The sequence below is a fragment of the Campylobacter sp. RM16188 genome (genome assembly GCF_012978795.1).
GTDB classification, from domain to species: domain Bacteria; phylum Campylobacterota; class Campylobacteria; order Campylobacterales; family Campylobacteraceae; genus Campylobacter_A; species Campylobacter_A canis.
Map to the genome: position 1 here is coordinate 1 of NZ_LIWQ01000006.1, position 115,343 is coordinate 115,343.

Below are 115,343 nucleotides of genomic sequence, written 5' to 3' on the forward strand. Positions count from 1 at the left end.
GTAAAGAGAGGATAAGAAGAAGATAGAAAAAGAGTGAAATATAAACTTATATTGCTATCATAGAATTAAGATAGACTACTTATAAATTAACATATAGAAAATTTATAACATTGGAGAGTTTTTGAAAGATTCATTAGAGCTCGTTGTATGCTTAAAAAAAGAGCTTAAATTTAATAAAAAAATGCTTAGCAAGGCAGACAAAAGAAGAGTTAAAAGATATCCGTATTTATTGCAATCAAAATCTTTCATAAATTCTCGTGCCTTAAAATTTACATTTAAAAAGCGCTCTAAATTTTGTATATCTCATAAAGATGGATGTGTGGCGGTGCTCTTTGGAAAGGGTGGATTTGGCATAGATATCGAAGAGTTAAAAGATAGAAATTTTGATCACATAAGCGAATTTTGTTTTACGGAATTTGAACAGCAAGAGTGGTCCAAGTCGCTAAAAAGCAAAGAAAAATTTTATCAAATTTATACTACCAAAGAAGCTTTGATAAAAGCTCAGAATTTAGGCTTTAGTGAACTTAAACTAGTAGATGCTATAAACTCAAAAGGGTATTTTAAAAAAAGCTTTATTGTTAATGATTTGTTTATAGTTTCTGTAGTTTTTAAAGGTAAAAAAGATATAATGATTAAATTTTATAAAGACGAGAGTTTTGATTGAGTGTGGTTAAATTTCTAAAATTAATTATTTTAGCAACATTACTATCTGCCTGTAGTGCCAAATTTCAACCGCCCATTTTGCCTAAATTCGGTGAAAAAAATTTTGAAGTTATTTTTCAGGAAGGATCAGGCATTCTTTATGTAGCCAGTACCGACAAGGGATATAATTTTACTTTAATTAGTGCGCTTGGAGCTCCTTTGGCTAGGCGAGTTTTAACAAAAGACGGCAAATTTGAAAATATTGGATTTTTACCGCCAAATTCAAGATATAACGATCTTTTTGTGGCTGTTCTTGATATGATAAAAAATAAAGAGCATGAAAATGAAATTTTAATAGATGAAGAAAAATTTAAGGTAAAAAGCATTGATATACGTTAGTAAGCCGTCCATAGTGAGCGTAGCCGGCATAAGTGCGGATGAAAATATTTTAAATTTACAAACAGGTAAGAGATTTTTAACTCTTTGCGATAGTTTTATAGAGGGCAAATCATTAATGCTGGGTAAGATAGATATTAGTTTTGAAAAATTTAGCCCCAAAACGCCTAAATACTTTAAAACCCGCACAAATGCACTTGTCTTAAACGCTATGATGCAAATTGATAATACAATAAAAGACGCCATAAAGAAGCGTGGCAAAAATCGCGTAGGTGTCGTTATAGGAACTACAACAAGCGGAGTTGAAGAAAACTACAAGATATTTAAAGAGCATACTAAGACAGGCTTTTTTGATATATTTGGATACAATGTCAGCCAAAATGCTCTGGCAAATCCCGCCGAGTTTATCGCTGATTTTTACGGATTAAATGGAGTTTGCTTTGCCGTTTCTACGGCTTGCACTTCGGGCGTTAAGGCGATAATTGAAGCCAAAAGGCTTATTAAAGCGGGAATTTGCGATGCGGTTATTTGCGGTGGAGTTGATAGTCTAAATACTCTTACTATAAACGGGTTTCATTCTCTTGGGATACTAAGTGAGGGCGAAACTAATCCCTTTTCAAAAAATCGCGACGGTATAAATATAGGCGAAGGTGCTGGGCTTTTTGTGCTAAATAAGGATGAGATCTCTGATATTGTTATAGCGGGTGAACATTCAAATTGCGATGCGTTTCATATGACTCAGCCTGAAACAAGCGGCAAAATGCAAGGAATTTGCATCCAAGAAGCGCTTAAAAAAGCAAATTTAAGCGAGGTTGATTATATAAATTTGCATGGCACAGGAACAGTGGCAAACGATCAGGCTGAAGCTGCCGTAATAAATGCAAATTTGCCAAATACACCGGCAAGTTCTATAAAACCTGCGATAGGACATACATTGGGTGCCGCAGGAGCGATTGAAAGCTCTATTTGTGTGATGCTTTGCATGCAAAAAGAAGTTGTTTTACCACCTCATATATATGATGGAATTTATGACGAAGAGATAAAGAGAGTAAATTTGGTTAAAATCAATGAAAAAGCCGTTGTAAATTCTGCCATGTCGTTATCTTTTGCTTTTGGCGGAGATAATGCGGCGATTATTTTTGAAAGGGTTAGATGAGTTTGGCTGATTATTTGCCTCACGGCACTTCTATCGTTCTTATAGATGAAATTTTAGAATTTAAGCAAGATTATATCAAGACTAAAAGTATCATAAAAAGCGATAATAAATTTTTGCAAGACGGCAAATTTGAGATGTATAAAAGTATAGAGATGATGGCGCAAGCGCTTGGGATATATGACTCTAAGATGCGCGAGTTAAAAGGGTTAAAATCAGGACTTGGATTCTTGCTTGGAAGCAGAAAGTTTGAGATGTTTCAGCCGTTTTTAAGTGTAGGGGACGAAGTTGTGATAGAGGCAAGATGTTCTTTGCAGGATGAGGAGGGGTTTGGAATTTATGATTGCGAGCTTTATACGGATGGCAAAATAGCAGCCAAAGCCCGTTTAAACGTAATAAGTCCTAATGATGAGTTTGTACAAAGGATTGTAAATGAGTAAAAAAAGAGTTTTGATAACGGGCTCAAGCAGAGGCATAGGCGAGGCTATAGCAAGGCGTCTTACAAGTAGCGGCTATGAAGTAGTTTTGCACGGAAAGAAGAAAAGCGATGCGCTAACTAACCTTGAAAACGAACTTGGTTTTAAAAGCCTTGTTTTTGATGTGAGCGATACGCAGGCTGCAAATTTTGCCATTGAAGAGGATATGGCTAAAAACGGCGCTTACTACGCCGTAGTCTTAAATGCAGGGATAACTCGCGATAACACCTTTGTAGCGATTGAAAAAGAGGATTGGTTTGATGTTATAGATGTAAATTTAAATAGCTTTTATAATGTCTTAAAGCCTGCACTCATGCCTATGATACGCACGAGAAAGCCTGCTAGGATAGTTGTGATAAGCTCGGTTTCAGGCATTATCGGCAATAGAGGACAGGTTAATTATTCTGCGAGCAAAGCAGGGCTTATAGGAGCCACAAAAGCTCTTGCCGTAGAGCTTGCTTCAAGAAATATAACCGTTAATTGCGTAGCTCCGGGACTTATTGAAACAGATATGATAGATGAAAATTTGCCGATGGATGAAATTTTAAAAGCAATTCCTGCAAAAAGAGCGGGCAAAACAGAAGAAGTAGCGCCATTGGTTGAGTTTTTACTAAGCGAAGATGCCTCATATATAACAAGACAAGTTATCGGCGTAAATGGAGGTCTTTGCTGATGCGTGTATTTGTAACGGGAATGGGCATAGTAAGCGCTTTTGGTAAGAGCTGGAGTGAAGTAAGAGAAAAATTTAAGCAGGGTGAAAATGCTGTTGTTTATATGAAGGAGTGGGATAGGTATAATGATCTAAATACTCGCCTTGCCGCGCCCATTTTAAATTACGAGTGCCCAAAGGAGTGGGATAGAAAGCAACTTAGAAGCCTTGGTATCGTATCAAGATATAGCGTTGAAGCTGCAGGGCTTGCTCTAAGTGACGCAGGACTTTTGAATGATGAGAGGATTACAGACGGTAGGATGGGCGTGGCATGCGGTTCATCTACCGGCAGTACAGAGTCGATTTTATCTATGGCCAATCTTTTAAGTACAGGCGAAAATAGCTGTAACGCCAATACATATATAAAGATGATGCCTCACACGACGGCTGCTAATATAGCTCTTTTTTATAAACTAACAGGACGCATAATACCTACTTCATCAGCCTGTACCAGTGGATCTCATGCTATCGGATATGCTTATGAGAGCATAAAAAGCGGCAGGATAGACATGATGCTTGCAGGAGGCGCAGAAGAGCTCTGTCCAAGTGAAGCTTATGTCTTTGATATGCTTTATGCAACCAGTGTTAAGAATTCAATTCCAAAGCTCTCTCCTGCACCATTTGACTCAGGCCGAGATGGTTTGGTTCTTGGAGAAGGAGCCGGTATAATGCTGCTTGAGAGCGAAGAGAGCGCTATGAAAAGGGGAGCTAAAATTTACGCTGAAGTTGCCGGGTTTGGCTCAAACTGTGACGGAACGCACGTAACAAGACCGCAAAGCGCTACTATGAAAGGCGCGATGCAATTAGCGCTAAAAGAAGCAAATTTAACTCCCGATATGATAGGCTATATCAACGCTCACGCAACCGCTACCAAGCAAGGAGATATCGCAGAAAGTATAGCTACAAATGAGCTTTTTGGCGAAAATATAGCTATCAGCTCGCTTAAAAGCTATCTTGGACACACTCTTGGAGCCTGTGGTGGTCTTGAGGCGATATTTAGCGTTATGATGATGAGAGAGGGGCTATTTTTCCCTACGATAAATTTAAATCATATTGATGAAAGCTGCGCTCCGCTAAGATATTTAAGAGAAGAAACGGCCATAAATACCGACTTTGTTATGAGCAACAACTTTGCATTTGGCGGAGTAAATACATCGCTTATATTTAAGAAAATTTAATAAGGAGCAGTAGTGAAAAAGATATTGTTTTTGGCGGTTTTTATTTTTAGCTTAAATGCCGATGAGATATTTAATCTAAGCATTGAAGAGGCGTTTAAAAATCCTTTAGCTAAAAAATATATATTACCCGATGTAAAAGTGGAATTTGCAGATACATACACAGCCGATAGAGTTGTAGTGGCAGCCACTGCAAGCAGAAAGCAAAGAGGCGAAATATCAGATAAAAAAGATAAGTGTGAAATAGCTTTTTTGGATGCGGTAAATGCTTTTCAAAGACGAGTTAAAAAAGAAAATGGATCAAAAGCCGTAAATATAGTAAGCTTTTTATACGGCAATGTATTTAGTTCTAAAACGGAATTTCAATGCCTCTATACTAACAAATTTACGGTTAGACTAAGAGGCGATATAGCCAAATAAAGGAGAAATGATGAAGAAAATTTTTGCCGGTATAGCGGTTTTGGTTTTGGGTTTAAATTTAAGTGCGCGCGATGACGTGCTTTACTTTTCGATTGACGAGGTTTTAAAGTCGCCAAAGGCTGCCGAAGTTCTTAATAAAGACATCAAGCTAAGCTTTGGCTCGGGCACAAAAGGTAAAATTTTACAAAAGGGCCTCACCTCAAACAAAAAGACAAATGCGTTTAATAAAAGCGATAAAGAGGCTTGCGAATGGGCATTTTTATCAGCCATCAAGACATTTCAAGAGCGAGCCGTTAAAGAGGGTGGCACCAGAGTTATAAATCTTACCGGTTATTACAAAAAGCAGCCTTTTGACTCTAAAACCAAGTTTCAGTGCGGAGCCGGAGCGCTTATGGCCGGTGTAACGCTAAAAGGCGATATAGCAAAATAATGAATTTAAGCTTTAAGGTTGAATTTTTTGACGCTATTGTTTTTGATAATGCCGGCAAAAGCGAGCTTTTAAAATATACAAAAGAATTTGATATCTCGCATATCCCGCCGCTTGAAAGACGCAGGCTAAGCAAGGCTGCAAAGTGCGCCTTTCATCTTACAAAAAGGCTTGGCAATATCGATATGCCTGTGGTTTTTAGCTCATATAGCGGGGAGATAAATAGATGTTTTGATCTGCAAAGCACGCTTGCAAGAGGCGAGCTTATCTCGCCGACTTCATTTTCGCTTTCGGTTCATAACGCCATATCTTCGCTTCTTAGTATTAGTATGCAAAATCGTCATGAAATTTCCGCTGTGTGTGCGTATGCTACTCTTGAATACGCTCTTGTGCAAGCCAAACTTCATCTTGAAAACGGTCATAATAGAGTGCTTTTGCTTGCTTATTATGAAGCTGTAAATCAGGAGTATTTTAAACAAGACGAAGCCTCTTTTATGGTTGCCATGGTAGTTTCTAAAGGACAGAATTTAAAGCTAATTCAAGGCGAAAAGCAAAAAGATATCGATGAAAATTTACTGCTTAAATTTTTACTAAATTTTGATATATGTAAAAAATCATCGTGGACTAGCAGTGATAAAAACTGCACTTGGCAGTGGGACTATGAGCCTTAAAAAGCTTTTGCGTCAAGCTTTGGCGGCTGTGCTTTTTATTATTTTTGGAATTATTTGCATGGTAGGAAATCTAATATTTTTACCTATCGTGATACTTGGTCTTCATAAATTTAAAACAGTTCAAAATTTATCCCGTGATAGCGTTTGGTTGTCTTGGAAATTTTTCATAGCGGTGAGTAAAATTTTTGGCTATTTAGACTATAAATTTGATATCAAAACCGATCTGTGCAAAAATTCCCAAATGATAGTGGCAAATCACCCGTCTCTTATAGACGTGGTCTTTTTGATATCTAAAATTCGGCGTGCAAACTGCATAGTAAAGGGCGATCTTACTAAAAACGTATTTTTATCATTTGCTATTAAAGCGTGTGGATATATACCAAATACGGCTAACGAAGAGTTGCTTGCAAGAAGCGTTTGCGCTCTTGAAAACGGAGAAAATTTGATCGTCTTTCCCGAAGGAACGAGAACTAAAGATGAGATAAATTTCCACAAAGCCGCATCTCATATCGCGACAAAAGCGGCAAGCGAAATCATAGGCATTGCTATTAATATGCAGCCAAGAAGCCTAAGAAAGGGCGAGCCTTGGTATAGCACGCCCGATGTTATGATAAAATATGACTTTTATGAGCTTTTTTGCCTTGATATGAAAGGATTTTTTACTCATAAGCCAAATCCTATAAGAGCCAAAGAGCTACATAGGTATATGAATGAAATTTACAGGAAGGAGTTTGAATGCAAGAGTTAGTTAATGAGATAAAAGAGCTTATCATAAACAGCCTGAATTTGGAGGATATGAAGCCAAGCGATATCGATGAAAACGCACCTCTTTTTAATGAAGGCTTGGGGCTTGATAGCGTAGATGCGCTTGAGCTTGGACTTGCCGTGCAGAAGCGATACGGCCTTGTGCTTGATTCAAAGACGGCGAATTTAAAAGAGATATTTTATAGCGTAAATTCGCTTGCAAAATACATTTTTGAAAAGAGGAGCGAGCAATGAAGCAAGAAGAGATATTTGAAATTTTAAAATCCTCTTTGATAGAGCTTTTTGAGATAGAAGAAAGCAGGATAAAGCCAGAAACGCTTATTTATGAAGAGCTTGAGATAGATAGTATAGATGCGATAGATCTAATCGATCACATCAAGCGAAAAACGGGACATAGACTTATGCCCGAGGATTTTAAGAGCGTAAAGACGCTTGAAGATATCGTTAAAGCGGTTGCAAAGAAATTTGAAGCTTAAAACGGCTATAAGGGCGGGAATATTTATAGCAAGCATAGCTTATCCTTTTGCACTATTTTTTGCAAACCGATTTAGTCTAATCGTTATTGCCGCACTTGGAATTTTATGGACGTTAAGAGGAATTTTAGAAAGCGGAAATTTAAGGCTTGTTTCTTTCTTGGCAGCGGTATTTTTTGGGCTTTGCCTTATCTTTAAAGGATCGGCTTTAGCCTTTTTATATCCCGTCTTGGTAAGTCTTGGATTTTTGGCTGTTTTTGCATATAGCTTAAAAAATGAGGCAATCATAACGAAATTTGCCAGACTGAAAGAGGCAAATTTGAATGAAAAAGTTATAGCCTATACTAGAAATTTGACTAAAATTTGGTGTGGTTTTTTTATTTTTAACGCCGCTTTGGCGCTTTTTTTATCTATTCTTGATGATAAGATTTACTGGAGCGTTTATACGGGAGTGATTTCATATCTGCTTATGGGCGCTCTTTTTGGCGGTGAGATTTTGTATAGAAAGATTTTTATTTTAAGAGATGGCAGATGAGTTTTATTGATAAATTTAAGAATTTTAGATTTATAGATGATGATAGGGATATATTTGTCCAATCTAAAAAATTTGCAAGCTATTTAAAACAAAACGATATAAAAGAAGTTGAAATTTATCTAAGTTCGGCTTGTGATTTTTGCATAGCATTTTTTGGCGCGATGACAGCAGGAGCGGTTGCTTATATTTTGCCAAAGCCGATTTTTAGCGGCGAAATGCTTAGTGTAAGAGATGAAAATTTTGCCGAATTTTTAGATGTAAATGATATTTGCGAGCTAAATTTAAACGAGGATAGCAAATTTTATCTTCAGACTTCAGGCTCAACAGGTAAGAGTAAAAATATAAAAAAATCTCTTAAAAGCATGATTGTAGAGGGCGAATATTTGGCTAAAATTTTTGGCTTTAGTCCTGAAAATATAATATTTGCAAGCGTTTCGCACCAGCATATGTTCGGGCTTGCTTATAGGATATTTCTTCCTATGATGATTGGCTCAAAGGCTATCGCGCGCGAGCTTAACTACCCTGAAGCAATCCTAGAGCTTGATCTTAACAATCATGTTTTAATAACCTCTCCCGTGTTGCTTAAAGCCTTGGTTCAAAGCCCAAGAGCGGACGAGATAAAGCCTATTTGCGGTATAGTTTCGGCAGGAAGCGAGCTAAAAAGTGAGCTTAGAGAAGAGCTTAATAAGCTTTGCAATGCAAAGATAATTGACATATACGGCAGTACCGAAACCGGTACGATAGCGCAAAATTTAGGCGACGGGCTTATGCTTCTTGAGCCTGTTAAGGGCGGACTTGATGAAAGAGAAGCGTTAAACGTAAGCTCTCCTTGGTGCGAGTTTTTTCAAAGTAACGATTGTGCCGGCATAGAAGGTTCGCGCCTCATCTTGCGTGGCAGGATCGATAGGATAATCAAACTAAACGACAAGCGAATAAGCCTAGAAAGTATCGAAAAAAAGCTATTTGAAAGCGGAAATTTAAGCGATTGTTATTGCGCGGTTCATCCAAAATTTAAGCGTGCGGTTGCGCTTTTGGAATTAAATAAAAGCGGGCTTGATAAATTTAGAAAATTTGGCAAAGCGGGCATAGTAGAGCAGCTTAAAGAGATATTGAAGATAGAATACAAAAATAGCGTTAGGCGCTTTAAGATAGTCGAAAGCTTACCTAGAAATCCTCAAGGAAAATTTTCAAAGGATAAATTTGAAGAGGTTTTGTTTAGGCAAATTTGGCCAAAGTGGACTAGGTGCAAAAGTGATGTTTGGGAGCATAAATTTAGCTGCGTTATGAGCGTTGAACTTGATATATTTACTCATCATTTTGCGAGGCTTCCTTTGGTGCCGGGATTTTTTCAGCTTGATTTTGTATTTGCCCTAGCTAGGAGTGTGGGGGTAAAATTTAGTGATAAAACTAGCGTAGAAAATCTAAAATTTACTAAATTTGTCCGCCCAAACGATACTCTTGATGTCTGTTTTGACGTGAGCGATGAGAAGATCAACTTCGAGCTATTTTGCAACGGCGAAAAGTGCTCAAGCGGCAGGATAAAATTTGATATATAAATACGGCTTTTTAATCCCATTTTACAACCATCCGGCTCGCATAAAGCAGCTTGTAGCTAAGCTTAAAAAGCACGATTTGCCTATCATAATCGTAGATGACGGCTCAGATAGTGCCAGTAAAGCCGTGCTAAATAGCCTTGAAGGCGTTATTATCTTAACTAGAGAGCAAAACGGCGGCAAGGGAGCTGCGATGAAGGACGGGTTTAAATTCGGGCTTGAAAACGGCTTTAGCCATCTTTTTCAGATAGATGCGGACTCTCAGCACGATCTTAGCGTAATAAGCGAGTTTTTAGCTTGCAGCAAAAAAGAGCCTAAAAAACTCATATGCGCAGCTCCCGTTTATGATGAAAGCGCGCCAAAAGCCAGGGTTCACGGTAGAAAAATAACAAATTTTTGGATATATATCAACACTCTTGGCGCAGATATCAAAGACGGGATGTGCGGATTTAGAATTTATCCCTTAAAAGAGCTTGAAACGGCAATTTCCAAAAGCAATACCGATAGGATGGAATTTGACACCGAAATCCTTGTAAACGCCCATAGAAGCGGTGTTAATATGGAATGGATAGATATAAGGGTGTTTTACGAAAAAGGCGGCGTGTCGCACTTTAAAATGCTAAGAGACAACGCGCTTATATCGCTTATGCACGCTAAGTATTTTTTAACTATGCCAAAATTTGCTTTTGATAGATTAATAGGCTCTAAAAGCGATAAAATGTGGTGGCAAAAGCATGAGCGAGGCGGTAAAAATTTATTAAATTTGACACTATTTTTAACAAAATACACGCCAAAATTTCTTTTGAATTTTCTGATAAAAATCGTAGTGTTTTTTTACTACGTCACCTCAAAAAAGGAGCGTGAAAATATTAAGAAATTTAGAGAAAATTTAGCCAAATTTGCGGGCAAAGAGTGCATTAAAGATAGTAGCGTATTTAGTAATTTTTATGAATTCGGTGTTGCGATTTGCGATAAATTTAGAGTGTGGCGAGGCGAGATAACGCTAGATGAGATTAGAGCCGTAAATTTACAAACCATTCAAAATGAGCTCATAAATGCTAAAAGAGGGCAGGTTATACTGACCGCTCATCTTGGAAATATTGAAATTTGCAAAGCGCTTTCAACAAAAGTCGGCGGACTTGATATGGTCATTTTAGCCTATGATAAAAATACACGGGAATTTGCAGGGGCCATAGCCAAGATAAGCGGTAAAAGCGTGCGCGTGATACTTGTTAACGAGCTTGACGTAGAGGCTATGCTGGAGCTTAAAAACATAGTAGATAGCGGTATTCATATAGGCATAATGGGCGATAGAGTGCCTATAAGCGGGGATAAATTTAGCGAGGTTAGCTTCCTTGGACAAAGCGCTAAATTTAACTACGGACCGTATCTGATAGCCGGAATTTTAGGCGTTGGCGTAAGCTCTCTTTGGTGTCAAAAGATGGGAGATAAATTTGATATAGAGCTAATTAAAATCGCTGATCAGATAAAGCTTTTTCGAGATAAGCAAGCAAGCGTTAAGCCATATCTTGAAGCTTACGTAAAAGAACTTGAAAGAAGATGCGTTCAAACACCTTCTCAGTGGTTTAATTTTTTTGATTTTTGGGGTCAATGATGAGTGAAATTTCAAAGAAAGTTATCTTAAAAGCTCAGTTTTTCGATGTGGATTCTATGAACGTGGTTTGGCACGGCAACTATATCAAATACCTTGAAACAGCGCGTTGCGAACTGCTTGATGAGATAGGATATAACTACGAAGCGATGAAAAACGACGGCTTTGCTTTTCCTGTCGTTAAGCTTGACATCAAGTATGCAAAGCCTGTGTTTTTTGGCGATGAGATCGAGGTTGAGGCTATTTTGGTTGAATTTGAGAGCTTTTTAAAATTTAGATACATCATAAGAAACGTCAAAACAAAAGAGAAGCTAAGTGTGGCAAACAGCTCGCAAGTAGCGGTTGATATGAAGGACATGCAAACTTGTCTTTTGTTGCCCGAACCCATTAAAAAAGCGATAAAAAGGTATCAAAATGAAAAACTTAATAGTAATATTTAGTCTTAGCCTAAGCTTGTTTGCGACCGGCTTTGAAGAGATAAAATCAAACATAAAAACTCAAAACATAAGCGGAAATTTTACTCAGACTAAAATTTTAAAAGGTTTTAATAACGCTTTTAAGAGCTATGGCTCGTTTTCTTTAAACGAAAATGAGCTGCTTTGGCAAAACAGCAAGCCGATTTCTTCAACTCTCATCATAAACAAGGACGGGGTTTTTCAAAAAAACGGCGATGATCTTATAAAAACCGGTCAAAATTTCGATGAGAAGCTATTTTTGGCTCTCGTTAGACTTGATGAAAGCGAGCTGAAAAAAGAGTTTGAATATAAAATTTCATCTTCAAGTAAAGGCTGGGATATCGTGCTAACGCCTAAAAATTTACTTTTAAAGCAAATTTTTACTCAAATTTCATTAAGCGGAGATGAGTTTTTAAAACGACTTGAACTTGATGAGGTAAGCGGAGATAAAACGATAAACGAATTTTATGATATAAAATGAAAAAAATCTCTACTTTTTGTCTGTTTCTTCTTGTCTTTTTTGTGTCTGTTTTTTATATCGTAAGCGAGATAAAAAGAGTTGAAACCGATATATTCGCTCTTGTAAATTTTAAAGAAAACGAGCGTGAATTTCAGCTTTTAAAATCCATGCAAAAAGATTTTTCAAATGAATTTTTATTTATGAGCGACTCGAAAGAATTTGCTTTAAAAGCTGAAAAAACCGCTTTTGAATTCGGTATTTTTGATGAATTTAACGCTACGACAAATATCAATCTTTCAAACTATCTTGATGAGATAAACCGGCTTAAGATGGCTATGCTCAGTAAAGAAATTTACCAAGAGATAGTTGGGGGTAGCGGCAAGTTTTTTAAAAAAAATGCCGAAAGCTTTTTTAATCAATTTGCTTTTAAACCGCTTAGCCCAAACGATGATTTTTTCGGTTTTTCAAGTCATTTGAGTGTAGATGATTCAAAGATAAGCCTCGATCTTTCAAGCCTTATGCTTATGGTTAAAGATGAAAATAAGGATTTTTATCTCATAAAAGCAAGGCTTAAAAATGGCTATGATGATAAAAAGCTCATTAAATTTTATGAAGAGATAAAAGCTTGGGCGGACAAAGAAAATGCAGAGGCGTTTATAAGTTCGGGTGCGCTTTATTCGGCTTTTGCAAAGGACAGGGGAGATAAAGAGAGTCTTTATATGAGCCTTGTTTCGCTCTTTCTAAGCTCTGCTTTGTTCTTACTTGCTTTTAGAAATTTCAATATATTTTTTATTATTTTTGTTGCGATTTTCGGATTTGCTTGCGGCTTTGCAGCCTCGCTTGCGGTATTTGCAAGCGTGCATATTATGGTTGTGGTTATAGGCACCAGTCTTGTGGGACTGATGTTTGATTTTGCTCTTCATTGGCTGGGCAAAAGTCAAAATATAAAAATAAGCAGATACGGTATGCGCCCTATGCTTGGCATATTTTTGCTGGGACTTGTTATCACGATGAGCGGATATGGGGTGTTTGTGTTTGCAAAGCTTGAAATTTTAAAGCAGATTGCGGTCTTTTCTTTTTTTACGCTTTTTGGTGCGTTTTTGTTTACATATTTTTGTTTGCCGCTCATTCTTGAGGGCAAAATTTTCACTCAAAGCAAAATTTTTACTGAAATTTTAAATAAATTTGAAGAATTTTGCCTTGTGTTTGCAGGCAAAATCGGAATCAAATTTGTATCTTTGCTTGCGATTTTTCTTGCTTCTGTTTTGCTACTAAATTTATCAAATTTAATTGCTACCGATAATATAAAAGAGTATTCAAGCTCTCCTGATGAGCTGCTTTTGCAGTCAAAAAAGATATCAGAGCTTAGCGGACTTGCAGGATCTGGTTTGATGATTGTGGTTAAAAACGGCAATGATGTCTTGCAGGCTGAAAATAAACTTTTAAGCGAGCTTAAGGCTGAAAATTTAGTTGAAAACTACGAATCCATATCTAAAATTTTTCTAACCCAAAGCGAGCAAGAGAGTATAAAAGACGCTTTTAAAAAAGCTAAAAACGATCCTAAAATGATAGAAATTTATACAAATTTCGGCTTTGATGAAGATATGATAAACAAAGAGTTTGACAAAGTATCTCAAGTTAAAACGCTTAGCTTGGATGAAATTTTAAAATTTGATATTGCAAAAGATTTTAAGCGCTTCTTACTTGATGAAAATTCAAGCGTAATTTATGCAAAAAATTTTACAAATAACGATAAAAGCGATGAAATTTTAGCTTTAAACGACGCTTTTGTAGTCGATTTTCTAAGTGCGCTTAATCAAAATTTCACTGAAGCTAAAGCATCTGCGGCTATGCTTAAACTTATAGCCTTTTGTCTTGCGTTTGTGCTTTTGTGGGTGTTTTTTGGCGCTCTTAAAGCCTCTTTGGTTATGAGCTTAATCACGCTTGGAGTGATGAGCACGCTTTGCTTTTTTGTCTTTTTTGATATGCATATTAATATCTTTGTAGTGTTTGGACTTATCTTGGCAAGTGCGGTCGGAATTGATTATATGATATTTGCTCTAAATAAAAATTTGAGTGTAAATGAGCGTATCTTTGGCATTATGATGGCGGCGGTTACCAGCTTCATATCGTTTTTTATGCTTACTTTTAGCACCACAGGCGCGATCAGCCTATTTGGGCTTAGCGTTAGTCTTTGCGTGGCTTTTTATGCACTTGCCGCTAGCGTTTTGAGCGCAAGAAATTTATAAATATCAGAATATACCTACTATCTGTTTTGCTATTTTGCTTTCAAGTGCTTTTATAGCATCTTGAGGCTTCATGCTCCCGTTTGCCGTGCCTGTGGTGTAAGTTTTCTTGTCTATTTGTTTGTTTTTGCTATTTTGACTTACCAGTATATCAACTTTCATCTCATAGACCATGCCGCTTGAAAAATTATCCATTATACTGTCTACGAACGACGAACTGATATTTGAAACGACATCGGCGGCTGATTTGTTTGTTTGCTTTACGGCTGAATTTGTTTCGGTTTTAACCGCTTTGCCTATACCGTAATCCTCTTTTTTGTTTTTTGCATCTCTCTTTTTTTCAAACGAAACTACACTTGCTGTAAGGACAAACATTGCATCTTCTGCGGTATTTGCTATCTTGTATCCTTTTGATTTAAGTCCTTCGGTGAGATACTCTTGTAAATCTATCTCTTCACCGCTTATGTTTTTGGAATTTATATATATTGTCTTGTTTTGGCTATCAACAGGAGGCAGGATGATATTTTGCATCATTTTCACGCTTGTTTCAGGAGAATTTCCTCCGGCACACCCTGCAAATAAAATCAGACATGAGCTTAAAACTATATAAAACAGACCGTTTTTCATCTTAACCTCCTATAAATTTGTGATAATAAGTGATTATATAACTTATTAAATAATAAATCAATATAAAGTTTACATTGTTTTAATACCTTGTAGCCAAGCGGCAAATTTAAAAAATTAAGTTATAATCACGCATGTGTCAGGGGAGCGTTAGCTGAGATTAGGTGCAAGCCTTAGACCCTTAAACCTGAAGCGGATAATGCCGACGTAGGAAGATGCGCTACTTCTGATGCAAATTTAATCCAAAGACAAAATATGCTAATTATAAATGGCAAAGATGAGAGCGAATTTATAGGGCGAAATTTGCAAGATTTTCTCTCAAGTAAAAATTTTAAAATAGAGCAAGTTGTAGCCGAATTAAACGGTGAAATTTTGCCAAAAGATAAATTTGATACTATTTTAAACGACGGCGACAGGGTAGAGATAGTCTGCTTCGTGGGTGGCGGATGATGAGTAAAATGTTTAGCCGAAATGTGGCGGGCGCTACAGACGCTCTTAATAAGCTTAATATCGCTATTTGCGGAGCGGGCGGGATAGGCTCGAATTTAGCCGTTATGCTTGTGCGTTCGGGCGTTAAAAAGCTCACGATAATTGATTTTGATACGGTTGAATTAAGCAATCTAAACCGCCAGCACTACTTTATAAAAGATATTGGCAAGCCAAAAGTAGTGGTACTTAAAGAAGTTTTGGAAAGTATTTCGCAAGTGCAAATCGAGGCGATAGAGGCTAAGATAACCGGTCAAAACGCAAAAGAAATCTTAAAAAACTTTGACGTGATTTGCGAAGCGTTTGATAACGCCGAACAAAAGGCTATGCTTGCAAATTTCGTGCTTGCAAATTTAGATAGCGTGTTTATAGCAAGTAGCGGAATGTCGGGAATTAGCGGAGAGATGAAAGTGCGAAAAGTAAATGAAAAATTTTATGTTTGCGGTGATGAAACAAGTGATATGAAAGATGGTGTAATGAGCCCAAGAGTAAGTATATGTGCGGGCATGATGGCGAATTTGGTGCTAAACTTGGCTTTACAAAGAGCAAAAAAGGAGCGTGCGTGAAAGATGATTTTTTAGAGCTTGGCGGGCATAAATTTAGTTCTCGCTTCATCTTGGGTTCGGGCAAATTTTCTCTATCTTTACTTGAGGCTGCGATAAAAGACGCAAAAGCTCAGATCGTTACGCTCGCGCTTCGCAGAGTAAATGAAGGCGGAAGTGAAAATATACTTGACTTTATCCCAAAAGATATCACCATCCTGCCAAACACTTCAGGGGCCAGAAATGCAGAAGAGGCCGTGCGTATCGCAAAGCTTGCGCGCGAACTTGGATGTGGCGACTTCGTTAAAGTCGAGTGTATAAAAGACAGCAGATATCTGCTGCCTGATAACTACGAGACGATAAAAGCGACGGAAAAACTTGCAAATTTGGGCTTTGTCGTAATGCCTTATATGTATCCCGATCTAAACGTGGCTCGCGATCTTGTAAATGCGGGTGCCGCTTGCGTGATGCCTCTTGGAGCGCCTATCGGCACAAATAAAGGACTCGCCACTCGTGAATTTATCAAAATTTTAATAGATGAGATAGAACTGCCCGTGATAGTTGATGCGGGTATCGGAAACCCTGCTCAGGCTTGCGAGGCTATGCAGATGGGTTGCGCTGCGGTAATGGCAAATACCGCTATAGCAACTTCAGGAGATGTGCGAGCGATGGCAAAAGCTTTTGCGCTCTCTATTGAGGCTGGCAGGCTTGCTTATCTGGCAGGGCTTGGCGAGATTAGCGAAGCGGCAAGAGCGTCTAGCCCGCTAAGCGGTTTTTTGGAGTAGGGCGTGAAAAATTTTGACGTGATGAGCTATATGGACGGCATGCAGCGCATAGATGAAAGCTTGATGAATCGTGTCTTAAATTTGCGTGAAAACTACAACTATGAGAGCTATACAAAGTCTGATGTAAAAAGAGCTCTTGGTATGAGTCGTGTCGATATAGAAGGGCTTCGTGCGCTTTTAAGTCCTGCGGCTGGCGAGTTTTTAGAAGAGATGGCGGCGCGCGCTCAAAGTGAGATGAGAAGGCATTTTGGAAACAGCATTGAGCTTTTCACCCCGCTTTATATCTCAAATTTTTGCGATAGTAACTGCGTGTATTGCGGATTTAGCTCGCATAATAAAATTTCGCGCCTAAGGCTAAAGGTAGACGAGATAAAAACAGAGCTTGAAAGTATCGCAAAAAGCGGACTTAAGGACGTGCTAATACTTACGGGTGAGAGTGCTAAGAAGCGCGATTTAAACTATATCGGCGAAGCTTGCAAGGAGGCTTCAAAGATATTTAGCAACGTCGGAGTTGAGATTTATCCGTTAAATTCCGATGAATACGCATACTTGCATGAGTGTGGCGTGAATTATGTGATAGTGTTTCAAGAGACTTATAGTCCCGAAAAATATGCCAAGGTTCATATCGGCGGACAAAAGATGAGCTTTGCTTACCGCTTCAATGCCCAAGAAAGAGCTCTTATGGGTGGTATGAGAAGCGTCGGATTTGCCGCCTTGCTTGGGCTGGATGACTTTAGAAAAGATGCCTTTGCGACGGCGATTCATGCAAATTTCATTCAGCAAAAATATCCGCATGCAGAAATCGCTATATCCTGTCCTAGGCTTAGACCTGCTAAAAATAAAAGTGAAATAAATGCGGGCGAAGTTGATGAAAAAAGCCTTTTTCAGGTAATTTGCGCTTATAGAATTTTTCTTCCTTTTGCTAATATCACGATCTCAACGCGCGAGAATGCCAAATTTAGAAACGGTATTATAAAAGTAGCCGCGAGCAAAATTTCAGCAGGAGTTAGCGTGGGGGTCGGCACTCACTTGGATGGAGTCAAAAGAGGCGATGAGCAGTTTGAGATAGACGATACTCGTGGCGTGGATGAAATTTATAAAGATATCTTAGCGCTTAATCTGCAACCTGTGATGAGTAATCATATCTATGTTTGAGCTCATTTGTGTTACAAATAGGCACTTAAGTAGCGATTTTTTAGGAGATTTATCGCATATAGTTAGCGAAAAAAAGCCAAATGCTGTCATCTTAAGAGAAAAGGACTTGGATGAGTGCGAGTATGAACATTTGGTCTTAGAGGTGCTAAAAATCACTAAAAATTCAAGCACTAGGCTTATTTTGCATACTGATTTGGATGTTGCTTTAAGTCTTGGAATTAAAAATTTACACCTTTCTTTTGGAGAGTTTTTGAAATTTAACGAGACAAAAACGAAACGAGACTTGGTTAAAAATGAAAATTTAACTATCGGAGTTTCGGTTCATTCTCTCGACGAAGCCATTCTAGCACAAAATTTAGGTGCAAGTTATGTCATAGCAGGGCATATCTTTAAAACTAAGAGTCATGAGGGTGCACCACCTAGAGGGCTAGAATTTTTAAAAGAAATTTGTGCAAATTTAAACATCAAAACATACGCTATCGGCGGGATAAATTTCAAAAATTTAAGCCTTATCAAGGATGTTGGAGCTAGTGGAGCTTGTATGATGAGGGGGTTTTTGAAATTTGGCCAACAGACGGCGGGAAGCTAGATTTAAGGCTAATTTATTATCATTTTAAAATTTTTATTAAGGATAATCGGTGAATAAACTTGTTTTTGTGACATTGCTTTGGGCTTTTAGCTTTAGTTTGATAGGGGAGTTTTTAGCAGGTAGAGTAGATAGCTATTTTGCGGCATTTTCGCGTGTTGTTTTGGCACTTCTTGTCTTTTTGCCTTTTATGAAATTTGAGGCAAAAAATGCCGCTATATACGCTAAAATCACACTTATCGGAGCTATTCAAATAGGAGCTATGTATATCTTTTACTATAACTCATTTTTGTATCTAAGTGTGCCTGAAGTAGCGCTTTTTACGATATTTACACCTTTTTATGTGAGCGTGGTTTATGATCTTTTAGCTAAGCGCTTGCGACCTCTTTATCTGCTTAGCGTTGCGGTTGCGGTTTTGGGAGCTTTTATCATCAAATACGGCGGTGTAAATAGCAACTTTTGGCTTGGATTTTTAATGGTTCAGGGTGCGAATTTATGCTTTGGAGTTGGACAGAGTGCGTATAAATTTTTACTTGAAGATAAAGGATTTAAGGAACAAAAGGGTCTTTTTGGCTGGTTTTTTGTAGGAGCTTGCTTGGTAACGGGATTTGCGTTTGGCATGTTTGGAAATTTTGAGAAAATTTCACTTGATATGACTCAGTCTTTAGTGCTTCTATGGCTTGGAATCGGAGCTAGCGGGCTTGGATACTTTATGTGGAACAAAGGTGCGTGCGAGGTTGATAGCGGTACTTTGGCAATCATGAATAACGCGCTTATACCTGCTGCGATCATTGTAAATTTAGTATTTTGGCATAAAGACGCAGACCTTGTTCGTCTTATTATTGGCGGAGCGGTCATATATATCTCACTTTTGGTTCACAATAAAATAATTGCTTATTATGAAAGAAAAAGCGTGGCCTAAATTTATTAAACTCTTTTGGCTTGTTTTGAAATTTGATAGCTAAAAGAGTTTAATTGTAGTTTAGGTTTTTAAATTTTATACAAAACAGTTGCTATTTTTCTGTATTTTAAGCAAAATTTCTTAATTGTACCGGTAATAAATATTGAAACACTTTCTTGGAATATTTAAGCAAAGTAAAATATCTACGCCTAATTGGGCTTAAAAATATATATAAATTTTAGTGTCCGATTTATGCTGTTTTATTTATATTTGTTTATCTTTTGGAAGAACATTTACTTTATGTATTGTTATTCTCTTTGCAGATTTTTATAAAAAATCTAGTAAGATATGAAATAAAATAATTAATGAAAAAATATTTTTAGTAAAATATCGTGTTTTATGGTGTCTATTGATAAAAAGTGAAGAAATGAAATATTTTTGAAAAGCATAAATGGTGCCCGAGGTCGGACTCGAACCGACACAAGGTTGCCCTTACCAGATTTTGAGTCTGGCGCGTCTACCAGTTTCACCACTCGGGCCAAAAAAGAATTGTATTTTACCTAAAAGAGATAAAAGATATATTAAATTTTGAAAGAATATTTAAAATTTTTGAATAAATAAGAAGCTCCACAAGGAGCTTCTATGAAAAGAAATTATTTCTTTTTGCCTTTTTTGCCGGCACCGGCTACAACAGCTTCTTTAAGTTTTTTGCCAACTTTAAATTTGACAGCTTTGCTAGCAGGAACATCAATTACTTTTTTTGTTCCAGGAACTCTTGCTTTTCTAGCAGCTCTATCAGCTGTGCTGAAAGTTCCAAAACCTATAAAGCTAACGCTACCGCCAGCAGTAAGCGCCTCTTTGATTGTCTCTAAAGCAGCGTCAACAACTTTTAGAGAATCTTTTTTAGAAAGACCAGCCTTGTCGGCAACAGCTTGAATAAATTCAGCTTTTTTCATAGAACCATCCTTTTAAGAAGTGATATAATCGCATTTTACAACGTTTTTTAAAAAAACACAATAGTTTTTTAAGCTAAATTTGAACAAAAATAAGTTTTTTTTAATAAAAAAGGCGCAAATTTACGATTTTTATAAAATTTCCACCGAAAATTCGTTTTTAAGACCGCTTTTTTTGATATCAATTAGCATTAAGTTGTTTATCGTTATTCTTCCAAGTTCTTCAATCGTTTTTATATTTTTCTTGGCAACTTCTTTTAGCACTATTCCTCGGTATGCTTTAGCGTAATGACTAACGACTTTACCGTCTTTTATAAATTTAAAAGTCGCGAAAGGAACTTTAATGTCATAAAATTTTTCATAAAATCCCGCGCGAAGATCTAAAACCGCTTGATCGCCTATCCATGCATCAATCTCCTTTGAGAAGTTATCTTTGTAAAATTTCTCTATATTTAGTCCGTTTATTTTTTCGCCCTGTTTTAGTTTGTATTCTGCTATTTCATCGCCTGCCAGTATGCCGCCATATAAATTTGAAAATATGAGCACGTTTTTATCTATGAAATTTTGAGCGTCTTTATCTAAATTCCTATAATCTAAATGTTTATACGCAACTCCGTCATATCTTAAAACCGCTTTTATAACGCTTCTTTTAAAAATATATTCTCTTAGATCATCGCATTCATCGCTCTTTTTATATCCAAATAGCTTTAAAATTTGATCTTCTGAAGCGGATTTTAAAAATTCATTATAAGCGTTTAAAATTTCCATTCTTTTTTCATATAAATTTGGAAATATAAAGCTATCTTTGTTCATAAATTTCATAGATTTTATGGCGGTTTTGGCTTCGCTTGGGGAAAATAAAATTTTCATCATGATGCCTTATGGTTTGAAATTAAAATTTAAAAACAGATCATACTCTAAACTAAATAAATTTTAGATTTTGACGATATTTTGCACGTTGGAACTTTATTTGCTTTTAAAGTTTAATTAAAATTTAATTAGGAATTGGCGATGCGAATTACAAACCAGATGATGAAATTTAACGATAACTACAACTATCAAACAAACATGAGAGAGCTTCATAGGCTAAATACTCAAATTTCAAGCGGACTTAAGATACAAAATTCCTTTGAAGACAGCAGTATTTATAATGATGGAATGAGGCTTGATTATGAAGTTGCAACTCTTGAGCAGATAAAGGACGCTACATCTAAAGCAAGCAGCTTTTCTTTAAATACCGATAAATCTTTAAAGGATTTTAAAGAAAAGCTTGAGCTATTTAAGTCAAAGCTCGTTCAAGCAGGTAATCAACATCACTCAAAGACCTCCAGAGAGGCTCTTGCAAATGATCTGCAAGGCATAAAAAATCATCTTGTAAATATCGCAAATACATCAATCAACGGACAATTTTTGTTTTCGGGAAGCGCCATAAACACCAAGCCTATCAATGGAACTACAAATGAGTATTTTGGAAATTCTCAGCTTATGAACGTAGTTGGAGGCTCGAAGGTAAATTTGCCTTATAATCTAACCGGAAGCGAGCTGTTTTTGGGCAGGGATATGGATTATAACAAGCGATTAAGCGCTAATGTTTCACTAACCGATCAGAGCATACTTAACAGACAAGATAATGTAAGATACCTAAATGAAGAGAGTAAGCTTCAAAATATGATAGGCTTTAACTATCTAAAAGATGAAACAGGGCTTTCGGATCTTGACTTCGTCGGACCAAATGCTAAGAAATTTCAAAATACAACTTTTTTCCTTCAAGGTAAAAAGCCTGACGGGACTTCATTTACGAGCAAATTTCAAATGACTTCTGATGCTTCCATAAAAGATCTGCTGGAAAAAATAGGCACCGAATACGGCAACACACCAAACAGCAAAGCCGTAGAAGTTACGATAAACAACCAAGGACAAATTAACATAAAAGATCTAACCAAAGGAAATCAGGTTATTGATTTTCATATGATAGGCGCTACGGCAAAGATTGCGGACGTAAATTCTTTAACTAATGCAAATATAAACAACGCTTCTAATGCATTTAACGCCATTAATAGCATGAAAGACCTGAAAGCTCTTAAAGACGCCAATCCTAATGATTTTGTGATAACCGAATTTGTAAAGAGTAATTACACAAATTTAGACGGTAGCAAGTCTAATGCTTTTGATTACGATAAAGTAAATTTTAAAAACGAAGGAAAGCATGTAATAGGAACCGTTTCGCAGATTTCAAGAGCGACGGGTAATTATGCTACGGACAAGACAACTTTAAGCGAAGTCGCGGGAACTAAAAATTTGTATGACGGCGAAAAAGGCAAATACAATATCGACGGTCAAAATATACAGATGAAGATCAAATCAAAGACCGGAGTGGAGTATTCGGTAAATATAAGGCTAGTGGGAGCCAATGCCAATGTAGCCATATCTCACACAAGACCCGACGGAACGGTTGTTGATTATCAAGCTCCTATATGGGATAGTAGATATAACCCTGTTACAAATCAAACAGAAGGTGTTAGAACGCCTGCTAAAGACGTTACTTTTAGGCAGATAAATGATATCATAGCTATGGTTGCTAGCGATAACGTTCCTACCGTAGATACCGACTATGAAGAGTATCAAAAAGGCATAAAAGCGGCGCAAGGAAGCGTTGAAGTAAATATGGATCATAGAGGCAGGATAAAAGTTACCGATATGCAAAATGGAAATACTTTTATAGAGGTTGGAATTTTTGATAATAGAAATTCGGATAAATTCGCAGGAGATAGCACAGGAAATACTCCTGCTACGTCTCAAGGCGTGGGCTCGGTATTTACTTTTTCTGCAAATAACGGCGTTACTTTAGATGAGCCAAGTGTTGATATATTTGCCGATCTTGATAAGATGATAGAGGCTGTTAGGCTTGGGCAGTATAGAGCTGACGCAAACGGTCCTGATCCTAGAAACTCGGGAATCCAAGGGGCTATCGAAAGAGTAGATCACATCTTTGATCATGTAAATAAGCTTCATACGAAAGTAGGAGCACTTTCCAGTTCGCTAAAAGATACGAATTTAAGAGCAGGAATCCTCTCCGTAAACGTCCAGACGGTTAAGTCGGAAGTCATAGATGCCGACTACGGAAAAACCTATATGAATTTGATGCAAAAGGTAATGAGTTATCAAGCCATGCTTCAGTCGGTTGCAAAGGTAAATCAACTAAGTCTCTTAAACTATATGTAAAATTACGCTATAATCAGACTTTTAAATAAAGGATTTAAGATTTTACGAGAGTCGATTTTAGTTATAGTTGTGTTTTTTTTGATGTTTTTTGGAGCTGCCACGATAGCTCCTGATGCAAATTTCGTAGGAAGCTTTGGTAAAATTTTAGGTGAAGTAAATTACGAACTATTTGGCTTTATAGCTTATATTTATCCGTTTGCTTTGATATTTTTTGCCTACTACGTATATAAATTTTTTAATAAATTTAATCTTGACTTTGCTCAGCTTGTGCTTGGGCTTGTTATTTTATTTTTTGCATTTTTGATGTTTCAAGCTATTTCAAGTTCCACTCAAGCCGGTATCATAGGCAGTTTTTGTATAAACGCACTTAAAGATGTAGTGGGAGTGATAGGCTCGTGGGTTTTTATAGTGATGCTTTTTGTGCTTGCTTTTGGATTGATAGCTCAAGAAAATATAGCGGTAGTGTTAAAAAAAGCTTTTGTAGAACCTACCGCAAGAGATACTTATGCCGATCATAAATTTGAGCAGCCAAGACAGATAGCTCAGAAAAAATCCACACAAAGAGCTAAAAAAAGAGAGATAAAAGATAAAGATATCACTGATAATGAAGATAGCGATAGTGAAAATTTAGCAGATTTTATCGATGTAGAGGCCGAAGATGTCGGCAGTAAAAATATATCCACCATGAACGGCGTTGAAATTTTAAATGAAGTAGCAGAAAACAAAAAACTTCTTGACGAGATAGAAAAAGGCAAGATTGAAAAACCGAAGGATTTCGCGCTTCCGCCACTTAAATTTCTAAACGATCCTCCAAAGCGCTCTCATAATTTCAATGAAGTTGAGATCGATCAAAAGATATCCGATCTGCTTGATAAATTGCGTAAATTTAAGATAGACGGCGATGTCGTTCGCACTTATACGGGGCCTATCGTTACCACATTTGAGTTTCGTTTAGCTCCGCATATAAAGGTGAGTAAAATTTTGACCTTGCAAGATGATATTGCTATGGCTTTGCGCGCTCAGACTATCCGTATCCAAGCTCCAATCCCCGGCAAAGACGTAGTGGGTATAGAAGTGCCAAACCAAAATATAGAGACGATTTATCTAAAAGAAATTTTAGATAGCGAAATTTATAAAAAAGCCTCAAGCCCTCTTACTATAGCTCTTGGTAAAGATATAGTAGGGGCGCCTTTTATCACCGATCTTAAAAAGCTTCCGCATCTTCTTATAGCGGGAACTACCGGAAGCGGTAAGAGCGTGGGCATAAACGCCATGCTTTTAAGCTTGCTTTATAGAAATAGCCCTCAGACTCTGCGCCTTATGATGATAGATCCTAAGATGCTTGAATTTAGCATTTATAACGATATCCCGCACCTCTTAACTCCTGTTATCACTCAAGCCAAACAGGCTATCACCGCGCTTGCAAATATGGTTGCCGAGATGGAGAGCAGATATAAGATTATGAGTCATACTCGCACGAAAAATATCGAGAGTTATAATGAAAAAATGAAAGCCGAAGGCGGCGAACAGTTTCCTTATATAGTGGTTATTATTGACGAATTGGCAGATCTTATGATGACAAGCGGCAAGGATGTAGAGCTGTATATAGGACGACTTGCACAGATGGCTAGGGCAAGCGGAATTCACCTAATCGTAGCTACTCAGCGACCAAGCGTGGATGTGGTAACGGGTCTTATAAAGGCAAATTTGCCAAGTCGTATCAGTTATAGAGTAGGGCAAAGGATCGACAGTAAGGTAATCCTTGATCAAATGGGCGCTGAAAGCCTCTTGGGGCGGGGCGATATGCTATTTACGCCTCCCGGAAGTCCTGGTGTCATCAGGCTTCATGCGCCTTTTGCCAGCGAAAAAGAGATAGAAACGATAGTGAATTTCTTAAAAGAGCAGCAAGAGGTTGTTTATGACGAGAAATTCTTAAAAGAAGACGGCGCAACTTCAGGCTCCGGCGGCGAAGGTTCCGGCGAGGCTCTTGCCGGCGAGCTTGACGAGCTTTACGAAGAGGCTAAAGAGATCGTCCTGAGTGAGCAAAAAACTTCCATCAGCTACCTTCAAAGGCGCCTTAAGATAGGATACAATAGAGCTGCAACGATAATCGAGCAGATGGAGCAAATGGGAGTGCTAAGTCCTGTTAATGCCAAAGGGCAAAGGGAAATTTTGTAAATTTGGCTTTTTAGTTTGAGCAGTTAGTAAAAAACTCGATTTAAATAAAGCCCGTTTGGCGGTGCGGGCATTCGAGTAATAGCTTTTTGGTCGTAAATCGCCTTGCATAAAAGCTCTTTTGCTTTTTTGAAATTTTTATCTTGGATAGAATTTATATCTGTAGTATCGCTTAAATTTGCACTAACACCCAAATTTTCACTATATCTAGTAAATTGACTTTCGTTTTTAGTCCGAAGTTCATTTAATTTGCCGATTTGAGCAAGCTCTAAAGCCTTGAAAACGCTAGCTATCATAAGTCGAATTTGAGCTCTTAAAAACCCGTTTGCCTTAAAAACTATAATAGTTTTTTCGCCAAGAGAGTAGCAAAACGCTTTTGTTATTTTGCGCACCGGACTTTTTACTTCGCTTCCAAGCTTCATAAATGCTCTAAAGTCATGCTCGCCGATAAATAGCTCAAGAAGCTCATTGGCTTTTTTTAGATCAAATTTTGGTAAAAATGTATGATATTGACTTAAAAAAGGACTAAATTCGCCATGATTGATGATGTATCGATACTGCCTAAATTTAGCGTCATAACGCGGATGAAAGCTTTTATCTACTTTTGAAATTTGTTTTATGTGAATATGCGGATGAGCATGACGGTTGATTAAATTTGCAAGCCTTTTAAAGTCTTTAAAGTGCTCGCCACACTCTACACAAGCGACTTGATTGTTTGCATGTACATCTTTATCGGTTCTTGAGCTTGAGATGATTTTGCTAAAAATTCCTACATGTGCCAAAGCCGAGCTTAAGATGTCTTCTACGCCGTTTTCGTGCGGTTGTGTTTGAGAACCTTGAAATTTAGACCCGTCGTAACTAAATATTAGTTTTATTTTCAAGCTAATATCTCTTAACGATTTTCTTTTTATAAAATATAATAGAGCTTATTAAAAATAGCAAAAATACCGAAGGTATCGCTATCATCGCTTTTGATGAGAGCAGCATGATAAGCGCAAAATAAACAAACAGTACGCCAAAAATTCCAAAATATATAAAGCCTTTTTCATATCTGTATGTAACCACTCCAAAGTTTATGGCAAATAAAGTGGTTGCAAGCGGAAACAGGGCGATCAAAGTAAAAGTTGCAAAGTCTTTGGCTCTTTTTTTGTTGGTTTTGATATCTTTCCAATACTCTACAAACGAGAGTGTTTTTGATATGTTGTCGTTTGAAAACGTATGAAGCCTCATGTATTTAAAGTCCGCTTGATGCCATACGTCGTCTTTGATATCGTAAATTTTGCCGCTATTTAGCTGAAGTTCTAAATTCGAAGCGTTGTTTATGATCTTTGCGTTATCCGCTATGATCACTCTTTGAGCTCCCGCTTGAGGAGAATAAAGAGTAACCCCCTCGTATGTCGTACCGTTATCATCGCTTTTTTCACTTTGTATATAGACCATCCAGTTTGAAAATCTTTGTCCGAATTGAGTTGTTTTTAGATTAAGCTTGGCGACGGTTTTTTTGTATTCTATAAAATTTTCGTTTAGCTCAACGGCGGTAGGTATCAAAACTATCGCAACTATAAGTAAAAACGCCGAAACAAGACCGCTTAAAATTATAAAAAACCTAGCTATAAAATTTGGCGAGTGTCCCAGGGTAAATATAACAATACTTTCGTTTTCTTTCGATAGTCTAAAAAGCGTCATTGCTAAAGATACGAAAAACGCTATGGGAATAGTAAATAAAAGCACGCGCGGCAACATAAACAAATACAGCTTAAATAGCTCAAAAAATGTTATCTCTATATATGAGGTTATGCGCGCAATCTGTATAAAAAATACAATCGACATAATCAGAAATAGAGTCGAAAAGAGCGAAGCGAAAGTGCTTATGAAATTCGTAAAAAGATACCTACTTACTCTACCCATACAAATACTCTAAAAACTCTAAAAAATTGGCTTTAAAAACATAAACCGTAAGCAGCCCAAGGCTTAAAAAAGGTACAAAAGGCAGCTCATATCCTCTTTTTCTAACCGCCATATAAGCAGGCAGGGTTAAAATGGCCGCTACATATATCGCCATTAAACCAAGCTTGATACCTAAAATAGCACCCATAACTCCGGCTATAAATATATCGGCACTTCCCATAGCTTCGCGTTTCATAGCAAGGCTTACGACAAATCTTAACAGCCAAAAGGCAAACATAAAAATAGCAGCACTTATAACTCCGTCAAAGTTAAACTCAAAGCCTTTGTATGACCCTAAAGTAGGCACTAGCGAATAAATAATCGCAAAAGCCACACTTGTAAAAAGAAGCGGATCGGGAACCGCTTTGTATCTAAAATCAATGGCGCTAAGACAAAGTAAAATTATAAAACAAACCCCGATAATAATGGCTTTTAGAAGCTGCATATAATCAATATCTGAAATTTGAGCATGTGATGTTTCATTAAAAAATGCAAGCGTCATAAGAACTCCGCTTAAAATTTCCACCAAAGGGTACTGAAAGCTGATTTTTTCTTTACAAAATGCACATTTGCCGCCCAAAAAGAGCCATGATAAAATTGGCACATTATGATAAAATTTAAGTGGCGTTTTGCAGCTTTGACAGTGCGATGCAGGGAAATTTATGCTCCGTCCAAGCGGCATTCTGTATATCAAAACATTTCCAAAAGAGCCTATTGCCGCACCTAAAATAAAATAAAATATCGCTATCATAATCCGCCAAACCTTCTTTTTGTATTTTTAAATTTATCAACTATATCACCTAGCTCTCTACTCGTAAAATCAGGCCAGAAAGTATCTGTATAAGCAAGCTCTGCGTAACTTGCCTGCCAAAGCATGAAATTTGAAAGTCTTTGCTCTCCTCCCGTTCGTACAAGCAGATCGATCGCTTCGCTTTCATCAAGACAAGCATTTAAATTCGCTTCGTTTAACTCCAAATTCTGCTCGTTTAGCCTCTTGAAAGCTCTTAAAATTTCATCTTTTGCGCCGTAGTTTATGGCTAAATTTAGCTTTAGCTTTTTATTTTCTTGCGTGAGGTTTTCAAGGTTTGTTATCTCTTCTTTTAATCTTTCATTAAAAGCGTTTATGTCGCCTATAGCTTTAAATTTGATATCGTGTTTGATAAAAATTTCTCGCTTTGAAATAAGAAATTTTAAAAGCAGATCCATTAGAAATTTAACTTCGTTCTCAGGTCGCTTCCAGTTTTCTGTGCTAAAGGCATAAAGGCTTAAAATTTTAATTTCTTTTTCAATGCAAAACCCGCAGACATCTTCAACTACCTTTGCACCGCTTTCGTGCCCTTTGGTTCTTATGAAGCCTTGTTTTTTCGCCCATCTTCCGTTTCCGTCCATTATGATCGCCAGATGCTTTAGTTTGTTCAAATTATCCCTTAAAATCAATTATTTTGCCGTTTGGCGTATAAATTTCACTTACGCTACCCAGCTGTATCTTGCACTCAAATTTTTCATTAAGAAGTTTTGCGACTTTATTAAAAGGCGTGGTTATTGATGAAATTTGAGAATTTTTAAATTCAAAAATTAGCGGAGCGAAATTTCCAAAAACAAGATAAATACTACTTGCTTTTAGCTCTTTTTTCATTTGAAAAATCCCTAAATTTTCTCCGTAAGCAAAAGGAATATGAATGATATCTTTTTGAAGAGCAAAAAGCATATCCGTATAAATTTCAAATTTTTCTTTACTGCTTTCTTCCGCTAGTTTTAAAAAAATATAATCATAAAACCATTTTAAATTAGACTCATTTATTATTTTTTCCAATAGCTCAAGTCCGTTTTCAAGAGTGTGCAAAGGGCTGAAATTTGGTTTTTCGTATAAATTTTGTATTATGATATTTTCACTTCCTGCGCCTATCTCGCCCCAGTATTCCTTGCCTATTTTAAGCTGTTTCATGCTTTTTGTGCTGAGTGTTTTATTTTTAAATTTTAAGTTATAACGGTTGTAGCCTGTTTTTTCAAGCACTTTTATGCTTATAGGCAAAGATGCGTTTAAAACTACTCCACTTTGATTTCCGCTAGCTATTTTTTGTATTTTAGAAATGGTTTGTATCATAGCTCGCTTGCCAAATTTACGATACTAAGAGCTATATTTTGTTTGCTGTCAAGAGGTATTATTCGCTCGCTTTTTTTAGTTATAAAAGTTACTTCGCTAACATCTGAGCCGAATTTTACGTTTTGATCAAGCAGATTTAAGCAAACCGCATCAAGCTTTTTATCTAAAAGCATCTGTTTTGCTTTGCTTTTAGCGGTTTTTGCCTCCGTTTCCATTTTGAAGCCTATTTTTTTTACATTTTTAAATTTGTTCAAAGAGGCTAATATATCGATATTTTGTTTTAAATTTAGCTGCCAAATTTCACCTAAATCCTCTTTTTTAAGCTTTCCCTTTGCAGATATTTGGGGTATGTAATCACTCACTGCTGCCGCCATAACAAGCAAATTTGCATCCTTTAGCTCATCTTTAAGGGTATTTTTTAGCTCGTTTGAGCTTTTAAATTTAAGCGTTTTATAAGGCGTATTTTCGCATTCAAAGCTGGCAATCAGCGTTACATCGGCACCTGCATAGTAAAACGCATCAGCCAAAGCTCTTGCCATCTTTCCACTTGATAGGTTTGTTATGGTTCTTACTTCATCTATATTTTCGGTTGTGGCTCCGCCTGATATAACGACTTTTTGACCGCTAAATTTAGCCTCGCTAATAGCCTTTTTAACTTCGTAAATTATAGTTTGATTATCGGCTAAAGCGCCTTTTCCCATATCTTTGCAAGCCAGCATTTTATAGACAGGATCTATAAATTTAACGCCGCTTTGTCTTAAAAACTCAAAGCTTTTTTGAGTTGAAAAATGATTAATCATCTTATCGTTTGCCGCAGGAGCTATTAAGATGGGTGCGGTAGATGCGATGAGAGTTTGCATAAATACATTATCGCAAATCCCGTTTGCAAGCTTATTTATCGTATTTACAGAGGCAGGAGCTATTAAGATGAGATCCATTTTAGCATAAGCTATATGGTTAAGCCCCGCTTGCCAATTTTCGCTCGCACTTGTTAAAATTTGATGTTCGCTAAGCGCTTCAAATCCGAGTGCGGAGCAAAATTTCAAAGCTCCATCGCTAAGCATAACATATACATCAGCACCTTCTTTTTTAAGTATAGATAAAATTTCATAAGCCTTATAAAATGCGATACTTCCGCAGACCGCAAGTAGAATTTTTTTATTTTTGAGCATCTTTTTCACCGAAAAATTTATAGAAAAATCCGCTTTTATTTACTTGTTTGCTCCTGCTTATCGCAAGCGAGCCGCTTGGTACGTCTGAGGTGACGGTGCTTCCTGCGGCTATCAGTACGTCATCTCCTATCGTTACCGGAGCTATGAGTTGAGTGTCTGAGCCTATAAATACCTTTTTGCCGATTATTGTTTTGTGTTTTGATTTTCCGTCGTAGTTGCAAGTGATAGTTCCACATCCTACGTTTGTGCCTTCATCTATCTGCGCATCGCCAAGATAGCTTAGGTGACCCGCTTTTACGCTGTTTAGATTTGAGGCTTTTACTTCTACGAAATTTCCTATGTGAGAGTTTTTGATAACGCTTTTTGGGCGAATTCTTCCAAGAGGTCCTACGCTTGAGTTTTCTATTATGCTATCTTCTACTACGCTTGAGCTTTTGATGACCGAGTCTTTTATCTCGCATGCGCCAATTATGCTTACGTTTTCTTGTAGTTCGCATTCTCCTTCAAATTTCGCTCTACTATCTATATAAATAGAGTCTGCCAGACGCATCAATACGCCCTGTCGCATCCAGTTTTGTTTGATTTCCTCTTGCATTATTCTTTCGGCTACGCTTAGCTGAAATTTGTCGTTTATTCCCATGAAATTTTGCTCATCTACCGTTACTGCCGAGCATTTGAAATTTAGTTCGTTTGCTATTTTAACGGCATCGGTTAAGTAGTATTCGTTTTGTGCGTTTTGATTTTTTATAAGCGGTAAAATTTGCTTTAAAACTTCGGTTTTAAAGGCATAGCATCCCGCATTTACGCTTTTTATCATCCTTTGCGTTTCGCTTGCGTCTTTTTGCTCTACTATCGCTTCAACCATGCAGTTATTTACGATGACGCGACCATATCCGTGCGGATCTTTGGCTTCAAACACGCTTACTGCTATATCGGCACTAGCCGCGTTTAGTCTAATGATATCATTTGTTTTAATTAGCGGCATATCTCCACATAGGATTATTGTTTTTTCGCTATTTAAATTTACGTTTTTAAGTGCGCCTGCAGTACCTGGGGAAAGTTTTAAATCCTGCTCGTAAATTTTGGTTTGAGGGAAAATTTCTTTGATTTTAGCTTCAACCAGCTCTTTTTGATAGCTTAAAACAACGCTAACATCATCGCTTATCTCGTAAGCTTTTCTTAAAATATGTATTATCATCGGTTCGCCGCAAAGCTCAAAAATCACCTTTGGTTTTGTTGATTTCATTCTCGTGCCAAGTCCTGCGGCAAGTATTACTACGCCGATGTCGCTCATATTTTTTCCTTGAATTAAAATTTGCTAAATTTTATCTTACGCTTGCTAAATAGTTGATTAACTTGTATTAAAGCATAGAATTTAACTAAAACTCGGTAATCATTATCGATTTTAATATGCTATAATCTCGCTTTTAATTTTGCAAATAGGAATTTTGATGAGCAAGCTTTTAAAGCGTAAAAAATTTATGTTCAATATACATCTTTTACTATCTATAATTTTTACATTACCGCTTTTAATTATCGCTATTTCAGGCTCTATCATCTCTTATGAGAGCGAAATTTCAGATTTTATAAATTCTAAAAATTTACATGTAGAAAAGACCTCTCAATCTCACTTAAAACCAAGCGAAATTTTAAATAAATTTAAAGAGCAGATAAACTCAAGTCCCGTAAGACTTCAAATTTCAAATGATCCAAACAGATCGGCAAAAGTTTATAAAACAAAAGCCGAAGTTTATTTTGTAAATCCTTATGACGGCAAAATTATCGCAAAAGACGAGTCATCTGAATTTATGCGAACCGTGCTTGTTTTGCACCGAAATTTAGGCTTTGCTCTCTTTGAAAGCGACGATAGGCGAGTAAGGCTTGCGGGAAAACATATAGTAGCGATTTGTACTATAGTCTTAATTTTGCTTTGCATATCTGGAATCTGGCTTTATTTGCCGTTGCTTAAAAGAAATTTCATAAAGGCCTCAAAGTTAAATTTTAGGCTAAAAGGATATGCGTTTTTTTATAATTTGCATAGCGTGATCGGAGTTTGGCTGTTTGCACTGCTCACCCTGATTTGTTTAACTGGACTTTACTGGTCTTACGGCTGGTACGCTAAGAGTATAAATGCTCTTTTTGCTTCAAAAACAGAAAGCAAAATGCAAAAAGGAAGATTAAATGCCGTAAAAAGCTATGAAGGAGTGGATAAGGCTTATGAAATTTTTAAAGAAAATAAGGGTAAGGAGTACGATAGAGTCACTTTAATGATCGGTGAAAATAACTCGACTTATAATATTTTTTATTGGATGAAAGATTTTAAAAACGACAGAGCTAAGACGATACAGATAAATGTACACGACGAAAAAGTTATATTTGACAATGCAATAGACGCACCCGATCCTACTTCAAAAGTAAGACTAAGCATGTATGAGCTTCATACGGGGTATTATTTTGGAGAGATAGGCAAATTTATCTGGTGCGTAGCCTCTTTTTCAGTCGTTATTTTTGTATTGAGCGGATTTTATATGACATTTAAAAGAGCTTTTAAGCGCAGGAAAAATTTATAAATTCTCATAATGTTAATCAAAATTTAACTGCTTTTCAAGTAAAAATAACTACAATAATAAGAAAATTTTAAAATTTAAGCTTTAAAGAGAGTCTGAGATGGATTTAGGAACCGTTGTCGGTTGGATTTTGATTATGGTTTTGCTGTTTGGTGCGATGGCTATTGGCGTTGGTATCGGACCTTATATCGACATTCCTTCCGTGATGATCGTTTTTGGCGGAACTATCGGATGCTTGATGGTCGGCTTTAAGATGGAGCAGATGAAAAAGCTCTTTACTTTTTATGGAATCGCAGTAAAGCCTAAGACATTCAATCTTCAAGAGATAGTTAAAAAGATGGTTGAATACTCCACAAAAGCTCGTAGGGATGGAATTTTAGCCCTTGAAACGGACGCAAATAACGAAACTGACGAATTTCTTAAAAAGGGCCTATCTATGGCGGTTGACGGCAATGAGCCTGACGATATAAGAGCTTTGCTTGAAATAGATATGGAGCAAACCAGCTCAAGACACACCGATAATATCAAAATTTTTGATCAGATAGCAGGTTTTGCAGGCTCGATGGGTATGATAGGAACTCTCATCGGACTTGTCGCCATGCTTTTAAATATGTCCGATCCTTCCGCTATCGGTCCTTCTATGGCGGTAGCCCTCATCACCACACTTTACGGAGCGATGATAGGAAATATCCTTGGAGCGCCCGTTGCAAATATCTTAGGTATCCGAGATAAAGACGAAAGTCTTGCAAAAACGATTATAATTGAAGGTATTATGGCTATCCAAGCGGGCGATAATCCTCGTACGCTTGAGATGAAGCTTCTTTCTTTCTTGCCGCCTAAAGAGCGAGTAAGTCAGTTTAACTAAGGCTAAAAATGGCTAAGAAATTAATCGATCCCGCCGATTGTCCTAAATGTCTGCCAAGTTGGCTTGCGGCTTTTGGGGATTTGATGTCTCTTTTGCTCTGTTTTTTCGTGCTTTTGCTATCAATGAGTACGATGGACGCTAAAAAGCTTGAAGCGGCGGTAGGATCGCTTGCAGGAGCTTTAAGCGTGCTTGAAGGAGGTGCTAAGCCTGATGTAAGCCCTGAACAAAATCAAGACTCTCACGCCACAAGAAATAAAGAACGAACCGACGTTCAGCTAAATTTCGACCAGACCGTAAAATCCATAAATGAGCTCTTACACGCCAGCGGATCGCCTGAAGTTACGCTTGATGAGAGCGAAAGCGGCTTTATCATAAGACTTCCTGCAAGCTTGCTCTTTAGTAAGGGAAGTGCGGTTTTGAGCAATGACCATGCTATTTTGTTTTTAAAGCGCATCGCTATGGTTATAGATAAGCTTCCGGGCGATATCGTAGCAAACGTAGTAGGACACACGGATAACGAGCTTCCAAATAGCGATAGCATATACAAAAACAACTGGGAGCTCTCTTCAGCCCGTGCTATAAGCGTCGTAGATGAGCTTATCAAAGACGGCGTAAGCCCTAAAAAGCTTATGGCTTCAGCAAAGGCCGAATTTGAGCCCTTTGCTTCAAATTCCACCGAGCAGGGCAGGGAGAAAAATCGTCGCGTAGAAATTCACTTCATCTCGCAAGATAAAGGAGACAGGGCAAAAACGCAACAAAGCATACTTGATATGCAGGGCAAGTAGGAAGTGTAAGTGAAAAAAGTTCTATTTTTGCTATTTTTTGCTTTAGCTGTTTTTGCGGATGACAACTTAACTATCCCAACCGTAAATTTAACCCTAACGGCACCCGATACGCCACAACAACTTGTAACCTCGCTAAACGTATTAATCGTCTTAACGATACTAACCCTTGCGCCTTCGCTTGTCTTTATGATGACAAGCTTTTTGCGTCTTATTATCGTATTTTCATTTTTACGCCAAGCGATGGGAACTCAGCAGATGCCCCCATCTACCGTGCTTATCTCACTTGCTATGGTACTTACTTTTTTTATTATGGAGCCTGTGGTTAAGCAGTCTTATGATGTAGCCGTTAAGCCCTATCTGGATGAGAAGATAAGCTATCAGGTTGCATTTGAAGAGGGAGTTAAGCCGTTTAAAGAATTTATGATAAAAAATACCAGAGAAAAGGATTTGGCTCTGTTTTTCCGCATAAGAAATTTGCCAAATCCGCAAAATATCGAAGAAATTCCGCTAACTATAACTATGAGCGCATTTATGATAAGCGAGCTAAAGACCGCTTTTGAGATAGCATTTTTGATATATCTGCCGTTTTTGGTTATAGATATGGTTGTAAGCTCCGTGCTTATGAGTATGGGTATGATGATGCTTCCTCCTACTATGATTTCTCTACCTTTTAAGCTGCTTATCTTCGTGCTTGTGGACGGCTGGAATCTGCTTGTTATGAATTTGGTGCGGAGTTTTCATTAGATATTTGGTGCTAAAATTTGAATAAAGGATGGCAAAGATGGCATTTAAGTATGAATTTAATCTATTTTATCTTTTTAGCAGACATCTACTAAGCCTTATGGGTTTAGAATGAAAAAGGCTTGTCTAGCTCTTGCTATTAGTTTAAGTCTAAGCGCAAGCAGTCTAAGTGAGATCATAAATTTAGCTCACAGCTCAAATTTAGCTCAAATTTCAAGCATGCAGCCTCAAAAATCCCAGCTTAAGCACGAAAGCATTCGCAGCTCTTATATGCCAAATTTAAACTTAAAAGGCGGATATAATTACCATTTGTTAGATCCTAGCATACTAACTCCAAAGCAAAGCTTGCAAATTTTGGCCAGTATCGAGTTTTTGTTATATGACGGAGGCAAAAGAGAGGCGAGCTTAGCCGCGCTTAAGCACCTGCACGGAAGTGAAATTTTAAAAAATGAGGATTTTAAAAACTCTCTTGCTCTTGATATTTGCAGGCTTTACTTTAACTTTATCGCGCTAAATGAGATCATAAAAGCAAAAGAGGCTCAGATAAACTACCTTAAAAACGCCCTTGATAGGCTTGAGAAATTTTACTCCGCCGGACTTGCGGCGATTGATGAGTTTGAAGCGATCAAGGCTAAATTTCACGCTGCAAAGGTTGAGGCGCTAAGCTATAAGCAAAAGCAAGATGAGATAAACAGCAAGATAAATCTGCTTACAAATGAAATTTTAACCCCTTCAAGTGACTCTAGGATAGATGAGCCAAATTTGGCACAGGGTTCAAGCAAAACGGCCCTTAAAGTCCTTGAAGAAGAATTTAAGGCAAGCCGTGAAGATATAAAGATCGCAGGCTCGGCCACGCTTCCGCAAATTTTCATTAAAGACACTTACTCCGTTTACCGAAATGACTTTGACAACGACTTCTCTTCGCTTGATCCTAGGTTTAAAGCTATAACGCCGTATCTTGATACGATTTTTAAGAAAAGACACAGGACAAACGAGATAACCCTTGGTTTTTCTTGGAAAATTTTTGATTTTGAAGCAACCAGCAAAGAGAAGCAGATTAAACAAATAGCGTCAAATCAAGCCGCTTTGAATTTGGAGCAAAAGAGGCTTGAAAATAGGATAAATTTGCAAAATTTAAAAAACGAATTAAATATCTTAAAAGAAAAAATTAACGCCCATGAGCTGGCACTAAAGGCCGCCGATAGCTCTTATGAAGCGGTTTTTAAAAAATATGAAGCGGGACTTAGTGGATATGTGGAGTTTTTGCAGGCGTTAACGGCTAAATTTGAAGCCCAAAGCGGGCTTGAGCTGAGCAAGGATGAATACGAGATAAAAAAGGCCGAGTTTTTGTATGAAAACGGCGAGGAAATTTTAAAGCGAGTAGTAGAGCGATGAATAGAATTTTAGGAATCTTAACCACTCTTTGCCTGATACTATCTGCGCAAGAGCAAATTTATGCAAATTTTGACGTGGTGGCTAAACACAGCGCAGAGCTTGCCATAAAGAGCTTTGGTATAGTTAAAAAGGTAAATGTGGATGTTTCTGATATGGTAAAAAAGGGCGATGTTTTGGTTGAGCTTGAAAACGAGAGTGAAAAAATCGCGCTTGAAGTGGCTAAAAATGATTTAGAGCTTGCAAATTTGGCTCTTAAGCACGCTAAAGACATATTGGAACGCTTTAAAAAAGTAAAAAGCGTAACTTCTACTCAGGCTTACGAGGATGCGGAATTTGAGTTTAAGCGAGCTAGTTTAGCGGTGCAAAAGGCAAAAATCGCTATCAAAAACGCAAACGAAATGCTTGAAAACAAACTTCTTAAAGCGCCTTTTGACGGCACAATATCCAAAAAGAGCATCGAAGTAGGCGAAGGTGTGGGTGGAGTGGCTCAAAGGCTCATTGGTATATTTTCATATCCTGAAGTTAAGCTTGTGATCAGCTATGATGAGAAATTTAAAGATGCAGTAAAAGTAGGAAGTGAGTTTAGGTATAAGCTTGACGGCTCAAACGAAGAAATGGTAGGTGCTATAGCCTTAATTCATCCTAAAATAGATACGAGAACACGTAAAATTTACGCTGAAGTTTATGCGCAAGGTCTTATGCCGGGGCTTTTTGGCGAGGGATATATAACGGTGAAATAGATGTATAGATTTGCCATAAATAAACCCATAACGACGCTGATGATATTTATGTCCCTTGTCGTTTTTGGCGTCATGTCGCTACAAAGAATGCCTGTAAATCTCTTTCCCGAAATTGAAATTCCGCTCATTAAAATCACTACTTACTCGGGTGGAGATATGAATTTAATCGAGTCAAAAGTCACTAAAAAGATAGAAGATGAGATCTCTACTATTGACGGCATAGATAAAATTCACTCATACAGCTACAACAATCTAAGTGTGGTGCTTATACAGTTTGACCTTGAAAAAGATATCAACGTAGCTGCCGATGATGTGCGCGATAAGGTTAGTAAGGCGGGCGTTGACGGTAGAAGCGAGATAGAAAAGATCAAAGGAACGGGCGATAGAATTTTAAACATATTTATAAGCTCAAATAGTGGCGATGAAGTCGCTCTTATGAAGCTTGTAGATGAGAAGGTAAAGCCATTTTTGCAGCGCATTGACGGGATAGGTAAGGTTGATGATACGGGATTTTTGCAGCCTCAGGTGAAAATTTACCTTGATCCTTTTAAGCTTGATAAATTCGGTTTGAATTCAAACGATGTCGTAAATTTGATCAAGACTCAAAACTTAAAAGCCCCTTTAGGCAAGCTTGAGAACGAAAATTCCGAACTCTTTTTAAAGAGTAATTTTGACGCAAGCAGCATAGATGAGCTTAAAGAGCTTAGGCTTGCAAGCGGGATATTTTTAAAAGATGTCGCGCGCATAGAGCTTGATAAAAAAGATACCGATAGCATCGCCGTGATGAACGGCAAGCAAGGCGTCATGCTTGAGCTTTTAAAGATAAGCGGAGTAAATGCTCTAGCCACGATAGAAAACGTAAAAGCTAAGATAGATGAGTTAAGGCAGATCGTGGGCAGCGAGTATGAGCTAAAGATCGCCTTTGATAACAGCGAAAACATCACAAAGCACATCAGGCAGGTTGGCTTTGATATGGTGCTTGGCGTTGTTTTGACTATCTTTATAGTATTTTTCTTTCTTAGGAATTTTAGCTCTACCGTTATCTCTGCACTTTCCATACCTACGAGCATTATCGGAACGTTTTTTATTATCGATATGCTTGGGTTTGACCTAAATCGCCTTACTTTGATAGCACTTACGCTTGGGATCGGAATTTTTATCGATGACGCGATAGTCGTTATAGAAAATATCTCAAAAAAGATGCAAGAGGGCGAGACAAACCCGCTAAAAGCAAGTTTTGCGGGAGTGGGCGAGATAACATTTAGCGTACTTTCCATAAGTGCCGTTTTACTTTGCGTGTTTGTGCCTATTGCGTTCATGGAAGGCATTGTGGGTAGATACTTTAACTCCTTTGCCATGAGCGTAGCGGGCGGTATCGTGGTATCGTTTTTTGTATCCATTATGCTTATACCAAGCCTTGGAGCTAGGTTTTTAAACGCGCAAGAGGGCAAATTCTTTCATCTTACCGAACCGTTTTTTGTAGCTCTTGAAAACGGCTATGCGTGGCTTTTGGGGCTTATTTTAAAATTTAAAACTTTATTTGTTGTTTTAAGCCTTGCATTGCTTGCGCTTTGTATGAGCCTTGCCATGAAAGTCGGCATGGATTTTATGCCTATTGAGGATAATGGCGAATTTGAAATTTTCATTAAAGCCCAGCCCGGAATTTCACTTGTTGCTATGAGTGAAAAGTCCTCGGTTGTGCTTGATGAGCTAAATAAAGACCCGCGTGTGGATTATGCCTATATGCTTGTAGGGTATACCGACGCCAAGGATGCTTTTAAGGCTAAAATTTACGCTAAATTAAAAGACATAAAAGAGCGAAGAGATAGGCAGCCTCAGATCATGGAGGAGTATAGAAAGAAGCTTAAGATTGATGATTTAAATATAAAAATTTCAGCCCTTCCTATGGTCGATGCAGGCGGAGCAAACGAGCCTGTGCAGCTAGTTATCACGGGTGATAGCTTGGAAAAACTTGATGAAATTTTATCTCAGGCTAGGAAAATTTTAGAAAGCGTTAGCGGAGTTGTCGATATAAGCAGCGACAACGAAGATAGGATAAATCAGCTTGAAATTTCGGTAAATAAAGAAAAAGCCAAGCGTCTAGGCATAAGCGAATATGATATCACAAGGGTGGTTTACGGCTCTTTTGGGCAAAATTTCCTCGGCTCTTTTGATGACGGTAATGACCAATACGACATAATGCTTAGGTTTGATGACGAGCATAGAAAAGATGTATCTTCGCTTGAAAAGCTGCGTATAAGAAGTGCAAGCGGCGAGAGTGTCGCGCTAAATTCGGTAGCAAATTTTAAGCTTACCAAGACTTTTTCATCGATTATGCGATTTAACAAACAGCGCCAAATCCTAATCGTGGCAAATGTGGATAACATCCCGCTTGATAACGTGCAAAAAGTTGTTGATGAGCAAATCCCAAGCATACTGCCTAAAGGATATGATTACCGCATGACGGGCTTTATAGAGCTAATGAATGATACGAACGAGGCGTTTATATTTACGATTAGCCTTAGTGTAATTCTCATATACATGATACTAGCCGCACTTTATGAGAGTCTTATCATGCCTTTTATCATTATGATATCTATGCCGCTTGCATTTGGCGGAGTTGCCGTGGGGCTTTATCTAAGCGGAAATTCGTTTAGTCTTTTTGTGATGGTCGGAGCGATTTTGCTATTTGGAATGGTCGGCAAAAACGCCATTTTGGTTGTGGACTTTGCAAACAGATACGCAAATGAGGGCATGAATGTAAATGAAGCCATCATAAAGGCGGGCTCAAAGCGGCTAAGAGCGATACTGATGACAACCTTTGCGATGATATTTGCCATGCTTCCGCTTGCTCTTTCAAGAGGAGCGGGCTATGAGGGCAACTCGCCTATGGCGATATCTATCATCTCAGGGCTCATCAGCTCTACGATCCTTACGCTATTTTTGGTGCCTGCACTATTTGGCATAACGTATAAGGTAGATAAGTTTATCGGTAAAATTTACAAAAGAGATGAAATTTAAGGACGCAAAATGAGCTTTAAGAGTTTTTATCTGCTTGTTTTTATCACGGTTTTATTTAGCGGATGCGCCTCTTTAAACCAAGCTAAAAATCAAAATTTACATAGCAATTCAAGCAAAACCGAAGTCAAGCAAGAGCATATATGTAAGGATAAAACATCAAGCGAGTGCAATGATATGGGCGTTGAATTTGAGCTTGCAGACGATCTTAAAAGTGCAGAAATTTGTTACAAAATAGCCTGTAAAAGCGAGCTTGGAGTAGCTTGTTCAAATTTAGGTTCGCTTTATCAGAGATTTGACGGACATGAAGAAGGTAGCGAAGTTATAGGGCTGTTTTTAAAAGCTTGCGATCTAAACAGCAAATACGGCTGTTATAACGCGGGCAATTCATATAGACTAGGCATCGAGACGGGGCATAATTTCGTGCGAGCTATAAAGCTGTATGAAAAAGCCTGCATAGATCTTAAGCACTCAAAGAGCTGTACGAATTTAGGCGGTATGCATCAGTTCTCTTTAGGGGTTGAGGGTGGCAGCAGAGATGTGGCTAGGAAGTATTATAAGATGGGTTGCGAGCTTGGCGATGAGGTAGGGTGTAAAAATTTCTCCTTGCTTGAGGATAAATTTTAGCTCCAGCTTACTTTAAAAGTCGTGTTTTGACCGATCTCGCTTTCGCAAATTATGCTTAAATCGTTGCTTTCGCAAACTCTTTTTACCAAATTCAGTCCTATTCCAAATCCTCCTTGGTCGTTGTTAAAGCGTGTGTAGCGATCGTAAATTTTCTTTTGCTGCTCTTTGCTTATACCTTCGCCGCTATTTGTGATGGCAAATTCATTTTTGCTTAAATTTATGCTTACAAATCCGCCTACATTTGAATATTTTATAGCGTTACTGATGAGGTTATCTATCATTCTTCTTACCTCATAGAGGTTTGCGTTTATACTCGCTTCACTTAAATTTATCTGCGGGATGATTGAGCGTTTGGCAAAAAACGGAGCGAAATATTCAAGCCGTTCGTTAAATAGATTTTTTAAATTTATCTGCTCTTTTTTACTCGCGTCATTTTTGCTAAAGGATAGGTAGGTAAGATCTTCGTAGATGTTACTTAGGCTTCTTGCGGCTAGTTCGATGTTGTTAATCCGCTTTAAATTTTTGCTGCTAAGCGTGCTTTTATCGGTTGTTTCTATACTCATCATTATTATGCTAAGGGGCGTGTTTATCTCGTGCGTTGAGTCTTTTATGAAGCGATTTAGCGCATTTATCTTGGCGTGAAGCGGCTCTAAAGAGAGCTTTGCTAAGTAGTAGGCTATAACCATGATAATTGTAAGTATCAGAAGTAAATTTCCTAAATTTTTAAGCTTTAAGAGATTTAAATCGCTTCTTATATCTCTTCCTTCAAGCAATATATTTGCCGTTGAGAGCTCTCCGGTGGCATTGCTTTCCATGCTTTGAAGCGCTTCATATATAACTACTTTGCCTTCTTTTAAAAACGCTACGTTTTTTTTGGTATCTTGCAGACACTCAGTGTCTTGATAGATTATCTTGCCTTCTTTTGAGACGATACACGCGCTTACTTGCTTTTCTTGCATGAGTGCAGCGGCGGAATTTATGCCGTTCATGCTGGCTTTCATGTAAATTCCCATTTTTATCTCTTTGAGATTTTTTACTTCGTTTGAGATAAGCGCCTCTTTTGCCATTTTGTAATCGTTTATCGAAAAATAGCTTAAAAATAGCGCGCTGGTGATTAGATAGAGGGATAAAATTTTAGATATTATCTTGGTTTTTTCAGACATAGATGTAGCCGTCACCTCGTTTATTTATGATGCTGTCCTTGCCTAAAATTTGGCGTAAAGTCCTTATGTATACGCGCAAACTTTGCTCGCTTGGCTCTTCGTCATAGCCCCAAATTTTATCATATATAACTTCCTTTGTAAGAAGTTTGTTTTTGTTTTGTAAAAATAGCGCTAAAAGCTCACTCTCTTTATTTGAGATATTTACATTTTCGCCATCTTTTTGAACTGTTTTGCTGTCTATGTGAAATCTAAATCCGTCGGCAATTTCGATAAAGTCATCGTTTGTATGAGAGAAATTTCGCCTAAGTAAATTTTTGATACGCAAAAGCAACTCTTTAAGCTCATAGGGTTTTTTGAGGTAGTCATCGCAACCGCTTTTGTAGCCTACCTCAAGATCTTCTATTGTATTTAGGGAGGTCGTAAATATAGCAGGTGTATCTACGTCAGCCTTCCTTAAGGACGATAGAAGCGAAAATCCATCGCCTTTAGGAATTTTAACATCAAGTATCAAGATATCGAATTTTTGCTCGTAGGCCAGATCAAGAGCGGTTTTAGCATCTACGCAAGCGGTTATTTTATAATCTCTCTCGCTTAGATACTCGGTTATCATTTCGCTTAAAATTTCATCATCTTCTACGAGCAAAATTCTTGTCATTACATTATGCCTTCAGGTTTTTTCATCTCTTTTTTCATTTCATCTTTTTTCATCATCACATCATCTTTTTTATCAGGCATATCTTTTTTCATGTCGTTTTTCATCTCGTCTTTGTGCATTTTCATATCATCTTTCATCTCTTTTGCCATCGGCATAGACATATCTTTTGACATCATATCATCTTTTTTCATGTCTGCTGCCATAACACCGCCAACCATAAACATAGCGCCAAGCGCAACTAAAGCTAACTTTTTCATTGTATCTCCTTGTGATAAATTATGCTAGAATCTTAACCAAGAAGTGTGAAGTGAGTGTTAATTGATTTTGTGCCATCAAATTTTAATTATAAAAGCCTACAAGTCACGATCAAATAGTCAAATTGGTTTTAAATTTTCATATCTAGTTTGCTTATCTTTCTAAGCTCTTCTAGAATTTTTGTTATATCGTTGCCTTTTTCTTGTTCGGCTTTTAAAAATTTTAGAAAGAATTCCCTGTTTATTTCATCTTTATAAGTTTTGCTCTTGCTTGTAGCTTTGATTGGCTTAAATTCGCTCTTTTCTTCTTTTTGTATAAGCTCTTTTACGCTCTCTAGCGCTTGAGAAATTTTCTCTAAGCTATCACTGCTTGAAATAGCTATATTAAGGGTGTATTTATGCTTTTTTGTCTCCATTATGTAAGTTCTTAAGTCGCCATCTTTTTTGGCTAGATAAAGCCTCTCTTTATCAGGTCTCATATCTTTAATCTCGCTGATACTGCCGTTTATCTCAATTTCAGCCCTCTTTCTTATCGCATAATCAAGCCATCTGCTTTTAAATTCCTCTATATCCATATCAGAATCTAGAATCCGCAAGGATTCATCTTCTAAAAGACCGCCTAAATTTTTAGCTATTCCTAATCCAAAAAATCCTTTGCTTTCCTTGCCTATGATATTGTTGTTAAGCGCATCCACGCTTACCGCATCGTTTCCGTAGTTGCCAAACATATCTATACCTAGCACTTTGGTGCTATTTACGAATTTTTTTAAGTTTTCAACTTCTTCCTTGCTCATTGATTGATCAAATCCGCTTAGCTTGCCCCAGATACTTATCTTGCCTTCTGTAGTATAGCCGCTTAAGGCGAAAGATTTTTGTATATCTTCTTTGGAGTAAAAAATACTAAGTTCTTTTTGCGGTTTAGTAAAGCCCATTTTTACGGCTAGCCATTTATTAAGATGTTTTTTTGATAACTTTTTAGGATCTACTGCATTTGCCCAGTTTTCAAGCTCGCTTGGCGAAAGATCATCAGGATCTACTTTGTCGTAATCGATCTTTAAATTTGTATTATGATTTATTTGGTTATTCAAATTGTCGGGATTACCGTCTTTTTGCAAAGCTTTTGGTTGATTGTCTTTAAGGCTGAAATTTAAATTCGCGCTAAAACTATTTATACCGCTTATCATAATACTCCTTTGTTGTTAGGCGTTTATGATAAATCGGCAAAATTTAAGAATTATTTATATGAAATTTCTTACAAAAATCCGCAGATAAAATATACCAAAGGAAGACTGATAAAGCTAAATGCAACGCCTGTAGCTACGGCTGAAACTGCAAGCTGACTGTCTAAATTTGCCTTCATTATCATCGCGCTTGCTAAAACCATCGGCGGCATAGCACACTGAAGAATTCCTATGAGCCATTTAGGGCTAAATTCAACGCTAAATATTAAAGCTATAAGGATAAATATAAGAGGAGCTACTAGCATTTTGCCTGCGATTACGATTAAAGTGGCTTTATATGAGCTTCTTATGCTTCTAAAACCAAGTCCGATACCGATAGCAAAAAGGGCAACCGGAACTACGCTTTGGCTAAAAAGATTAAGCGCGGTAAATATAACTGAAGGAAGATCGATACCTCTTAGTATAAGCCCTGCGATAAGTGCTATAAATGGAGGAAATTTAAGCACTTTTATCGTGTTTTGAACCAAAGAGACCTTTGCTGGAGCTCCAAAAGATAGTATGAACGGACCAAGTATGGATATGGGTATGGATGTGGCGAACTGATCGTAAAATATAACTTCATTCAGAGCATCTTCTCCAAAAAAGCCCGTTATGATAGGCATACCGATAAAGATAGTATTGCCAAACATCGCCAGCAATAAAGCGCTAATGGCTGTAGCTTGGCTAAATTTAAACGCCTTGCAGGTAAAAAATACAATAAAAGCGGCTACAAACGAGGATAAAAAGCCCGTTAGGATTATGTTTATGAGAGTTTTATCTATGCTTACGTGATAAATTTTATCAAATATCAATGCGGGCAGAGCAAAGCATAGTGCGTAATCTATAAAAATACTAGCTTGCTTTTGCTCGAAAATTTTAACTTTTTTTGCAAAATATCCTGAGGCTATCAAAATAAAAATAGACAAAAGCGGCGTGAACATAATCTTTACCTAAAATTTTAAAATGAAAGCCGAAATTATATGCCAATGGTTATTAAAGATAGATAAAATTTATCTTGAAAAAATAACCAAAGCTAATACTACGCTTTGCCTTTAAAGATATCGCTTTAACATATTATTCACAAAAATTTAATATAATATTTGGTTTAAATTTAAAAACAAAAGTAAATACATGAAAAATTTTATAAAATTCGTAGTTATCGCCGCTGTCATAGCTGCTTGTGGATATTTTGTATACGAAAAATACTTCAAAGAAGAGAAAAAAGATGAGTTTATAACATCTGTGGCGGTTAGAGGAGATCTTACTAAAAGCATTGATAGCAACGGCGAAATTTATGCAAACGAGCTTATTGATGTAGGAGCGCAGGTTTCAGGACAGATAAAAAAGCTATATGTAAAGCTTGGCGATAGGGTAAAAGCGGGCGATATGATAGCTGAAATCGACTCCGCAACTCAGCAAAATAACGTAGATACTAAAAAAGCTCAGCTTGGAATTTATGAGGCGAAATTAAATAGTGCAAAAGTAGCTCTTGAGATCGCCGAGAGTAAATTTAAGCGTGAAAAAGAGCTTTTTAGTAAAAACGCTACTTCAAAAGAAGAATTTGAAAATGCAAAAAATTCTCTTGCCGTTACAAAAGCAAACATAAAAGAGATAGAGGCTCAGATAACTCAGACTAAAATTTCTTTAAACACCGCCCAAATCGATCTTGGATACACTAAGATAGTTGCACCCAAAGAGGGTACTATCGTATCGGTTCAGGTTGAAGAAGGACAAACCGTAAATTCAAACCAGACAACTCCGACTATCGTAAATATAGCGGACTTAACGAAGCTAAAGCTAAAAATGGAGATAGCTGAAGGCGATATCACTAAGATAAAGGTAGGCTCAAAGGTCGAGTATTCGATCCTTTCAGAGCCAAATAAGAAATTTCAAACTCAAATTAGCTCTATTGATCCAGGGCTTACCACGCTAAGTAACGGCAAATACAGTCAGACATCAACTTCTGCTAATTCAAGCTCAAGCTCTTCGGCGATTTATTATTATGCAAATGCCGTAATTGACAACAAAGATGAAATTTTACGCATAGGAATGACCACTCAAAACATAATCACTCTGGCAAACGTAAAAGACACGATCATCATCCCAAGCATCGCCATAAAAAAAGAGGGCGGCAAAAACTACGTAAGCGTGCTAAAAGGCGATAATTCGGTAGAAAAAAGAGAGGTTGTCGTGGGACTAACGGACAATCTTAAATCCCAGATCATAAACGGCGTTAGCGAAGGCGAAAAGGTCGTCACATCAAGAGGTTCGGCAGCAGAGATAAATGATATGCTGATGCATGAAAGCTCTCGCAGAAGACCTAGGATTTGATATTGAGCGCACTTATAGAGCTTAAAAATTTAAGCAAAAAATTTATACTTGGAGAAACCAGCTTTGACGCTCTTAAAGATATAAATTTAAGCATTAAAAAAGGCGAATTTATAGCTATCATCGGGCAATCAGGCTCAGGTAAATCTACACTGATGAATATCCTTGGCTGTCTTGATAATCCCACAAGCGGAGAATATCTGCTAGATGGCGCGGATATATCAAAATTTAACTCGGATGCTTTAGCCAAACTAAGGCGCAATAAATTCGGCTTTATTTTTCAAAGATATAATCTTTTAAGCACTTTAACTTCGCTAGCAAACGTATCTTTGCCAAGCGTTTATGCAGGCGTAAGTAAAGAGCAAAGAGAACAAAAGGCTACTGAAATTTTAAGCGGCTTGGGTCTTGAGCAAAAGCTTGAGTCTTTGCCTAATAAACTAAGCGGCGGACAGCAGCAGCGCGTAAGTATAGCAAGAGCTCTTATAAACGGCGGCGAGATTATCTTAGCCGATGAGCCTACAGGTGCGCTTGATAGTGCAAGCGGGCTAATGGTGATGGAAATTTTAACGAATTTGCACAAAGAAGGCCACACCATCATCATCGTAACTCACGATCCAAATATCGCAGCTTATGCAAACCGCGTCATAGAGATAAAAGACGGCGAAATTTTAAAAGATAGCGTAAAGAGCGATGAAATTTTTCCTTCTAAATTTACAAAACCGAAACAAAAAAACATAATAAGCTTTTATAAAGATCAGTTTATAGAGAGCTTTAAGATGTCTATAAACGCGATATTTAGCCATAAACTTCGCTCGCTTTTAACCATGCTTGGCATCATCATCGGCATAGCCTCGGTTATCTGCGTGGTTGCGCTGGGGCAGGGTTCACAGCAGCAAATTCTCTCGGGAATTCGCGGTATCGGAACAAATACTATCGATATCTATCCCGGTAAGGGATTTGGCGATCTGCGCTCGGGCAGGATAAAGACTCTAACGATATCGGATGCTTTAACGCTATCTCATCAAGATTATCTTGATAGCGTTACCCCAAACGCTACGGCCAACGGAACTCTTACTTATATGAATAAATCCGCCACCGCAAGCATTAGAGGTGGAGGAGCGCAGAGTCTTGACGTTCTTGGACACAAGCTTGAAAGCGGCAGAAGCTTTACTGAAGAAGAGGTTAGGGACTCAGCCTCCGTTATCGTCATAGATCAAAACACTAAAAACGAATTTTTTCAAAACACCGACCCTCTTGGCGAGACGATTTTGTTTAATAAACGCCCGTTTCGTATCATCGGGGTTTTACAGCATAATAACAATATGAGCGATTCAAGCACGTTAAGGACGTATTCTACTTATACGGCGGTTATCAATAAACTAACCGGCGATCGTCATATAAACTCTATCACCGTAAAGGTAAAAGATGAGGTAAATGCGCAAATAGCCGAGCGTAGCCTGACTGAAATTTTAACCCTTAAGCACGGCAAAAAAGACTTTTTTACCAGAAATTCAGACACCATAAAAAAGACCGTTGAAGAAACCACTAAGACAATGACACTTCTTATTTCTTGTATCGCGTTTATTTCGCTTGTAGTCGGAGGTATAGGGGTGATGAATATAATGCTGGTTTCAGTCACCGAACGCACGAAGGAAATAGGCATAAGAATGGCTATAGGTGCACGCCAAAGTAATATCTTGCAGCAGTTTTTGATAGAAGCTGTGCTTTTATGCGTACTTGGCGGGATAATAGGCGTAATGCTTGCTTTTGGAATAGGCTATGCGTTTAATAAATTTGCAGACGAATTTATGATGATATTTTCAAACTCTTCGATTATCGTAGCTCTTCTTACCTCAAGTTTTATCGGTATAGTATTTGGCTATATGCCTGCAAGAAGCGCTTCAAAGCTAAATCCTATCGAAGCACTTTCAAGGGAATAAGATGAAAAAAATTTTGGTATTTATTTTTGCCGTTTTTTTAAGCGGGTGTGCGGTAAAAAGCATAAATGAGGATTATAACAAGCTTATCTTGGATGAAAATTTAAGCCTAAATTTTGAGTTTGAGCAAGAGTGGTGGAAGGGGTATGAAAGAGCTGAGCTAAACGAGCTTGTAAGGCTTGCCTTAAAAAACAATACAAATTTGCTAAAAGCTGCGATTAGTATAAATAAAGCCTTGGCTCAAGCAGGGGTCGTAAGCGCAAATTTAATCCCGAATTTTAATGCAAATTTCACGTCTGATATAAGCAAAAATTTAGAAGGCGGAAGTTTAAGTAAGAGCTACAAAAGTGGTATTTCGCTAAATTATGAAATAGATTTATGGCAAAAGCTTGCAAATTCTCGTGACGTTGCTTTTTGGGAGCTTAATGCCACTAAATTTGATGCCGAAGCTACTAAGCTTGCGCTCATAAATAGCGTCGTGGATAGCTATTTTGAGATAGCTTATCTAAATGAAAGTCTTGAGCTTTATAAAGCGGCACTTAAAAATTATATTGAGCTTGAAGCGATAACGAGGGCCAAATTTGAGTTTGGAAAAGGCGAAGAGCTATCTTTAAAGCAGATTCAAAGCTCGCTTTTAAACGCTCAAAATAGGATTTTAACCGCGCAAAAAAATCTAAATTTAGCCAAGCAGACTTTAAGAATCCTGCTTGCCGAAGGACCTGAATTTGAGTTTAAATTCGCTTCGTTTTCATTTGATGATATAAAATTTCTAGGAGTAAATCTTGACGTGCCGCTTTACGCTATAGCAAATCGCCCCGATTTAAAAGCGGCTATTGCTCGCATAGAGGAGAATTTATTAAACGTCAAGGTGAGTCAAAAGAGCTTTTATCCAAGTGTAAATATAGGAGCAAGTCTAAGCGGAAGCGGCGATCAGGTAAATGAAGCTTTTTCGCTTAAATTTTTTGGTGGAAATTTAAGCCTTAATTTGCCGTTTTTAAACTACTCTCGCCTTCAAAATAATTTAAAAATTTCAGAAGCGAATTTTGAGCTAGCCAAGATAAACTACTTTGAAACTTTGATAAAAGCGCTTAATGAGCTTGATACGGCTTATAAAAATTTAAAAAGCGATAGCGCTCTTTTAATAAATTATGAAAAGCAAAGCGTAAATTTTAAAGAGATAAGCGAAATTTATAAGCTTAAATTTGATGCAGGCAAGGGCGAGCTGAAAGACTACCTGCAAGCTAGAAACAACGAACTTGATGCACGCTCTAACTTGATCTTGCAGCGATATAAAATTTTACAAGACGAGATAAATATATACAAGGCGATGGCGGGCAGGGTTAAGCTACAATAGTAAATTTAATCCCACGAAATTACAACACTTCCCTTTAGGAGACAGATCAATCCCAAGGGAAGTGCCAAAACGTCTAGAGCTTACAGGCCCAAAAACGATCATTAACTAAAACCTCTTCCTCTTCACATCTTCAGCTATATCTTTAGCCATACTATCAACTTCAGCTGTTACTTCATTTGTTTTATTGGCTACTATTACGTTTTGTCTGGTTAGATCATCTATATTGGCAACAGATTGATTTATCATGTTTATTCCGTCAGCTTGTTCTTTTATAGATTCACTCATCTCGTTTATTGATTGAGCGAGTACATTTGTATTAGCTTCTATCTCACCTAATGATTTTTGAGTTCTTTCGGCTAGTTTTCTTACTTCATCTGCAACTACGGCAAAGCCTCTTCCATGCTCTCCGGCACGTGCCGCTTCTATAGCTGCGTTTAATGCTAATAGGTTTGTTTGATCTGCTATATCTCTTATTATTACTATTATGTTTTTTATCTCTTCGCTTTGTCTTATCACATCTTGTGTCTTTTGAGATATGGCAGACATTGACGAGCTCATCTGCTCTACTGCTGCTGCACTTTCTTGAAGTGAATTTGCTTGTTGATTAGCTCCGCTTGTTAGTTCGTTCATGTATTCTGATAGTGCTTGTGCTTTTTGTCTTAAGTTTTCAGCCTGAGACAAATTTGCACGAAGCATGTTTGATATCTCTTCACCAAGTCCGTTTACTCCTGCGGCCATCTTACCGTTATCATCAAGTCTAGCGGTAAAGTCTTGATTTTTAAATTTATCAAGAAGAGCTATAAGCTCTATACCGTTTTTGGCAATACTGTCTTTTAAAGCCTCTTGAAGCTCTTTAAATGTATGTTTTAACTGATTTAATGCAGGGTTTGACGTTTGAGCGTTAAGAGTTGCCGTAAAGTCTCCTGATTTGATACTGTCTACAAATGTATTTGCTTCTTTTATAAAGTCGTTTTCAGAGAGTTTGGCTGATTCTATCTTGCTTATGTTGTCATTTATTAAAGATGCCATTTGACCGAATTCGTCTTTGGTTTTTACATCTAATTTAGCAGGCTCTTTTATCTCGTGGTTTAGGAATTTAAAGAAGGATATTAATCCTGTTGAGATTAGGTTGAGGGGTTTGAGCAAACGAGAGACGATGAATATCAAGACGGTAACAATGATTATTATAAAAACAGTAAAAAATATCGTCTGTTCAAATAAAATTGTTCTCAATGTATCATCATAATCAGAAACCGAATTCGTAGAGCAAACCAACCAATTTAGAGTGTCATACATACTGCAAGCGGCTAATTTTTCATTACCGTCTATGCTATATGAAAATGTTTTGCCGTTATGCTGATTGTAGTAGCTTATAAAATTTTCTACTACTTTTGCGCTATTTTCATCTTTTTCAACCACAAGCTTTCTGTCTGGATGATAAACCATGGTTTTTGCGCTCATGTCTATGATAAACACAACTCCGCTAGGACTATCTTTTATCCCGCCGAGTGATTTTGCAAGCTCATCTATAAGCATATCCATTCCAAGTACCGCAACAACTTTTCCATTTACTACAACAGGCTTTACGGCACTCATTACAAGCAAGCCTTTTGATTTAGTTACATAAGGAGCGGTAAACGCAAGCCCTCCTTTTGCAACGGCGGTCTTATACCAACCGCGAGTTCTTGCATCGTATTGCTTGTTTTGCATATTAAAAACAGCTACTTTAGGCTTCTTTCTATCTTCTGTTAATGATATGGTAGCCATTTCGCCGTCATTTGCAAAGCCTATAAAAAACTCCTCCAAGTTCATAAAAGTAGTTACATTAGCAAGGTCTTTTATCAAATTTGACCTATCTCCAAAAAGTAATTCATGGTTGTGCTCAAGATAACTTACCGCATCCTCTACAGCTTTTATCCTAGAGCTCATATACTCATCCACAAATATACTACTCGCAAGAGCCGTCGACTCCTTAGAACCGTGCGTGACATCTAAAAGAACGTCTTTTGTCTTACTGTAATTTATAATTGCCATTATAAAAAATACAACTGACAATAATAAAAATATACAAACAGCTATCTTACTCGAAATTTTTCTCAACACCATAAACTCCTTTTTATCTTTAATTGTAAATTATTTTATTGGAGTTAATATTTTATTTGGATAATATTAAATTACAATTAATCAATAAAATAAATTTGATTTTTGTGTAAAATTTTAGCTTCTTTTATTGTAGAAATTTCTTTTAAATTCGCTAAATTTGCCTTGCAATATCGCTTCTCTCATCTGCTTCATCAAATTTAGATAGTAGTGCAGGTTATGCAGGCTTGCTAAGCGGAAAAACGTAAGTTCACGCGCTTTGTAGAGGTGATTTAAGTAGCCGCGCGAGTAGTTTTGGCAGGTATAGCATGAGCACTCAGGGTCTATTGGTGCGTGGTCGTTTATAAATTTGGCCGATTTGATATTTATCTTACCAAAGCTTATAAATAAAGTTCCGTTTCGCGCATTTCTGGTAGGCATTACGCAGTCAAACATATCAACTCCACGCTCTACGTTTTCTACCAAATCTTCAGGCGTTCCAACTCCCATTAGATATCGCGGGCGATTTGCGTCTATATAAGGCATAACTCCCTCGACCGTATCATACATCTGCTGGTTGCTCTCTCCTACGCTTAAGCCGCCTATCGCAAGTCCGTCAAATTCCATCTCGCAAAGCGCTTCGGCGCAAAATTTACGCGCTTCATAGTCCGTCCCGCCTTGGATGATACCAAATATATTTTGCGTTAGTCCTGCCCCATTAGTTTGTTTGAATTTATGATAATCAATAGCCTCTTTAGCCCAATTTATCGTCCTTCTTATACTAAGCTCGACGCGTTTAGGCTCGGCCGGTAGGGCGATAAGATCATCAAGTATCATCATGATGTCCGAGTTTAGATCATACTGCGTATCAAGAACGCTTTTTGGCGTAAAATAGTGAGAGCTGCCGTCTATATGGCTTTTGAAATGGATTCCGTGCTCATCCGGTTTTGAAATTTTACTAAGAGAAAACGCCTGAAAACCGCCGCTATCGGTTAAAAAAGAGCGGTTAAATTTGCTAAATCCATGCAATCCGCCAAATTCTTTTACGACCTTGCTCGTAGGGCGTAGATAGAGGTGATATGTGTTTCCTAAAATGATCTTGGCGTCTAAAATTTCCATCATATCGTTTGCGTCTAAACTCTTAACGGCGCCAACCGTTCCTACAGGCATAAAAACGGGGGTTTGTATGGTCGAATGAGCTGTGGTTAAAGTGCCTGCGCGTGCGTTGCCGTCCGTTTTATCTATACTAAAAGTCATTTTGCTATAATGTCCTTTTTAAATTTTGGAGTTGTTATGAAAAATATTTTGATAATTGCAGATGGAATTGTAGCAAAACATTTCTTAGAAAGATTGTTTGTAACTAAGAACAGTTCGCATCACTACAGCATCATAACCTACAAAGAGGGTATCGTGCCTAGCGGGCTTAAGATAGAAAATTTTTCATTTTATAACTTTGATCCAACCAGTCTTGATAGACTAAAACGCGCGGCTGACGGGTATTTTAGCCAGTTTTTGATAGTGCTTGAGGATAAATTTGAAGCTCTTAGCGTTTATAGAAATTTACGTCAAATAAGTAAAAAAACCGATATGCTTATCTTTGATACTTGGGGGCTTAATGACGATAATGAAATAAGCCAAGATAAGCATTTGACGCTACTTGACGGACGAAATATAATGACAATTAGGCTTATGGATTATCTTCCGGATATGCCGGTGATAGCCGATAATATAGGTCTTGGAGAAGGCGAGATAATGGAGGTTAAAGTTCCTGTGGGAAGCTCCTTTATGTATCGCCACATAGGCTCCGTGCAGCAGAAAAAATGGCGTATCGCTATGGTTTATCGCGGATCAAATTTCATGATAGCGCGTCCAAATTTGATGATCTTGCCAAACGATACCTTGCTGATAGTAGGCGAACCAAGTGTGCTTTTAAGCGTATTTAAAAGCATAAAGCGTGAAAAAGGGCAGTTTCCTAGTCCGTTTGGGTTAAATTTATATACGCTTTTGGATATGAAACACATGAGCCAAGACGAGTGCATGAGGCTGATTGACGAGAGTATAGCGCTAAATGAGCGTCTAAATAATCGTCGCTTGTATATAAAAGTGATAAACCCGACTATGAATCCTGTCTACGAGAGGCTAAAAGAGCTTGAAGACAGCTCCATAATCATATCTTTTGATTATTTTTCATGTTCGGCTAGTGTGATAAAATCTGATATTTTGGTATTTGATATAGGGCTTGTGATAACCGATAATAAATTTTTTAAAGCCAACAAAAAGCTGTTGTTTGACATCAAAAAGCCTGTTATGAAGATAGGAGTCGGGAATTTAAGCCAACTTAAAAAGGGTGTTATCCTAAGCGGAAGCGAGGATATGGAGAGCCACTCTTCGGTGATACTTGATTGTTGCTCGCAACTTGATGTGGATATAACGCTATATCACTTTGATACTATGAATTCAAACGATGATCAAAGTATCGTCGAGCACTTTGAAAATTTGTCTAAAATTTTCGGCAAAAAAGTTGAAATCATAAACGATAAAAGCGAAAATCCGCTGGTAAAACTTTCAAATGAAAAAAATCTGCTTCAGTTTATATCTTTTTCTAGAAAGATGAGCAGGAGGGATATTTTTGCTATTTTTTCAAACGATATGAACAGGCTTTATGGTAAATTAAGCGACAATATTCAAATTTTTATACCGATAAACTAGGAAATTTAGATAAAATAGAGTTAATAAAATATTAAGGCAAAGCGTGAAAATCGATATAAATTTAAAAGACGAATCAAGAAACTACACCGTTTTTATAAATGAGCTAAGAGAGCTTAAATTTGATACCAAAGTAGCCGTTATAACCAATCCGAAAGTCGCAGGATTGCACCTTAATAGTTTGCTTGAAAATTTAGAATGCAAAGAAAAATTTATAATAAGCGTGCCGGATGGCGAGGAGTATAAAAACCTAGGCACTATAGAGCAAATTTTAGAAGAGCTTTTTACGAGTAAGCTTGATAGAAGTAGCGTTATCATAGCGTTTGGAGGCGGTGTGATAAGCGATATGGCGGGATTTGCGGCAAGTATTTATCAAAGAGGGATTAAGTTTATAAATATACCTACCACGCTTCTAGCTCAAGTTGATGCAAGCGTGGGCGGAAAAACAGGAGTCAATAATAAATTCGGCAAAAACTTAATCGGCTCGTTTTATCAGCCGCGAGCCGTTTATTGCGAGAGTAAATTCCTAAAAACTCTTCCAAGGCGCGAATTTGCGGCAGGAGTAGCAGAAGCCATAAAGATGGCCGTGATGTTTGATAAAGATATGTTTGAGTGGCTTGAGGGTGCAAATTTAAAAGATGAAGCGAATTTGCAGCAGCTTATCTATAAAAGCGTGCTTTTAAAAGCTAAAGCCGTTGAAGCCGATGAGCTTGAAAAGGGCGCAAGAGCGGTGCTAAACTACGGACACACCTTTGCTCACGTGATAGAAAACGAGACTGAGTATAAGAAATTTTTACACGGTGAAGCCGTGGCAATTGGGATGAATATGGCAAACGCTTTGGCTGTTAAACTAGGGCTTTTAAGCTCGGAAGAAAAAGGCAGAGTTGAAAATTTGCTACTTAAATTTAACCTTCCGACAAGATATAGCGTGGCTAATGTAGATAGCTTTTATGAAGCGTTTTTCCTTGACAAGAAGAGTGAAAATTCGGTTATCAAATTTATCTTGCCAAAGGGAATTGGCGGATACGAGATGAGAAAAGATATCAACAAGGATATCGTAATGGAAATTTTAAGCGAGTTCAGATGAAAAAGTTGCTTGTATCTTTGGTTTTTTGCTTGTTTGCTTTTGGCGCAAATGAAGTGGCGCAGGATTATAACTCCACTAAAGAGGCCGCTTTGCTTGATTTAAGAACTGCACTTACTTCTATCGACGAGCAGTTATCGGGCAATATCTGGATAACAAGATACTCAAACTACAATACCTTTCAAAAGCTCACAGCCGAGCTTGCAGAGGTTGAGGCTAATTTAAAAAAAGTGCCTAAATCAAACAGCGAAAAGATGCTTGAACTGCAAAAAAAACAAAACACGCTAAGAGAGCAGATAGAGCTTTTAAAAGAATTTGAAAAAGCGCCATTTTCGAGTATGATCACGGCTCCGGAGATAGAAAATTTACAAAAGATCACAAATCCAGTGGCTGTTATCTCGGGATTTTCTTACATAAAGCAGCTTAGAAGCGAAAAGGACGAGTATAAAGAGCGCTTAACTGGACTTGATAAGATCATAACCGAACTTAATAAAAAAGAGGAAATTTTATCAAATATCGTAAGACTGAACGATGATGAAAAATTTAAGAGCGATCTTATAGAACTTAGGCAAGAGATAGTTGAATTTAACGCTGCCAGAGATATAGCTCAAACCACTTACAGTGTCTATGAAAAAAGAGTTAGCGAGGCTATGGATAGAGCAAGCGAGGATATAAAGGCTCAAACCATAAAAGCTCTTAATATCGCAATTTTATTAGTTATTATCATAGTGCTTTCGTTTTTATTTAAATTTATCATCAAAAAGACCATAGCCGATAACGAGCGCTTATATACGGCGAACAAATTTATAAATTTGGTAAATATCACTCTTGTTATCGTTATCTTGCTTTTTGCCTATATCGAAAACGTAACTTATCTGGTTACCGTACTTGGTTTTGCCTCGGCGGGTATCGCTATTGCTATGAAAGATATGTTTATGAGCATGCTTGGCTGGACGGTTATCGTTTTTGGCGGCAGTTTTCACGTAGGAGATCGTATCAAGGTGCGAAAGGACGGTGAAAATTTCGTAGGCGACATCATAGATATCTCGCTTTTAAGGATGACGATTTATGAAGATGTGACTCTAAATACTTATATGTTTAATCGCCGTGCGGGTCGTATCATATTCGTGCCAAACAACTATATATTTACCGATCTTATAGCAAATTTTTCACACCAAGGCATGAAGACGGTTTGGGACGGTATAGATATCACGCTTAGCTTTGATTCAAACCATAAAAAAGCGATGTATATCATGAAAAATATCGTGCGCAAATACTCCAAAGGCTACACCGATATCGCTAAAAAGCAGATGAGCAAGCTGAGAAATCAATACAGTATTAAAAATCCAAACGTGGAGCCTAGAATTTTTTCTCTGATTGAGCCTCACGGTATGAAAATTTCTGTTTGGTATATGACAAATTCCTTTGCTACGCTAACTCTTAGAAGTACGATAAGTGCCGAGATCATCGAAAGTTTTGCCGCGGAAGACGATATCGTGATAGCATATCCTACTCAGACTCTTTATATGGATAAGCGTGTGCAGGCGGCAGAGAAAAAACCGATAGAAAATAGCGAAGAAGTAAGTTTATGAGAGAGAAAATTTACTTTAAAACCTTTGGATGTCGCACAAATATCTACGACACCGAGCTTATGAAAAGCTACATAAAAGACTACGATATCACAAACAACGAAAACGAAGCCGATATCGTAGTGATAAACTCTTGCACAGTTACAAACAGTGCAGATAGCGGCACTAGAAGCTATATAAACAGCGTTAAAAAACGTGGCGCAAGGGTGATACTTACAGGATGCGGTGCGGTTAGTAAGGGTAGGGAGCTTTTTGATAAAAGCTCTGTTTTTGGTGTGATAGGGGCTAGTAAAAAGGAAGACATAAATTCGCTCTTAAAATTTAAAAACCCTTTTTTTGAGCTTGGAAATTTAGAAAGTATCGATAAAAATATCGTCACAAACTATGAAAATCACACTAAGGCTTTTATCAAAATTCAAGAAGGATGCGACTTTATCTGTAGCTACTGCATTATCCCATCGGTACGTGGCAAAGCAAGAAGTATGGATGAAGAAAGCATACTAAAAGAGGCTAAAATTTTAGCTTCAAACGGCTATAACGAGCTGGTTTTAACCGGAACTAATATCGGCAGCTACGGCAAAGACACAGGCTCATCTCTTGGATATTTGCTTCATAGGCTTGGCAAGCTTAGCGGCATAAAGCGAATTCGCCTTGGAAGTATCGAGCCAAGCCAGATAGATGAGAGCTTTAGGGAAATTTTAAAAGAAAGTTGGCTGGAAAGACACCTTCATATCGCGCTTCAGCATACAAGCGAAGATATGCTTAAGATAATGAGGCGCAGAAACAGAGCGCTTAAAGATATTGAGCTGTTTTTAGAACTAGCGGAGCTTGGATTTGCTCTTGGAACGGATTTTATAGTAGGACATCCGGGAGAGAGCGAGCAAATTTGGACCGAAGCGCTAGAAAATTTTAAGAAATTTCCGCTCACTCACTTGCACTGCTTTGCCTATTCACCAAGAAATAATACTCACTCTGCTACGATGAAGATCGATGTGAGCGGAGATGTGGCAAAAAAGAGGATGAAAATTCTCCAAGAGATAGTGGCGCAAAATAATTTGAAATTTAGAAGTGATAATAAGACAGCTTTAAATATCTTAGTTGAACAGAAAAACGGCGAATTTTATGAAGGATTTGATCAGTTTTATAACAAAGCGAAGATAAAAACTAAAAAAGATATACAAAAAGAGTGGGTGGTGTTAGATGAGTATGAGATCAAAAGCGAGGCAAACTATGCGCAAATTTAAACTTAGCAAAAAGGGAATCATCTTAGCTCTAGCCTTAATACTGGCTATCTTGATGCTTAATGTGGTATTAAACAACCGACCTAAAAGCCTAATATATGAAAGTTACGAGCAGTTACTTGACGGAAATTTGATCAAAAAAGCCATGGTAGCGCAAGATGAGATAATCATAACAACTAGCGGCGGACACAAATACTCTATCGTTAAAGATGGAATCGATATGAATAAATTGGTTCAAAAAGTGCCCGTAAGTATAGATAAAGAGTACCCTATCGTGCAAGAAATTTTAGCGATCATTTTTCTTATCGGGCTTGGTTACGGCGCGCTGTTTTTTTATACAAGATTTAAGCTAAGACAAAAAAACGAAAGCAAAAATAGCGAAAAAGTAAATGTTTATGACTCTGAAAATATCTTTGCAAGCTCGGTGATGCCTGCTATCTCAAACGTAAGCTTTGGCGATGTAGCGGGCATAAAAGACGTAAAATTTGAGCTTAGCGAGATAGTGGATTTCTTAAAAAATCCGATTAAATATAAAAAATTCGGTATCAAAATGCCAAAAGGCGTGCTTATGATAGGACCTCCCGGAGTCGGTAAGACACTTGTGGCAAAGGCCGTAGCGGGAGAAGCTAACGTGCCGTTTTTTTATCAAAGCGGTGCGGCGTTTGTTCAAATTTACGTAGGAATGGGCGCAAAAAGAGTTAGAGAGCTGTTTTTAAAGGCTAAGGCTTACGCACCTTCGATAATCTTTATCGACGAGATAGACGCAGTGGGTAAAGTGCGCGGCGGAAGTAGAAACGATGAGCGCGAGGCTACGCTAAATCAGCTTCTTACCGAAATGGACGGTTTTGAGGATAACTCGGGCGTCATCGTGATAGCCGCTACAAACAGGATCGAAATGATAGACGAGGCATTGCTTCGCTCGGGCAGGTTTGATAGGAGAATTTATCTATCAATGCCTGATTTTTCAGACAGAGTTGAAATTTTAAAATCGTACCTGAAAGATAAAAGCTCTAGTGTATCGCCTGAGGATATCGCTAAGATAAGTGTCGGTTTTTCAGGAGCCGCACTTGCCACTTTGGTTAATGAAGCGGCCATAAACGCACTTAGGAACAACAAAGGCACAATAGATATGAGTGATTTTGAAAGCGTGCTTAATAAAGTCTTGCTTGGTAAAAAACGAGTGCTTAGCTATAGCGACGAAGAGAAGAAAATTCAAGCTCTTTATCAGAGCGCAAAGGCTCTAAGTGCTTATTGGTTTGGGGTTGAATTTGAAAAAATTTCGCTTGTGGAAGATCACTTTAGAGCTGCCGAGCGAGAGATAGAGTCCAAGACTCAAATGCTTTCTCGCATAAAGGTATGCTTAGCCGGTATGAGTGCGCTAAAAGAGAGTAGGGATGATGTGTTTTCAAATGCGCATAGCGACATAGCAAAAGCAAAAGAGATCGCTCAAAATATGGTCTTTGAATACGGCATGGGTAAAACCCTTGTGCCAAATCCTGCCGACGTTGAGGCTATACTTCAAGAGGCTTACGGCGAGATATCGGAATTTTTACGCGGTATGAAGGATCAAACGGAAAGAATTTGCGAATACATACTGGCAAATGAAAGTATAGACAAGGCGAGTATTAAAAATATAATACAAAGCTCTTATGAATGATTTGTGATAATATGCTAAAATCGCATATATTTTAAAAACGGAGTAAAATTTATGAAGATAAAAATAGGAATTTTAACGCTTAGCGATAGAGCTAGTGACGGCACTTACGAGGATTTATCAGGGCCTGCGATAAAAGAGGTTTTAGACGGTTGGATAACAAGTGAATGTGAGTATGTATATGAGGTGATTCCCGATGAATTTGAGTTGATCAAAGAAAGACTTATAAACATGAGCGATAGCTTAAAATGCGATCTCATACTAACAACAGGCGGCACGGGTCCTGCACTTCGTGACGTAACTCCTGAGGCGACTGAGGCTGTTTGTGAAAAGATGATGCCTGGCTTTGGCGAGCTTATGAGAACTGCAAGCTTAAAGTACGTCCCTACGGCGATTTTATCACGTCAAACGGCAGGAATTCGTAAAAACAGCCTGATAGTAAATTTGCCTGGCAATCCAAAGGCTATTCGTGAGTGTTTAGAGCCGATATTTCCAGCGATTCCTTATTGTATAGACCTTATAGAGGGCGGATATATACAAACCGATGAAAATGTAATGAAGGTCTTTAGACCAAAGCAAAAGAAGATTTCTTAATACAATTAAAAGAGAGGCTAAGACTCTCTTTTGTTATTTTTTTTACTTTTTATATAGATATAAATCGCTGTTATAACCGCTAAGATTACGAGTATTGATATGACTATATTTTTAAACAGCTCTTTATCGTAATTTGTCCCTAAATAATATCCCACCGCAAGTAAAATCGCCACCCAAATCCCCGCACCTAGTGTCGTATATAGAGAAAATTTAAGCAGATTCATCTTGGCAAGTCCTGCAGGAAGACTGATGTATTGACGAATTCCAGGAATTAACCTGCAATTAAATGTAGAAATTTCACCGTGCTTATTAAAGAAATTTTCAAATTTTTGCATTTTTTCTTCAGTGATTCCTACAAATTTGCCGTATTTTTCTATCAAACCTCTTCCGAAAAAATAGCACAAGTAGTAGTTAAACACAGCACCGCCCAAAGAGCCTCCTGTGCCTGCTAAAAAAGCTATAACGATGTTCATTTCGCCTTTGCTTGCAAGATATCCCGCAGGTATCATAACTATCTCACTAGGAAATGGAAAAAACGAACTTTCCAAAAACATCATGCAAAATATGCCGATATATCCCCAGTCGCTAACGGTCTGAACTATGAAATTTATAATGTCGTTAAGCAAAAAAAGCCCTTTATAATTTAAATTTAAAGATAGATTGTAGTGAAATTTGATTTAAAACTTTATTTCAAAAGAGACTTGGTGGGTCTTTTTATTTAAAACATAGGCAATATCGCGCCTTGATAGCGTTTGATTATAAATTCTTTCGCTTGAGGGTTTTGTTATGGTATCATCAAGCGCTTTTATCTATATTGGTGTAAGGACTATCGGCATCTTATATGATAAGAGTGACTTTTGACAGGGGGTCATATCCATATCAAGGACGAAATTTGTGCTGATCGGCGGACAGATCTACATCATCAAATGAGTGTGGATTTGCGCCTCTTTAAGCTCTATAAATTTTAGATTTTTAGGATTTTCCACAATATCGCATAAAGTGGCTTGAGTAGCTTTTTTATATAGCTTCATAATGCCATTTTATCGATAATTCTAAGCACTATATTGCTGTTGCTAGGATCGTATGTGATAGCGACTTTCGAGTTTTTTAGACATTTGATGTTTTTGGAGTAAAAGCCCATCTGTTAAATATGAACGCCTACGGTTTAACCAAATTTAAGCCTCGGTTTTTATTTTACTCATCAAAATACCGCAAAGGTTGGAATAAATTTGCATCAAGATTGCCTTGAGCTGTGGCTATGTTTTTTGGGGTAAAGTAATGAATTATCTCTTTTATCACAAATTATAAAATTAAAGTTAAAAGCTTTTGTGTGAAAGTAAAGGAGGGCGAACCCTCCAAAAGTAAATTAAAATGACGGAAGTATAGCACCTTCGTATTTGCTCTTTATAAAGCTTCTGATCTCATCTGAATTTATGGCTTTATTCAAAGCTTTTGTTTTAGGGCTATTTTCATTACCCGCTTTTACTACTACGTAGTTTGTATAAGGACTTTCTTTGCTTTCAAGAGCAAGTGCGTCTTTTGACGGGTTTACCTTGGCATTTAGAGCATAGTTTGTGTTGATAACGGCTATAGTTACATCTCCAAGCGTTCTTGGAATTTGCGCCGCTTCGATCTCGCTAAATTTTAGATTTTTAGGATTTTCCACGATATCAAGCGGAGTTTTTAAAGGATTATCGTTTAGCTTGATAAGTCCTGCGCTTGCAAGTACGTCTAATGCACGACTTTCGTTTGTAGGATCATTTGGTATCGCTACGGTGTCGCCGTTTTTTAGTTCGTTTAGATCTTTTATCTTAGCCGAATAAACTCCCATTGGCTCAAGATGAACACCTACTGTTTTAACCAGATGGGTGCCTTTGTTTTTATTAAATTCGTTTAAGTAAGGCAAGTGCTGGAAGAAATTTGCGTCAAGATCGCCGTCTTCGGTTGCTAAATTTGGTATCGTGTAGTCGTTAAACTCTTTTATTTCAAGCTTAAAGCCTTCTTTTTCAAGTAGAGGTTTGGCAGCTTCAAGAATTTCTGCGTGAGGAACAGGTGTAGCGCCAACTATGATTGTTTTAGCTTTATCGGCTGAGCTTAAAGTTACTGCAAGTAGTGCACCAAGTAGAATTTTAGAAAATTTCATTTTTTATCCTTTAAATTTTAAATACAGCTAATTCATTTAAAAGGATAGTATAGGCGAGAAGCTTATTAAATTTCTTTTTAAATGTTTAGCTTGAACTAAGCACTTAAAAAGAAATTTGTGCTTAGCGTTAGTCTTTCGACGACTTAAATTTTACACAACGACACATTTCGCACATATCTGATTTCATTTCAATCCTTTCTTTTAAAATAATTTTGAGATTGTAGATAAAAAATATTTAAAAAAAAATAAAAGTAGCACAAAATGCTACTTTTTTGTTATTTTGTAGAGTAAATTTCCGATTGACTGGAAAATTTGAACCATTATGATTAAGATAACTACGGTGTAAAGCATGATGTCAGGTCTAAAGCGTTGATATCCGTAGTTGATCGCAACCGCTCCAAGACCGCCTCCGCCTACCGCTCCCGCCATCGCCGAAAAGCCGACTATAACTATCAAAGTAAGGGTTATGGCAGATATTATGCCGGGAAGCGCTTCAACGAACATTATCTTAAATATGATCTGCGAATTTGATGCTCCAAAGCTTTTAGCTGCTTCAATTATACCTTTATCAACCTCTTTTAGTGCGCTTTCAATGAGCCTTGCGATAAAAGGAGCAGCACCTATAGTTAATGGAACTATCGCAGCCGTAGTGCCTATGCTTGTTCCGACTATCATCTTAGTAAATGGGAAAAGTACGATGATGAGTATTATAAACGGAAAGCTTCTAAGCGTATTTACAAGTATGTCAAGCACGAAATATAGCTTTTTGTTCGGCTTAAGTCCGTCTTTATCGCTAAGCACTAAGAGTACTGCGGGAATAAGCCCAAGCAGAAACGCTAAAAACGTAGAAACCAAACTCATATAAAGCGTCTCGTTTATCGCAGGAAGTAAAATTCGCTCAAACACGCTTGGAAATTTAGAAAAATCTATCCCAAACATTACGCCACCTCCCATAAAACGCCACTTTGCTTGATATATTCTAGCACTTTTTGCTCGTCTTCTTTATCTACGTTTATCACAAGCGAACCAAGGACGTTTTCGTTTAGCTTTTCAAGCTTGCCCCAAACGATGTTAAAATCGACATTTAGCGTTCTTGCCATGTGTGTGATAATGCTTTTTTGCGCTACCTCTTTTGGAAAAAATAAGCGGATATTAACCCCATTTTGAGGTAAAATTTCAACCTCTCCTAAAAATTCCTTCATCTTCTCATCGGGCTTTAAAAATAGCTCTTCAATGCTTCCCGAGCCTATGATTTTGCCGTGTTCTAGAAGGATGGCTCTATGTGCGGTTGATTTCACCACTTCCATCTCGTGAGTGACGATAACTATGCTTATTTTTAACTCGCGATTTATCTTTTTTAAGAGCTCTAAGATAGAATTTGTAGTATTTGGATCAAGGGCTGAAGTCGCCTCGTCGCTTAATAAAATTTTAGGATTTAAAGCAAGCGCTCTTGCTATGGCTACGCGCTGCTTTTGACCGCCGCTTAGTTCGCTTGGATAGCTTTTTGCTTTGTTACTTAGTCCTACAAGATCAAGCAACTCGCTTACTCTTTTTTGAATTTCGCCTTTTGGATATTTCCAAAACTCAAGCGGAGTTGCGACATTATCAAATACGTTTTTTCTAGCCATCAGAGCAAAATTCTGAAATATCATACCGACATCTTTTCTAAAGTGTCTAAGTTCGTTTGCGCTGATATCTTTTATCTCTTTGCCATATACTTTAACAGAGCCGCTTTTGTAGCTCTCAAGTCCGTTTATGCAGCGAAGCAGGGTGGATTTACCCGCTCCGCTATGTCCGACAAGTGCGAAAATTTCGCTCTCATTTACCGTAAAACTAACATCATCTATGACTCTTGTATCGCCATAGCATTTGATTAAATTTGAAATTTCTATCATTAAATTTCATGCCTTGTTATTTAAATAGAAAATAATAAATTACATAAAACCAACTGAGAAATCCATGTATAATCGCCCATAAAATGCTTTTGTTTGCGCCCCATGATAGAGCTACCGCAACGACTGTTCCTAGTGTAAATCCACCAAATCCTAAACCCTTCATGTTTATCCTTTCTACGGTTATTATCTTTTATTTTTAATTAGCAGATGATATATCACATAAAACCAGCTAAAAAATCCATGAATTATAGCCCATAAAATACTTTTGTTCGCTCCCCAAGAGAGTGCGACCGCTATCAATGTACCTAAAGAAAAACCGCCTATTCCAAAATATTGCATTCTTTCTCCTTCCTAAAAATTTATTTGCTGAATTTTTTAAGCTCAGCTTCTACTTTTTCAAACTGCTCTTTTGCGCTTGCAAGACCAGCTTTGTTTGTCTCTATGACATCAGCAGGAGCATTTGCCACAAATTTTTCGTTATTAAGCATGTTTGAAAGCTTAATTATCTCTTTTTCAAGCTTGTTTTTCTGTGCGGTTAATCTGCTTATCATCGCCGACATATCAACTCCTTCAAGCGAGATAAATACCTCTAAATTTTCGCTTACATCACATACTGAGTCATCTATCTTCTCAGTGCAAAATTCTATCTCTTCGCATTTTGAAAGTAGGGTGATATACTCTTTGGCGTCGTTTAGATCTATATCTTTATTTATCTTTACATAGGCTTTTGAGATTTTTGAATTTCCTAGATCGATAGTCGCTTTTGCACGTCTTATAGCTACTATCGCTTCGATTACGAGTGAAAAAATTCTTTCGATCTCTAAATTTTGCCCTTTTATCTCAGGATAGCGCGAGATCATTATCGAGCTAGAGTTTTCTAAATTTGTGCCACTTAACTCTTGATATAGGTATTCGCTGATAAACGGCATAAACGGACTTAGCAGCCTCATCGCCTCTTTAAATATGCTTCCGAGCTCTTTTACGCTACTTTTATCGGCTTTGCTAAGCTCGATTCCCCAGTCGCAAAACTCATCCCAGAGGAATTTATAAAGCGCATTTGCAGCATCGTTAAAGCGGTAAGCATCGATATTTTCACGCACCTGCTTAACACACTCGTTAAAGCGACTGTTTATATAAATTCCAAGCTTAGTTTTAAGCTCTATCTTATGAAGATCTTCAAATTTACTCTCGTTTAGCAGCAAGTATTTGCTAGCGTTATAAAGCTTGTTGGTGAAATTTCTTACCAGCTTCATCTTATCTTCGCTTAGCTTTATATCGCGTCCCTGAACGGCAAGCAGTGCCAGAGTAAAACGCAAGATATCGGCGCTATACTCCTCGATGCTGTCAAGCGGATCGATCACGTTTCCAAGGCTTTTGCTCATCTTTCTGCCTTGCTCGTCTTTAACTAAAGCGTGCAGATATATATCGCTAAACGGAAGCTCGCCAAGCGCATTTTGCCCTTGAAACATCATTCTTGCAACCCAGAAAAATAGTATATCAAAGCCTGTTATCAGCAGGTTGTTTGGATAAAATTCTTTTAAATCCTCTTCAAACCATTTTTCATCTTTAAGCTCATCTCCGTTTCCCCAGCCAAGCGTGCTAAAAGGCCAAAGACCGCTAGAAAACCAAGTATCAAGCACGTCCGGATCTTGATGGAAATTTTTGCTTTTACACTTTCTGCACTCTATCGGTTCGCCCTCATCAGCCCACTCATGACCGCAATCATCGCAATAAAAAACAGGAATTTGATGTCCCCACCAAAGCTGGCGAGATATACACCAGTCGCGAAGTTCTCTCATCCAAGCGTTAAAGCTATTTATCCAGTGCGGAGGATAAAATTTAGCAAGCCCTGCGCTTACGTCAGCTATAGCTTGATCGGCTATCTCGCGTTTTACAAACCACTGCTTTGAGATATAAGGCTCTACGACATTTTTGCAGCGATAGCAGTAGCCTACTTGATTTTCATAATCTTCAATCTTTTCGATATTGCCGATTTTTTCAAGCTCTGAAACTATGACATCTCTTGCTTCAAGGCGCTCAAGACCTTTAAACCGTGCGCACTCTTCGTTTAGGATTCCGGCCTCGTCAAAGCATGTGATGAACTCCAAATTATGGCGCTTGCCGACTTCGTAGTCATTCATATCGTGAGCCGGAGTAACTTTAACAAGTCCAGTTCCAAACTCCATATCCACGTGCTCATCGGCAATTATCTCTATCTCGCGGTTAATGATAGGTAAAACTACTTTTTTGCCGACTAGGTGTTTATATCTCTCGTCGTTTGGATTTACCATTACGGCTGTATCGCCGAAGTAGGTTTCCGGACGAGTCGTAGCGACTACTACAAATTTGCTAGGCTCATCGGCAAAATAATACCTTATATGATAAAGCTTGCCTTTGTTGTCTTTGTGCTCAACCTCGATATCGCTAAGCGCTCCGTCATGTGTGCACCAGTTTATCATGTAGTTTCCGCGAACTATCGTGCCGTTTTCATAAAGCTTTACAAAGGCCTTTTTAACTGCTTTTTTAAGCCCCTCATCCATGGTAAATCTCTGGCGACTCCAAGCAGGAGTTATCCCAAGACGTCGCATCTGATGAACTATCATGCCACCGCTTTTTTCCTTCCATTGCCATACGCGATTTACAAACTCTTCGCGCCCTATGCTCTCTTTTGTTATACCTTGAGCTAAAAGCTGCTTTTCAACGACGTTTTGAGTGGCGATTCCCGCATGATCAAGTCCCGGCTGCCAAAGCGTCTTGTAGCCGTCCATTCTTTTATATCTTGTCATTATGTCTTGAAGCGTAAAGGTAAGAGAGTGTCCTATGTGAAGCGAACCGGTTACATTTGGAGGAGGCATCATAATGCAAAATTTGCGACCTTCTTTTTGGATATCTTTGTTTGCATCAATCTCAAAATATCCGCGCTCTTCCCAAATTTTATAAAATTTTTCTTCAACCTCTTTTGCGTTGTAAAAACTCACTTCAAATCCTTTTAGATTTTATCAAAAATGCTCGATTTTATCAGAATTTTACTAATAGGGCGATTAAATTTATAAAAGTAGGCTGAAATTTAAGGATAATAAAAGCGGCTTTAATTAACAAAGCCGCTTTTTGTGAAGTTATTTTACGATGAACTCTTTTTGAGCTAAATCGTAATCGCTCATGCTCTCATCGTACATATTTTCAGTTATGACTGCAGGAAGCATGCACTTGCCGCTCATCACAACCCTAAGCGGAGTGTAAATGGTAAATGGCGTCTTATCCTTTTCGTTCACGTATCCTGAGCTAAGAGAATAGAACGTAAGCACTCTATCATCAGCTATCACGTTATGCTCCACATTTAGAGTATTTGTGGTTGCTTTGGTTCTTAAATTTGGAGCTATGTTTTCGTTTATGATCTCAAAGCAAGGGCTGATTTGCTCGTTTATAACTCCGTTTCTTATGTAGTCATCGGTTTTGATCATAAGCTTAGAGTATATCACGTCGTTTAATTTAAGGTTGTTGATATCTATCTCTTTACCATCTTTTCCGACAAATTTTCTCATTATATCAAGACCTTTTTTATCAAATTTGTGATTTATCTCAAGCGGTTTGTAAGCATAGCTTGTCACTCCAAGATATACGCTTGAACCTTTTTCAGGCACGATCGTGATCTCAGGCTTGATAGGCGTGATATTTATAGCGCCAAATCCGTCAAATTTAAGCTCATGACCGTCGCTGATAAGCTTAAATTTATTCTCGCTGCTTGTGTCTTTGATGTATTCTCTAAGCGCTCTTAGTGTAAATGCTCGCTCTTGAGTCGAGTAGAGTTTGTCTACTTGCTTGATTAGATAATCCGCCATCTCGTCACTAAATGCATTTTTCTCAAAGTGGTTTGCATGGATTAAAAGCATAAATGCGGTATTTCTTATCCTTGAGCCGAAGTTATCAGGCAGGTCGCTCTCTTTATCGTAAAAAGTTTTACTTATCTCTTTTAGCACCTTTGAGCTTTCTTTGCTTAGTCCTTCATTTTTTAAGATAGCTGCCATCAAATATCCGTCAAGCGCGCTGTTTGTATATCTTTTTTGATCGTAAAGCGCATTTAAAACCGAGCGATCAAGCTTCTTTTGTCCGCTTAAAATATAAGCTGCGTATAGAGCTTGGAAATTGTCGTTTGAGCCAAAATTTTCAAGCCATTTTATCGCTCTTGATTTTACCGCTTTATCTATTTCAAAGCCTGATTTTTCAAGCGTTAAGATAGTATCTATGGCATAAATCGAAGCGAAGTTGTTTGTATAGCTTAGCTCGCTCCAGTATCCAAAGCTTCCGTCGCTCTTTTGCATTTTAATGAGGTCGTTAAGTCCCGCATTTAAAAATCTCTTAACATCCGCTTCATCGGCTTTTGCCTGAGCTTTGCTTTTGTCTTTGTTTGTTAAAACCATGTAGTTTAGCTCTAAAAGCCTTGAAGAGCGTTGCTCTGAGCATCCGTAAGGATAGTTGATAAGCTTATCGCTATTTGCCCCAAGCATGCTTTTTATAGAATTTGACGCATCTATTCTTATGCTCTTAAAATCACTATCAAGAGTTATCGTCTTTTGCTCGCTTGCTTGGAAGGATTTTGCAAAAGTGCTAAGCGGATAAGGGTGTATAGCGTCAAAATTTAGCTTGTGGCTATAAGTTTCCTTGCCGTCATTTGCGCTAAATTTCAGATACGACTTGCCTGTTTCGTTTACGTCAAGTGCAACTGCTATCTTCAAATTTTCATTTGGTTTTAGACTTATCTTGTCTTTTTCGAGTTTGGCTTTTAAATTTGTCTCAAGTGTTAAATTTAGCTCCTTGGCTTCGTTTGTGGTATTTATAACTCTTAAGATGTAGTTTATGTTATCGCCTTTTATAAAGTAAGCGCTTTGCGTAGGTTTAAGGATGATATCGTCTTTTACATCAACGGCTTTTACGCTACTGCCTAATTTATTTTCAGTTGTTGCTATGACTGCTAAATTTATCTGGGAGTTAAATTCGCTTGGAACCTCTACGTCAAAGCTAACATCTCCGTTTGCGTCGGCTTTTGCCGTTTGCATTTTGATATAGGTTTTGATATTTTTCTTATCGACCGGGCTTGCAAATTTCGCCATTCTTATCTCCATAAGAGCCATAGCGCCATCTCCGCCGAAGCTAAGAACTTTGCCTTCTTTTTTAAACCCTGTCAAATTTGAGTAGATGTCAAAGTCAAGAACGAAATCAGCAAGCATCTTGTCAAAGAATTCAAGAGGGCTTTTTAGCTTTTGATTTGTAACCTGAAGCACTCCCTCATCAACCGCAAATAGAGTAACCTCTGCATTTGGATCGGTCTTTACGCTTGCTTTAAATTTGGAGTTTGATCTAACCGTTTTTGGTGCATTTACACTTACGTTTAGCATTCTGTGTGATTTGTCGGCTTTTGCATAAACCTTATCGTAAGTTCTAAATGGAAGCAGGTCATTATCAGCTACACGCACAATCGTAGCGCTTACATATAACCCTTCAAAGTCAAAATCAAGCTCAAATTTAGCGTTTGCGGAGTTGTTTTGGATATTTACTACTTTGTATTTTTTAACTCCGTCGCCTTCAAGAGTGATGATACCAAGAGCGTTTTTAAGCACAGAACTTACATCAACGCTCATCACGTCGCCCTTTTTGTAGCTCTTTTGATTTAGCTTGATTTGAGCTTTGGCAAGCTCTTTTGTAGGTTGTAAGGAGCTATAATCCCAACCGCTTACGTCGATACGAACGCTCGCGCTATGTCCGCTTGAAACGTCGCTTATTATAACTTCATAATCGCCACTTTGCGTAAAATTATATGTAAAATTATTTGTATCTTGAGATAAATTTTCTACTAGCTCGTAAGAGCTGTTCCATCTTAATACGCCTTGACTATCGAAGTTATAACTCCAAATTTTTCTTTTTATCTCGATAGCCTTTGGAGTATCTTTTATCTCTTCTGATGTAAAAGGATCAATGCTAATGAAGCTAAAATTCACGTTTTCATTGGTATCTACGTAGTCTTTATCGGCTTTTATGCCCACCATCGATTTAAAAGGATATATGGTTAAATTTTCGCTTGAACTTACGTTTTTACCGTCATCATTTATGCTAAATACAATCGCGCCTCCGACGATACTTGCTGTATATTCAGGTCTTAAATCGGATATTTTAAAAATCTTGCTTGCCTTGCCGTTGCTATCAAGAGTTACAGGTTTTTCTATCTGGTTTAAGCCGTTGTTTTTTAGCTCGTCGTTACTAAATTTAAAGTCTTTAAATTTATCGTTTTTATACTCTGTTTGATAGAGCTGGAGGCTTACGTTTCCTTGCAAATTTGAAGCAGGCGAGCCAAAGAGATAATTACTTTGCAAGTCGGCTTGGATTATCTCGTCTATGCCGTAAATTTTCTTTTTAAGCGCTATGCTGTTTTTTATGCGTTGAGGAGTGAAGGACTCAGCCGAAAAATTATATTCGCCTATGATTTTATTTGCAAAGATTATTTCAAATCTAAACGAGCCTGTTAGAGCCGAGTTGATAAATTCATCGAAATTTATTACGCCAAGTTCGTTAGTCTGAAAATTTTTATTTAAGATGATTTTATTTTGCGGATCTTTGATCTTGATCTTAACCGGCATCTTTGCAAGAGCTTTAAACAGCTCGTTTTTGATGATTATCTCGCCTTTTATATTTTCTTCGGGTCTTATGATATTGCTTGCAAAATGCACGTAAGCATCGTATTTTTCGGCTCTATCGCCAGTTTGAAAATATCCGTTTGAGTTTAGCTTTTCGTTTTGAGCAAGTATTATAAACCCTTGTTCTTTTCCGAGACTAACGGTTGCGGAAGCTATATCTTTACCTATGCCTTTTTTGTTAAATTTAAACACACCCTCGTCGTTTGTTATACCTGATGCGATTACGTCGTTTTTGACCGAGTAAATTTTAACGTCGGCATTTGCCACTACGGCATTTTGGCTAAGTCTTGAAGCAAACAAAAACACTTCATCGTTTGAGACTTTTACGTTAAGTCCGATATCGCTTAGATATACCGCTTTTTGCGCTCTTTTATCTTTGTCGTAATAAATCGTTATGAGATATACGCCATCACCGCTATTTGGAAAATCAAGCTTTATTTTATGCTTTAAAATTTCGTTTTTAACTCCGCCCAGCTCGTAGTTCTTACTTGCGACTTCTTCGACATAAGAGTTTAAATTTGAGCTATTGAAATTTAAAAAATATCTATAGTTTTGCTCTTTTAGCTTTTCTACTACTACTTTAGCAGTAGGAGTATTTACGCTTTCTATGCCGATTTCGCCGATGTTTGAGATATAGAGCATATTGTCGCTAAATTTCAAAAACGGATTTAAATCGTCAAATTTTATATCAAAATCAACCCGCTCTCTTACAAGCGCATAGTCATCTCCAAAGCCTTCGTTAAAGCTGATTTGATACTTGGTTTGAGGCTTAAATTCGTCACTTGTAATATCTATGAAATAATAATACCCCTCGTTTGCCATGCTGTCTGAGGTATAGTATGTTTCGCTTACTTGAAAGCTCTCAACTCCTTGTATCTTTATAAATTTCTTGATGTTGTTATCGTAAGTTGATATCCAGTCTTTTAAATAAAGCCTAGCAGCTAGTTTGCCGCCCTCAAGACTCTTGGCTTCAAGCATATCAAGAATGAGGGTTCTTGCCTTTGGATTATCGACGAAATTTGGTTCAGAGGAGTCTTGATTAGCGGAAATTATGTAGCTATCGTCTAAATTTCCGCCCGCTATATTTTTTAAATTTTTAGATATAAAAAATTCTAAATTTTTAGGCTCTTCAAGTATCTTTATGACAAAACCCTTGTCGCCATTTTTTGTTATTTTGTATTTTACGTCGTGTTTGGATAGGTTGTCTTTATTGTAAATTTTTAAGTTTTTTACGAATTCCTCTTCGGTTAGCTTGTCGTTAAAATTTACCGAAAAATCCTTACTTGAAAATATAAATAAAGAATCAAGTATAAAATTTCCGCCGTAAAAATTAATCGAAGACTCGCTATTTTTGCATGTATAATCAACCCCTTTTCTAAAGCCGTTTTTTGGATATACGATCAGGTAGTCTTGCGCATATTCATATACGGCATCAAGCTCCGGAGTACACTCTAAAAGCTTTTTATGCGTTATGGTGCCGATTTGCGATTTTTTAAACGGCTTATCTTTTGATATGCCAAGCATTATGCTTTCGCCGTCGGCATTTTTAAGCTCACCCGTTAGGATAAAAGCATTGAGATTAAAAGCTAGCAAAAGCATAGCCAGCAAAGACCTTAAAAGCATTAAAACCTCCTTATTTCGATATTTACTTCACTTAAATTTGAATTTTCATCCAGACATCCGATCTTGTGCTTGCCAAAATCTAAAAACAGCATATTATCCATGCCGTTTTGGCTTTTTTGCCACTCGTTTTGATTTAATTTATAATAAATTTCATCACCGATATATGCGTAACATTTTAGCACAACTTTAGTTGCATTATCGTCACTTAATAAAATTTGATTGTTAAACGGTGCAGCTATCAGCGGTCTAAATTTTTTAAACTCATCATAACAAGGGCTGTTTAGCAAATCATCTTTTGAAATTTGGTTATTTTTAAGCAAAAACGCTATCTCTTCGCTACGAATTATCTTGCACTTATCTTTTGGTAAAACTCCCTTGATGAGCTCGTCTTCTTGTTTGTTTCTGCACTCTTTAAACGCAAAAGCGTCAAGGCATGTAGGCTCATAAGCTATATTTTCTGGTCTATTTATAAAGCTTAAATTTTCTCTTTGCGCAAGCAGCTTAAATATATCAAAAACCGCCCTTGAAGCATCGTGAATTCCGCTTAGATTGTCCGTTTTTTTGCCGTTAAAATTTCCAAACCAGACAGCCACGGTATAGTTTTTATTAACTCCTATGGCGTATATGTCGCGTGATCCGTAGCTTGTACCCGTCTTAAAAGCTATTTGCGGAGTATCTTTGGCGTATTGCCATATCATCCCAAGGTAAGCTCTTGAGGCGCTTGAGAGCATTTTAGCGGTTAAAAACGCACTTTGCGGGCTTATTAGCTGCATGTCTTTATCTATGATTTTGCCCGCTACTTCAAGCGGTTTTAGCCTGCCTTCGTTTGCGTAGATAGTGTAAAGATGAGCTAAGTTTAAAAGACTCATCTCAGCGCTTCCTAAGGCTATACTCTCGCCGTAAAATTCCTTGCTTTTTTGGACTAAATTTAACCTTTTAAGTAGCTCGTAAAGAGAATTTTCACCAAGTTTATTGTTTAAATTTACAGAGGGGATATTTAGGCTAAGAGCAAGCGCTTCGGTAGCCGAAACCAGTCCTAGAAATTCGTTGTCATAGTTTTTAGGAACGTATTCTCCAAGGAAAATTTCCGTATCTATCATCTGCATTTTAGGCGTTATAATCCCCTCGTCAAGCCCAAGTGAAAATATAAAAGGCTTTAGAGTTGAGCCTACGTTCCTACTCATTAAAACGCCGTCGTTTTGCCCCTCAAGCGCTCTTTCGTCATGTGAGCCTACATAGGCTATAACGCTCATATTTTCATTGTCTATTATGATTCCTGCGGCATTATGAGCCTTTTTTTGGATAAGGGAATTTGCCGTAAATTTTAGATTCGTATTTAAAATTTTTTGGAAACCAAGATCTAAATTTGAGTTTGATATACCGCTTTTTAGAGCGATTTGAGAGTATTGCTTAGCCTCAAAAGGAGCGCTAAATCTTTGGTTTTTAAAAGGCTCTTGTTTAGCTCTGTTAAATCCGCTCTTATCTATCACTTTAGCTTCGTAAAGTAGCTTTACGACACGGTTTTTAAGAGAGTTTATATTTGATTTTTTATCCAGACGATTTGCGTTTGGGTTTTTAGGAATCGTGCTAAGAAGAGTCATTTGAGCAATACTTAGATCTTCTAAATTTTTATTAAAATAAAACCTCGCAGCCGCCCCAACACCTTCTATATTGCCGCCATAAGGAGCGAGATTGAAATAAAATTTTAAAATTTCATCTTTTGTGTAGTGCCATTCAAGCTGAAAGGCGGTAAAAATTTCTTTGATTTTATTGGTGTATGTCCGCTCTTTCGGGCTCATCATGCGGGCTACTTGCATTGTTATGGTTGAAGCTCCTATGCGGTTTTTGTGAGTTAAATTATGAAGCGCGGCTCTAGCCATTGAAAAAGGATTAAAGCCAAAATGGTAGTAGAAGTATCTATCCTCAAAGAGCAAAACGCTATCTTTTAGCACTTTTGGTATGTTTTTGGCGTCAAAACGCCAAATTTCATCCTTGCTCGGACGCATTGTGATTATCTTGCCGTGTTTATCAAATATAATTACCGAATTTTCTCTTTTTAAAGCGTTTTTATTAAGCGGATAGGCGTAGTCCAGTACCAAAAACAGCGCAAAGCAAACAGCGCAAAAAACTGCTATATAGATGAGAGGCTTGATTAATTTTTTATTCATTGTAAAATTATATCAGATTTTATGATTTGGATTAAATTTATAAAATATCATATATAATTACTAAAATTAATTTTTTTAAAAGGAAAGACATGGATTATCGCATAGAAAAAGACACTATGGGCGAAATTCAGGTGCCAAACGATAAGTATTGGGGCGCTCAAACCGAAAGAAGTTTTGAGAATTTTAAAATAGGCGAAGAGAAGATGCCAAAAGAGGTCATCAAAGGCTTTGCGTATCTTAAAAAAGCTTGCGCCATAGTCAATCACAAGCTAAACAGGCTTGATGAGGCAAAAACCAAAGCCATATCACAAGCCTGCGATGAGATTATAGACGGCAAACTGTGCGGAAATTTCCCTCTTGTAGTCTGGCAGACAGGTTCTGGCACGCAGTCAAACATGAACCTAAATGAAGTTATCGCAAACAGAGCCACTGAAATTTTGGGAGAGGACTTTAGAGTAAAAAAACTCGTTCATCCAAATGATGACGTAAACAAGGGTCAAAGCTCAAACGACACGTATCCGACTGCGATGAGAATAGCCTTTGTGATAGAGCTTCAAAAGCAGCTTTTGCCCGCTATTAGTAAGCTTAAAAAGACTTTAGAGAGCAAGAGCGAGAAATTTAAAGATATAGTCAAAATAGGGCGCACGCACCTTCAAGACGCTACTCCGCTAACCCTTGGACAAGAGCTTAGCGGATATGTCGAGATGCTAAGAAAAGCGCAACTTCAAGTAAATGACTCGATGAAATATCTTTGCGAGCTTGCTATCGGCGGAACCGCCGTAGGGACGGGATTAAATTCGCACCCTGAGTTTTCAAATTTAGTAAGCGAAGAGTTAAATAATCTAACTAAAAGCGAGTTTAAATTTATCTCTCATCCGAATAAATTTCACGGTCTTACAAGCCATGACGGCGAGGTGTTTTTAAGCGGTGCGCTTGACGGACTAGCTGCAAATTTGATGAAAATTGCAAACGACATAAGATGGCTTGCAAGCGGTCCAAGATGCGGTATAGGCGAAATTTTTATCCCTGAAAACGAGCCCGGAAGCTCCATAATGCCGGGCAAAGTAAATCCGACGCAGTGCGAAGCGATGACGATGGTATCGGTTCAGGTCATGGCAAATCACTTTGCGGTTACCCTTAGCGCCTCTCAAGGAAATTTCGAGCTAAACGTGTTTAAACCGGTGCTTACTTATAACTTGCTTCAATCAATCAGACTTTTAAGCGATGCGATGATAAGCTTTAACGATCACTGCGCTGTGGGGATTGAACCGAATTTAAAAGTGATAGACGGCTACTTGCACGGCTCGCTTATGCTAGTAACTGCGCTAAATCCCTATATAGGATATGAAAATGCGGCTAAAATAGCTAAAACCGCTCATCAAAACGGCACCACGCTAAAAGAAGAGGCTGTAAATTTAGGAATTTTAACAGCTGAAGAATTTGACAAATACGTTCGTCCAGAAGAGATGACCTATCCTAAAAAATAGACTTAATTTTACCTCGCTTAATGTTTTGGCGAGGTAAAATTTAAAAACCTCTAAAATTTCGCCTTAAATTTCCGATTTATTTGCTAGATTAAGGACTTGATATGAATATAAATTTAAATTTAAGCGGATTTAACTTCTATGCTTCTAAGGGATATCAGAATTTGGATAAAGCAAAACAGCTTTCAAATGAAATTTCAACCTCGTCAAACGAGAGTAGCGACGAAATGATAAAAAAGCTAAAAGAGATCTTAAAAGAGCTTCAAAAGCAGCTTGAGGAGATAAATGCCAAGATTAAAGAGCTGAGTAAAAACGAAAATCCCTATGCAAAAGAGATGCTAAAGAGCTTAAGCGTCCAAAGCGCTACTATAAACGGTAAAATTTTACAGATAAACTCTCAAATTTTAAAGATTATGCAGCAAAATTTAGGTTAAATTTAAAAAGGATACAGGATTCTTAAGATTAGTTTAAATTTTAATCTAAATTTTATTAATTATCGCTCTTATTCATTGTATTTGCCTGCTAAATCCATGATGACTTCAAACAAAAGCTAAAATTACAATATCGGCTTGTAAAATAACCTAAAATTTAGGAGAATTTGATAATGAATTGCACTTATAAAGACTATATGCACCATGAACCCATAGAAAGACACTCATTTGGTCATGGTGATCACTCTCACGGTCACTCCCATAATCACTCTCATAAAACGACAAATAAAAAAGCATTGAAGCTAGGCATTATAATTACCGCTGTTGCCATGGCGGTGCAGTTCATATACTCCATACTTACAAATTCTTTAGCGCTTCTAAGCGATACCTTGCATATGTTTTCTCATGTGTTTGCGCTATCTTTGAGCTATTTTGCCATCTGGCTTAGTGAGCAAGAAGGAGCCAAAGAAAGGACGTTTGGCTTCCATAGGGCTGAAATTTTAGCCGCTTTTGTGAATTCTATTACGACTGCGATTTTTGTCGTGTTTATCTTATATGAGGCGATTTATAAGCTAATTAGACCCGAGCCCATAGATGCTAAAACGCTCATAGTCATAGCCGTTCTTGGGCTTTTGGTAAATGCTATAACGGGCTATATTTTACTAAAAGCCGATATGGAAAATATAAACATAAAATCATCCTTTTTGCATATGATGAGCGATCTGCTAAGCTCCGTAGGCGTAGTTATAGGAGGTATTATCGTTTATTTTACGGGCGCTTACTGGATAGATAGCCTGCTTGCTTTGGTTATAGCTTTTATGATAGCAAAGTGGTCTTATTCTCTTATAAAAGCTAGCTTAAATATATTGCTTGAAACCTCGCCTGTTAAGATTGACGAGGTTAAAAATTTGATTGAAAGCCATAAAAAAGTGCTTCAAGCTCATGATATCCATATAGTTGAAATCACGCACAATATGTATGTTTTAACCTCTCATATCGTTATAAGTAGCGACGACGCTCTTAAATTCGGTCGGATATCAAATGAGCTTTCTTGCGAACTCTTACACGAATTTAACATAGGACACTCGACGTTTCAGCCCGAATATAGCGATACCGTCTGGAAAAAACTCAAAAATACTAATGGCTCTAAAATTTTCGGATAAAAATTATCTTAATTTGTAAAATTTAAATTATCTTTTTTATTTTAGAAAAATTACTATTTTATTACTGCGTTAATACGTTATTGATAAAATCGGCTTGCAAAATATGTTTTTAAATATCTTATAAAAACTGAAAATAAAGCCCATTCTGAATATAATATAAATTATTTATTAAATTTTTTATTTAATTTTTTTAATAAATGTTAAATAAGAAAAATAGTAGTAATATTATGGGATTGCATATGTAATATTATTTTTATATTTTAGGTAATACTTACGCTCTGTAATCACCAAATTTATAACTGTTAATCAAAATTTAAGCTTTTACAAACCATAATTTAATATATGCAAATATGGCAGATTTACTAAATATCTAACTTAAAAGGAGAGAGTATGAGAGAGGATGTCCTAGCTAGGATAAACGAACGTCTTAATCTTTTGGCTAAGATGCCAAGAGTAAAGAATGATAGCTCTATCAGCGAGGCTTTAAGGGCAAAAGGCTTTACTCGTCGTGATTTTATGAAGTGGGCGGGTGCGATGACTGCTTTTATGGCGCTTCCTGCATCTATGACGCCTATCGTCGCAAAGGCTGCGGAGTTAAGCGATCGCTTGCCTGTAATTTGGCTTCATATGGCTGAATGTACGGGCTGTTCTGAAAGCTTACTAAGAACGGATACTCCTACGATTGATAGTTTGATATTTGACTATATCTCACTTGAATATCACGAGACTATCATGGCTGCTTCAGGCTGGCAGGCTGAGGAGAATTTAGAGCATGCTATAGAAAAGTATAAAGGAAAGTATATTCTTTTAGTAGAAGGTGGTATCCCTATGGGCGCTACCGAAGGATATCTTACCGTAGGACCTCTTGGCTATACGGGATATTATCATGCAAAACACGCTAGTGAAAATGCTGCGGCGATCTTTGCTATCGGAACCTGTTCTAGCTTTGGCGGAGTTCAAGCTGCTAAGCCAAATCCTTCAAATTCTCAAGCTTTAAGTAAGGCTACAAGCAAACCCGTTATAAACGTCCCTGGCTGTCCTCCAAGTGAGAAAAATATCGTTGGAAACGTGCTTCATTATATTTTATTTGGGACTATTCCTTCGCTTGATGTGTTTAATCGTCCAAAATGGGCTTATGGGCTTAGAATTCACGATCTTTGTGAAAGACGCGGACGCTTTGATGCTGGCGAGTTTGTTCAAAGATTTGGCGATGAAGGCGCAAAAGACGGATACTGCTTATATAAGGTCGGCTGTAAGGGTCCATATACGTTTAACAACTGCTCACGCGAGAGATTTAATCAGCACACAAGTTGGCCGGTTCAAGCAGGTCACGGCTGCATAGGTTGTAGTGAGCCTGATTTCTGGGATACGATGGGACCGTTTGAAGAGCCTATGGGCGATAGACTTTACAATACCGTTTTGGGACTTGGCGCCGATAACGTAAGCGATAAGATCGGTATAGGAGTTTTGGCTCTTGCAGGTATTGGTATGGCAGCGCACGCAGCTATCGCTACTTTTGCAAAAGATAAAGATGAGAAAAAGGCGTAACAATGAGCGAACAAAGAATAGTAATAGATCCTGTAACGAGGATTGAAGGACACCTTCGTGTAGAGGTTGTTGTAGATGAAAATAATGTAGTTAAAGAGGCTTATTCGGGCTCTACCTTATGGAGAGGAATAGAGCAGGTAGTAAAGGGTCGCGATCCTAGAGATGCGGGATTTTTCACTCAAAGAATTTGCGGAGTTTGCACATATTCTCACTATAGAGCAGGCATTGTTGCCGTTGAAAAGGCTCTTGGTATAGTTCCTCCGCTTAATGCAGAGCTTACTAGAACGCTTATGAACGCAGCTCTTTATCTTCACGACCACGTTGTGCATTTTTACCAACTCCACGGACTTGACTGGGTTGATATCGTCTCCGCGCTTGAAGCAGATCCGAGAAAAGCTAGCGAAGAGGCGTTTAAGTACTGCGAAACTCCGTATGCTACGGGAGCCGATAAACTAAAAGAGGTTAAAGAAAAAGTCGCGGCATTTGCAAAAAAAGGAAATTTAGGACCATTTGCAAACGCTTACTGGGGACATAGCACATACCGCTTCACTCCTGAGCAAAATTTGATAGTACTTTCACACTATTTAGAATGCTTAAGTATGCAAAGAACCATAGCTCAAATGATGGCTATATTTGGCTCTAAAAACCCGCATCCGCAAAGCTTAACAGTAGGTGGCGTAACCTGCGTTATGGATCTTTTAAGCCCGTCAAGACTTGGTGAATACCTAACCAAATTTAAAGAGACGGTTGATTTTGTAAATCGCGCTTACTATCCTGATATCTTAATGGCAGCTAAAGCCTACGGAAACGAGCCAAGTGTATTAAATGACGTTGGAGTGGCGAATTTCTTATCTTATGATGAATTTTTAGTCGGCAGAAATGATAATATATTCCAAAGCGGTATAGTTCTAAACGGTGATTTAAGCAAGGTTTATGAAGTAGACGATATGAAAATAACCGAAGAAGCTACTCGCGCTTGGTATAAGGATGATAAACCGCTTCATCCGTATGACGGAAAAACAGATCCTAACTATACGGGGCTGGTTGATATGAAGACTCTTGACGGGCATGGCAAGATGGTTGATACTAAAGTATTTGACGCTAAGGGTAAATATAGTTGGATAAAGGCTCCAAGATATGAGGGCAAGCCTATGCAAGTAGGTCCTATCGCAAGTATCGTGGTTAATTATGCAAGAGGAAACAAAAGAGTAGTGCCTATCGTGGATAAATTCTTGCAAGAGACAGGACTTCCGATAAACGCTATATTCTCAACACTAGGAAGAACGGCTACTCGTATGCTTGAGGCAAAAGTAGTTGCCGATCACGGCTTAACGGCGTTTAATAACTTGATTGAAAATTTAAAAACGGATCAAGAAACTTGCGCTAAATACGTAATAGACAATAAAAAAGAGTATAAAGGCTACTTTGCGGGCAATGCTCCAAGAGGCGCTTTATCTCATTGGTGCAGAATTAAAGACGGCGTTATAACAAACTGGCAAGCGGTAGTTCCTTCGACTTGGAATGCTTCTCCAAAGGATGCAAACGGCATTCGCGGATCATACGAAGAGTGTATAATCGGACTAAAGATAGCCGACTTAACTCAGCCGCTTGAAATTATTCGTAAAATTCACTCTTACGATCCATGTATCGCTTGTGCGGTTCACGTTATGGATACTAAGGGAAATAAGATTAGCGAATACAAAATAAATCCAAATTTGTAAGGAGGATTTATGTCACATCATAAACCCGATCGCATCAGCGAATACGAATTTTCGATAGGTCTTAGGCTTACGCATTGGATTAGATTTGTAGCGATTGCATTTCTAGTTGTAAGCGGGTTTTATATATCTTATGTGTTTATAGCTCCTGAGGTTACTAACGAGCCTACGATATTTTTAAATGCAAAATGGCGCGCGGCTCATCAAGTGGCGGGATTTATACTCATCGCGGTTACGATATTTAAGCTTTATCTTTTCTTTTTTGATAAGCTTAGCAGAAAAGAGCTTGCAAGTATTTATGATTTCTTTAGTCCAAAAGTTTGGATAGCGCAGATCAAATACTACATATTTTTAGGACCGCATCCGCACCTAAGAGGCGTGTATAACCCGCTTCAGTTTGCGTCATATCTGTTCTTTTATCTTGTGCTTTTTGTGATCTGCCTAACAGGAATGGTGCTATATGTGCATGTTTATCACGAAGGGCTTGGCGGGCTATTTTATGAGCCGATGAGATATTTTGAAGAGCTTATGGGCGGACTGGCGAATGTTAGAACGATTCACCGCGTAGCGATGTGGATCATAATGATATTTGTTCCGGTTCATATCTATATGGCCGTATTTAATGCGGTCAAAGGTAAAAACGGCGCTATGGATGCCGTTGTAAGCGGATATAAATTCGTCAAAGAAGAGCACTGATATATGAAGGTGCTTGTCCTTGGCATCGGTAATGTAATGTTCTCCGACGAAGGTGTCGGAGTTCATTTTACCGAAATGATAAAAAGAAACTACAATTTTACTCACGAAACCAACTCTTTAGAATTTCTTGACGGCGGCACCTTGGCGATAGCTTTAACTCCGATCATAGCGGAATTTGACTATCTTATAGTGGTTGATTGCATAAGCGCTGATGAATCAAGCGTAGGAGATGTCTATTTTTTCGACTACGAAGCGATGCCAAATCAAATTTCATGGGATGGCTCGGCGCATGAGGTTGAGATGCTTCAGACTCTTCAGCTTATGGATCTAGCCGGAGATATGCCAAAGACTAAAATTTTGGGCGTTGTTCCAAAGCGAATAGAGCCTATGAGTTTTGAACTCTCAAGTGAAATTCAAGCTAGCACCAAAGTCATGGAAAAAACACTGCTAAAACACCTTGAAGAGCTTGGATTTAGCTATGAAAAAATCTCAAATTTAAATATAATAGACCTCGCAAACGAATACAAAAACAAAGGCATCTGATGATACTAGTTTATGAATTTGAGTATGCAAACTCAAATGAAAATTTGGCGTTTTTTCTAAATTTTTATGCTAAAAAAAGCGGATTTTCTTACGGCATAGAACAAGAAGGTTTATATACAAGGCTTTATTTAGAAGGCGAGCAAGAAGAGCTTTTAAAATTTTCTGATGAAATTTCAACTCTCATACCACACTTTATATTTTTATCAAATTCTCGTGTTTTTGTAAGCGATGAGTTAAAAGGCGAGCAAAAAGAGTTTAAAAACACTCTTTCAAACATCACTCCAAAGATGATACAAGGTTTTCATGAAGGCAAAATTTTAGCTTGTGAAAACGAAATTTTTAGTGATGTTAAGCTATTTAAAGATGATAAATTTGAAGCGGTTTCAAAAGAAAATTTTAAAGAGATTTTGGATTTTGCGATTTTAAGTTTTAAAAAAGGAGAGAGTTTAAAATTTAAAGATTTGGAGGGAAATTTTGAAATTTTAAACTTCGGCGAGTTAAGCAGTAATTTTGATATCCTAATGCCGACTAAGCTTAAAAATTTGCCAAAAATTTTTATATCCGATCAAAATTCGCAAATCGCTCTTGCAAGCTACGAAAAGCCTGTTGTGGAGCTTAAGACAAGCACTCTTTACAGGCAAAACCACCCGAATGCACCGCATTTTTTTGATGTGAAAGCTCCTAGGGACATATTTATCTACGCGCTTTGCGAAAGACTTTTTGAAGAGGGTGTAAATTTCGTCGCACTTAAATGCGATAAAGAGCTTTTTAAAGCTACAGTTTTAGAAAACGAATACATATTTTCAAATGCTCAAATTTATTACAAAAATGGCTTTAGCGACTTCATAGAGGTTTCAAAAGATAAAAATTTAGCCAATTTCTATCTAAGTGCGGATGAATTGGGCTTGAAAGATGAAAATAAACTTAGAGTTTTTTTAAGCAAATTTGAAGATGACGAGTTTAAAATTTATACTAAAAATAACGATTTTGAAGTGCTAAATTTACAAATTCCAAGCAGTTTTGAAGAGATTTTTGAAATGATATCAAAAGAGGAGGGCGGAGATAGGCTTGTGTCAAATTTTAGCGCAAATTTTCCTCTTGCAAGCGGAGATATAAATGCCACAAATAGCTTTTTTTCATTATTTTGTATAGTCGGTAAAATTTTTGGTTTTGATAACGATTTTAAAAAATCGGGCGTTAAACTGCTTCAAAATGCGATGGATTTTAACGGACCTAAGGGTCCAAGGCTTGATTTTAAAATGGCTTCAAAAACCGGCTTTGACATCGTTAAATTTGTAAGAAGTGGCATGAGCTTTCGCCTAGCCGGAGTTGATGATAAGATTTTAAGCTTTGGTTATCTTGAGTCGTTTGCACATTTTATAGCCGATTTTTGCGATGTTTTAAGAGAGGATTTTGAGTTTAAGCACATTGTTTTGCAAGGCTCTTTGTTTGAGTGTAAGACTCTTTCGAATTTGATGACAAAGCACTTAAGAGTAGGCGTTAGCGCAAAATTTAGCAAAGGACTTTCGCTTGAAGAGATGCGTAAAGTATGAAATTTCAGGTCTTGTTCAGGGGGTCGGATTTCGTCCTTTTGTCTATAATTTAGCTCTTAAATTCGCTCTTTTCGGCGAAGTATATAATGATGACGAAGGCGTTAAATTAACCCTTTATGGCGAAGATGAGGCGTTAGCCAAATTTGATAAAGCATTGATAGACGAGCTTCCAAGCCTAGCTAGAATCGATGAGATTTTAAAATTTGAGCTTAGCGATGTTAAATTCCATGAGTTTAAGATAATTCCTTCAAAATCCGCGAAAAAACATGCACCTATCTTGCCTGACTTTGCACTTTGTGTTGATTGCGAGCGAGAATTTTATGATGTCACGAATCCTCGCTATCACTATCCTTTTATAAACTGCACCAACTGCGGACCCAGATTTTCTATCATCAGATCACTTCCGTATGATCGCATAAATACGACTATGGATAAGTTTAAGATGTGCGAATTTTGTGGGAACGAATACAAAGACCCAACTAACAGAAGGTATCACGCTCAGCCGATATCTTGCCCAAACTGCGGTCCAAGACTAATTCTAAAAGATAAATTTGGAAAAATAGTAACAATAGGAAACGAAAGTGTAAAAATAGCAGCAAGGCTTATAAATGAGGGTAAAATTTTAGCCGTTAAAGGGCTTGGTGGCTTTCATTTGGTGTGTGACGCTACAAACGAAGAGGCCGTAAGTGAGCTAAGAGCTAGAAAACACCGCCCTAAAAAGCCTTTTGCTATCATGTGTAAAAATTTGCAAAATGCTAAAAAACACGCATACATAATCCCTGCCGAAGAGCAAATTTTAACTTCAAATTTAAAGCCCATAGTAGTTCTTAAAAGAAAATTTGAATCAAATTTATCAACTCAAATAGCGCCAAATCTTAATAAAATAGGTATATTTTTGCCATACACGGGTGCTCATCTTTTGCTATTTGAATACCTAAAAAACGATATTGTGGCGACTTCCGCAAATATTTCAGGTGAGCCTATAATTTATAATGAAGCCAGCTTGCTTGAAAAAATGAGCGACGTGATTGATTATTATCTTGATAATGACCGAGAAATTTGCTCTCCAAGCGATGATAGTATAGTTTTTGTTGCGGATGATGAGCCTGTTTTTTTACGAACCAGCAGAGGAGTAAATCCTAAATTTTTGCATACTAATTTTAAAGATAAACGCACTATTTTAGCCGTGGGAGCGGAGTTAAAAAACCAGTTTGCTATATACAAAGATGGCGAAGTGATGATAAGCCCTTATATAGGAGATCTTAAAAATATAGCGACTTATGAGAGGTTTTGCTCTTTAATTGAGCTTTTTGTCCAGGTTTATGAGCTTAAATTTGACGAGATAATAGCCGACTTGCATCCTCATTTTTTAAATTTAAAATGGGCAAAAGAGTATGTGGCTAAAAACACGGCGAAAGTAACTCAAATTCAGCACCATTATGCTCATTTGCTATCGGTTATCTTTGAGCATAGTCTTGATATAGATAAAAAATATCTCGGTTTTTGTTTTGACGGGACCGGGTATGGAAGTAACGATACGATATGGGGTGGGGAGATTTTACTCATCAATGGCAAACAATATGATAGGATTTTTCATTTTGATGAGTTTTTATTGCTTGGCGGAGAGAGTAGTATTAAAAACATATATAAGATAGCTTACTCGATAATATTAAAATATCACTTGGAGGAAACTGCCGATAAATTTTTAAGCAAATTTGACCCTCGTGAGTTAAAAAATTTAAAAACAATGCACGATAAGAAAATAAACTCTGTTGTCACAAGCTCGCTAGGAAGGATATTTGATGCGTTTGGTAGCATTATACTAGGACTTGATACTGTAAGTTACGAAGGCGAAGCCGGAATGGAGATAGAGGCGCTTTATGATGAAAATTTAGATGTAAGCTACAAATTTGAAATAGTGCAAAACAAGATAGAATTTAAAGACGCTTTCGCGCAAGCCTTAAAAGATGATAAAGTTATAGCCGCTACAGGCTTTATAAACGGACTTTGTGAAGTGGTTGCTAAAATAGCCATGTCAAAAAGATATGATGCTCTACTTTCAGGTGGGGTCTTTCAAAATAGAGTTTTCTTAAAAAAAATAATTAATATTTTTAAAGATAATAACATAAATTATTATTTCAATAAGAACTTGCCTACCAACGATTCTTCCGTATCTATCGGGCAATTAACGTTTGCATTAATATAAATATAAGATTTATATCATATAATATTAATATAAATTCACTTAAAGGAGTTACTATGGATGAAATTATAAGATTCAGCGTTTCTTTGCCGAAACAACTGCTAGATGAACTTGACAAAAAAGTAAGCTCGCAAGGCTATGCGTCCAGAAGTGAATTTACTCGAGATTTGATAAGAGAAAAGATCATTAGCGACAGTTGGAAAAACGCAGATGAAGAGCTTATAGGAGTTCTTACTCTGATATACACTCATCATCAAAACGACCTTGTAGTGAAAATGATGAATATAGAGCATGATGCAGAAATTCATATCACCTGTACGACTCATGTTCATATAGATCATCATAACTGCCTTGAAACGCTAGTATTGCGTGGCAAAGCGGCTTGCATAGAGAAATTTTGCGAAAAGATAGCAGGTCTTAAAGGGGTTAAATTCGCAAAGCTTACCAAAGCCGCCGTTCCTCAATCCTAACTTAAAAACAGGCGAATCAAGCTACAAAATTCGCCTGTTTAAACTCCTATTTTGATATTTTTATTTTATTTCATATTTAGTAACTTAATGATAAAATCGAATATTTATTGAAAATTTATTACTTTTAAAGGCTAAATATTGAGTAGTTTTTCTTTTCGAAAATTTGTAAATCACGAAGCAAGTTCTGGCGTATTATTGATGTTTGCGGCAGTCCTTGCTATCATCTTTCAAAATGGATTTTTAAGCGATTTTTATAACTCTTTTTTGCGTATAAATATGGGATTTTCATTTGGTGAATTTGAGCTTAAAAAGCCTCTTATACTCTGGGTAAACGACGGTCTTATGTCGATATTTTTCTTTCTTTTGGGGCTTGAGCTTAAGCGCGAGATAGTAGAAGGCGAGCTAAGAAATATATCTCAAGTTATCCTGCCCGTAGTAGGAGCCGTAGGCGGTATCATCGTGCCCGCGCTTATATTTTACTCGCTAAATTACAATGACGCTTTTGCCGTTAAGGGTTGGGCGATACCAACGGCTACGGATGTTGCATTTGCGCTTGGCATTATTATGATTTTAGGCACTAGAGTGCCTGCAAGTCTTAAAATTTTCTTAGTTACGCTTGCGATTATCGATGACGTTTGCGCCATTTTGATAATTGCTATTTTTTACAGCGGCGATCTTTCGATAATTTCTTTTGCTGTTTCTGCAGTGGCTATCCTTGGGCTTTTTGCTCTGAATTTCTTTAAGGTAAATAGACAAGCCGTATATCTTATTTTGGGCATTATACTTTGGGTCAGTGTTCTTAAATCAGGCGTTCATGCTACGCTTGCGGGAGTTATCGCTGCATTTTTTATACCGATTAAGCCCGATACCAGCGGCAAATCCATGCTAAAAGATATCGAGCATAACCTGCACGGCTACATAGCGTTTTTTGTTTTGCCGGTTTTTGCCTTTGTAAATGCCGGAATTTCTCTTAAAGGAATAGGCGTAGAGCAACTTCTTCATCCCGCTTCAATGGGCGTTATTTTGGGTCTTTTTATCGGTAAGCAGCTTGGTGTTTTTGGATTTTGTATGATAGCTATCAAGCTTGGATTTGCAAGATTGCCTAAGTATTCAACCGTGCTTCAGTTTTATGGACTTAGCGTGCTTACGGGCATCGGCTTTACGATGAGTTTGTTTATAAATTCGCTTTCTTATAACGATACTTACCAATTTGCTTATGCCGATAAGCTTGCCATCCTTATAGCTTCTTTTATTTCCGGGCTTGTTGGATATATCATACTTTATTTTGCGGGACGAAATAGAAAAACGGTAAAAGAAAAGAAGATATGAATATACTAAATAAAAATTTCCTTGCCAACGAACTTGTAAAGTGGCAAGAAACTGGACTTGTGGATCGTTTAACCGCACAGCGCATAGCTCAAAGTTATGGAATTGATTTGCAAAACATAAGCGATAAAAATAGCCTTGTTTTAAAGCTTGTGGCGTATCTGTTCTTTGCGCTTTCTCTCATAACTCTCGTGGGCGCTAATTGGGAAGAGATACCGCGTATAGCTAGGCTTACTATAGTAGTAAGTGTTACGGCTTTTGTAAATTTAGGCGCATTTTATACGCTTAAAAAAGGCAATGAATCTCAAAGCACGGCTCTTTTTTTCTTAGGAAATTTTTGTTATGGTGCGGCTATCGCGCTTATAGCTCAAATTTATCATCTTGGAGAGCATATGCCAAATGGCATTCTTCTTTGGGCTATCGGCGCATTTGCGATCGCGCTTTCTTCTGAAAAATCGATAATAACGGCTCAAGCGCTTATCATTGCGCTAATTTGGTTTGTTTTAGAGCTTGAGCTTAAAACGCTATCGCACGGCATAGTTATATTTTTTGCTTTATCTATATTTTCACTTTTAAAAGAAGAGTCAAGACTGCTTACTTCGGCACTTTTTGTAGGGATTTTTATCTACTTGGTTTCAGATATTACCAACTATTACGGAGGAAGTGAATTTTGGCTGATAACTAGCAACAACCTCATCTTGCTATCCCTTGGCTATCTGCTTCTTTGTTTAGGAATTTCTTTTGCTTTGGAGCATTTTAATCACTTTTTAACGGCAGAGTATTTAAGAAAAGCTTCTATATCAATAGGACTATTCACGCTGCTTTTTGCCATGACTACAGATAGCATTAGGTATTACAGTTATGAACCTCAAATGAATGATGTCTTTGTATTTTACAAGGGTTTTTACGGCACCATGTATCTTGCTTTTGTCTGCGGTGCACTTGCTTTATCTTTTGTATTTAGGCGATTTTATACGGCAGGACTTTGCGTAGCGATGCTTATCTTGCCGCTTGTTATCGGATATGCGTTTGAGTATACCGATGCGGTTTATTCGTTTTTAAGCGTATTGGCGGGCGTGGTTCTTATCAAACAAGATTACGTCAAGCTTGGACTGTTTGCTATTTTTGCGGTGGCTATCGTTAGATATATCGATCTGATAGGCGATTACATAGGCGCTAGTTTGTTATTTTTAGCCTTTGCGGTTACCGTGCTTGTTGTTTCAAGAAAAAAGAGGGCAAAATGAAATTTAAGCTTATTTTTTTAGCCATAACTTTTCAAATTTTAGCTCTTTTTGGTATGCTTGGCTATGCTTACGCTCCGATTTATTTTGGAAAAGAGATTAAAGTAGATGTTAGCTTATATGATCCAAGGGATTTATTGCGTGGAAATTACGTAAGTTTAAATTACGATTTTTCAAGACTTCAAGATGATTTACAAAGTGAAAATTTAAAAGGAAATAAAATTTTTGCTATCTTAAAAGAAGATAAAGACGGCATTTATAAATTTGAAAAACATAGCTTTAAAAAGCCCGAAAGCGGAGTGTTTTTAGCAGGCAGGATACCATCTTATAGAAATTCGGCTATCTTTGGGGTTGAGGCGTTTTTCTTGCCTGTTAAAAAAGCTCTTGATATGGAAAGAGATATCACTCAAAACGGCGCATTTGCGATTATAAGCGTTATGGATAACGGCAAAGCAAGAGTTAAGGATATAGTTTTAAAGCCAAGTATAGAGCTTGATTTAAATGACGGCGCAGACGAAAGAAATTCTGAACCGAATTTATAACCAGAATATAATAAAATTAAAAAACAAAGGAAATAAAATGTGTAAAGATTGCGGATGTTCGCTTAGCGGACACACTCATGCCCATACTCATGCTGACGGTACGAGTCATTCTCACTCGCATGATCACGCTAAAGATCACGGTCATGGCTCAAATCATGAGCATAGCCACGCACACGAGCATATGCATACTCATTCAGACGGCACTACTCATGCTCATTCTCACGATCATGAAGGCGAACACGGACACGGATCAAGCCATGAACATCACCACGAGCATGCCCATCCTGCGCTAAACGACAGCAAAACAGTCGAGGTAATTACGAAAATTTTATCTCAAAACGATAAAGAAGCTGCGCATAACAGAGCTCATCTTGACGAGCATGGAATTTTGTGTGTAAATTTGATGAGCAGTCCCGGAGCCGGTAAAACCACCTTGCTTGAAGCGACTATAAAAAGCAGTAAATTTAAGATAGGTGTAGTCGAAGGCGATCTTGAAACAAACCAAGATGCCGATCGTATCATAGCTGCAGGAGCAAAAGCTCATCAGATAACCACCGGACAATCCTGTCACTTGGATGCCTTTATGGTGCATGAAGGGCTTCATCACTTGCCGTTAAATGAGCTTGATCTGGTCTTTGTAGAAAACGTTGGAAATTTGGTTTGCCCTGCAAGCTATGATGTGGGATCGCACTTTAACGTCGTGCTTCTTTCGGTTCCTGAAGGAAGCGATAAAGTATCAAAATATCCCGTTATGTTTCGCTCGGCGGATCTTGTGATCATAACCAAAACTTCGCTTTTACCACACTTTGACTTTGACGTTAAAAAAGTGATAACAGAAGCTAGAAAGCTAAATCCAAAGGTCGATATCATTGAGCTTGACTCAAAAACGGGCGAGGGTGTAGAGAAGTGGCTTAAATATCTTGAGCTTAAAAAGGAGCTTAGATAATGTGCCTGTCTATCCCTTCAAAAGTGCTTGAAGTAGATGAAAATAACGTCGCTTTGGTTGAGACCTTAGGCGTGCAAAGACGCGTTAGCCTTGATCTCATCGGTGAGCCCGTGGAAGCCGGCGAATATGTGCTTATCCATGTTGGATACGCAATGGAAAAAATCGACACCAAATACGCGCTAGAAAGCCTTGAAATTTACCGCCAGATAGCAGCCGATATGGCTTCAGGCGAGATAGACGAGGAAGAGGGCGATATGGGACTAAGCGATATGCGAGATAAAATTTGAACCTTATAAATGAATTTAGAGATAAAAATCTCATCTTAGCGCTTTCGAATTTGATTAAAAAAGAGAGCGTTAAGCCGCTAAATATAATGGAAATTTGCGGTGGACACACTCATGGTATCATGAAATTCGGGCTTTCTCAGCTTGTGGGCGAGCATATAAATTTCATCCACGGTCCGGGCTGTCCCGTTTGCGTCATGCCAAAAAGTCGCATAGATGAGGCTATAAAGCTTGCATCGCGCTCTGACGTGATACTTTGCACGCTTGCGGATATGCTTAGAGTGCCAGGCTCTAATACCAGCCTACAAAAGCTTCGCAGCGAAGGAAGCGATATAAGAGCGCTTTATTCTCCGCTTGATTGCATTAAAATAGCTACGCAAAACCCTGATAAAAACGTGATATTTTTTGCTATCGGATTTGAAACCACTACGCCTATGAGTGCAAATTTGGTTCAAAAAACAGTTGAGCTTGATATAAAAAACCTGTTTTTTCATATCAACCACATTACAGTTCCTGCGCCTGTTAAAGCCATACTTGAAGATAAAGACGTAAGAATTGACGCATTTTTAGGACCAAGTCATGTAAGCGTTATCACGGGCTGGGGGATTTATGAAGAGATAGCAAGCGTGTATAAAAAGCCCATTGCCGTTAGCGGATTTGAGCCGCTTGATATCATGGATAGCATACTGAATTTGGTTCGTCAGCAAAATAAAAGCACGCATGAAATTTACAACGAATACGCTCGCGTAGTAAGTAAAGATGGAAATTTAAAGGCAAAAGAGCTTATAAATCGCTATTTTGAGCCTTGCGATTTTGAGTGGAGAGGGCTTGGCAATATCGCAAATAGCGGTATGAAGCTAAGAGATGAGTTTAGCTATCTTGACGCTAGAGTTAAATTTGACTGCTTTGTTGAGAGCAAAAAAGAGAGCAAAGCCTGTATATGCCCTGAAATTTTGCGCGGCCGAGCTAAGCCGTTTGAGTGTAAAATTTTCGGCAAGGCTTGCACCCCAAAAAGTCCGGTAGGATCGTGTATGGTTTCAAGCGAAGGAGCTTGCGCGGCGTATTATAAATACGGCGGCATAACGGCTTAAAAAGCCTGCGATTTAAAAGCTTTTGCGTTAAATTTATAGAATTTAGGCTTAAATACACGCAAACTGCAATATCTGACGCATATCATAAATTTGCGTTTAGATTGATTTGCAAATTAATTTATCAAGCGAAAAGATTTGCGTGTGATATTAAACTTAGGATATAAAAATGGATAAGATAATGCTAAGCCACGGAGGTGGCGGCGAGGAGATGAATTCTCTTATAAACGATCTGATTTTTAAAATTTTTGATAATGAAATTTTAAGCTCAAGCAACGATAGTGCGATTTTAGATCCGTTAGGCTTTACAAGCGAGAATTTTTTAAAAGAGCCAAAAGAATTGAGCGGGGTTAATGATAAAAAAGCTAGTAAAAAGATAGCATTTAGCACCGATAGTTTTGTCGTTACTCCGATATTTTTTAACGGCGGAGATATCGGTAAGATCGCAGCTTGCGGGACGATAAACGACCTTGCTATGGTTGGCGCAAAAGCCAAATATCTTAGCTGCTCGCTTATCATAGAGGAGGGGCTTAGCCTAAGCGAGCTTGAGCAAATTTTAACCTCGCTTGCTATTACCGCAAAGCAAAGCGGCGCAAATGTAGTATGCGGCGATACGAAGGTAGTTCCGCGCGGTAAATGCGATAAAATTTTTATAAATACTTCAGGAATCGGGGAGATGATAGCCCAGCCTTGCGAGCTTAAAAATTTAAGAGCCGGAGCAAAAATTTTGCTTTCAGGTGATATAGGCAGACACGGAGCGGTGATACTTGCAAGCAGAGAAGAGCTTAGTCTTGAGGGCGAGCTTAAGAGTGATTGCAAGAGCCTAGCGGGTGTTGTTGAAGCGCTTTTTGAGGCGGGAATTAAGCCCTTGTGTATGCGAGACGCGACTAGAGGAGGGCTTTGCGCTGCATTAAACGAATGGGCGAAAGATAGCGGGCTTGATATATTTATAAAAGAAGAAAACATAAAAGTAAGCGATGAAGTAACGGGTGTGTGCGAGCTATTTGGATTTGAGCCTTACGAGCTTGCAAACGAAGGAACCTTTGTGCTTGCGGTTGATGAAGAAGACGAGCAAAAAGCGCTTGAAATTTTACGCAAATTTGATGCAAACGCAAACTCGATAGGAGAAATTTTAAGCTCCGATAAAGGACGAGTCATACTTCAAAACGCTTACGGCTCAAAGAGATTTTTAGAAGCTCCTAAAGGCGAGCTGCTTCCTAGAATCTGCTAAATTTAGGATTTAAGATGCATGAGTTAAGTATAGTTCAAAGCCTAGTATCTCTTTGTGAGCAAAACGCAGCTAAGCAAGGCGCAAAAGAGATCACTAAAATCGAGATAAAAGTAGGGCGCTTAAGCGGAGTGGAGCCGCACTATCTTCAAAGCGCCTTTGATGTCTATAAAAACGAAACCATTTGCGCAAACGCCGAGCTTATAATAAACTTTCAAAATGTCGTTGTAGAGTGTGCCGAGTGCGAATTCAGCGGTGAGCTTAGCGAAAATGACTTTACCTGCCCAAATTGCCAAGGACAAAATTTAAAGGTAATTGACGGCGAAGAGATGTATCTCATGCGACTTGAGATGAGATAGCTTGGTGTGATATAAAATAAAGGGCGATATTTGATAAGACAAGAAATCAGGGATAAATTTAGCAATCTTTTAAAGACAATAACAAAAAATGACACAGATATCATAAGCAGATTAAGTGCTATGGTTGATTTTATAAGACCGAAAAGTAGCGATGAGACACAGGAGTGCTTGATCGCTATTGATATGCTTGTTGAATTTTTTAATAATAAAAGCAAAGAGAGCGTTGATATCAGCAACGATATAAATTTGTTTTTTATAAAGCTGAAAATTTCTACAAATATAAGCAGTTTTGGGATCTTGTCTAAAAACGGATTTGCTTATGAGATAAAGGAGCGCTTTTATAATAAATTCCTGCCAAGTCCTCCTGATAACGGCGAACTTAGGCATGTATTTGCCACTTTGTTCAACAAAAAAGACGACTATGTCTGGGTGCAAAAGATAGATGATGAAATTTGGGAAAGGTTTTTTGCGGCTCTGTTTTCAAATTCCATTCACATACATCAGGTTAAAATTCACTTTTTTCACGAGCTTTTGTATGCCACGGAGATGATGTCCGTATGGATAGCCGCGCAAGAATTTGACGATAGTTTTGTAAGGCTTGATAAAACTCTTTTAAATAGAGATTCTGCGTTTATAGCGCTTCAAAGAGATATAAGCAAATTTGTTCATAAAAATCAAAAAGACCGCCTTGATATACACTCTACGACTCTTGATATCAAGCATTTAGAAGTGCTTTTTAATCAATGTGAAAGACAGATAGCTGATCTTAAGAAAAAATCTATAAGCCTTGGTATATCGCTTCACGGAGCTTATAAGCTGGAGCGCTTAAAGCAGATATTAACAAGGATAAGAGATGCAATAGAGCTTATTAAAAAATTTGATACCAAAGAGGCTCACCTTACTCTTGTGCGACTTTTTAAAGAGGCCGTTAGGAAAAACGCTACTAAAAATTCTCTCACCGAAGCTTATAAACAAAGCAGTCGCATCATCGCTAAAAGCATCACAAACAACATAGGCGAGCACGGAGAACACTATATCGCAGATAGCGTAAAAGAGTATATAAAGATGTTTTTAACCTCCGCAGGTGCAGGCATCATCATAGCTTTTATGGCGCTTTTGAAGATCAAGATCGTGCAAGCTGACTTTTCGATAGGGACACAAACTATTCTTTCAAGCTTAAATTACGGCTTGGGATTTGTATTTATCCATCTTATCGGATTTACCGTAGCAACCAAGCAGCCCGCTATGACCGCATCAACCTTTGCGCAAGAGGTTGAAAGAGATGATGATAACAAAGCAAATCAAAATAGGCTTATAGAGCTTATATTTAAGGTTGCAAGATCTCAGTTTGCCTCGGTAATGGGTAATGTCGCTTTAGCTCTTTTGATCTCTTTTGCTATAAGCTGCTTTGTGATAAACAGAGGTGGTGTGATTTTAAGTAACTATGAAGCGGGATATTATCTTAAGAATTTAGAGCCTCTAGCGCCGCTTTTATACGCTGCTATAGCCGGAATTTGGCTGTTTTGCTCGGGGCTTATCGCAGGATATTTTGACAATAGAGCCGATTGTCTGCAGCTAAAGCAGAGGTATTTTCATCATCCTTTATTCAAGAAGTTGTTCAAAGAAAACACCAGAGAGAAAATTTCTTACTATTTACACGACCATCACGGAGCTATTATGGGAAATTTTATCTTCGGTGTACTTCTTGGCATTACGCCGTTTGTCGGGTATTTGATTAATCTGCCTTTGGATATCGCTCACGTGGCATTTTCAAGCGCATATTTGGGATACTCATCTACACATTTAGGAATTTCTACTTATGAGTTTTTATACTATCTATGCTGCGTTTTATCAATAGGGCTTGTTAATCTAGTCGTTAGCTTCGTAATCGCTTTAAAAGTCTCCCTTGTATCAAGAGATACTTATATAGGCAACTTTTTTAGCTTTGCAAAGAAGCTGTTTTTAGAAATTTTAAAGCAACCTCACAGGCTTATTTTGCCGTTTAAGGACAATGAAAAATTATAAAACTCCGCTCATCATCAAAGTAGCTATTATCACAAGAAGTAAAGATATCAGAAATTTTATCTTTTCTATGGTTATTTTTTTGATAAGCTTGGCCCCTACAAAAGAGCCCATAAAAGCACAAAGCGTAGCGGTAAGAACTAGAGATAAATTTGCATTTATGGCTTGGGTATGGAAATTTAGCCCATAAACGATAAGGCGAGATATGTCAACCATAATGGCTATAAAAACGCCTGTCGCTATAAATTCGTTCTTTCTCATGCCGCACCTTATCAAAAACATACTTCTAAAAGTGCCTTGATGTCCTGAGAGCCCGCCAAAAAATCCGCTTAAAGCTCCGCCTGACGGCAGAAATTTAGGCTCAAATTTCATCTGTTTAAATTTAGGCGAAATTTCAACTATCACAAAGAGCAGTATAAGCGTGCCTATGATAAATTTTATGCTTTCAACTTCCATCTGTTTTCCAAAAATTTCATAGCTAAAAAGAGTATGCGCCGAGCTTAAAAGATTAAGACAAAAAGCTCCTATAAAAGCAAAAATCATTGCAGGAATTCCAAATTTGATTAAAATATTTTTATTAAATTCTCCCGCAAAGAGCGCGCCTTTAAAGATATTGTTTGCAAAATGCACCGTCGCAGTGATCGCAATAGCTACATCAACGGGAAAAAATATCGCCATAACGGGCATAAGAAGCGTACCAAGCCCAAAGCCCGAAAATAGCGTAAGCAGGGCGGACAAAAGCGCGGCAAGGCTAATTGTAACGATCTCTAAACCCATCTTTTGCCTTGATTATTCAAATATTAAAAACGGAGCCTCAAGCACGTTTTTGATGATATTAAACGGCGACATAAGCGTATCTGCAAGCACTTGAGTGGAGTATTTAGGATCATCAAGCGTTCCTCGAACCTTTATGACCGTAGATATGCTTCTATCCTTGCCTAAGATGATTTGATTTACGATAGGGATTGAGCCGATTATGGAGCTTGCGTCTTTTAAAAGCTTTAATTCCAAGTCTATATCGATATTTTTAGTAGCTAAGTCTATAGTGCCGCGACCTGCTATATCGGCACTTGAGCTTTCCAGATCAATCGCTACGAACTCTATTAAATTTCCTTTTTTTTGGAATAAAATTTTGCCGAATTTGATAGGAAATCCCTTTTCTGTAAAGTCCGGTGTCTTAAAGATAATCAGCGACGGAACCGAATTTAAGAAGGTTAAAAGCCTGTTGTAAAATGTATAGTCGCTTAAATTTGCACCGTGCAATCTTACTTCACCTTTAAAGTCATCCGTGCTTGTTCCTAAAATTCTAAGTTTGAAATTTCCTTTTTCAAAGCTGTTTTTGCCTATTAGAGAATTTACAAATTCTCCGCTAATATCATTTGCTGACATATCGAATTTATCAGCCGTTTTACTGAGGCTTAAAGTGCCGCTGGAAGGCTTTGCTTCAAGCTTCAGGCTATCTTTATCCACGCTTCCGTTATAGCTTAAAAAATCCATCGTTCTATTTATATCATATATCATAATTGATGATTTTATACCGCTAAATTCGATATTGATATCCTTGCTTTGATTGCCATCATCGCTCCTAAGCTCAAAGTCTAAATCCTTAATATCCACAAAAGTCTTGCCGTCTTTTACTCTGAATTTAAGCCGGTCCGTAGCGCTCTTGCCCGATATTAAATTCTTTGAAATTTTGATATCAAAGCTGTCGCTGTCATAGTCACTTCCGTCTTTTTCAACTAAAGGCAGACTAAATTTAGCATCTTTTAAACTCAAATCTATATTTTCAAAATCCTTTGTAACAAGCGTGAAATTTCCGTCTTTTATGCCTATATCCTTAAGCAGAGGGGAGTAGTTGATGACATCTTTTAGGTTGTTTATGGTTATCTTGTTTTCATTGCCAAACACCAAATTTACTTTAGGATTTTCTATATCAAGAGTGACATCTTTTTTACTAAAATCAAGCTTAGCACTTAACGGCAAATTACCGAATTTGGCTATTTCGTTACCGTCTATATTTAGATCAAATTTCTTTACATTGCCGCTTATATCGGCATTTTGCTTATGTATATCCACATCTACTTTTATATCCGCGTTAAAAAAGTCCATTCCGCTATCGGCGGCATTTACTAAAACCTTATCGTTTGATATATTTATGTCGGCGTTTTTTACGTTAAATTTCGCTCCTGCGATATCCACGACACTATCTTTGGCGTTAAATTTCCCATCTATCTTCATATCAAGCTTATCAAAATTTAGATCAAGCTTGAGTCTTCCCTCCGCCTTACCGCTTTTTTGCTCGATAGGTATATCTATATGATACGCTTTTAGGATGGAATTTACCTGCTTATCAAATGCTGCACTTGCCTTTAGATCAAGCAGTAGTCCCGCACCCTTTTCATCAAAAATTTTATAAATTTCAAGGCTTGTGCCGGTTAAATTTTTACCCTGCCATTTTGGATTTTTAAGGCTAAATTTCAGAGTTTCGTTTTTAAGCTCAACTTTTACTTCTTCTACCGTAGCAGGCGGGAGTTTGGCGTCAAATTTGGCTTTTACGTTTTTAGAAACACCGTTTGCCTTAAGCTCTTTTAAGTAAAAATTCTCGGTTTTTAGGTCAAATTTACCGCTTAAATCCTGCACGAAGTAATTATCCGCAGTCACATATCCGTATATCCAGTTTTTCACGTCTTTATTAAGCTCAAGCTTTGCGCCAAGTTCATCCATGAAGCCCTTTAGACTGCTTGCGTTTATATCGCTTATAGTGTAGTTTAGCATCTCATCTTTAAGTTTTATGTTTGCTTTGCCGTTTAGCTCGTGGCTTGAAAATGTACCGTTAAAATCATAAATATTGTTTTTTATATCCGCGTTTGCATTGCCTGTTAGATTTACATTAAAGTCTTTAAAAGCAAGCCAATAAACATCGATATTAAGTCCGTTTGGTTGAGGAGTAAATGTCGTATCAAGCGTTAGATAAGCCGTATCGATGTGAAATGCGTTTTCAAAAAACAGTATCGTAAATTCGTTGTTATCGAGTTTAATCCTCTCAAGCAATACCTCTTTAAAGAGCATGTCTATCCAGCCTATATTATCCGTTACTCTAAGCAAGCTATCGTTTGAGCTATCTTCTTTGCTGGTCTTTGGAATTTCTATATTTCTAGCTCTTAGAATTAGTTTTTTATCAAGTTTTATATATAATTGTTCGGCTTTAAATTCGCCAAGATCAATTTTTTCTACGTTAATTCCATGCTTTAACGTAGCTATAAGGATGGTTAAAAATATGATGATGAAGGCTAAAATATGCCAAATTTTTTTCATAATATGCGAGATAATATTCATTTTTTCCCTAAGTTTTCTTCTCTATCTTGCAAGACCCGTTGCAACAAGCGAGGTTATTTTTTTGCCAAAAGGCAGTGTAGCCGAAATTATAACATATCTAAAGTCTAAAAATTTTAACGTAACAGCGCTGGATAAGCATATCTTAGCCTATATAGGACATCCGCAATCAGGCTGGATAGACGTGGGAGAGGGCAAGCTTGCTAAATTTGATTTTTTACACAAGCTAACCACCGCAAAAGCCGCTATGAGCGAGATTACTTTGATACCGGGCGAAACTACGGCTATATTTTTAAAAGATCTTGCCGTAAAGCTAAATTTAAACGAGCGAATTTTAAATGAGATTTATAGCTCATTAGCTCCTATTGGCGACGGGTTTTTGGTGCCTGAAACTTATAAAATTCCTATCGGCATAAATGAAAATCAGCTTATTGAGTATCTTTTAAGAGAGTCTAAGGCGTCTCATGAAAATCTCTCTAAAAAGCTTTTAGGCGCATATGACGAGCAAAAATGGCAAGAAGTTTTAATCACCGCTTCGGTTATCCAAAAAGAAGCAGCCGATGAGAGCGAAATGCCTCTTGTAAGCTCGGTTATACAAAACCGCCTTAAAAAAGGCATGAAGCTACAAATGGACGGGACTTTAAACTACGGGCTTTTTTCACACGAAACAGTAACCCCAAAGCGTATCAGAGAGGATAAGAGCAAATTTAACACTTATTTGCACGAGGGGCTTCCACCAAGCCCAATTTGCACGGTTTCAACTACTGCGATAAAAGCCGCGATAAATCCTGAAAATTCGGAGTATCTATACTTCGTGCGCGACAAAAAGACGATGAAACATAAATTTAGCAAAACTTACGCCGAACACAATGAGCATATAAAATCCCAAAAGTGAATTTATGCCGAAATTTACGTTAAATTTGCTAATATAATCCAAAATTTATAAAGGCTAAATATGAGCGATATTATTTGGACCAAGACCGATGAAGCGCCTGCGCTTGCTAGCTACTCTTTGCTTGCGATTTTAGAAAATTTTTTAAACAAAGCAGACATCAGTATAAAAAGCGTTGATATATCGCTTGCGGGACGTATAATCGCGGCTTTTAGCGATAGGTTAAAGCCTGAGCAAAGAAGCGAGGATTATCTTGAAATTTTAAGCAAGATGACTGATGATAAATTTGCCAACATCATAAAACTTCCAAATATTTCCGCAAGTATCCCGCAACTAAATGCCGCTATAAACGAGCTTAGAGCCAAAGGATACGATATCCCTCTTTATGTAGAGGAGCCTAAAAACGATGAAGAAAAGATAGCCAAGCAAAGATATCAAAAGGTGCTAGGAAGTGCTGTTAATCCAGTTTTACGTCAAGGAAATTCAGATAGAAGATCAATCCCTGCAGTAAAAGAATACGCCAAAGCAAATCCGCATAAAATGGGAGCTTGGAACAAGGATAATAAAAGCGAAGTAAGCTATATGTGCAAGGGGGATTTTTATTCGAACGAAAAATCATACACTAGCAAAAAAGATGACGTTTTAAGGGTTGAATTTACAAATAAAAACGGCGAAAAAAGAGTGCTTAAAGATGATCTTAAAATCCAAAAAGATGAAGTTATAGACGCTACTTTTATGAGTGTAAACGCCCTTAAAGAATTTATCAAAGAGCAAATTTTAGATGCGAAAACAAAAGAGCTTTTGTTTTCGGTACATCTAAAAGCTACCATGATGAAGGTAAGCGATCCTGTGATATTTGGTCATTTTGTGCGCGAGTTTTTTGATGAAGCGTTTGAGGAATTTAAAGACGAGTTTAAAGCTCTTAAGATAAATCAAAACAACGGCTTAAAAGAGCTTTTTGAAAAGATCGCTACTCTTGATAAAGAAGTGCAAGAGAAAATTTTGGTTAAATTTGATGAAATTTATGCCAAGCAGCCTAGTTTAGCTATGGTAAATTCAGATCTTGGCATTACGAATTTGCATGTGCCAAGCGATGTGATAATTGACGCTTCAATGCCCGTGATGATAAGAAACTCAGGCAAGATGTGGGATAAAGACGGCTTGCTAAAAGAGGCTAAAGCGGTGATACCCGATCAAACTTATGCAAGAGTTTATGAGAGCGTGATTGAGGATTTTAAGAATAACTGCGCGCTTGATCCAAGCAAGATAGGAAGTGTGGCAAACGTTGGTCTTATGGCAAAGAAAGCCGAGGAGTACGGAAGCCACGATAAGACTTTTGTAATGAGCCAAGATGGAGTTATAGAGGTTTTAAGTTCAAGCGGTGAAGTTATATTTAAATTTGAAGTTCAAAACGGCGATATATTTCGCATGACGCAAACAAAAGACGACGCGATAAAAAATTGGGTTGAACTTGCTTTAAATAGAGCTAAAATTACAAATTCCAAAACTATTTTTTGGCTTGATGAAAATCGTGCCCATGATAAAGAAATTCTAAAAAAAGTAAGAGAGATTTTAAACTCAAGCGATCTAAAAGGCCTTGATATAGAAATTTTAAGTCCGGAAGCGGCTTGCAAAAAGACGCTTGATATAATCCGCCAAGGCAAAGACTGCATAAGCGTAACAGGCAATGTGCTAAGAGACTATCTAACCGATCTTTTCCCTATACTTGAGCTTGGAACAAGCGCTAAAATGCTTTCCGTGGTGCCGCTTTTAAAAGGCGGAGGCGTGTTTGAGACGGGAGCGGGTGGGTCTGCTCCAAAGATAGCCGAGCAGTTTTTTGAGGAAAATCACCTAAGATGGGATAGTTTGGGCGAATTTTTAGCGCTAATTGCAAGCTTAGAGCATCTGGCAAATACAAAAAACAATGAAAATGCAAGAATTTTATCGCTTACTTTAAATCAAGCCGTTGCAAAATGGCTTAAAGAAAATCGCGCTCCGCTTAAAAAGGCGGGAGAGCCCGATAATCGCACGAGCCATTTTTATCTTGCGCTTTACTGGGCGGATGAGCTTGCGCAAAACGGCGGCAAACTAGCTGGTAAATTTCAAAATTTGGCCAATGCGCTAAAAGAAAATGAAAGTGTTATAAACAAAGAGCTTTTAGAAGCGCAAGGCGCCAAGATGGATATCGGCGGGTATTATAAATTTGATGATAAACTGGCGCAAATTGCCATGAGACCAAGTAATACACTAAATCAAATCATAAGAGAGGTTTAAATGAAAATTTCAGTTATCGGAGCGGGAAATGTCGGTGCAAGCGTAGCTAGCGCACTGGTTTTAAGAGAAGTTGCGGATGAAATCGCACTTGTTGATATATTTGGTAATGTTGCGGCGGCTAAGGCTATAGATCTTGCTCAAAGTGCTGCTGTTTTTGGTATCGATGTGAAGGTTAAGGGCGGAGATGATTTTTCGCTTTTAAAAGATAGCGACATAGTAGTAATCACCGCAGGAAGCCCTAGAAAAGAGGGTCAGACTAGAGAAGATCTGCTTCTTAAAAACGCAGGCATCGTAAAAAGTAGCGTTGAAAATATCGTAAAATTTTCGCCAAATGCGATAATCATAACGGTAACAAACCCGCTTGACGTGCTAAATTTTGTTGTTTATAAAGTAAGTGGCTTTGATAAAAAGCGCATTATCGGTATGGCGGGCGAACTTGACTCGGCAAGGCTTAAATTTGAGATAGGTCAAAAAACAGGACTTAAAAATTCAGAGTTTAACGCTCATATCATCGGCTCTCACAACGACGACATGCTAGTTTTAAAAGAAAATGTCAGCTTAAATTTAGACGAAGCAAGCTTTAACGAAGTGGCTCATGAAGCAAAAACAGGCGGGGCTAAGATAGTAAAACTGCTTGGTACATCGGCGTATTATGCACCGGGAGCTGCGGTAGCCAAGATGTGTGAGGCGATAGTCAAAGAGCGCGATGAGTGGCTAAGCTGCTGCGTGGTCTTGGATGAAAATTTAACTTGCGGCAGGCGAGTAAGGCTTGGCAAAGACGGAATCAAAGAGATAAAGGAGCTTAGCCAAAACGAAAAAGAGGCTGTGCAAAAAAGCCAAGATGATATTAAGAAAAATATAGAATTTCTTATCCAAAGTAAATTTTTCTAAGTAAAATGAACATACACGAATATCAAGCAAAAGCTATTTTAAAGGAATTTGGCATAAACGTAGCGGGCGGCAAGCTCGCTTACTCAAGCGATGAGGCCTTGCAAGCGGCAAAAGAGCTAAAGGGAGATAAATTTGTCATCAAAGCTCAGATTCACGCAGGCGGTCGGGGTCTTGGCGGTGGCGTAAAGATAGCTAAAAGCCTAAGCGAGGTTGAAAGTATCGCAAAAGACATGCTTGGCATGAGCCTCATAACTCCTCAAACTCCAAAAAACGGCAAGGTCGTTAGAAAAATTTATATCGAGGAAGCGCTTGATATAAGCAAAGAAATTTATCTAAGCCTTGCCTTTGACAGAAAAGAGGAAAACATAAGCATAATCGCCTCAAAAGAGGGCGGAATGAGTATAGAAGAGACCGCCAAGGATCATCCCGAGCTAATCAAAAAAGTAAATGTAGATCCGCAGATCGGACTTCGCGACTTTCATATCTTAAATTTGATAGGATTTTTTGAGTTTAGCAAGGAGCTAAGCCTAAAATTTAGCGAAATTTTAAAAAAGCTTTATCAAATTTATATAAGCAAAGATGCAAATTTGATAGAGATAAATCCTTTGGTTTTAACTTCCAAGGATGAATTTTACGCGCTTGATGCGAAGATGAGCTTTGATGACAGCGCCGTTTTTAGGCATAGCGAAATTTTAGCCCTTAAAGATGACGATGAAGAGGAACCAAGTGAGCTTGAAGCCAAAAAAAGCAGGCTTAACTACGTCAAGCTAGAAGGCAATGTAGGCTGCATAGTAAATGGTGCCGGGCTTGCTATGGCTACTATGGACATCATCCAAAACGCAGGCGGAAAGAGCGCAAATTTCTTAGACGTAGGCGGTTCGGCAAACCCTGCAAGCGTGGCAAAAGCCTTTGAGATAATACTTCGCGATAAAAATGTAAAATCGATATTTGTAAATATCTTTGGCGGTATCGTAAGGTGCGATAGGATTGCCGGCGGAATTTTAGAAGCGGCTAAAGAATTTGAGCTAAAAACCCCTATCGTAATCAGACTTCAGGGGACAAATTCGACCGAGGCTATGGATATGTTAAAAAGTGCGGAGTTAAAGAATTTGCATGTAGTTGAAAATTTGCTTGATGGCGCAAGATTGGCCGTTAAATTCGCAAACGAAAAAGATTTAATATGAGCATATTAATAGATAAAAACACGAAAGTTATCGTGCAGGGCTTTACGGGCAAGGAAGGGACATTTCACTCTCAAAGCTGCCTAGAATACGGCACGCAAATTTTAGGCGGAGTAACTCCCTTTAAAGGAGGGCAAACTCATCTAAATTTGCCCGTTTTTGACACGGTAGAGCAAGCCATAAATGCCACAAAAGCCGATACTAGCTTAGTCTTTGTGCCAAGCGCCTTTGCAAAAGACGCTATCATCGAAGCTGCGGACGCCGGCATAAAGCTAGCCGTAGTCATCACCGAGCATGTGCCTGTGCTTGATATGCTTCACGCTAAAGCTTATGCGATCAAAAAAGGAATGCGTATCATCGGACCAAACTGCCCGGGTATCATAAGCTCAAACGAGTGTAAGCTGGGTATCATGCCAAGCTCTGTCTTTAAGCGCTCCCAAACCAACATCGGCATCATATCCAAATCAGGAACCTTAACCTACGAAGGCGCAAACGAGATAATTAAAGCGGGCTTTGGAATTTCAACCGCCGTGGGCATAGGCGGAGATGCCGTTATAGGCATGGCTTACGAGGAGCTTTTAGAGCTTTTTGAAAAAGATGAGGATACTAAAGCGATACTTTTAATAGGAGAAATCGGCGGATATCTTGAGGTAAAAGCCTGCAAGATGATAAAAGAGAAAATTTCAAAGCCGATAGTTGCCTTTATCGCAGGAAATTCCGCTCCAAAAGGGCGTAAAATGGGTCATGCAGGAGCTATTATAAACGGCATAGAAGGAAGTGCGGAATATAAGATGAAAGCACTTAGAAAAGCAGGCGTGCTTGTCGTGGATACTCCTACTGATATAGGGGCGAAATTTAAAGAGATAATCAAAATTTAAAGCGCAGCGGATATATTCGCTACTTAAATAAAAACTAAAATAAATTTTATCTATTTTTTGAAATCTTAAATTTAAGCAAGATTATATAAAATTGCCGAATTTAGAAATTTTAAGCAAGGAAAACAGATGTTGATAAAAGAGGGTGTCGCAGTTTGGGTTGATACGACTCGCTGTAAAGCCTGTGATATATGCGTTAGTTATTGTCCTGCAGGTGTGCTTGGCATGAGGCTAGAGCCAAGTGCCGTGCTTGGTAAGATGATAGAGGTAGTGCACGAAGAGGCCTGTATAGGCTGTAGGGATTGCGAACTTCACTGTCCTGATTTTGCGATTTATGTAGCCGACAAGGGCTTTAAATTTGCTAAACTTAGCGCGGAGAGTAAGATTAGGGCCGAAGCCGTAAAAGCCAACCGATATGAAAAGCTAGGAGCCTAATATGAGAGAGATCATATCAAGCGGAAATGAGCTCGTTGCCCTAGCTGCTATAGATGCGGGATGTAACTTCTTTGGCGGATATCCAATAACTCCTTCAAGCGAGATAGCTCACGAGCTAAGCGTGCTTTTGCCAAAAAACGGCGGAAAATTTATCCAAATGGAAGATGAGATAGCGGGAATTTCAGTAGCTCTTGGAGCCGCTATGAGCGGAGCTAAGGCTATGACGGCAAGCTCAGGACCCGGGATCTCGCTTAAGGCCGAGCAGATAGGGCTTGGATTTATCGCAGAAATTCCGCTCGTAATCGTAAACGTAATGCGCGGAGGACCAAGTACGGGACTTCCTACACGTGTATCACAAGGCGATATTTTGCAGGCAAAAAACCCGAGCCACGGCGATATAAATAGCATAGTTATCGCTCCGGCAAGCTTAGAGGAGTGCTACACCGAGACTATTCGCGCCTTTAATCTAGCAGAGCGTTTCATGACGCCTGTATTTTTGCTGCTTGATGAGACGATAGGGCACATGCACGCTAAGGCGATTTTGCCTGAACTTAGCGAGCTTGAAATTTATAATAGAAAGCAGTTTGAAGGCGAGGCAAGCAAGTATAAGCCTTACAAAGCCGCAAGCGATGAGCCGGCGACTTTGAATAAATTTTTTAAAGGCTACAGATATCATATTACGGGGCTTCATCACGGCGAAACCGGCTTTCCAACAGAAGACGGCAAGATAGTAGAATACAACATCAACAGACTGTTTAACAAGATAAATGCTCATACCGACGAGATAGACTCTTTTGAGGAGTATAAACTAGATGACGCCGAAATTTGCGTCATAGCTTACGGAAGCGTGGCAAGAGCCGCTAAAGAAGCGGTTGAAATTTTACGCAAAGATGGCTTGAAAGTAGGGATGTTTAAGCCTATTACGCTATTTCCGGTAGCAAAAGAAAAATTAAAAAGCATAAGCGCAAATTTTGAGAAAATTTTAATCTGTGAGCTAAATTTGGGTCAATACACGGGCGAAATTCAAAAAGCAACGCTCAAAGAGAGCTTTAAAACGCTTCACAAAGCAAACGGACGCCCAATCAGTCCGCAAGAGATCATCGCCAAGATAAGGGAGTTTTAAGATGGCATTTAACTACGATAAATATCTAAGAATAGACAAGATGCCGACCCTTTGGTGCTGGGGATGCGGTGACGGCGTGATACTTAAAGCGGTCATTCGCGCTATAGATAAGCTTGGCTGGGATATGGATGATGTCTGCGTGGTTTCTGGTATCGGCTGCTCTGGACGATTTAGCTCATATATGAACTGTAACACCGTTCATACGACGCATGGACGCGCGATAGCCTACGCGACAGGCATAAAGCTGGCAAATCCAAACAAGCACGTGATCGTAGTAACAGGCGACGGGGATGGGCTTGCCATAGGTGGCAACCACACCATACACGGCTGTAGACGCAATATCAACTTAAACCATATCCTCATAAACAACTTTATCTACGGGCTTACAAACTCCCAAACCAGTCCGACCACTCCGCGCGGAATGTGGACGGTGACGGCTCAACATGGAAACATCGATCCAAGCTTTGATGCCTGTAAGCTTGCAATCGCTGCAGGAGCGACATTTGTAGCTAGACAAAACGTCATAGAAGCTACGAAGCTCGAGAAAATTTTAGCCGAAGGCTTTGCTCATGACGGATACAGCTTCTTTGACGTGTTTTCAAACTGTCATATAAATTTAGGCAGAAAAAACAAGATGGCTCAAGCAGTGCAAACTCTTGACTGGATTGAGTCGCTTTGCGTAAGCAAAACCAAATTTGACACACTTAGCGAGGATGAGCAAAGAGGCAAATTTCCGCTTGGAATTTTGCATCACGACACAACCAAAACCGAGTATACCAAAGCCTATGATCAAGTGATAAAAGCCGCTAGGAGCGGAGAGAAAATCGACTTTGGAGCGATGATATGAAAAGACAGCTTAGATTTGTAGGTGTGGGCGGTCAAGGTGTTATACTGGCGGGAGAAATTCTAGCCGCAGCCAAGATAGAAGAGGGCGGATACGGGGTTAAGGCCTCAACTTATACATCGCAGGTTAGAGGAGGGCCGACGAAGGTTGATATCTTGCTTAGCGAAGATGAAATTTTATATCCTTATGCAAACGAAGGCGAGATAGAATTTATGCTTGCGACGGCTCAGGTAAGCTTTGAGCTATTTAAAGAGGGTGTTAAAGACGGCGGTATCATCGTCATAGAGCCAAATTTGGTTCACGCAAGCGATGAGGATAGAAAGAGGTGGCAAATTTATGAAATTCCCATCATCTCTATCGCAAAAGACGAGGTTGGAAACGTCATAACTCAAAGCGTTGTTGCTCTTGGTGTGGCGGTTGAGATGAGCGGGTGCATGGACGCAAATTTAGTGCGCAAAGTGATGCTTTCAAAAGTGCCGCCAAAGGTGCATGAGGCTAATACAAAAGCTTATGAATTAGGTATAAAATATGCAAAGGAGATAAAGAAATGATAGGAATATTTTACGCAACAGGCAAAGGCGACACGCAAAAAGCGTGCGAGTATGCGGCAGCTAAATTTGGTGACGAAGTTAAAGTGATAAAAGCGGTTAAAGATGTAGTGCAATCAAACGAATTTGAAGGCTTTGATCTTTTGATCTTAGCAAGCTCAAGTTATGGATTTGGCGAGCTTCATGAGGATTGGAAGGCAAAGCTTGGCTTGCTAAAAGAGGCAAATTTAAAAGGTAAAAAAGTAGCTTTAATAGGAGTTGGCAATCAAGAGCGCCACGGCGATAACTTCTGTGGCGGGATAGTTGAGTTTTTGCCTTTTGTAAAGGGAGCTTCATTGCTTGGTGCAAAAGATAAGGACGGATATAAATTTGACTACTCATCTGCATTTATAAACGGTAAATTTATCGGACTAGTGCTTGATACGAAGGGCGATAAAGAGTACGAAAAACGTATAGATAAATGGGCAAGCGACATAAAAGCTCAAATTTAACTTTTAAATCCGCTTGGTTTGTGTCATCACTGGCCAAGCAGAAATTTATTACTTTTTATTAAGCTCTTCTTTTGTTTTAAATTTATCCGTATTTGATAGATAGTGCGTAAGTTTAGCTAGAGAATTTATTAAGAATATATATAAAATAATAGGAATACCAAAAAGAAAACCAGAAAAGAGAATAGTACCATAAATCATATCTGTTGTAGGCTTTAGTATTTCTATATAATAATATCGTCCTTGCATACTTCCTTCATTCCATCCTTCTGCATTAAATAATATTAAAAAATTTGCAATCAATATAAGGATAACAAGTAAAATGTAGTTATTTTTCCTAATCGGAGTTATTGCATACAAAAGACAAACTGTCATATTTATTGCCATCAAGTAAAAGAAAGGAAATCCTTCTCCCGCTAACATTAAAATTATGCCTATGCAGACAATAACATAGTCTAGTTCTGATACAAACTTTTTTGTTGTTTCTATATCTTTGTTCATGTTTTAGCCTTATTTATACAAAACAGACCCAAGACGAACCATATTTGAGCCGCATTTTATAGCTAGCTCAAAGTCGCTACTCATTCCCATGGAGCAAATTTTAGCTCCATACTGCTCAAGCTCTTCATAAATTTTACGCGTAGTTTCAAAGCTTTTTTGGATAGTCTTCATATCATCCACGTGTGCGCCGATACTCATTACACCCACGGGGCGTAGGAATTTGCAGCTCTCTTTGATAGATAAAAACGTCTCCACCGCCATTTTGGCTTCCACACCCTGCTTACTCTCCTCCTTAGCGGAGTTTATCTGAAGCAGACACTCAAGATCATAATCAAGCCTTTTATCTACCTCAAGAGCAGTCTTAAGACTTTCGCAACTTTGCCAAAGAGTAGGTCGCAAAGATATGAGCTGGTTTATTTTATTGCTTTGAAGGCGACCGATAAAGTGCCATTTTATAGGTTTTTGTGGCAAAATCTCAGCTAAAATTTGCTGTTTGTTTTTAAGTTCTTGAACTCTATTTTCGCCAAAATCAACTTGCCCCTTATTAAAAAGCTCTAAAACCTCTTTTACGGTTACGTTTTTACTAACGGCAACTAGCTTTACGGCTTCATTTAGACCGGCGCTATCAATACGTTTTAAAATTTCTTCTAAGTTACTCATTGCCCGCTACCGCTTAATCTTAAAATATCATTAAACGTCGCAAATATCATAAGCGTTAGCAGCAAAGCCCAGCCGCAGTAAGTGAGTCCGATATAGACTTTTTCATTCATCTCGCGGCGAAAAATCAACTCATAAAGGTTAAAAAGTATATGTCCGCCGTCAAGTGCAGGGATGGGCAGCAGGTTTAGCACGCCTAAATTTACAGATATCAAAGCAGTGATGATGAGCAGGGTTGATATGCCAATTTTAGCTGCTTTTGACGTGATATCGGCTATTTGGATTATCCCGCCCATATCCTTCATCGGCACGACGCCCTCGATCAGTTTACCTATACCTACAAATATGAGCTTTGAAGCCTCAAGCGTCTCTTTGTATGCAAATTTGATCGAGTCAAGACCTGTGTTTTTTAAATTTATTATCTCTCCGCTTGGAGATATACCGATGAGCGGTTTTTGGATTTTTTCTCGAAATAGATTTAGGCTCTCGCCTATCTTTGGAGTTAAATTTATAGTTAAATTTTTGCCTTCGCGCTCTATTTCTATCGTTGTAGGCTTTGGTAAAATTTGCTTAGTTATCTGGTCCCACTCGCGGATAGTAACTCCATCGATGCTTAAAATTTTATCGTTTTTCATGATGCCTGCTTGTAGAGCTGCCGAATCAGGCATAACGCTTCCCACAACGGGAGCCAGTCTATCTACGCCGATATATCCAAGTGCGATAAAAAGCAAAAACGCCAAAGTGAAGTTAAAAAACGGTCCTGCAAAGAGGATAAAGATACGTCCAAGAGGAGTTAGTTTATTGTAGCTGTCATCATCCATGCTTTTTGCCGCAGGGTTTGAGTCGTCTTGCCCCTTTAGGCTTACGTAGCCTCCAAGCGGGATCGCCGATATAGCGTATTCAGTCTGTCCGATCTTCTTTGAGTACAAGCTCTCGCCAAATCCGACACTAAATTTAAGCACGCCGACCTTGAGTATCCTAGCAGCCGTAAAGTGCCCAAGCTCATGGAAAAATATCAAAAACGAGATAGCAAAAACCGTTATAAAAAAATACCAAGAGTAGGCATAAACGCCTGCAATTAAGAGTAAAATAACAAATATTATACTTTTCAAATTCTACCTTTCAATCTTATCGCTAAGTAAAACGGCGATAAATTTCGTGTTGGGGTTGGCATCAAGAGCCAATTTAAGGCTCATAGTAAGCGGAACTGCCAAAAACATACCGCCGATACCGAATAAAAATCCCCAAAAAAGAAGGCTAAGCAGCACAACAAGAGTGCTTATACCAAGCCCTTTGCCAAGAAATCTCGGCTCAATAAAATTTCCGATAGCTAAATTCACGACAAGATATAGTATCACGGTCCAAAACGTCGTGCTAATATCGTTTATAAGAAGCGAAACAAGTATCGCAGGAAACGCCGCTATGATAGAGCCAATAGTCGGGATAAAGTTTAAAACAAAAGCGACAATCCCCCAAAGCGGAGCGTAAGGCACACCAAGCATCTCAAGCCCTGCAAATATAAAAACTCCCGTCGCGAAAGAAGCTATGGTCTTTATCTCAAGATAGCGCTTTAAATTTGAGATAAAGGTATCTACGATCATCTCGGCTTGCGGGTTTTTGCTAGCAAAATAATCAACCTTTTGCCTAAATATGTGCGTTTCAAAAAGCATAAACGTAACAAGCAAAAATATAAAAAAACTCTTCGAAGCAAGCTCCGTGCTGCTTCTTAAAAGCGTGCCCAGGTTTGCGAAAATTTTATTCGGGTCATAATCGCTTGGGATGATCTTTTGAACATCTTCAACCCCGTATTTAGCCAAAATGCTTATCACTTGATCGTTGAAAATCTTAAATTTAGCTTGAAGCTCCGGAAGATGTCCTAAAAGCCCATTTATAGTGCTTATAACGGTATTTGTAACAAAGCCCAAAGATACAAAAATGACTCCCACAACCAAGATAAACGCGACTATTCTTGGTAGCTTTAGCTTCTGAAGCTGATTGATCGCAGGAGAGATAACGATAGCTATAAAAACAGCTATCAAAAACGGCAAAACTATCGTTCCTGCGGCCTTAAGACCTGCAGCAACCACAACAAAGCTTGCCAAATATACTATAAATACATTGCTTTTCAAAAAGTTCCTTTAAAATTTAGGAAATTATACCCAATGAAGTTTAAAATTATCGGATAAATTTACAAAAATAGTTCTAGGTTCTCTTTTGAATTTTCATAATTTTTAATAATTTCAGCAATTTTTAATATATTTTCTGTATCTAATTTACTTAAAGAGCAATTTTTGAATTTTAAAAATATCTCCTCAAAACTAAGTGGATTATCAAAATTTCCTCTGTTTACAAAAATATCTTTTTTTATCGTTTTTCCATTGCTTAAAATGACCTCAATGTGTCCCGGAAAATATTTAGGAAATCCGCTTGATATATGCTTTATATAGGTTATTTTTTTTGCAAATTTGATGACTTCACTCCTCTCTAGGTTATTATAACTAGAAAGGTTTATATATCCGTCAAAAAATGCAAGAGCCATTAAAAAAGGCATTGAAAATTTAGCCTCATAGGTTGTTTTAGGAGCGTATTTTTTATCTATAGGATCACAAATAAAACTTATAGGAACTTCATCAACGTAGCATTTTATATTTTTTATATCATCAGGGTTTAAATTATCCTCTCTTAGCATTAAAGCACACTCTATAAAGCCATGAGTAAAATGACAGCTTGGATACGGCTTTAAGGAAACTTGCATAACTTGCCAATTTTTACCAAGATCTTGCAACAACAGTTCTTTATTGCACTCTTTTTCTATTCCAAAAGTTTTAAATATGTTATCTCTACCTTCAAATACGCTAATGGGTCCGCTCATACCGTTTTTTGCAAAAGTAGTAGCTAAAATAGCGTTGTTTACGCAATTTGCCACATGTATGACTTTAGAATTTGAGCCATTAGATAAAAATTCATTTATTCCACTTGCAAAACTTCCGGCAAGCCCAAAGGCATTAACGCATTCACTTTCCCTCAAACTAAACAAGACACTCATGGCAGCAGTAGCTCCAAATATTCCCGCTATTGAAGTAGTATGAAATCCGCGTTTATGAAAACTACCTTTTGAGACTATACCGACTCTTGCTGCAACTTCCCATCCTACTATAAAGGCAGTTAAAATTCTTTTATTTGAAATTTTAAAATGACTTGCATATGTAAGGCAAAGAGGAGTTAAAATAGAACTTGCATGCACAATTGCTTCTGTGTGAGTATCATCAAAGTCAAGCGCATGCGAACTTATAGCATTTATCATGGCAGAGTAATTAGGGGCAAATTTTTTACTGTGCCCCCAAATTTTAGCTTTACCTTTTGAGTTTGTTAGACAACTTATAGATCTTATTGCATTTATCACGCTTTTTTCACTGCTTCCCGCTATAGCTACACCTATCGTATCAAGCATAAGCTCTTTAGCTCTTAAAATCACCTCTTTTGGGATGCTTTCATACTCAATACTTGAGATAAATTTTGCTATTTTTACAGAATACATAGTCGTTACTTTAGAATTTTGCTATTTTGAATTTTTTCCAAAAAACTATCTACAATTTGTGGAGCATATCCTACGTATGTTGAAGGATCAAGTAGCCTATCTATCTCTTTTTGATCAAGCACACTTGAGATAGTTTTATTTTGCAACAAAACCTCTTTAAAACTTATATTTTTTTCTATTCCCTCCATGGCAGATTCATAGACTATCTCGTGAGCATGCTGTTTGCCAAGACTATCGGCTAGTGCAAACATAACTCTTTCAGCCAAAACAAAACCTCCTAAAAGATTTAAATTCTTAAGCATCTTGTCTTTTTTAACCTCAAGCCCGCTTAGCGCTGTTTTCATATTGTCCAAAACTACGGAAAGCATAAGAAAAATTTCAGGTAAAAGCTTCCACTCCATCTTCCATACTTGACCATCTCTTTCATGTTCGTGTCTTTCTATATCCGATAAAATAGCTATGTTAGCTTTCAGGGTATTGCTAACAGTTACTGCATTTTCACTGATTGCAGGATTTCTTTTATGTGGCATTGTAGAGCTTCCTACTTGACCCTTTCCGAAAGGTTCGGAAACTTCATCAAGCTCATTATGAGACATGATTAAAATTTGATGGGCTATTTTGTTGAATGTAGCATTTATATTGCCAAGAACATATCCAAGTTCTATAAATCTATCTCTTGCAGGCTGCCAAGAAATATCAGCAGTCTTTAACCCAAGATAGTCATTTACTAAATTTTCAATCTCGTCCGCTTTATCGCTAAGTGAAGCTTTTGTTCCCACTGCTCCGACTATAAGTCCTACATAAAGTCTATTTTCAAGCTCCTCAATTCTATCAAAATGCCTGTTTAATTCAGATAACCAAATTGCGGTTTTGTGGCCAAAAGTAATAGGAAGGGCTTGTAAGGATAAAGTTCTCCCCATCATAGGTGTATTTTTATGATCTTTTGTAAGTTTTAAAAGAGTCTTTGATATGTCTTTTAGATCATTT

At 37.9% G+C, this 115,343-nt stretch carries 107 protein-coding genes, 1 tRNA gene, 1 pseudogene and 1 riboswitch (1 of these 110 running past the window's edge); of the genes and pseudogenes, 72 read left to right on the forward strand and 37 right to left on the reverse strand.

Annotated elements, in window-relative coordinates; all coding sequences use genetic code 11:
* The first annotated feature begins 121 nt into the window (after window positions 1-121).
* The 18 genes from CDOM16188_RS04325 to CDOM16188_RS04410 all read left to right on the forward strand — a co-directional run bounded on the left by CDOM16188_RS04325 (window position 122) and on the right by CDOM16188_RS04410 (window position 14,171).
* A complete protein-coding gene (locus CDOM16188_RS04325) occupies window positions 122-664 on the forward strand; it encodes a 4'-phosphopantetheinyl transferase superfamily protein (RefSeq protein ID WP_172199418.1) in 543 nt (180 codons plus the stop codon).
* 77 nt (window positions 665-741) lie between these two features.
* Window positions 742-1,041 carry a hypothetical protein gene (locus tag CDOM16188_RS04330; protein ID WP_253908129.1) on the forward strand — a complete coding sequence of 100 codons (300 nt, stop codon included), beginning with the start codon at window positions 742-744 and terminating at the stop codon, window positions 1,039-1,041.
* Window positions 1,028-2,194: a beta-ketoacyl synthase N-terminal-like domain-containing protein gene (locus tag CDOM16188_RS04335; RefSeq protein WP_172199424.1), complete on the forward strand. Its 1,167-nt coding sequence runs from the start codon at window positions 1,028-1,030 to the stop codon at window positions 2,192-2,194. Before CDOM16188_RS04330 ends, CDOM16188_RS04335 begins: the two co-directional genes overlap by 14 nt.
* Window positions 2,191-2,631: a thioester dehydrase gene (locus CDOM16188_RS04340; protein WP_172199427.1), complete on the forward strand. Its 441-nt coding sequence runs from the start codon at window positions 2,191-2,193 to the stop codon at window positions 2,629-2,631. Before CDOM16188_RS04335 ends, CDOM16188_RS04340 begins: the two co-directional genes overlap by 4 nt.
* Window positions 2,624-3,340, forward strand: coding sequence for a 3-oxoacyl-ACP reductase FabG (fabG, locus tag CDOM16188_RS04345; RefSeq protein ID WP_172199429.1), 717 nt, complete (start codon window positions 2,624-2,626; stop codon window positions 3,338-3,340). Before CDOM16188_RS04340 ends, fabG begins: the two co-directional genes overlap by 8 nt.
* Window positions 3,340-4,554, forward strand: a complete 1,215-nt coding sequence (locus CDOM16188_RS04350) for a beta-ketoacyl-ACP synthase (RefSeq protein WP_172199431.1) — start codon at window positions 3,340-3,342, stop codon at window positions 4,552-4,554. Before fabG ends, CDOM16188_RS04350 begins: the two co-directional genes overlap by 1 nt.
* 12 nt (window positions 4,555-4,566) lie before the next feature.
* Window positions 4,567-4,971, forward strand: coding sequence for a hypothetical protein (locus CDOM16188_RS04355; protein WP_172199434.1), 405 nt, complete (start codon window positions 4,567-4,569; stop codon window positions 4,969-4,971).
* A gap of 10 nt (window positions 4,972-4,981) precedes the next feature.
* Window positions 4,982-5,401, forward strand: coding sequence for an excinuclease ABC subunit A (locus tag CDOM16188_RS04360; RefSeq protein WP_172199437.1), 420 nt, complete (start codon window positions 4,982-4,984; stop codon window positions 5,399-5,401).
* Window positions 5,401-6,069, forward strand: a complete 669-nt coding sequence (locus CDOM16188_RS04365) for a beta-ketoacyl synthase chain length factor (RefSeq protein ID WP_172199440.1) — start codon at window positions 5,401-5,403, stop codon at window positions 6,067-6,069. Before CDOM16188_RS04360 ends, CDOM16188_RS04365 begins: the two co-directional genes overlap by 1 nt.
* Window positions 6,029-6,817, forward strand: a complete 789-nt coding sequence (locus CDOM16188_RS04370; protein WP_367649335.1) for a lysophospholipid acyltransferase family protein — start codon at window positions 6,029-6,031, stop codon at window positions 6,815-6,817. The genes CDOM16188_RS04365 and CDOM16188_RS04370 overlap by 41 nt, the downstream gene beginning before the upstream one ends.
* A complete protein-coding gene (locus CDOM16188_RS04375) occupies window positions 6,805-7,068 on the forward strand; it encodes a phosphopantetheine-binding protein (RefSeq protein WP_172199443.1) in 264 nt (87 codons plus the stop codon). The genes CDOM16188_RS04370 and CDOM16188_RS04375 overlap by 13 nt, the downstream gene beginning before the upstream one ends.
* The gene (locus CDOM16188_RS04380; protein WP_169942873.1) at window positions 7,065-7,310 is read left to right on the forward strand and encodes an acyl carrier protein; all 246 of its coding nucleotides are present in this window, start codon (window positions 7,065-7,067) and stop codon (window positions 7,308-7,310) included. The genes CDOM16188_RS04375 and CDOM16188_RS04380 overlap by 4 nt, the downstream gene beginning before the upstream one ends.
* Window positions 7,300-7,842, forward strand: coding sequence for a DNA gyrase subunit B (locus CDOM16188_RS04385; protein WP_172199446.1), 543 nt, complete (start codon window positions 7,300-7,302; stop codon window positions 7,840-7,842). Before CDOM16188_RS04380 ends, CDOM16188_RS04385 begins: the two co-directional genes overlap by 11 nt.
* On the forward strand, window positions 7,839-9,398 hold the full coding sequence (locus tag CDOM16188_RS04390) for an AMP-binding protein (RefSeq protein WP_172199448.1): 1,560 nt from the start codon (window positions 7,839-7,841) through the stop codon (window positions 9,396-9,398). Before CDOM16188_RS04385 ends, CDOM16188_RS04390 begins: the two co-directional genes overlap by 4 nt.
* Window positions 9,388-11,010 (forward strand): glycosyltransferase, encoded by a 1,623-nt coding sequence (locus CDOM16188_RS04395; RefSeq protein WP_216656232.1) that lies wholly within the window; start codon window positions 9,388-9,390, stop codon window positions 11,008-11,010. The genes CDOM16188_RS04390 and CDOM16188_RS04395 overlap by 11 nt, the downstream gene beginning before the upstream one ends.
* A complete protein-coding gene (locus tag CDOM16188_RS04400; protein ID WP_172199451.1) occupies window positions 11,007-11,447 on the forward strand; it encodes a thioesterase family protein in 441 nt (146 codons plus the stop codon). The genes CDOM16188_RS04395 and CDOM16188_RS04400 overlap by 4 nt, the downstream gene beginning before the upstream one ends.
* Window positions 11,422-11,943: an outer membrane lipoprotein carrier protein LolA gene (locus CDOM16188_RS04405; protein WP_172199454.1), complete on the forward strand. Its 522-nt coding sequence runs from the start codon at window positions 11,422-11,424 to the stop codon at window positions 11,941-11,943. Before CDOM16188_RS04400 ends, CDOM16188_RS04405 begins: the two co-directional genes overlap by 26 nt.
* On the forward strand, window positions 11,940-14,171 hold the full coding sequence (locus CDOM16188_RS04410; protein WP_172199457.1) for a hypothetical protein: 2,232 nt from the start codon (window positions 11,940-11,942) through the stop codon (window positions 14,169-14,171). The genes CDOM16188_RS04405 and CDOM16188_RS04410 overlap by 4 nt, the downstream gene beginning before the upstream one ends.
* 3 nt (window positions 14,172-14,174) lie before the next feature.
* On the opposite strand, the gene traT is transcribed toward CDOM16188_RS04410, so the two are convergent.
* Window positions 14,175-14,795 (reverse strand): complement resistance protein TraT, encoded by a 621-nt coding sequence (traT, locus tag CDOM16188_RS04415; RefSeq protein ID WP_172199460.1) that lies wholly within the window; start codon window positions 14,793-14,795, stop codon window positions 14,175-14,177.
* Between the two features lie 128 nt (window positions 14,796-14,923).
* A riboswitch (TPP riboswitch) is annotated at window positions 14,924-15,023 on the forward strand.
* A 24-nt stretch (window positions 15,024-15,047) separates the two neighbouring features.
* Between traT and thiS the strand changes: the two genes are divergently transcribed.
* Genes thiS through CDOM16188_RS04445 form a run of 6 tightly spaced genes read left to right on the forward strand, consistent with a single transcriptional unit; the run spans window position 15,048 to window position 19,268 of the window.
* Window positions 15,048-15,242: a sulfur carrier protein ThiS gene (thiS, locus tag CDOM16188_RS04420; RefSeq protein ID WP_172199463.1), complete on the forward strand. Its 195-nt coding sequence runs from the start codon at window positions 15,048-15,050 to the stop codon at window positions 15,240-15,242.
* The gene (gene thiF, locus CDOM16188_RS04425; protein ID WP_172199466.1) at window positions 15,242-15,844 is read left to right on the forward strand and encodes a sulfur carrier protein ThiS adenylyltransferase ThiF; all 603 of its coding nucleotides are present in this window, start codon (window positions 15,242-15,244) and stop codon (window positions 15,842-15,844) included. Before thiS ends, thiF begins: the two co-directional genes overlap by 1 nt.
* On the forward strand, window positions 15,775-16,605 hold the full coding sequence (locus CDOM16188_RS04430) for a thiazole synthase (protein ID WP_216656233.1): 831 nt from the start codon (window positions 15,775-15,777) through the stop codon (window positions 16,603-16,605). The genes thiF and CDOM16188_RS04430 overlap by 70 nt, the downstream gene beginning before the upstream one ends.
* A 21-nt stretch (window positions 16,606-16,626) precedes the next feature.
* On the forward strand, window positions 16,627-17,760 hold the full coding sequence (gene thiH / locus CDOM16188_RS04435) for a 2-iminoacetate synthase ThiH (RefSeq protein ID WP_216656234.1): 1,134 nt from the start codon (window positions 16,627-16,629) through the stop codon (window positions 17,758-17,760).
* Window positions 17,753-18,349, forward strand: coding sequence for a thiamine phosphate synthase (locus tag CDOM16188_RS04440; protein ID WP_172199469.1), 597 nt, complete (start codon window positions 17,753-17,755; stop codon window positions 18,347-18,349). Before thiH ends, CDOM16188_RS04440 begins: the two co-directional genes overlap by 8 nt.
* A 49-nt stretch (window positions 18,350-18,398) precedes the next feature.
* Complete coding sequence (locus CDOM16188_RS04445) at window positions 18,399-19,268, forward strand: EamA family transporter (RefSeq protein WP_172199471.1); 870 nt, start codon at window positions 18,399-18,401, stop codon at window positions 19,266-19,268.
* Window positions 19,269-19,699: 431 nt separating this feature from the next.
* On the opposite strand, the gene CDOM16188_RS04450 is transcribed toward CDOM16188_RS04445, so the two are convergent.
* The 3 genes from CDOM16188_RS04450 to CDOM16188_RS04460 all read right to left on the reverse strand — a co-directional run bounded on the left by CDOM16188_RS04450 (window position 19,700) and on the right by CDOM16188_RS04460 (window position 21,070).
* Window positions 19,700-19,786, reverse strand: a tRNA-Leu gene (locus CDOM16188_RS04450).
* 114 nt (window positions 19,787-19,900) lie between these two features.
* Entirely contained in the window at window positions 19,901-20,203 is a 303-nt protein-coding gene (locus CDOM16188_RS04455) for an HU family DNA-binding protein (RefSeq protein WP_169942840.1), read from the reverse strand.
* Window positions 20,204-20,332: 129 nt separating this feature from the next.
* Window positions 20,333-21,070 (reverse strand): YaaA family protein, encoded by a 738-nt coding sequence (locus CDOM16188_RS04460; protein WP_172199473.1) that lies wholly within the window; start codon window positions 21,068-21,070, stop codon window positions 20,333-20,335.
* Between the two features lie 141 nt (window positions 21,071-21,211).
* On the opposite strand from CDOM16188_RS04460, the gene CDOM16188_RS04465 reads away from it, so the two are divergent.
* Window positions 21,212-23,422, forward strand: a complete 2,211-nt coding sequence (locus CDOM16188_RS04465; protein WP_172199475.1) for a flagellin — start codon at window positions 21,212-21,214, stop codon at window positions 23,420-23,422.
* Window positions 23,423-23,500: 78 nt separating this feature from the next.
* Window positions 23,501-25,600 carry a DNA translocase FtsK gene (locus CDOM16188_RS04470; protein ID WP_172199488.1) on the forward strand — a complete coding sequence of 700 codons (2,100 nt, stop codon included), beginning with the start codon at window positions 23,501-23,503 and terminating at the stop codon, window positions 25,598-25,600.
* Window positions 25,601-25,623: 23 nt separating this feature from the next.
* Here CDOM16188_RS04470 and truA read toward each other — a convergent pair whose 3' ends face one another.
* The 7 genes from truA to glmU are packed head-to-tail and all read right to left on the reverse strand — an operon-like array spanning window position 25,624 to window position 32,114.
* The gene (truA, locus tag CDOM16188_RS04475) at window positions 25,624-26,478 is read right to left on the reverse strand and encodes a tRNA pseudouridine(38-40) synthase TruA (RefSeq protein WP_172199491.1); all 855 of its coding nucleotides are present in this window, start codon (window positions 26,476-26,478) and stop codon (window positions 25,624-25,626) included.
* Between the two features lies 1 nt (window position 26,479).
* Window positions 26,480-27,505 carry an LptF/LptG family permease gene (locus CDOM16188_RS04480; protein WP_172199494.1) on the reverse strand — a complete coding sequence of 342 codons (1,026 nt, stop codon included), beginning with the start codon at window positions 27,503-27,505 and terminating at the stop codon, window positions 26,480-26,482.
* Window positions 27,498-28,295 (reverse strand): A24 family peptidase, encoded by a 798-nt coding sequence (locus CDOM16188_RS04485; RefSeq protein ID WP_172199497.1) that lies wholly within the window; start codon window positions 28,293-28,295, stop codon window positions 27,498-27,500. The genes CDOM16188_RS04480 and CDOM16188_RS04485 overlap by 8 nt, the downstream gene beginning before the upstream one ends.
* A complete protein-coding gene (gene uppS, locus CDOM16188_RS04490) occupies window positions 28,292-28,963 on the reverse strand; it encodes a polyprenyl diphosphate synthase (RefSeq protein ID WP_172199500.1) in 672 nt (223 codons plus the stop codon). Before uppS ends, CDOM16188_RS04485 begins: the two co-directional genes overlap by 4 nt.
* Before the next feature lies 1 nt (window position 28,964).
* Window positions 28,965-29,648: a hypothetical protein gene (locus CDOM16188_RS04495; RefSeq protein ID WP_172199503.1), complete on the reverse strand. Its 684-nt coding sequence runs from the start codon at window positions 29,646-29,648 to the stop codon at window positions 28,965-28,967.
* The gene (gene coaBC / locus CDOM16188_RS04500) at window positions 29,645-30,820 is read right to left on the reverse strand and encodes a bifunctional phosphopantothenoylcysteine decarboxylase/phosphopantothenate--cysteine ligase CoaBC (protein WP_172199506.1); all 1,176 of its coding nucleotides are present in this window, start codon (window positions 30,818-30,820) and stop codon (window positions 29,645-29,647) included. Before coaBC ends, CDOM16188_RS04495 begins: the two co-directional genes overlap by 4 nt.
* On the reverse strand, window positions 30,807-32,114 hold the full coding sequence (gene glmU / locus CDOM16188_RS04505; RefSeq protein ID WP_172199509.1) for a bifunctional UDP-N-acetylglucosamine diphosphorylase/glucosamine-1-phosphate N-acetyltransferase GlmU: 1,308 nt from the start codon (window positions 32,112-32,114) through the stop codon (window positions 30,807-30,809). The genes coaBC and glmU overlap by 14 nt, the downstream gene beginning before the upstream one ends.
* 157 nt (window positions 32,115-32,271) lie before the next feature.
* Between glmU and CDOM16188_RS04510 the strand changes: the two genes are divergently transcribed.
* The 8 genes from CDOM16188_RS04510 (at window position 32,272) to CDOM16188_RS04545 (ending at window position 41,558) form a co-directional block, all read left to right on the forward strand.
* Window positions 32,272-33,390: a PepSY domain-containing protein gene (locus CDOM16188_RS04510; protein WP_172199512.1), complete on the forward strand. Its 1,119-nt coding sequence runs from the start codon at window positions 32,272-32,274 to the stop codon at window positions 33,388-33,390.
* A gap of 97 nt (window positions 33,391-33,487) precedes the next feature.
* A complete protein-coding gene (locus CDOM16188_RS04515; protein WP_172199515.1) occupies window positions 33,488-34,252 on the forward strand; it encodes a motility protein A in 765 nt (254 codons plus the stop codon).
* Window positions 34,253-34,260: 8 nt separating this feature from the next.
* Entirely contained in the window at window positions 34,261-35,037 is a 777-nt protein-coding gene (locus tag CDOM16188_RS04520; RefSeq protein ID WP_172199518.1) for a flagellar motor protein MotB, read from the forward strand.
* A 9-nt stretch (window positions 35,038-35,046) separates the two neighbouring features.
* The gene (fliP, locus tag CDOM16188_RS04525) at window positions 35,047-35,781 is read left to right on the forward strand and encodes a flagellar type III secretion system pore protein FliP (RefSeq protein WP_169942814.1); all 735 of its coding nucleotides are present in this window, start codon (window positions 35,047-35,049) and stop codon (window positions 35,779-35,781) included.
* A gap of 108 nt (window positions 35,782-35,889) precedes the next feature.
* Window positions 35,890-37,173 (forward strand): TolC family protein, encoded by a 1,284-nt coding sequence (locus tag CDOM16188_RS04530; protein ID WP_172199521.1) that lies wholly within the window; start codon window positions 35,890-35,892, stop codon window positions 37,171-37,173.
* A complete protein-coding gene (locus tag CDOM16188_RS04535; RefSeq protein ID WP_172199524.1) occupies window positions 37,170-37,913 on the forward strand; it encodes an efflux RND transporter periplasmic adaptor subunit in 744 nt (247 codons plus the stop codon). The genes CDOM16188_RS04530 and CDOM16188_RS04535 overlap by 4 nt, the downstream gene beginning before the upstream one ends.
* Complete coding sequence (locus CDOM16188_RS04540) at window positions 37,914-40,934, forward strand: efflux RND transporter permease subunit (protein ID WP_172199527.1); 3,021 nt, start codon at window positions 37,914-37,916, stop codon at window positions 40,932-40,934.
* 9 nt (window positions 40,935-40,943) lie between these two features.
* Complete coding sequence (locus tag CDOM16188_RS04545) at window positions 40,944-41,558, forward strand: tetratricopeptide repeat protein (RefSeq protein WP_172199530.1); 615 nt, start codon at window positions 40,944-40,946, stop codon at window positions 41,556-41,558.
* Here CDOM16188_RS04545 and CDOM16188_RS04550 read toward each other — a convergent pair.
* The 5 genes from CDOM16188_RS04550 to CDOM16188_RS04570 form a co-directional block, all read right to left on the reverse strand.
* Window positions 41,555-42,721 (reverse strand): HAMP domain-containing sensor histidine kinase, encoded by a 1,167-nt coding sequence (locus tag CDOM16188_RS04550; protein WP_172199533.1) that lies wholly within the window; start codon window positions 42,719-42,721, stop codon window positions 41,555-41,557. The two genes, CDOM16188_RS04545 and CDOM16188_RS04550, sit on opposite strands and share 4 nt — an antisense overlap.
* A complete protein-coding gene (locus CDOM16188_RS04555; RefSeq protein ID WP_170019923.1) occupies window positions 42,714-43,376 on the reverse strand; it encodes a response regulator transcription factor in 663 nt (220 codons plus the stop codon). The genes CDOM16188_RS04550 and CDOM16188_RS04555 overlap by 8 nt, the downstream gene beginning before the upstream one ends.
* Window positions 43,376-43,633, reverse strand: coding sequence for a hypothetical protein (locus CDOM16188_RS04560; RefSeq protein WP_172199415.1), 258 nt, complete (start codon window positions 43,631-43,633; stop codon window positions 43,376-43,378). Before CDOM16188_RS04560 ends, CDOM16188_RS04555 begins: the two co-directional genes overlap by 1 nt.
* A gap of 128 nt (window positions 43,634-43,761) precedes the next feature.
* Window positions 43,762-44,814 (reverse strand): hypothetical protein, encoded by a 1,053-nt coding sequence (locus CDOM16188_RS04565; protein WP_172199536.1) that lies wholly within the window; start codon window positions 44,812-44,814, stop codon window positions 43,762-43,764.
* Between the two features lie 68 nt (window positions 44,815-44,882).
* Window positions 44,883-45,791, reverse strand: coding sequence for an AEC family transporter (locus CDOM16188_RS04570; protein ID WP_172199539.1), 909 nt, complete (start codon window positions 45,789-45,791; stop codon window positions 44,883-44,885).
* A gap of 190 nt (window positions 45,792-45,981) precedes the next feature.
* Here CDOM16188_RS04570 and CDOM16188_RS04575 point away from each other — a divergent pair, with 190 nt between their 5' ends.
* The 3 genes from CDOM16188_RS04575 to CDOM16188_RS04585 are packed head-to-tail and all read left to right on the forward strand — an operon-like array spanning window position 45,982 to window position 50,469.
* On the forward strand, window positions 45,982-47,181 hold the full coding sequence (locus CDOM16188_RS04575) for an efflux RND transporter periplasmic adaptor subunit (RefSeq protein WP_172199542.1): 1,200 nt from the start codon (window positions 45,982-45,984) through the stop codon (window positions 47,179-47,181).
* A gap of 2 nt (window positions 47,182-47,183) precedes the next feature.
* On the forward strand, window positions 47,184-49,118 hold the full coding sequence (locus CDOM16188_RS04580) for a MacB family efflux pump subunit (protein ID WP_172199545.1): 1,935 nt from the start codon (window positions 47,184-47,186) through the stop codon (window positions 49,116-49,118).
* A gap of 1 nt (window position 49,119) precedes the next feature.
* Entirely contained in the window at window positions 49,120-50,469 is a 1,350-nt protein-coding gene (locus CDOM16188_RS04585) for a TolC family protein (protein ID WP_172199548.1), read from the forward strand.
* 15 nt (window positions 50,470-50,484) lie between these two features.
* On the opposite strand, the pseudogene CDOM16188_RS11270 reads toward CDOM16188_RS04585, so the two are convergent.
* From CDOM16188_RS11270 to tgt, 3 genes and pseudogenes are all read right to left on the reverse strand, one after another.
* A pseudogene (locus CDOM16188_RS11270) lies at window positions 50,485-50,571 on the reverse strand (hypothetical protein); the annotation flags it as partial.
* Between the two features lie 3 nt (window positions 50,572-50,574).
* Window positions 50,575-52,572, reverse strand: coding sequence for a methyl-accepting chemotaxis protein (locus CDOM16188_RS04590; protein ID WP_172199551.1), 1,998 nt, complete (start codon window positions 52,570-52,572; stop codon window positions 50,575-50,577).
* Between the two features lie 114 nt (window positions 52,573-52,686).
* A complete protein-coding gene (tgt, locus tag CDOM16188_RS04595) occupies window positions 52,687-53,805 on the reverse strand; it encodes a tRNA guanosine(34) transglycosylase Tgt (protein ID WP_172199554.1) in 1,119 nt (372 codons plus the stop codon).
* 36 nt (window positions 53,806-53,841) lie between these two features.
* Between tgt and CDOM16188_RS04600 the strand changes: the two genes are divergently transcribed.
* Genes CDOM16188_RS04600 through mog form a run of 6 tightly spaced genes read left to right on the forward strand, consistent with a single transcriptional unit; the run spans window position 53,842 to window position 61,416 of the window.
* Window positions 53,842-55,257, forward strand: a complete 1,416-nt coding sequence (locus CDOM16188_RS04600) for a COG3400 family protein (protein WP_172199557.1) — start codon at window positions 53,842-53,844, stop codon at window positions 55,255-55,257.
* A 43-nt stretch (window positions 55,258-55,300) separates the two neighbouring features.
* Window positions 55,301-56,341: a 3-dehydroquinate synthase gene (aroB, locus tag CDOM16188_RS04605; protein WP_172199560.1), complete on the forward strand. Its 1,041-nt coding sequence runs from the start codon at window positions 55,301-55,303 to the stop codon at window positions 56,339-56,341.
* Window positions 56,338-57,930 carry a mechanosensitive ion channel domain-containing protein gene (locus CDOM16188_RS04610; RefSeq protein WP_172199563.1) on the forward strand — a complete coding sequence of 531 codons (1,593 nt, stop codon included), beginning with the start codon at window positions 56,338-56,340 and terminating at the stop codon, window positions 57,928-57,930. Before aroB ends, CDOM16188_RS04610 begins: the two co-directional genes overlap by 4 nt.
* Window positions 57,927-59,171 (forward strand): tRNA (N(6)-L-threonylcarbamoyladenosine(37)-C(2))-methylthiotransferase MtaB, encoded by a 1,245-nt coding sequence (gene mtaB / locus CDOM16188_RS04615; RefSeq protein WP_172199566.1) that lies wholly within the window; start codon window positions 57,927-57,929, stop codon window positions 59,169-59,171. Before CDOM16188_RS04610 ends, mtaB begins: the two co-directional genes overlap by 4 nt.
* Window positions 59,158-60,825, forward strand: a complete 1,668-nt coding sequence (locus CDOM16188_RS04620) for an AAA family ATPase (protein ID WP_172199569.1) — start codon at window positions 59,158-59,160, stop codon at window positions 60,823-60,825. Before mtaB ends, CDOM16188_RS04620 begins: the two co-directional genes overlap by 14 nt.
* Before the next feature lie 51 nt (window positions 60,826-60,876).
* Complete coding sequence (gene mog / locus CDOM16188_RS04625) at window positions 60,877-61,416, forward strand: molybdopterin adenylyltransferase (protein ID WP_172199572.1); 540 nt, start codon at window positions 60,877-60,879, stop codon at window positions 61,414-61,416.
* Window positions 61,417-61,433: 17 nt separating this feature from the next.
* On the opposite strand, the gene CDOM16188_RS04630 is transcribed toward mog, so the two are convergent.
* The 10 genes from CDOM16188_RS04630 to pbpC form a co-directional block, all read right to left on the reverse strand.
* Window positions 61,434-62,042 carry a DedA family protein gene (locus CDOM16188_RS04630; protein ID WP_172199575.1) on the reverse strand — a complete coding sequence of 203 codons (609 nt, stop codon included), beginning with the start codon at window positions 62,040-62,042 and terminating at the stop codon, window positions 61,434-61,436.
* 288 nt (window positions 62,043-62,330) lie between these two features.
* The gene (locus CDOM16188_RS04635) at window positions 62,331-62,447 is read right to left on the reverse strand and encodes a MetQ/NlpA family ABC transporter substrate-binding protein (protein ID WP_172199578.1); all 117 of its coding nucleotides are present in this window, start codon (window positions 62,445-62,447) and stop codon (window positions 62,331-62,333) included.
* Between the two features lie 335 nt (window positions 62,448-62,782).
* Window positions 62,783-63,559: a MetQ/NlpA family ABC transporter substrate-binding protein gene (locus CDOM16188_RS04640; RefSeq protein ID WP_172199581.1), complete on the reverse strand. Its 777-nt coding sequence runs from the start codon at window positions 63,557-63,559 to the stop codon at window positions 62,783-62,785.
* Window positions 63,560-63,823: 264 nt separating this feature from the next.
* The gene (locus CDOM16188_RS04645) at window positions 63,824-64,498 is read right to left on the reverse strand and encodes a methionine ABC transporter permease (RefSeq protein WP_172199763.1); all 675 of its coding nucleotides are present in this window, start codon (window positions 64,496-64,498) and stop codon (window positions 63,824-63,826) included.
* Window positions 64,498-65,454, reverse strand: coding sequence for a methionine ABC transporter ATP-binding protein (locus tag CDOM16188_RS04650; protein ID WP_172199584.1), 957 nt, complete (start codon window positions 65,452-65,454; stop codon window positions 64,498-64,500). Before CDOM16188_RS04650 ends, CDOM16188_RS04645 begins: the two co-directional genes overlap by 1 nt.
* 16 nt (window positions 65,455-65,470) lie before the next feature.
* Window positions 65,471-65,617 (reverse strand): hypothetical protein, encoded by a 147-nt coding sequence (locus CDOM16188_RS04655; RefSeq protein WP_169974737.1) that lies wholly within the window; start codon window positions 65,615-65,617, stop codon window positions 65,471-65,473.
* 20 nt (window positions 65,618-65,637) lie between these two features.
* A complete protein-coding gene (locus CDOM16188_RS04660) occupies window positions 65,638-65,793 on the reverse strand; it encodes a hypothetical protein (protein ID WP_169940971.1) in 156 nt (51 codons plus the stop codon).
* 20 nt (window positions 65,794-65,813) lie between these two features.
* Window positions 65,814-68,432, reverse strand: coding sequence for a valine--tRNA ligase (locus CDOM16188_RS04665; protein ID WP_172199602.1), 2,619 nt, complete (start codon window positions 68,430-68,432; stop codon window positions 65,814-65,816).
* Between the two features lie 138 nt (window positions 68,433-68,570).
* A complete protein-coding gene (locus CDOM16188_RS04670) occupies window positions 68,571-73,763 on the reverse strand; it encodes an alpha-2-macroglobulin (RefSeq protein ID WP_172199605.1) in 5,193 nt (1,730 codons plus the stop codon).
* Window positions 73,763-75,931, reverse strand: coding sequence for a penicillin-binding protein 1C (gene pbpC, locus CDOM16188_RS04675; protein WP_172199608.1), 2,169 nt, complete (start codon window positions 75,929-75,931; stop codon window positions 73,763-73,765). The genes CDOM16188_RS04670 and pbpC overlap by 1 nt, the downstream gene beginning before the upstream one ends.
* A gap of 89 nt (window positions 75,932-76,020) precedes the next feature.
* On the opposite strand from pbpC, the gene fumC reads away from it, so the two are divergent.
* The 19 genes from fumC (at window position 76,021) to CDOM16188_RS04770 (ending at window position 96,779) form a co-directional block, all read left to right on the forward strand.
* Window positions 76,021-77,418, forward strand: a complete 1,398-nt coding sequence (fumC, locus tag CDOM16188_RS04680; RefSeq protein ID WP_172199610.1) for a class II fumarate hydratase — start codon at window positions 76,021-76,023, stop codon at window positions 77,416-77,418.
* Between the two features lie 101 nt (window positions 77,419-77,519).
* Window positions 77,520-77,849 (forward strand): hypothetical protein, encoded by a 330-nt coding sequence (locus tag CDOM16188_RS04685; RefSeq protein WP_172199613.1) that lies wholly within the window; start codon window positions 77,520-77,522, stop codon window positions 77,847-77,849.
* A gap of 170 nt (window positions 77,850-78,019) precedes the next feature.
* The gene (locus tag CDOM16188_RS04690) at window positions 78,020-79,009 is read left to right on the forward strand and encodes a cation diffusion facilitator family transporter (RefSeq protein WP_172199616.1); all 990 of its coding nucleotides are present in this window, start codon (window positions 78,020-78,022) and stop codon (window positions 79,007-79,009) included.
* Window positions 79,010-79,399: 390 nt separating this feature from the next.
* Entirely contained in the window at window positions 79,400-80,557 is a 1,158-nt protein-coding gene (locus tag CDOM16188_RS04695; protein ID WP_172199619.1) for a hydrogenase small subunit, read from the forward strand.
* A 2-nt stretch (window positions 80,558-80,559) separates the two neighbouring features.
* Window positions 80,560-82,278 (forward strand): nickel-dependent hydrogenase large subunit, encoded by a 1,719-nt coding sequence (locus CDOM16188_RS04700; protein WP_172199622.1) that lies wholly within the window; start codon window positions 80,560-80,562, stop codon window positions 82,276-82,278.
* 9 nt (window positions 82,279-82,287) lie between these two features.
* On the forward strand, window positions 82,288-82,971 hold the full coding sequence (gene cybH / locus CDOM16188_RS04705; RefSeq protein WP_169940953.1) for a Ni/Fe-hydrogenase, b-type cytochrome subunit: 684 nt from the start codon (window positions 82,288-82,290) through the stop codon (window positions 82,969-82,971).
* A 3-nt stretch (window positions 82,972-82,974) separates the two neighbouring features.
* Window positions 82,975-83,514 (forward strand): HyaD/HybD family hydrogenase maturation endopeptidase, encoded by a 540-nt coding sequence (locus CDOM16188_RS04710; RefSeq protein WP_172199625.1) that lies wholly within the window; start codon window positions 82,975-82,977, stop codon window positions 83,512-83,514.
* On the forward strand, window positions 83,514-85,067 hold the full coding sequence (locus tag CDOM16188_RS04715) for a hypothetical protein (RefSeq protein ID WP_172199628.1): 1,554 nt from the start codon (window positions 83,514-83,516) through the stop codon (window positions 85,065-85,067). The genes CDOM16188_RS04710 and CDOM16188_RS04715 overlap by 1 nt, the downstream gene beginning before the upstream one ends.
* Window positions 85,045-87,273 (forward strand): carbamoyltransferase HypF, encoded by a 2,229-nt coding sequence (hypF, locus tag CDOM16188_RS04720; protein WP_172199631.1) that lies wholly within the window; start codon window positions 85,045-85,047, stop codon window positions 87,271-87,273. The genes CDOM16188_RS04715 and hypF overlap by 23 nt, the downstream gene beginning before the upstream one ends.
* A gap of 53 nt (window positions 87,274-87,326) precedes the next feature.
* Window positions 87,327-87,740 (forward strand): nickel-responsive transcriptional regulator NikR, encoded by a 414-nt coding sequence (gene nikR, locus CDOM16188_RS04725; RefSeq protein ID WP_169940945.1) that lies wholly within the window; start codon window positions 87,327-87,329, stop codon window positions 87,738-87,740.
* 138 nt (window positions 87,741-87,878) lie between these two features.
* Complete coding sequence (gene nhaA / locus CDOM16188_RS04730; protein WP_172199634.1) at window positions 87,879-89,069, forward strand: Na+/H+ antiporter NhaA; 1,191 nt, start codon at window positions 87,879-87,881, stop codon at window positions 89,067-89,069.
* Entirely contained in the window at window positions 89,066-90,310 is a 1,245-nt protein-coding gene (locus CDOM16188_RS04735) for a DUF2157 domain-containing protein (protein WP_172199637.1), read from the forward strand. Before nhaA ends, CDOM16188_RS04735 begins: the two co-directional genes overlap by 4 nt.
* On the forward strand, window positions 90,307-90,849 hold the full coding sequence (locus CDOM16188_RS04740) for a GDYXXLXY domain-containing protein (RefSeq protein WP_172199640.1): 543 nt from the start codon (window positions 90,307-90,309) through the stop codon (window positions 90,847-90,849). Before CDOM16188_RS04735 ends, CDOM16188_RS04740 begins: the two co-directional genes overlap by 4 nt.
* 37 nt (window positions 90,850-90,886) lie before the next feature.
* Window positions 90,887-91,795, forward strand: a complete 909-nt coding sequence (gene hypB, locus CDOM16188_RS04745) for a hydrogenase nickel incorporation protein HypB (protein WP_172199643.1) — start codon at window positions 90,887-90,889, stop codon at window positions 91,793-91,795.
* Window positions 91,795-92,082, forward strand: a complete 288-nt coding sequence (locus CDOM16188_RS04750) for a HypC/HybG/HupF family hydrogenase formation chaperone (protein WP_172199646.1) — start codon at window positions 91,795-91,797, stop codon at window positions 92,080-92,082. Before hypB ends, CDOM16188_RS04750 begins: the two co-directional genes overlap by 1 nt.
* Window positions 92,079-93,170 carry a hydrogenase formation protein HypD gene (hypD, locus tag CDOM16188_RS04755; RefSeq protein ID WP_172199649.1) on the forward strand — a complete coding sequence of 364 codons (1,092 nt, stop codon included), beginning with the start codon at window positions 92,079-92,081 and terminating at the stop codon, window positions 93,168-93,170. The genes CDOM16188_RS04750 and hypD overlap by 4 nt, the downstream gene beginning before the upstream one ends.
* 166 nt (window positions 93,171-93,336) lie before the next feature.
* On the forward strand, window positions 93,337-94,398 hold the full coding sequence (gene hypE, locus CDOM16188_RS04760) for a hydrogenase expression/formation protein HypE (RefSeq protein ID WP_172199651.1): 1,062 nt from the start codon (window positions 93,337-93,339) through the stop codon (window positions 94,396-94,398).
* A gap of 14 nt (window positions 94,399-94,412) precedes the next feature.
* On the forward strand, window positions 94,413-94,754 hold the full coding sequence (gene hypA / locus CDOM16188_RS04765) for a hydrogenase maturation nickel metallochaperone HypA (RefSeq protein WP_172199653.1): 342 nt from the start codon (window positions 94,413-94,415) through the stop codon (window positions 94,752-94,754).
* Window positions 94,755-94,784: 30 nt separating this feature from the next.
* Complete coding sequence (locus tag CDOM16188_RS04770; RefSeq protein WP_172199655.1) at window positions 94,785-96,779, forward strand: recombinase; 1,995 nt, start codon at window positions 94,785-94,787, stop codon at window positions 96,777-96,779.
* On the opposite strand, the gene CDOM16188_RS04775 is transcribed toward CDOM16188_RS04770, so the two are convergent.
* A complete protein-coding gene (locus tag CDOM16188_RS04775; RefSeq protein ID WP_172199657.1) occupies window positions 96,774-97,553 on the reverse strand; it encodes a sulfite exporter TauE/SafE family protein in 780 nt (259 codons plus the stop codon). The two genes, CDOM16188_RS04770 and CDOM16188_RS04775, sit on opposite strands and share 6 nt — an antisense overlap.
* A gap of 12 nt (window positions 97,554-97,565) precedes the next feature.
* Window positions 97,566-100,091, reverse strand: a complete 2,526-nt coding sequence (locus CDOM16188_RS04780) for an AsmA-like C-terminal domain-containing protein (protein WP_172199659.1) — start codon at window positions 100,089-100,091, stop codon at window positions 97,566-97,568.
* Here CDOM16188_RS04780 and mltG point away from each other — a divergent pair.
* From mltG to CDOM16188_RS04830, 10 genes are all read left to right on the forward strand, one after another.
* Window positions 100,042-101,004 (forward strand): endolytic transglycosylase MltG, encoded by a 963-nt coding sequence (mltG, locus tag CDOM16188_RS04785; protein ID WP_172199661.1) that lies wholly within the window; start codon window positions 100,042-100,044, stop codon window positions 101,002-101,004. The two genes, CDOM16188_RS04780 and mltG, sit on opposite strands and share 50 nt — an antisense overlap.
* 60 nt (window positions 101,005-101,064) lie before the next feature.
* Window positions 101,065-103,275, forward strand: a complete 2,211-nt coding sequence (locus CDOM16188_RS04790) for an NADP-dependent isocitrate dehydrogenase (protein ID WP_172199663.1) — start codon at window positions 101,065-101,067, stop codon at window positions 103,273-103,275.
* On the forward strand, window positions 103,276-104,166 hold the full coding sequence (locus CDOM16188_RS04795) for a malate dehydrogenase (protein ID WP_172199664.1): 891 nt from the start codon (window positions 103,276-103,278) through the stop codon (window positions 104,164-104,166).
* 5 nt (window positions 104,167-104,171) lie between these two features.
* Entirely contained in the window at window positions 104,172-105,350 is a 1,179-nt protein-coding gene (sucC, locus tag CDOM16188_RS04800) for an ADP-forming succinate--CoA ligase subunit beta (protein ID WP_172199666.1), read from the forward strand.
* On the forward strand, window positions 105,347-106,225 hold the full coding sequence (gene sucD, locus CDOM16188_RS04805; RefSeq protein WP_172199669.1) for a succinate--CoA ligase subunit alpha: 879 nt from the start codon (window positions 105,347-105,349) through the stop codon (window positions 106,223-106,225). The genes sucC and sucD overlap by 4 nt, the downstream gene beginning before the upstream one ends.
* Window positions 106,226-106,351: 126 nt before the next feature.
* Complete coding sequence (locus tag CDOM16188_RS04810) at window positions 106,352-106,657, forward strand: 4Fe-4S binding protein (protein WP_172199672.1); 306 nt, start codon at window positions 106,352-106,354, stop codon at window positions 106,655-106,657.
* A gap of 1 nt (window position 106,658) precedes the next feature.
* Window positions 106,659-107,780, forward strand: coding sequence for a 2-oxoglutarate synthase subunit alpha (locus tag CDOM16188_RS04815; RefSeq protein ID WP_172199675.1), 1,122 nt, complete (start codon window positions 106,659-106,661; stop codon window positions 107,778-107,780).
* 1 nt (window position 107,781) lies between these two features.
* Complete coding sequence (locus CDOM16188_RS04820; RefSeq protein WP_172199678.1) at window positions 107,782-108,627, forward strand: 2-oxoglutarate ferredoxin oxidoreductase subunit beta; 846 nt, start codon at window positions 107,782-107,784, stop codon at window positions 108,625-108,627.
* Window positions 108,624-109,175, forward strand: a complete 552-nt coding sequence (locus tag CDOM16188_RS04825) for a 2-oxoacid:acceptor oxidoreductase family protein (protein WP_172199681.1) — start codon at window positions 108,624-108,626, stop codon at window positions 109,173-109,175. The genes CDOM16188_RS04820 and CDOM16188_RS04825 overlap by 4 nt, the downstream gene beginning before the upstream one ends.
* The gene (locus CDOM16188_RS04830) at window positions 109,172-109,663 is read left to right on the forward strand and encodes a flavodoxin domain-containing protein (protein ID WP_172199684.1); all 492 of its coding nucleotides are present in this window, start codon (window positions 109,172-109,174) and stop codon (window positions 109,661-109,663) included. Before CDOM16188_RS04825 ends, CDOM16188_RS04830 begins: the two co-directional genes overlap by 4 nt.
* A 48-nt stretch (window positions 109,664-109,711) precedes the next feature.
* Here the strand turns inward: CDOM16188_RS04830 and CDOM16188_RS04835 are convergent, their stop codons facing one another.
* The 6 genes in view from CDOM16188_RS04835 to purB are tightly spaced (at most 59 nt apart) and all read right to left on the reverse strand, a layout consistent with a single transcriptional unit that may run on beyond the window.
* On the reverse strand, window positions 109,712-110,161 hold the full coding sequence (locus tag CDOM16188_RS04835; RefSeq protein ID WP_172199687.1) for a hypothetical protein: 450 nt from the start codon (window positions 110,159-110,161) through the stop codon (window positions 109,712-109,714).
* 9 nt (window positions 110,162-110,170) lie between these two features.
* Window positions 110,171-110,821 (reverse strand): YggS family pyridoxal phosphate-dependent enzyme, encoded by a 651-nt coding sequence (locus tag CDOM16188_RS04840; protein ID WP_172199690.1) that lies wholly within the window; start codon window positions 110,819-110,821, stop codon window positions 110,171-110,173.
* On the reverse strand, window positions 110,818-111,930 hold the full coding sequence (rseP, locus tag CDOM16188_RS04845; RefSeq protein WP_172199693.1) for an RIP metalloprotease RseP: 1,113 nt from the start codon (window positions 111,928-111,930) through the stop codon (window positions 110,818-110,820). The genes CDOM16188_RS04840 and rseP overlap by 4 nt, the downstream gene beginning before the upstream one ends.
* A gap of 3 nt (window positions 111,931-111,933) precedes the next feature.
* On the reverse strand, window positions 111,934-112,947 hold the full coding sequence (locus CDOM16188_RS04850; RefSeq protein ID WP_172199696.1) for an AI-2E family transporter: 1,014 nt from the start codon (window positions 112,945-112,947) through the stop codon (window positions 111,934-111,936).
* 59 nt (window positions 112,948-113,006) lie between these two features.
* Window positions 113,007-114,356: an MmgE/PrpD family protein gene (locus CDOM16188_RS04855; protein WP_172199699.1), complete on the reverse strand. Its 1,350-nt coding sequence runs from the start codon at window positions 114,354-114,356 to the stop codon at window positions 113,007-113,009.
* Window positions 114,357-114,361: 5 nt separating this feature from the next.
* Window positions 114,362-115,343, reverse strand: the 3' portion of a protein-coding gene (purB, locus tag CDOM16188_RS04860; RefSeq protein WP_172199702.1) for an adenylosuccinate lyase. Its footprint extends 386 nt past the window's final position; the window shows 982 of its 1,368 coding nt (coding positions 387-1,368); its start codon lies beyond the right edge, outside the window; its stop codon occupies window positions 114,362-114,364.

Excerpts from the sequence above, each read along its gene's own strand:
- traT (WP_172199460.1), bottom strand. The coding sequence starts at position 14,795 with ATGAAAAACGGTCTGTTTTATATAGTTTTAAGCTCATGTCTGATTTTA.
- cybH (WP_169940953.1), top strand. The coding sequence starts at position 82,288 with ATGTCACATCATAAACCCGATCGCATCAGCGAATACGAATTTTCGATA.
- CDOM16188_RS04485 (WP_172199497.1), bottom strand. The coding sequence starts at position 28,295 with ATGATAGCGATATTTTATTTTATTTTAGGTGCGGCAATAGGCTCTTTT.
- thiS (WP_172199463.1), top strand. The coding sequence starts at position 15,048 with ATGCTAATTATAAATGGCAAAGATGAGAGCGAATTTATAGGGCGAAAT.
- CDOM16188_RS04585 (WP_172199548.1), top strand. The coding sequence starts at position 49,120 with ATGAAAAAAATTTTGGTATTTATTTTTGCCGTTTTTTTAAGCGGGTGT.
- CDOM16188_RS04650 (WP_172199584.1), bottom strand. The coding sequence starts at position 65,454 with ATGATAGAAATTTCAAATTTAATCAAATGCTATGGCGATACAAGAGTC.
- CDOM16188_RS04340 (WP_172199427.1), top strand. The coding sequence starts at position 2,191 with ATGAGTTTGGCTGATTATTTGCCTCACGGCACTTCTATCGTTCTTATA.
- tgt (WP_172199554.1), bottom strand. The coding sequence starts at position 53,805 with ATGACTTTTAGTATAGATAAAACGGACGGCAACGCACGCGCAGGCACT.
- thiH (WP_216656234.1), top strand. The coding sequence starts at position 16,627 with ATGAGCTATATGGACGGCATGCAGCGCATAGATGAAAGCTTGATGAAT.
- thiF (WP_172199466.1), top strand. The coding sequence starts at position 15,242 with ATGAGTAAAATGTTTAGCCGAAATGTGGCGGGCGCTACAGACGCTCTT.
- CDOM16188_RS04555 (WP_170019923.1), bottom strand. The coding sequence starts at position 43,376 with ATGACAAGAATTTTGCTCGTAGAAGATGATGAAATTTTAAGCGAAATG.
- CDOM16188_RS04820 (WP_172199678.1), top strand. The coding sequence starts at position 107,782 with ATGGCATTTAACTACGATAAATATCTAAGAATAGACAAGATGCCGACC.
- coaBC (WP_172199506.1), bottom strand. The coding sequence starts at position 30,820 with ATGCTCAAAAATAAAAAAATTCTACTTGCGGTCTGCGGAAGTATCGCA.
- CDOM16188_RS04795 (WP_172199664.1), top strand. The coding sequence starts at position 103,276 with ATGAAAATTTCAGTTATCGGAGCGGGAAATGTCGGTGCAAGCGTAGCT.
- CDOM16188_RS04775 (WP_172199657.1), bottom strand. The coding sequence starts at position 97,553 with ATGGGTTTAGAGATCGTTACAATTAGCCTTGCCGCGCTTTTGTCCGCC.
- CDOM16188_RS04690 (WP_172199616.1), top strand. The coding sequence starts at position 78,020 with ATGAATTGCACTTATAAAGACTATATGCACCATGAACCCATAGAAAGA.
- CDOM16188_RS04670 (WP_172199605.1), bottom strand. The coding sequence starts at position 73,763 with ATGCTTTTAAGGTCTTTGCTGGCTATGCTTTTGCTAGCTTTTAATCTC.
- CDOM16188_RS04830 (WP_172199684.1), top strand. The coding sequence starts at position 109,172 with ATGATAGGAATATTTTACGCAACAGGCAAAGGCGACACGCAAAAAGCG.
- mog (WP_172199572.1), top strand. The coding sequence starts at position 60,877 with ATGAAGATAAAAATAGGAATTTTAACGCTTAGCGATAGAGCTAGTGAC.
- CDOM16188_RS04495 (WP_172199503.1), bottom strand. The coding sequence starts at position 29,648 with ATGATACAAACCATTTCTAAAATACAAAAAATAGCTAGCGGAAATCAA.
- CDOM16188_RS04645 (WP_172199763.1), bottom strand. The coding sequence starts at position 64,498 with ATGTTTGGGATAGATTTTTCTAAATTTCCAAGCGTGTTTGAGCGAATT.
- CDOM16188_RS04600 (WP_172199557.1), top strand. The coding sequence starts at position 53,842 with ATGAAAAATATTTTGATAATTGCAGATGGAATTGTAGCAAAACATTTC.
- hypB (WP_172199643.1), top strand. The coding sequence starts at position 90,887 with ATGTGTAAAGATTGCGGATGTTCGCTTAGCGGACACACTCATGCCCAT.
- sucD (WP_172199669.1), top strand. The coding sequence starts at position 105,347 with ATGAGCATATTAATAGATAAAAACACGAAAGTTATCGTGCAGGGCTTT.
- pbpC (WP_172199608.1), bottom strand. The coding sequence starts at position 75,931 with ATGAATAAAAAATTAATCAAGCCTCTCATCTATATAGCAGTTTTTTGC.
- hypA (WP_172199653.1), top strand. The coding sequence starts at position 94,413 with ATGCATGAGTTAAGTATAGTTCAAAGCCTAGTATCTCTTTGTGAGCAA.
- CDOM16188_RS04855 (WP_172199699.1), bottom strand. The coding sequence starts at position 114,356 with ATGTATTCTGTAAAAATAGCAAAATTTATCTCAAGTATTGAGTATGAA.
- CDOM16188_RS04550 (WP_172199533.1), bottom strand. The coding sequence starts at position 42,721 with ATGTCTGAAAAAACCAAGATAATATCTAAAATTTTATCCCTCTATCTA.
- glmU (WP_172199509.1), bottom strand. The coding sequence starts at position 32,114 with ATGAGCGACATCGGCGTAGTAATACTTGCCGCAGGACTTGGCACGAGA.
- CDOM16188_RS04460 (WP_172199473.1), bottom strand. The coding sequence starts at position 21,070 with ATGAAAATTTTATTTTCCCCAAGCGAAGCCAAAACCGCCATAAAATCT.
- CDOM16188_RS04440 (WP_172199469.1), top strand. The coding sequence starts at position 17,753 with ATGTTTGAGCTCATTTGTGTTACAAATAGGCACTTAAGTAGCGATTTT.
- CDOM16188_RS04780 (WP_172199659.1), bottom strand. The coding sequence starts at position 100,091 with ATGAAAAAAATTTGGCATATTTTAGCCTTCATCATCATATTTTTAACC.
- CDOM16188_RS04545 (WP_172199530.1), top strand. The coding sequence starts at position 40,944 with ATGAGCTTTAAGAGTTTTTATCTGCTTGTTTTTATCACGGTTTTATTT.
- CDOM16188_RS04520 (WP_172199518.1), top strand. The coding sequence starts at position 34,261 with ATGGCTAAGAAATTAATCGATCCCGCCGATTGTCCTAAATGTCTGCCA.
- CDOM16188_RS04430 (WP_216656233.1), top strand. The coding sequence starts at position 15,775 with ATGTGCGGGCATGATGGCGAATTTGGTGCTAAACTTGGCTTTACAAAG.
- nikR (WP_169940945.1), top strand. The coding sequence starts at position 87,327 with ATGGATGAAATTATAAGATTCAGCGTTTCTTTGCCGAAACAACTGCTA.
- CDOM16188_RS04400 (WP_172199451.1), top strand. The coding sequence starts at position 11,007 with ATGATGAGTGAAATTTCAAAGAAAGTTATCTTAAAAGCTCAGTTTTTC.
- CDOM16188_RS04515 (WP_172199515.1), top strand. The coding sequence starts at position 33,488 with ATGGATTTAGGAACCGTTGTCGGTTGGATTTTGATTATGGTTTTGCTG.
- CDOM16188_RS04540 (WP_172199527.1), top strand. The coding sequence starts at position 37,914 with ATGTATAGATTTGCCATAAATAAACCCATAACGACGCTGATGATATTT.
- CDOM16188_RS04360 (WP_172199437.1), top strand. The coding sequence starts at position 4,982 with ATGAAGAAAATTTTTGCCGGTATAGCGGTTTTGGTTTTGGGTTTAAAT.
- CDOM16188_RS04710 (WP_172199625.1), top strand. The coding sequence starts at position 82,975 with ATGAAGGTGCTTGTCCTTGGCATCGGTAATGTAATGTTCTCCGACGAA.
- CDOM16188_RS04405 (WP_172199454.1), top strand. The coding sequence starts at position 11,422 with ATGAAAAACTTAATAGTAATATTTAGTCTTAGCCTAAGCTTGTTTGCG.
- CDOM16188_RS04570 (WP_172199539.1), bottom strand. The coding sequence starts at position 45,791 with ATGTTCACGCCGCTTTTGTCTATTTTTATTTTGATAGCCTCAGGATAT.
- CDOM16188_RS04740 (WP_172199640.1), top strand. The coding sequence starts at position 90,307 with ATGAAATTTAAGCTTATTTTTTTAGCCATAACTTTTCAAATTTTAGCT.
- CDOM16188_RS04455 (WP_169942840.1), bottom strand. The coding sequence starts at position 20,203 with ATGAAAAAAGCTGAATTTATTCAAGCTGTTGCCGACAAGGCTGGTCTT.
- CDOM16188_RS04840 (WP_172199690.1), bottom strand. The coding sequence starts at position 110,821 with ATGAGTAACTTAGAAGAAATTTTAAAACGTATTGATAGCGCCGGTCTA.
- CDOM16188_RS04635 (WP_172199578.1), bottom strand. The coding sequence starts at position 62,447 with ATGAAGCTATATAAAAAAGCTACTCAAGCCACTTTATGCGATATTGTG.
- CDOM16188_RS04390 (WP_172199448.1), top strand. The coding sequence starts at position 7,839 with ATGAGTTTTATTGATAAATTTAAGAATTTTAGATTTATAGATGATGAT.
- fumC (WP_172199610.1), top strand. The coding sequence starts at position 76,021 with ATGGATTATCGCATAGAAAAAGACACTATGGGCGAAATTCAGGTGCCA.
- CDOM16188_RS04575 (WP_172199542.1), top strand. The coding sequence starts at position 45,982 with ATGAAAAATTTTATAAAATTCGTAGTTATCGCCGCTGTCATAGCTGCT.
- CDOM16188_RS04480 (WP_172199494.1), bottom strand. The coding sequence starts at position 27,505 with ATGGGTAGAGTAAGTAGGTATCTTTTTACGAATTTCATAAGCACTTTC.
- CDOM16188_RS04735 (WP_172199637.1), top strand. The coding sequence starts at position 89,066 with ATGAATATACTAAATAAAAATTTCCTTGCCAACGAACTTGTAAAGTGG.
- CDOM16188_RS04825 (WP_172199681.1), top strand. The coding sequence starts at position 108,624 with ATGAAAAGACAGCTTAGATTTGTAGGTGTGGGCGGTCAAGGTGTTATA.
- sucC (WP_172199666.1), top strand. The coding sequence starts at position 104,172 with ATGAACATACACGAATATCAAGCAAAAGCTATTTTAAAGGAATTTGGC.
- CDOM16188_RS04510 (WP_172199512.1), top strand. The coding sequence starts at position 32,272 with ATGAGCAAGCTTTTAAAGCGTAAAAAATTTATGTTCAATATACATCTT.
- fabG (WP_172199429.1), top strand. The coding sequence starts at position 2,624 with ATGAGTAAAAAAAGAGTTTTGATAACGGGCTCAAGCAGAGGCATAGGC.
- CDOM16188_RS04410 (WP_172199457.1), top strand. The coding sequence starts at position 11,940 with ATGAAAAAAATCTCTACTTTTTGTCTGTTTCTTCTTGTCTTTTTTGTG.
- CDOM16188_RS04620 (WP_172199569.1), top strand. The coding sequence starts at position 59,158 with ATGCGCAAATTTAAACTTAGCAAAAAGGGAATCATCTTAGCTCTAGCC.
- hypE (WP_172199651.1), top strand. The coding sequence starts at position 93,337 with ATGGATAAGATAATGCTAAGCCACGGAGGTGGCGGCGAGGAGATGAAT.
- CDOM16188_RS04660 (WP_169940971.1), bottom strand. The coding sequence starts at position 65,793 with ATGCAATATTTTGGAATAGGCGGTTTTTCTTTAGGTACATTGATAGCG.
- CDOM16188_RS04685 (WP_172199613.1), top strand. The coding sequence starts at position 77,520 with ATGAATATAAATTTAAATTTAAGCGGATTTAACTTCTATGCTTCTAAG.
- CDOM16188_RS04640 (WP_172199581.1), bottom strand. The coding sequence starts at position 63,559 with ATGAAATTTTCTAAAATTCTACTTGGTGCACTACTTGCAGTAACTTTA.
- CDOM16188_RS04715 (WP_172199628.1), top strand. The coding sequence starts at position 83,514 with ATGATACTAGTTTATGAATTTGAGTATGCAAACTCAAATGAAAATTTG.
- mtaB (WP_172199566.1), top strand. The coding sequence starts at position 57,927 with ATGAGAGAGAAAATTTACTTTAAAACCTTTGGATGTCGCACAAATATC.
- CDOM16188_RS04375 (WP_172199443.1), top strand. The coding sequence starts at position 6,805 with ATGCAAGAGTTAGTTAATGAGATAAAAGAGCTTATCATAAACAGCCTG.
- CDOM16188_RS04365 (WP_172199440.1), top strand. The coding sequence starts at position 5,401 with ATGAATTTAAGCTTTAAGGTTGAATTTTTTGACGCTATTGTTTTTGAT.
- CDOM16188_RS04465 (WP_172199475.1), top strand. The coding sequence starts at position 21,212 with ATGCGAATTACAAACCAGATGATGAAATTTAACGATAACTACAACTAT.
- CDOM16188_RS04790 (WP_172199663.1), top strand. The coding sequence starts at position 101,065 with ATGAGCGATATTATTTGGACCAAGACCGATGAAGCGCCTGCGCTTGCT.
- CDOM16188_RS04835 (WP_172199687.1), bottom strand. The coding sequence starts at position 110,161 with ATGAACAAAGATATAGAAACAACAAAAAAGTTTGTATCAGAACTAGAC.
- CDOM16188_RS04700 (WP_172199622.1), top strand. The coding sequence starts at position 80,560 with ATGAGCGAACAAAGAATAGTAATAGATCCTGTAACGAGGATTGAAGGA.
- mltG (WP_172199661.1), top strand. The coding sequence starts at position 100,042 with ATGGTTAAAAATATGATGATGAAGGCTAAAATATGCCAAATTTTTTTC.
- CDOM16188_RS04560 (WP_172199415.1), bottom strand. The coding sequence starts at position 43,633 with ATGAAAAAGTTAGCTTTAGTTGCGCTTGGCGCTATGTTTATGGTTGGC.
- CDOM16188_RS04810 (WP_172199672.1), top strand. The coding sequence starts at position 106,352 with ATGTTGATAAAAGAGGGTGTCGCAGTTTGGGTTGATACGACTCGCTGT.
- CDOM16188_RS04535 (WP_172199524.1), top strand. The coding sequence starts at position 37,170 with ATGAATAGAATTTTAGGAATCTTAACCACTCTTTGCCTGATACTATCT.
- CDOM16188_RS04380 (WP_169942873.1), top strand. The coding sequence starts at position 7,065 with ATGAAGCAAGAAGAGATATTTGAAATTTTAAAATCCTCTTTGATAGAG.
- CDOM16188_RS04750 (WP_172199646.1), top strand. The coding sequence starts at position 91,795 with ATGTGCCTGTCTATCCCTTCAAAAGTGCTTGAAGTAGATGAAAATAAC.
- CDOM16188_RS04530 (WP_172199521.1), top strand. The coding sequence starts at position 35,890 with ATGAAAAAGGCTTGTCTAGCTCTTGCTATTAGTTTAAGTCTAAGCGCA.
- CDOM16188_RS04815 (WP_172199675.1), top strand. The coding sequence starts at position 106,659 with ATGAGAGAGATCATATCAAGCGGAAATGAGCTCGTTGCCCTAGCTGCT.
- CDOM16188_RS04350 (WP_172199431.1), top strand. The coding sequence starts at position 3,340 with ATGCGTGTATTTGTAACGGGAATGGGCATAGTAAGCGCTTTTGGTAAG.
- CDOM16188_RS04695 (WP_172199619.1), top strand. The coding sequence starts at position 79,400 with ATGAGAGAGGATGTCCTAGCTAGGATAAACGAACGTCTTAATCTTTTG.
- CDOM16188_RS04655 (WP_169974737.1), bottom strand. The coding sequence starts at position 65,617 with ATGAAGGGTTTAGGATTTGGTGGATTTACACTAGGAACAGTCGTTGCG.
- CDOM16188_RS04610 (WP_172199563.1), top strand. The coding sequence starts at position 56,338 with ATGAAAAAGTTGCTTGTATCTTTGGTTTTTTGCTTGTTTGCTTTTGGC.
- CDOM16188_RS04565 (WP_172199536.1), bottom strand. The coding sequence starts at position 44,814 with ATGATAAGCGGTATAAATAGTTTTAGCGCGAATTTAAATTTCAGCCTT.